Here is a 111,404-nt window from a genome sequence, read left to right as displayed (position 1 = left end):
TCGCGGTGAAGGTGTCGCCACGATTGATCCCCACCAGGATCTGCTCGCGCTCGTCAATCGTCAGGCAGCCCTGGCGTGGCTCCCAGCCGAACGGCTTGGCGTCGGCGTGCCTGCCGGTGCGGGCCATGATCCCGACCATCGGCGCGCTGCAGCCGATCTCCTTGGCGATGTCGACCAGCCGCCAACCCCTCGCATGCAGCCTGAGTGCCAGCTGCTTCTGCTCCCGACTGAGATGACCGTGCTTGCCCTGCATCCGGATCCTCCTGTGATCAGTGACTGCCTCATCTCACAGGACTCGTTGCACTGACCGCTTGAATCCGCCAACGAGAACAGGACGTAGAACTTCATGTCGACGAACACCAAGGAGAGCCAGCGCACCAGATCGTCGAGGAACGAGGTGAAGGCGGGGTCGACCGCCAGGTTCCCGGGGTATCCGGACGCCATGAAGGTGATGTTGACGATGAAGATCCCGAGAAGAGCGAAGCCGCGGATCGCATCGAGGTCGTCGATCCGGAAACGGTCGGGGGCGAGTGATCGGGACACGTGCTTCCTAGGATTGGCGGTGGGACGGCAGGCGGGATCGCCCGCACGGAACTGCGTACGTGGAACGCAATTCCTACTGAGTACGGTACACGCAGAAAAGGTGACGGGGAATGCCCGACAATCACGACGACAGAAGCGAACGGGCTCGACAGCGCCATGACCTGCTGTGGACCGGACGGCAACGCGGCTCCCGCGGACCCAGACCCGGACTCGACCTCGCCGACATCATTCGGGCGGGCATCGGGATCGCCGACGCCGAAGGATTGTCCGCGCTGTCCATGAACCGGCTGGCGCGTGAACTCGGCAGCGGGGTGATGACGCTCTACCGCTACGTACCCGGAAAAGGCGAGCTCGTCGATCTGATGGCGGACGCCGTGGTGGCACAGACCGTCTACCCGCCCGCGGCGGAGTTCGAGGACTGGCGCAGCCGCTTGGCCTTCACGGCCCGACAGGAGTGGACCCGCTACCGGGACCATCCCTGGCTGCTCGGGGTGATGGCGAGCACCAAGCTGCCGATGGGCCCGGGCACGACCGCCGAGGTCGACTGGTCGCTGAGCTCGGTGAACGACCTGCCCCTGAGTGCCTCGCACAAACTCTGGATGGTGATGACCGTCAGCGCCTTCGTCCAGGGCGCGGCGATGGTCGCGATCAGCGACGAAGCGGACGACGATGTCGCCGCCGGACTCGACGGCATCGGTCCCGCCGGACACGAGGCGCTGACCTCGATCGGCGCCGACACCCTGGCACAGCTCACAACCGAACTCACGGGTCCCCCCGACCTGGATGCGTGGTTCGAATTCGGCCTGGAACGGACGCTGGACGGCCTCGCACAGTTCCTCGGCCGCGATCACCCCTGAGCCGGACCACCCCCGAGCCGGACCACTCCCGAGACAGATCACCCCCCGAGACGACGGCACCCCGACCCCGACCGGACTCGACTGCACCGGGCCGGTACGGCCGGTGACTCCTGAGCGGCCGCGGTCGCGCCGGCGTCGCCCATGCTCAGCGTCGCCTATGCTCAGCGTCGCCTATGCTCAGCCACGACCCGTTGCGCACCGCGCGACGAGCAGACCGTCCGCGCAGGAATGGAGTACGCATGGCCAGCCCCGACCGATCCGGCACCTCCGTCGGCCGGTATCGCCTCGTCGCGCTCCTCGGCCGCGGCGGAATGGGCGAGGTCTACGAGGCCGTCGACACCGAGAAGGACCGGACCGTCGCGCTGAAACTGCTGCCGACGAACCTCTCCGGCGACGATGACTTCCGCGCCCGGTTCCTCCGCGAATCGCAGACGGTGGCGCGGCTCAACGACCCGCACATCATCCCGATCCACGACTTCGGTGACATCGACGGACAGCTGTTCCTCGACATGCGGATCGTGCGGGGCCGCGACCTGCGGTCGGTCATCGGCCAGGGACCCCTGGCGCCCGATCGGGCGGTGGCGATCGTCGAACAGATCGCGGCCGCCCTCGACACCGCGCACGCCTCCGGTCTCCTGCATCGCGATGTGAAACCCGAGAACGTCCTGTTGGCGCCGCGCGACTTCGCGTATCTCGCCGACTTCGGGCTGGCCCAGGCCGCCGGGCAGACGCGCCTGACCGCGACCGGCACGGCCATCGGCTCGTTCGCGTACATGGCGCCCGAACGGTTCGGCGGCGACGTGCCGCCGGGGCCCGCCAGCGACGTCTACGCACTGGCGTGCGTGCTGTACGAATGTCTCACCGGGCGGCAGCCGTTCGGGTCGTCGAGCATCGAGCAGATGATCGCCGGACACCTGAGCAGCCCGGTCCCGGCCAGCGGCACCGTCCTCGACGCGGTGATCGCCGCGGGGATGGCGAAGAATCCGGCCGACCGCCCGCCGTCGGCGGGAGCGCTGGCGACGGCCGCTCGCGATGTGCTCGACGGCCGCCGTCCCTCTCAGCCCGCGGTCGCCCACACCCCGACGATGGTGGCGCCGACGCCGACCGCGGTCGCCGACCACGCGTCGTACCCGCCGGGAGGATGGCCGCCGCAGCAGGAGTCGCCACAGCAGGCGTCGCCGCAGCAGCAGACCGGAGGGTCCCGGGGGGCGCGGACCGCGGTGATCGCCGGCGGCGTGGCCGCCCTGGTCGTCGTGGCCGCCGGAGCGGCCGGCTGGTTCGCGCTGAGCGACGACGGCGAAGCCGGCACGGCGGCCGTCACCAGCAGCGCGAACCCCGCGCCGGTCACCGTCACCGAGACCAGGGACGCGTCGTCGCAGGCCGCGGCGGAACCCTCGTCGGCCGGTGCCGACGACACGTCCCGACCGCGGCGCGCGACCGGCGATCTCGGGCTGCCGACCCCGATCAGCACGCCGGCGTGCGACGGAACCACCATCACGGTCGTCGCCGGCGCGACCAAGCCGGGCGACTACGCCGCCGAGGTGGCCGCGATGCTCGCCCGGTACCCCGGATCGCAGTATCTGCGGACCGATCAGTCGTGCGCATCGCTCAAACAGTCCGCGGACGGAAATCCCATCTACGCCGTCTACTATGCGGGGACCTCGCTGGCCGACACCTGCGCCGCGAAGGCTCGAGGACCGGAGGGCGCCTACACCCGCCGATTGGACGACACGACGCCGGTCGGCACCGAACTCTGCTGATCCATCCGTCGGGAGCGGTCGTCACTCGTCGAGGACCGAGAGGGCCTCGCGAGTCACCAGGCGACTGTCGAGGGCGTACTCGAGCAGTCGCATCCGCCGGTTGACGGCTGTCGTGCGACCGTCGCTCACCAGACCGGAGACGCCGCCGTCGGCGAGGCGTTCGCACAGCCGGTCGAGGTGCCGGTTGGCCTTCGTGACCGACCACCCGAGCCGTTCGGCCACCGCCGGGATCGTCGGCATCCGGTCGAGCCCGGTCCCGGGGTGGCGGAGCAGCGGTTCGGCCATCGCCACCAGCAGCCGGAACTGATCGGGAGTCACCGCGGCGTGCCCGAGGGTCCGCCCGTGCACGGCGGTGGGCGACGGTCGCGGCAACGTGGGCGCCGCGGTCACCCGAACACCCACCTCGTATGTCGTCGGCCCCGCGTCGAAGACGGCGAGCGCGTCGGCCGCGAGCACGCTCGACGACCCCGACCGGAGGACCGTCTGCGCCCCGCTGCCGAGGTCGATGATCTTGACGGGAATGTAGCGGCCGACGTTGGCGACCCACCAGAAGCCGGCGTGGAATGTCAGGAGCAGCAGCCGACGATGCAGGTAGGGGTTGTCGGGGAACGCGAGATCGCCCTCGCGGCCGATGGTGAACGACTCGTGGGGCGTCAGTTCCCACGTGGTGCCGGCCCGGTCGTCGACGGTGAGTGACGACAGCTCGCCCTGGTTTTCCGACACGTCGCCCCGCTCATTCGTCGTCCGAAGGGGGAGATCTCCCCATTACGGGGAAAACGCCCGCTGGATATGTTTACCCCATCGGCTCGCTTCGGCGAAGAAATCGGCCGTTACCAGCGACGACACGTGTCTCGCAGGGAGGTGCCGACCCCGAGACCTCAATTCCGGACCTCGGTTCCGGATCGCGGCGCCCGAGACCCGGAACCAGTGATGGACAGACCCAGTGACGGAAGGACTCACCGTGTCACGACACATCAACCTCTATCAGGCGTTCGAGCTCGACCCGCGCGCGTCGCCCGGCGAGCTCGGCCATCGACTCACCGAGCGGCTGAACCGCACACCTGCGGCGCAGGCGCAGGCGCGTGCCCACCTCGAGACGGCGCGGCGCATCCTGGCCGACCCGTACCGGCGGTCGGTGTACGACCGGCATCTGGGCGACCCTCGCGCCGAACCCATCACGCCGGCGGTCCTCGACGCGATGGCCCGGCTGGCCCAACCCGGACCGGTCGCGCCCGGACCTGTCCCGCCCGGACCTGGACGACCCGGGCCTGCACAATCCGGACCGGTGTTCGCGGCTTCGGGGCCCGCTCCGGTGCCGACCCCGGGACACCGGGGCGGCCGCGGCAAGATCCTCGGTGCCGGCGCCGCGGTGATCGTCATCATCCTGGCCGTCGTCGTCGGCATCGCCGCCCTGAGCGGGGGCGGGTCGCCGTCCGCGAACGCCTGCAGCGACATCGTCTTCATCGGCGCGGCCGGGTCCGGGCAGCGGGTCGGTAAGAAGCTGACGGCTCACGACGGCATGGGCAAGTTCGTCAACGAGACCTACAAGAATCTGCTCAACGACGCGAACGAGGCGGGTAAGACCATCGAGAAGCGGGTCGTGGAGTACACGGCCGCCCCGGTGACGAAGGCGCTGACCACCGAATTCGAGGAGTCCGTCGCGGACGGGACGACGACCGCCGCGTCGATGATCGAGACCGCCGTGACGAAGTGCTCGGGATCGACCATCGTGGCGGCCGGATACTCGCAGGGCGCGATGGTGATGCACCGGGCACTCCACGGGATGTCGCCGGACGAGTCGGTCGTCGGGCTGCTCATCGCCGACGGCGACCGCCTGCCGACCGACCCGAACGTGATGCGCGGCGGTAAGGCGGCCGCGCTGCCGGGGATCGCCTATTCGAACCTGGGTGTGGAGGTGTCCGGTGTGGACCGGACCCGCTACTTCGCCGACGAATGGCGGGGACGGCTCCTGTCGTGGTGCCTGAAGGGCGACACGGTGTGCGCGAACACTCCTGGAAAGATCGACTTCGACTTCGGTGCCGGCGCCCTCATCCACACGACGGGGTACGAACCCGCCGACTGGCGGTCGTGGCTCGCGGAGCGCGCCCTCGGGTCAGGTGATCAGTAGCCTCGGGCGAAACCGAGGACCTCGCCGACGTACTCCATCGAGTTGTTGTAGCGCAGGATCGCGGCGGTCCGGTCGGCGGCGGCACGCATGTCGAGACCCTCGTGGCACAGGTAGCGGGCCGTGGTGAGGGCGGCGTCGAAGATGTTCTGCGGATCGGCCTCGCCGTCGCCGTTGCCGTCGGCGGCGAAGGTCTTCCAGGTGGCGGGCAGGAACTGCATGGGGCCCACGGCGCGGTCGTACACGGGGTCGCCGTCGAGTCGACCGCCGTCGGTGTCGGTGACGACCTGGTTGCCTCCGAGGGACCCGTCGAGCACCGGGCCGTAGATGGGCGTGCGGAGATCGCCGCGGGCGTCGACGTCGCCGGAGTTGGCGTGATGCGACTCGACGCGGCCGATGCCGGCCAGGAGGGTCCAGTCGATGCCGCAGCGCGGATTGCGCTCGGCCATCGTGTCGGCTGCCCTCCGGTAGGCGTCGTAATTGGTGTGCGGGACGGCGCCGGAGCGGACCGAGGGCGGGGCCGGTCGCGGCGCGGTGCGTGTCGCGGTCTTCGCGTCCCGCCCGGTGCGCTTCGCGGGGTCGGCCCCATTGTCGGTGGTTGCAGTGTCGGTGGTTGCAGTGTCGGGTGTTGCGGCGTCGGGGGTTGCGGGCGGCGAGTCGGACACGTCGGCGACGGGCGCGACCGGTGCGGCGGTGACCCGGTGGCCGGGGTCGGCGACGTCGATGCCATGGGTGGGGGTCGATGCGGCGCCCAGAAGAATGCCGACGGGGATCATCCCGGCGGCGACGAGCGCGCTGGAACGGCGGAGTCTGCGATTGCGGGGCACGGGGAATTCCTTTGTGCGAGGACGGGGAGTGTCGGGTGAGCGATCGCCGGGGAGGGGCGGCGGTGGGAGGGGTCCGCTCAACGACTGCCGACGAACGTACATCAATGCGCGGCCGTTCTGTTATCTACTCGTTATCAAACGGGCGCCGGGTCGCCCTTCGGGCTCCTGCCGTGCAGGTCAGGCGGGAGGGATCGCGGCGCTGTGAGGTCGACCACGACCGGTCGGCTCCGGCGTCTCCGGGCAGGTCGCCCCGCCGAGTAGAACGGACGGTATAGTCTGGGCGTCGATCCACGACCCCGAACGCGGCCGGACAACGGGCGACGGCCGGAACAGGAGAACCGATGCGTTTGCGCGACAACCCGACGGTGGAGGTCTCCACCGTCCTGGCCTGCACCCCCGAACAGGCGTGGGACCTGGTCACCGACATCGAACTGCCCACCCGCGCGGACGGTGAGCTCCAGCGGGCCGAATGGCTCGACGGCGCCGACCGCGTGACGGTCGGCGCCCGATTCCGCGGGTACAACGCCAGCGAGCACATGGGTGAGTGGCAGACCGAATGCGAGGTCGCGGAAGTCGAAGACGGACGACGGTGGGTCTGGCGAGTCGGTCCGGCGGAGGCGCCGCTGACCGTGTGGGGATTCGAGGTGGACCCGCACCGCGACGGCGCGACGGTCCGTCAGTGGGGAAAGGTCGGCGGCGGCCGCTCGCCGTTGAACGATCTGGCCGAACAGCGGCCGGACCGGGAAGGCGGCCTCGTCGCCGGGCGGATGGCCGTCTGGCGTGCGGGGATGGCGGCGAACCTGGAGTACCTGGAACAGACGGTCGGCACCCCGGCGCAGTAGCCGTGGCGGCTACACGCAGGCGTTGCTCACCGCGGTGACCCACGGCAGCAGTGCCGCGGCGCTGAACGCGACCAGCAGCGCGCTCTGCGCCGTCGCCGTGAGCGGCGATGCGCGACGGTGCGTTCCGCGCTCGTGGCCGACCAGCACGCCGATGCGATGCGGTCCGACGGCGTGCAGCGCGAGCGGCGCGGGAGTCGTCGGCGTGCCGACCGGATCGGGCCCGCCCGCGTCGAGTCGCAGAAGGGCCGCGACGAGAGCGCGCGTACCGACTCGGGTGCGGGCCGCGTCGTCGGCGGCGATCTCCAGATACTGCGGGATCGCCGTCGCCGCCTCGCGGATGAGTGGAATCGGACGCAGCGTCCGACCCAGGTGATGGGCCACCCCGACGATCAGGTGATGCCGCTGGGTCAGGTGGGCGTCCTCGTGCGCCAGGACCGCGGCCAGTTCGTCGGGGGCCAGGGCGTCGAGCGCGCCGGTGGTCACCACGATGCCGCCACGACGTGCGGGCAGCGCGAACGCCCGACGTCGCTCGTCGGGCAGCAGCAGGACCCGGTAGCCGAGCAGGTCGACCCGGCGCGCCGAGGCGCGGACATCGGCGGCCGTCCGTTCGGCGGACACGGATGCGGCCGCAGCGCGCCAGAGCGCCACGGCGACGGCCCCGACGACGATGAGACCCGGACCCCACAGGACCGCGACCGTCGGCAGGCCGAGGTCGTACACCGGTGCGGCCCACGGGTTGGACGCGACCAGGCAGCGACGGCACAGGCCGGTGGCCGACTCGTCGGTGCGCCCGGTGGCCGTCCACGCGAGCAGGGGACCCGCCGACATGAAGGCGACGAGCCAGAGGCCGACGCCGCCGGCCAGCAGGGCGACCGCCGCCCGCGGGCGCGACGCGAGCACCGGGGCGGCGGTGCGCATCAGCCACGGCCCGGCGACGGCGGCGACCACGAGGGTCGCGATCAGCAGCAACGGAAGCAGGGGCGTGGTCATCGGTGCTCGTCGGGTGCCGGGCGCCGCAGATACTCGCGCAGGAGCGCGGCGTCGTCGTCGGAGATGCCCTCGACGAAGTGCAGGATCGATGCGGCCCGATCACCGCTGGCGTCGAGCGCCTGGCTCATGAGGTTGGCAGCGTGAACGTCGCGGCTGTGCCTCGCGTGGTAGCGGACCGAGCGGCGGCGGCGATGGGCGCCGACGAGGTGCTTGCGCTCCAGATTCCGCAGGACGGTGGCGATGGTCGTGTAGGCGGGCTCGGTGGGGAGCTCGTCGATGATCTCCCGGATCGTCGACGAACCACGATCCCACAACACGTTCATGACCTGCTGTTCGAGGGTGCCCAGGCGGACCGGCTGGTCGTCGGGATGCAGGGGGCGCATGGCGCCGATTATGCCTCACGTCGACTATGGCGCATAGTCGACTACTATCTCGGATAGTAATCAACCTGTGGATGGAGCGATATGGGTGAGCGTCGTTCAGCGCTGTCGTCGTGGCTCGTGCCCACGCTGGTGGTGATCGTGGCGGCCGCACTGGTCGCCTCCATCGTCATCTTCGCGGGCGGCGACGACTCGGAGACCGCGGACAAGGCGGACTCGACGTCGGCCTTCCCCTACGACATCGGGATCGAATCCCGTGACGCCGACGACCCGCTCGGGATGGGCCGCGTGGACGCGCCCATCACGATGGTCGTCTTCAGCGACTACCAGTGCCCCTACTGCGCCAAGTGGACGCGCGACACCCTCCCGGCGATGCTCAAGCGGGTGAAGGACGGCGACCTGCGCATCGAGATGCGCGACATCAGCGTGTTCGGTGATCCGAGCCGCCGGGCCGCCGAGGCGTCGTACGCGGCAGCGCTGCAGGACCGGCACCTGGACTACCACAACGCGCTGTTCGCAGACGGTGACAAGCGCAGCGCCGACGAGCTCTCCGAGGACGCGCTCGTTCGCCTCGCCGGATCGTTGGGTCTCGACGCCGATCGCTTCCGCGCCGACATGACCTCGCAGGCGACCGCGGCGGCGGTGGACCGCAGCGAGGAGCTGGCCGCGCGCGTCGGCGCGTACTCCACGCCGTCGTTCATCCTCGGCGGGCAGCCGATCGCGGGTGCCGGGCCGAGCGACCTCTACCTCGACAAGCTCGACGCGATGCTCCCGGCGGGCGGGAAGTAAGCCGTGGACATCGGGATGGTCGCCGCCTTCGCGGGTGGCGCACTGGCGCTGCTGAGTCCGTGCGGGGCGCTGCTGCTGCCCGCCTTCTTCGCATCGACGGTCGGCGCCCGCGGACGCCTCCTCGTGCACGGCGCCGTCTTCTACGTGGGCCTGCTGGTGACCCTCGTGCCGATCGGCATCGGCGTGGGTGCGCTGGCGGCCACGGTGGCCAAGCATCGGACGGCGATCATCGCGGTCGCATCGATCGTCATCGTCGTCCTCGGTGTACTGCAGCTCTTCGGCCGCGGATTCGATCTCGGGCGCCTCATGCCGGGGATGACGCGGCTCCAGGAGCAGTCGATGCAGCGTGCGGGTCTGGTGAAGACCTTCGTGCTCGGCATGGTCAGCGGTGTCGCCGGCTTCTGCACCGGACCGATCCTCGGGGCGGTCCTGACGATGGCCGCCGCGCGGGGGATGGGCGGCGCCGGGATCCTGCTCGGTGTGTACGCCCTCGGGATGGTGGTTCCGCTCATGGTGATCGCGGCGGTGTGGAACGCCGTCGGTGATCGGAGTCGGGCGGTCCTGCGCGGGCGCGAGCTGCGCCTCGGACGCCTGGTGGTCCACAGCACGCACCTCGTGACCGGCATTCTGCTCATCGTGGTCGGCGTGGCGTTCTGGGTGACCGACGGATTCCTGTCGATGCCCGAACTCGTCGACTCCGACACCCAGTTGGACCTGCAGGACGGGGTCTCGATCCTGGCGAATCCGCTGGTCGACATCGCGGCCATCGTGCTGGTGGCCGCGGGTGTCCTGGTGTGGTGGTGGCGTCGCCGGCAGGCCGAGGTCCGCGGTGGTGACGAGGCGGATGCCGCAGCGGGGTCCGATACAGCGGGGTCCGATACAGCGGGGTCTGATACAGCGGGGTCTGATACAGCGGGGTCTGATACAGCGGGGTCTGATACAGCGGGGTCTGATACAGCGGGGTCCGATACAGCGGGGTCCGATGCCGCGGGGTCTGATGTGGGCCGGGGGAGCGGCGACTGATCGACGCGACCGGCCCGACGGTCACCGCGGGGGGCGATGGATGTCGACGAGTGCGGCGAGCTGCTCGCCGACGTCGACCAGCGGTCGGGTGGTCCGCTGCGCCTGCGCGATGAGGACGGCGCCCTCGACGGCGGCCAGGACGGTCGTCGCCAGGGAGTCGGCGGCCTTCGGGTCGATGCCGTCGGCGACGAGCCGCTGGTGGACGAGGGTCTGCCAGGTCGCGAAGACGGTCCCGGCCTCGTCGGCGGCCGTCGGCGCCTCGGAGCGTCCGAGGGCCGCGGCGACGACCGGGCAGCCCGCGTCGTAGTCGGCGGCGTCGAGGAGTGCGGCCCACATCGACACGAAGGTCCCGATGGGATCGGGGTCGTCGGTCAGTCCTTCGAGGATCCCGGTGATCGCGGTGCCGGCGGCGCGCGTGGCCTCGGTGACGAGCTGCGCTTTGCCGTCGGGGAAGTTGAGGTAGATCGAGCGGCGGGCCGCTCCGCTCTCGGCGAGGATGTCCGATACGGCGGTTCCGGCGACTCCGCGGCGGCGCATCAGCTCCGCGGTGGCGGTGATGAGCTGGTCTTTGACCGCCATCGTCGCCTCCCTTCGGTGCCGTCGAGCCCGTCTGCCCCTTGAAATATACCAGTCGGTCTCATAGTGTCGTGCAGAGTTAGACCGAGCGTTCTACTTCTGCGAGTCCCGACAGTGAGGAAGTGCGATGACCGAGACGATCCGCGCGAACCTGGCCACGCCCCTGACCCTGCCCTCCGGCCAGGTGATCGGAAATCGACTGATGAAGGCCGCGCTGAGCGAGGGCCTGGCCGACAGCGCCGGGGCGCCCGACGACCGGCTCGCCCGCCTCTACGCCCGTTGGGCCGACGGCGGCTACGGCTTGATCGTCACCGGCAACGTCATGGTCGACCGGCGACACCTCGGAGAACCGGGGAACGTCGTGGTCGAGGACGACCGCCACCTCGACGCGCTCACCCGCTGGTCCGCGACCGCCCGACACGGCGGCGCCCGACTGTGGATGCAACTCAATCATCCAGGGCGCCAGGCGAACCCGTTAGCGGGAACCGACAAGCCGGTCGCCCCCTCGGCAGTGGCCCCGTCGATTCCCGGGCTACCCGTCCCGCGGGCGTTGAGCGACACCGAGATCGAGGAGATCGTCGAGCGATTCGCCACGGCCGCCGAGATCGCCGAACGCGCCGGATTCGACGGGGTCCAGATCCACGGCGCCCACGGATACCTCGTCTCCCAGTTCCTGTCGCCGTCGGCGAACCGCCGCGACGATCGCTGGGGCGGCGACATCGCGGGCCGCGCCCGCTTCCTGACCGCGATCATCGGCGCGGTGCGCACCCGGGTGAGCCCCGACTTCGGGGTCGGCGTGAAGCTGAACTCCGCCGACTTCCAGCGCGGCGGATTCACCGAAGACGAATCCCGCGCCGTGGTGGCGATGATCGCCGCCGAACCGATCGACCTGATCGAGATCAGCGGCGGCAGCTACGAGTCGCCCGCCATGATGGGCCGACCGGCCGTCGCCGAGAGCACCCGTGCGCGGGAGGCCTACTTCCTCGACTACGCCGCATCCGTCCGCGAACTCGCCGGCACCGTGCCGCTGGCGGTCACCGGAGGGTTCCGCAGCCGATCGGCCATGCACGACGCCGTCGCCGACGGCGCGTGCGACGCGGTGGGCATCGGCCGCCCCACCGCCATCGAGCCCCGAGCGCCACGTCGACTGGTCGACGGCGGAGTCGACGGTGCGGCCCACCGACTGCCGACCCGCACCGTCTCGCTGCCGCTCCCCGCGGCCGTGCGCGTCTCGCTGCCGGCCGTCAGGAGCCTCGAGGGCGCCCTCGATCTGCAGTGGCACACCGATCAACTGCACCGGATGGGGGCCGGAGACGACCCCGATCCGCAGCGACCGCTGTGGCGGACCGCCGCCGCGGCCGTCCGACGCAACGGGCTCGACGGGATCCGCAGCCGACGCGCGTCCGGGGCCGCCGCGACCGCCCGCGCCCGCCGCAAGTTCCGGTTCGAACGCGCCGTCGGCCGCTACCTCGCGAACCCCGCGGTCGCCGCCCTCACCCGAGCCGGGATCAGCACCACGATGGCCACGCACCTGGAGACCGTCGGACGGCGTACCGGGCGGATCCGCGCCGTCCCGGTGTCGGCGGCGTTCGACCCCGACGGCGCCTGGCTCATCAGTCAGCACGGGATGCGCTCGGGATGGGCCCTCAACATCGCGGCGGACCCCGCCGTGTGGATCCGCACCCCCGACGGATGGCGGCCCGGAACCGCCCAGGTGATGCCGGACGACGACGTGGAGGCCAGGGCCCGCACCTTCGCGCCGCACCCGGCGGCCGCCGGGGCCACCGCCGCCGCGTTCCGCGCCCTGGCCAGCGAACCGGTGTCGGTGCGGGTCACCTTCACCGACCGTGACGAGACCCGTTGACCCAGTCGTCGTAGAACGGTGGCATCCGGGAGGCCGCAGAGGTGAACCGTGCGGGCCGCTTCTCCATGAACGCCCGGACACCGTCGTCACCGTCGCCGATGCTGGCGTAGAACATCGCCAGCGAGTCGATCCGGTGCGCATCGGCGGGATCCGGGGCGGCCGGATTCCGCAGCAGCATCTGGCGGGCCAACGCGGTCCCCACCGGGGACCGTCCGCGAGTCCACGCGTCGGCGAGCCCGACGGCGGCGTCGAGCAGTTCGTCGGGTTCGTGGACGCTCTGCGCCAGCCCCAACTCGAGGAGCCGATCGGCGTCCACGATGTCGGCGCGGTACACCAGGTCGAGGGCCGCGGGCAGGCCGACGAGACGGGGGAGGAACCACGACGACGCCGCCTCGGGGACGATGCCGAGACGGCCGAACACGAAGCCGAGGCGCGCGGTGGTCGAGACCAGGCGCGCATCCATCGGCAGCGTCATCGTCGCACCGATGCCGACACCGGCGCCGTTGATCGCCGCGATGACGGGCTTGCGGCAGTCGTAGATCGCGAGGGTGACGCGGCCGCCCGTGTCGCGCACGCCGGCGATCGCCGGATCGTCGAGATCGTCCATATCGGCCAGCGTCGGGCGCCGGGACTGGTCGAGACCGAAGACGTTGTCGCCGTCGGCCGCCAGATCCATGCCCGCGCAGAAGGCCCGCCCGTTCCCGGTGACGACGACGGCGCGGACCGAGTCGTCGTCGTTCACCGCGCGGAACGTCGCCTCGAGTTCCTCGGCCATCACGACGGTGAACGCGTTGAGGTGATCGGGGCGGTTCAGCCGAACGATCAGCACCCCGTCGACGTTCTCGTGGGTGAGTGTGGTCAGGTCCACGGACCCTCTCCTTTCGTGGACTGTGCCGATGTCGGGCACAGTGGATGCATGGCCTCCATTGTGTCGACCATGCGCACCTCTCCGCGGACGATCGCCGACTACGTCCGCACGATGACGACCCGGCAGCTCCTGGTGGCCGCCGGAACGGCCGCGGCCGTCCTCGTCCTGGTGGGCGTCGGCACGGTGATGATCCCCAACTCGTTGTTCGCGCGGGAGATCGCGCCGACCTGGTGGAGTTACCCGGTGTGGGTCCTGACCGCGGTCCTCTCGGGACTGCTCGCGGCGACCTACGTGGTGCCGCGCGGAGGCGAGGCACCCGACGACACGGTGCACGAGGGACGGTGGGGCATCGCCGGCACCCTGCTGACATGGTTCGCCGTCGGCTGCCCCGTGTGCAACAAGATCGCGCTCCTGGCGCTCGGCTACTCCGGAGCGCTCGCCTACTTCGCCCCGGTGCAGCCCGTCCTCGCGGTCCTCGCCGTCGCGCTGCTGTGGTTCGCGCTGGCCCGACGGTCGGAGGGGGTCGCGGCCTGCGCGGTTCCCGCCTGACGAGTCGGCCGCCACGCGGCGACACCGATCAGTGCTCACCTCGTCGGGCCGCGCCCACCTCGCGCAGGACGGCGGCGGTGTGCTCACCGAGCGCCGGAACGTCACCCATCGCGGCCTCGACGTCGGCGAAGGTCACCGGCGGGAGCAGGGCCCGGATGCTCGCATCCCGTGTCGCGACCGTGCGCCAGCGGCCCCGCGCCGTCAGCTGCGGATGCTCGGCGACGGCGCGCAGCTCGTTGACCTGCGCGGCGGGGACCCCGGCGGCGGCGAGTGCGGCGTCCAATGCGGCGGTCGTCCATCGGCGCGTCTGTCCGGCGACGGCCGCATCGCACTCGTGACGGTGCTCCACGCGGTGGATGTTGGAGTCGAATCGCGGGTCGTCGACGAGATCGGGGATCCCGAGGACCGCGGTGAGGGCACGCCATCCGCCGTCGCTCTGGACGCCGATGAGGATGTCGCCGTCGGCGGTCGGATAGGTGTCGTAGGGCGCGATCGACACGTGGCTGACGCCCATGCGTTGCGGCTGGCGGCCCGTGTACATCTGGGTGTAGAGCGAATGCCCCATCCATTCGACGGTCGCCTCGAGCATCGACACCTCGACGGCGGCGCCCTCACCGGTGCGTTCGCGGCGCAGCAGCGCCGCGAGCACGGCCTGCACGCAGTACATTCCGGAGGCGATGTCGGCGGTCGGTATGCCGGTCTTGGCGGGGGCGTCGGGTGTGCCGGTGATCGAGACCAGACCGGCTTCGGCCTGGATCAGCATGTCGTACGCCTTGCGCTGCTCGTAGGGGCCGCCGGTGCCGTATCCGGACAGGTCCACCGTGACCAGCCGGGGGTGCTCGCGGCGGAGATCGTCGGCGGCCAGCCCGAGGCGCGCGGCGGCACCCGGCGCGAGGTTCTGCACGAAGACGTCGGCTCGACGGATCAGGGAGCGCACGATGCGGGCGCCGTCGGGTGACTTGAGGTCGATCGCGACCGACTCCTTGCCGCGGTTGAGCCACACGAAGTGGGCGCCGGTGCCCGCCACCGCGGTGTCGTAGCCGCGGGCCAGGTCGCCGCCGTCGGGGCGTTCGATCTTGATGACGCGCGCCCCCATGTCGGCCAGATGCCGGGTGCACAGCGGAGCCGCGACGGCCTGCTCGACCGCGACGACGGTGATGCCGTGCAGCGGTAGGGCGGCGTGCTGGTCGGGTGGGGTGGGGGCGGCGGGCATACCCGCTACTCAACACCGCTGTCGGCAGCGCCGTCCACCGTCGGGCCGCTATCGGCCGTTCGGACTAACCGCGGTGTGACGGTCGCCATCGGGAACGGTCGCGTATCCACATGCCGCCGGATCCTCCGCGGGTCTCTGACCGGCAGAAATGGACGAGACTGTCGGAAATGACCGGCCCGGCGCGTCGGTGGGCGTCATTTGTGCGTGCGACGGGGCGGGTGCTGCACTGCGAGAGAGACATCCTACGTCGCCGGGGGACGCAGGAGCGACGCCCACACGGTGGGCGCCCCATGACATGCCCCCGGAAGGACTCCCGTGCCGACGCTTCCCGCCCGCACCCCCGCGGTGACCGGCCGCCCCGTTTCGTCTCGCCGACTCGCCGCGCTCCTCGTGGCGTGCGTCGTCGCCCTCACCGGCGCCCTGGTGACTCCGGCGACCGCCGACGCGGCCCCCGACGTCGGCGAGTACCTCGACCTGCCGCTGGTGAATCGCGACGCCGCACACGGGCCCGGCGGCGTGAATCCGGCGTTGCCGACCGACCCGAAGGTGCTCGGGACCCTCCTGGCGGAGGCCCGATCGGAGGGGGTGGCCCCGACGTCCTATCGTGCGCTGCTGTTGCAGTACTGGCTCGCCGACACCACCCGCGCGGCGGGTATCGACCTGGCCTCGTGGAATCCGCGGGCCGGTGTCAGCGCCAACCGTGCCAACCTCGCGAAGTCGTACCAGTACTACAAGGACCTGCAGCTCAAGCATCGCGAACTGCAGTGGGCCGGTATGGGCGGACTCGTCGGCGCCGATTTCGGCGGCGGCCTCCTCGACTTCGAGTTGGCGACCGGCGTATACGAGTTCAGCCGCATGGCCCCGGTGGCGCACGCGATCGTCGGTGAGACGAACCGACTGTTCGGCCCGGCCTACCGGGGACTGCCCGACGGCCTGCGCGCACTGGCCCGCGTCGGCGCGACGATCACCGCCGCCGACCTCCGGCACGTCCAAGCATCGATCCTCGTGATGCAGAAGAACATCTTCAGCGACCTGATGCCGATGCACCGCGCTTACGTGACCGGCGGTCTGCCGGCCCTGCGCGAGATGCGCGCCGCCGGACTGTTCCCCGCAGACGTGATGACGGCGTGGGAGCAGATCGCGACCAAGACGCCCGACGGCATCGCCGCCGGCAACGCGCGCCTGCTGCGCCGCGAGCAGGGCGAGGTCATCGACGAACAGTGGGACGCCGTCCGCGGCTACCGCGGCGACGTCGGGGAGGCGATGACCTACGCGAGCACGCTCGCCGGGTCGCCGTCGGTCGCGGGGGTGCCGCCGCTGCGGTCGTACAAACCGCTTCGGATCGACGCCGCCACCGTCGCGGGCCGCACGGTGCGCGTCACCGTCCCGCTGCCGTCGTGGAACTGGTCGGTGTTCGACGAACGCTGGGACTACATCGTCCACGAACTGCTGCCCAAGTACCGGTTCCAGATCGAGAACCGGTGGCCCGCGCTGCGCCGTGAACTGCGCATCCCGTCGGACGTGCAGATGGAGCAGCACCGTCCGATCCGCACCATCGTGCCGACCCTCGAGTCGGCGCTCGCAACCCTCAAAGTGGAGACCACGTGATCAACGATTCCCGTATCCGTCGACCCGCCCCCACCCGGCGACCCGTGCCCGGTCGTCGATCGGGCACTGTGCGGCGTGCCCTGGGCGCACTCACCGTCGTCGCGGCCGCCCTCGTCGGCGCCTCACTGGTGTCGGCTCCGGCCCACGCCGGCCCGCCCAACCGGACACCGCAGTTGAGCGAGGTCTTCAACGGTTTCGTGATCGGCACCTTCCAGCACGGCCGGATGGCCGACGCCCACGAGGCGATCACGCCCCTGCTGCGGACCGACCCGTTCTACCGTGAGCCGACGCTGTCCGGAGACGAGAAGCCCGGGACCCTGCTCAAGGCGCGCAAGGTGGCCGTCCAGTTCCTCGGCTTCCGGCCGGGCGACGTGGACGCCTACAAGATCATGTACGTCACCACGAAGCTCGACGGGTCACCCGACATCAGCACGGGTCTCATCATGATCCCGCGGGACGGACGCGACAACGCCGACCGCACCGTCGTCAGCTATCAGATGGCCAACGACAGTGTCGGCGGCAACTGCCACCCGTCGGCGATGTGGACCGGTTCCGATCCGATGGACGGCGCCTCGTGGTCGGCTCTCGGCCCCCTCGCCCAGCTCTTCGGCAAGGGCTACGCGGTGGTCATGTCGGACGTCGGGAACAACGGCGATCCGAACCCGCACGGCGTCTTCGCCGGCAAGTACAACGCTCGGACCAGCCTCGACGCGGTGCGTGCGGCCTTCTCGGTGCGCGACGCCGGGCTGAGCGCGACGGCGCCGATCGGCATGTTCGGCATCGCCGGCGGCGGTGTCGGTACCGGTCACGCCCTGGAGATGAAGGACGAGTACGCGCCGGAGCTGAACGTGCGTGCCGCGGTCCTCGAGGGGATGGTCTCGAACTACCGCAACTTCATCGCCACGGCCGACGGCAGCGTCGGGTCCGGATTCGCGATGGCGACGCTGCTCGGTCTGGAGCCGGCCTACCCCGACATGCGGATCGACGACCACCTCACGCCCGCCGGCCGGAAGGTCGCCGACTACTACCGCACGCAGTGCCAGACGCCGGCGTACTTCACGCTGCCGATGGTTCCGCTGCGGACCCTGTTCAAGGGCGATCGGTCGCCTGCGAACATCAAGTCCTTCCAGCGGGCGTACCGCGACAATCTGATGGGGCGCGGGACCCCGGCGAAGGGCGTCCGCACGCTCATCGCGTCGTGCGGTGCGGACGATTCGCCGATGTCGCTGGTGCCCGCCGCCGATTCGCGGCGCCTGGCACGGGCGTGGCGCAGCCGCGGCGCACGGGTCGACTACCAGCCGACCGACTGCAGCATGGTCCGTTTCATCACCGACGCGTACGGCTGGGGCACCGACCTGTTCGGCATGCAGACCGTCGACTGGCTGGCGGCGAACCTGAAGCGGTGAGCATCGGCGGAGGCCGGGATCACGCTCGCGTGCCGGGGTCGGCCGCGGGTGCCGGCCCGTCGACCGGTGCACCGGAATCGATTCGCGCGTCCAAGCGGGTCCCGCGAGGGATGAGGGCGTAGACGGCGGCCGCGACACCGAGCATGAGGACTCCGCCGACGAGGCTGGTGACGGACATGGCGTCGGTGAAGGCCGTGCCGGCGGCGTCGGCGAGAGCCGCGTTCCCGCCGCCCTCGGCGACCCCGACGGCCGAGCCGATCGACTCGCGCACATGGTCGCTCACGGTGGTGTCGAGATCTCCGAGGACCCCGGAACCGTCGAGTTCACCGCGGTACAGGACGGCGGCGACGCTGCCGAGCAATGAGACGCCCAGGACGTTGCCGACCTCGTAGGAGGTCTCCTCCATGGCGGCGGCGTTGCCGGCGCGGTCTTCCGGACTGCCCGACATGATGAGCGACGACCCGATGGCCAACGACCCCATGCCGACGCCGACGAGCGCCAACGGTCCCACCGCGTAGACGTAGTCGAGGTCGCCGGAGGTCACCCACGTCGGGATCACCCAGACCCCGATCATCCCGACGGCGGCCACCAGGATCCCCGCCGAGATCACGATCCGCGGACCGATCCGCTCGGCGAGCCACGGTGCCGCCATGGAGGCCACCGCGCCCGCGGCGGCGAGCGGCAGGAACTGGGCGCCGGCCTGGACCGGGGAACTCCCCTCGACGGCCTGGAGCCACTGCGCGAACAGGAGCATCGCGGCGGCCATCGAGAACATCGATCCGAGGGCGGCGATGATGCCGGCGGAGAAGATGCGACTGGAGAACAGGTCGAGGTCGAGCATCGGCCGCTCGAGGGTGAGGCACCGGCGGACGAACACCACCAGCAGGGCGGCTCCGGCGAGGAGCGCGACCCAGCCCATCGGGGGACGGAGGCTCGACTCGGCGCCGAAGTGCTTGACCGCCCACATCATCAGGGCCATGCCGGCGAATGCGGTGATCACCGAGATCCAGTCCCAGCCGCCGGGCGTCGCGGACCGTGATTCGGGGAGCAGGAAGACGCCCAGGACGATCGCGATCAACATGAGGGGGACGTTCACGAGGAACGCCGAATGCCACGAGAAGTGCTCCAGCAGGAATCCGCCGATGAGCGGTCCGATCGCGACGCCGACGCCCGCCACCGACGACCAGAGCGCCAGTGCGCGCGCACGTTCGGTCGGATCGTCGAAGAGGGTGCGGACCATCGACAGCGTGGTCGGCATGATGAGCGCGCCGCCGACGCCGAGCAGCGCGCGGATCGCGATCACCGCGCCGGGTGAGCCGGCCACCAGGATGAGCGCCGATGCGAGCCCGAAGAGGCCGAAGCCGACGAGCAGGATCAACCGTCGTCCGAACCGGTCGGCGAGCGAGGACGCCGGGACCAGCAGCCCGGCGAGCACCAGCGAGTACACGTCGACGATCCACAGTTGTTGGTCGGCGGACGGGGAGAGGTCCTTGGCGAGGCTGGGCAGGGCGATGTTGAGGATCGTCATGTCCATGACCACGACGAGCAGACTGGCGCTCAACACGGCGGTCGCGATCCAGGCGCGGGTTCGGGACATGCCGATGCTGTTGACGGCGACGGGCGAGGTCATCGGTGGTCCTTCACCGGGTGGGCTCGTCGCCGGGTGCTCTCGGCACGGTTCAGGAACGGTTCGGCGAGGGTGAGCAGGAGGTGGCGGGGCAGCGGTTCGTCGTGCAGTGCCGCGTGCACGGTGAGGCCGTCGACGAGGAGGGCGAGCGCCACGGCGCCGTCGCGTCCGACCCGGACCGCCAGGAGGTCGATCAGGGTCTCCTGCCAGCGGAGTGCGAGATCGCGGAGGTCGGGGTCGTAGGCGGCCGCCGACATCAGGGAGAGGTCGGCGGCGACGCGGCGCCGATCGCGCAGGTAGTTCGCGAGGAGTGTGACCAGGTCGTCGGCACTCAGGTCGGGGTCGCCGACGTCGTGGCGGAGGGTGTCGAGGTCGGCGTCGAGTTCGGCGGCCAGGTGGGCCAGCGCCTGGGCGCGCAGGTCGTCCAGGGACGTGAAGTAGGCGGTGGTGGAGCCGAGCGGGACGTCGGCGCGGTCGGCGACGAGACGGTGGGTGAGGCGTTCGGGGCCGCGTTCGACGATGAGGTCGGCCGCGGCCGCGATGATGGCGGTGCGGCGGGCCTCGGGGTCGCGTCGAGTCATCGCGCATCCTCTCGGGGTCGGCGGGGGTTCCGCACGGCGGAACCTAGGCTGTACAAACGTACATGTACGTTTGTACACGAATCTGAGGGCCGCGGCATCTGCGCGAGCGCGCCGGCCGGCCGACGGGCCGGACTGCCGAGTAGACCGATCGTTCTGATAGCGTTCGAGGCATGACCCACGTATTCGACGAGGCGATCGCGGTGACCTCGGTGGATGACGCCGCCGAGTACACGGTGCGCGCCACCACCCATCCCGCGTACAACAACATGGTCGGGCCCTTCGGCGGCGTCACGGCGGCCACCGTGGTGAATGCGATCCAGCGGCATCCGGAGGTCCTGGGTGATCCGCTGGCGCTGACGATCAACTACACCGCACCCATCGGCGAGGGGCAGTGGGATCTGCCCGTGACGGCGGTGCGCACCAACCGCACCAACCAGCACTGGGTGTTCCGCATCGAGCAGAACGACCAGATCGTCGCCACCGGTACGGCCGTCTTCGGTGTGCGTCGGGACACCTGGAGCGATGTGGAGGCCGAGCGTCCGCAGGCGGCCGCGGCGGAGTCGGTGAGCGCGTCGGACTACGGCGACTTCATCGAGTGGGCGAAGCACTACGACAAGCGCTTCGTCACCGGCGGCCTGGACCTCGGCCAGAGCGCGGACTCCACGTCGACGCTCTGGCTGCGTGACCATCCCGAACGGGACATCGACTTCCCGGCACTGACGGCGATGAGCGACGTCTTCTATCCGCGCGTGTTCCTGCGGCGCGGCACCTACCTGCCGGCCGGGACGATCTCCTTGACCACCTACTTCCATGCGACCGCCGAGGAACTCGCCGAGCAGGGCTCGACGCATGTTCTGGCGACGGCGCGCGCCGCACGGTTCGGGCACGGTCATTTCGACCAGTACGGGCAGATCTGGGGCGGCGAGGCGCTGTTGGCCACGACGCACCAGCTCGTGTACTACAAGGACCCAGCCTGATGTGAACTAGACCACAGACGATCCCTACTGTGCGGTAGTGCACTACGTTTGAAACTGTTCCAAATGGAACAGTTTCAAGTGGTCGTTAGTCGCGGGGTGCGCCCCCGACCGACCCGATCGATGGGAGAGTCACGATGGCCATGTCCGTCGCCGATACGCTCGCGGCCCGGGGTCTGGTGCCCACCGCGGCCGAACTGGAGAAGATCGAGGCCAAATGGGCGGAGATCTCCGCCCTGAAGAAAGACCTGGCGACCGTCGACATCGACGATGCCGACATCGCGCTGCGCAACCTCCCGGGCGGTGATCACGTTGAGTGACGAGCTGCTGACCAAATCCGCCGTCGAAGTCGGCGAACTGATCCGCACCCGCGAGATCTCGCCGGTCGACGTCACCCGACAGCTCCTCGACCACGCGCACGCCCTCAACGGCGAGGTCAACGCCTACGTCAGCTTCCGCGACGAGCAGGCACTCGCCGACGCCGAGCGCGCAGAGAAGGAGATCGCCGCGGGCGACCACCGCGGACCGTTCCACGGGGTGCCGATGGCACTCAAGGACAACCTGTACGTCGCCGGCGAGACGACGACCATGGCGTCGAAGATCCACCGCGACTTCGTGTCGGCCGACGACGCCACCGTCGTCGGCAGACTCCGCGACGCGGGCATCGTGCTCACCGGCAAGCTGAACATGCACGAGTACGCCTGGGGCATCGACAACAACAGCCCGCATTTCGGCGCCGTTCACAATCCGTGGGACCTCGACAAGGTCCCCGGCGGGTCGAGCGGCGGGTCGGGTGCGGCCGTCGCCGCCGACATGTCGTTCATCAGCCTCGGCACCGACACCGCGGGATCGATCAGAATCCCGTCGTCGGCGTGCGGGCTCGTCGGGCTCAAACCCACGCACGGTCGGGTCGCGAAGTACGGCTGCTACCCGCTGGCGTGGACGCTCGACCACATCGGACCGATGGCGAAGACCGTCGACGACGCCGCCGCGATGCTGCAGGCGATCGCCGGATTCGATCGTCGCGATCCGACGTCGGTCGACACCCCCGTCGGCGATTACCGCGGTGCACTCGGCGGCGATCCCGCGGGCCTGGTCATCGGCATCGAGGAGGACTACTTCTTCGCGAACGTCGACGCCGAGGTGGAACGCCTGGTCCGCGCGCGCATCGACGACCTCGTGAGCCGCGGCGCCACCGTCCGCAAGGTCAGCATCCCGGCACTGGCCTACTCGGAGTGGACCGAGCTGGCCACCAGCCTCTCGGAGGCGTCGGCCATCCATCACCGTGATCTCCAGCAGCGTCCGGAGGACTTCGGGGAGGACATCCGGTTCCTGTTCTACCTGGGCGAACTGTTCACCTCGGTGGACTACCTGCAGGCGCAGCAGGCACGCAGGCAGATCAAGCGCGACTTCGCCGCCGCCCTCGCCGACGTCGACGTCCTGATCGCGCCGACGCTGCCGGTGATGGCACCCGACATCGGGTCGGCGGTCGCCGACCTCAACGGATCGCCGGTCGACCTCGTCGACAACTTCATCCGGTTCACCGGACCCAGCAACCTCACCGGGTTGCCGGCGATGACGGTGCCCGCGGGCTGCAACGGGGATCTGCCGGTGGGCCTGCAGATCATCGGCAAGGCGTTCGACGAGGAGACCGTCCTGCGGGTCGGGCGCTACGTGGAGGAGTCCGACCCGATGGAAGGACGGCGGGCGCCGACCGGCGCCTGACCGGAGGTCCCGATGTCGAGTCTCGCGCTGGTCTTCGTCGGTGCCGTCCTCCTGAGCAACGGGCTGGTGTTCTTGGGGGCGATGTCGGCGAGGGCCGCGATCCCGATCAACCTGCTGGTCGGGGCGCTGCTGGTGGCGACCGCGCTGCTCGCGGCGATCCCGGCCGGCGCGGATCGGCTGACGGTGTTCGGGGCACTCGGGTTCGCCCTGTTCGGAATCACCTATCTCGTCGTGGGCGTCTCCACCCTGCTCGACGCCGAGGGTTCCGGGGTCGGCTGGTACTGCGGGTGGGCCGCGGTGATCGCCGCGGTGCTCGCCGGCGTCCACTTCGCGGCGGGCGATGCGAGGATCGCGTGGCTGTGGGTGTCGTGGATCGTCCTGTTCGCGGCGTTCTTCCTCGCGGCCGTCGGCGGCGGTGAACGGTTCGGCACGGGAGCGGGAGTCGTCGCGGTGATCCACTCCGTCACCACGGCGACGGTTCCGGGACTCCTGATGGTCGACGGCGCGTGGGACGACGTCCCGATCGTCGCCGTCGTCGCCGTCCAGCTTCTGGGCCTGGTGGGCTACGGTGCCGCAGTGATGCGCCCACGACTGGTCCCGCAGCCCGCGTGAGGGCTGCCGGCACGAGAACCCGACTTCCCGCGGCGGCTGCGATCGTCGCGGGAAGTCTGCTCGCGGCGCAGTCCGCGGACGAGGCGCTCGCGCTCGCTCAGCGACTCTGGCCGGTACTCCTGTTCGTCGCCGCGATGTCGGTGACGGTCAACCTGGCCGCGGCGGACGGGGCGTTCGACGCGATCGCGGGGCGTCTGGCCCGCAATCGGCCGGGTGTGCTCGCCACGTGGACCGGAGTGGTCGCCCTCGCGGTGGTGTCGACGGTGTTTCTGTCACTCGACACGACGGCCATCATGGTGACTCCGCTGGCGGTGGCCCTGGCCCGCCGTTCGGGCGCCGACGCGGTGGCGCTCGGTCTGGCCGTCGTCTGGATCGCCAACGTGGGTTCGCTGCTGTTGCCGGTGTCGAACCTGACCAACCTCATGGCCGTGGCGGGCGGATCGTTCCGCGGGACGGCCGACTACGTGGCCGTGATGTGGCGGCCCGCGCTGGTGGCGCTGCTGCTCGCGGTGGCGGCCGCGGCCGTGGTCACGCTGTGGTCGAGACGTCGACCGGCGACGGGACCGGGTCCGCTCGATCCCGGCTGGGTGCGGGAACCGGGCGGGGCGCCCGAACCCGACGGCGGGCACCGACCGACCGTGAGTCTCGTCGTCCTCGGCATCCTGCTCCCGGCTCTCGTCTCTCCGGTGCCGTACTGGCTGTCGGCCACGACGGCGGCGGCCGTCCTGACCGCCCGGGGGGCGTGGCGGACTCGGGGCCTGTCGGTCCGTCGTCGCACGACCGGTCTGCTCCGCCAGATCCCGTGGACGGCGCTCGCGCTGGTCACGACGCTGTCGGCGCTCGCCGCCGTCATTCACGCGGCGGGTGCCGACGACTGGATCGGAGCCTGGGTCGAGCGGAACGAGGGCGACGGGGGCGGGCTGATCGCCATCAGCGTGGTCGGCGCCGCGCTGGCGAACGTCGTCAACAACATCCCGGCGTTCCTCGCCCTCGATGTGGGATCCGGACACGGCGCGACCGCCGCACTGCTGGTGGGGGTCAACGCCGGACCGATCATCACGCCGTGGGCGTCACTGGCGACCCTGCTGTGGCACGACCAGCTGCGTCGCGCCGGCGTCACCGTGACGTGGCGGCGGTTCGTGGTTCTCGGCGCGCTCCTCGCTCCCGTCGTGGTCGTGGTGCCCGTGCTCACCCTCTGACCCGGTGGCGATCGGCCTACAGCGTCTCGATGACGTCGAAGTCGAAGACGTCGGCGCGGGCGATGTTGACCCGCTGCACCGCCTGATTCCCGTGGTAGCGGACCGTGCCGCGCGGCCCCTCGAGAACCAGCCCGTCGATGGCCGCGTCGAAGGCGGACGGGTCGAGGGAGTCCGGATCGCGCGAATGCGCTCCGCGGGCTCGCCGCACCAGTTCGACCAGGGTGTGGACGCCCTGATAGCACGACTGCGCCATGTTGTTGAGGGCCGGCGCCGCGACCCCGGCGGCGGCCACGTACCGGCCCAGGAAGTCGAGTGCGTCGGCGCTGGTCAGACTGCTGAAATACGACGCCGAGCAGTACAGGTTCTCGGTGGCGTCCGCGCCGCTGGCGAGCAGCATGTTCTCGTCCATCAGGGGGCTGTAGCGGGTGATCCGCGTCTGCAGACCGGCGGCGGCGAACGATCGGTTGAACGCGACGGCGTCCTGCCCCACGAGGAGCATGAGGACGGCGTCGCAGCCGCTGTGCGCCACGTCGAAGGGCAGCCGCGGATCGGTGCCCTCACCCATCTCGACGAAGGTGCTGCCGACGATCTCGATGTCGAGCGTCGACGCCGATCGGATGGTCTTCTCCATCGACAGCACCGGCCACATGTATCGCGCGCCGACCACGTGCCACCGCCGGATGCCGAGGTTGCGGCGCAGCCAGCTCATCGCGGGGAACACCTGCTGTTCGGGCGTCTCGCCGCTGCAGTACACCCCCGGTGCGTGTTCGCCGCCTTCGAACAGGGAGGTGTAGACGTAGGGGATCCGTCCGGCGAGGACGGGTGCGAGTCGCCGCCGGACCGATGAGATGTGCCAGCCGGTCACGGCGTCGAGGCGGCCATCGTCGACGAGGGCCGCGACCTCGGCGGCCACCTCGGCGGGCCGTCGGCCGCCGTCGACGTACACGATCTCGACCGGTCGACCGGCGACGCCGTCGACGGCGTTGAGCTCCTGCTCCACCATCTGACAGACCGCGATGCACGAGGGGCCGAAGATCCCGCCGGGACCCTGCAGGGGGATGACCATCCCGATCCGAAACCCCGATGCGGCAGCGCGCGATACCTGCGACATCACAGCTCCTCGACGAGGGTATGGGTCACATCCGGGGCTCAACGCGTCACATTTCACTCCCGCTGTCTCACTCTGTAGCGTATGGGGAGAATCGGGCCGAATCAATGGACAGGGGAGCGCGATGACCGATGCGGTGTTGCCGGCGTCGGGGACGACCACCGGCCTGGTCGTCGACCTGATCCGCGCTGCCGACGCCGCGTCGTCGATGCTGGCGTCCATCGGCGACCAGTTCGATCTGGCGGTCGACGACTGGCTGATCCTCGGGGTGCTCCGTGACGGCGAGGGACGATCGATGTCGGAGGTGTCGAGTCAGACGGTGGCCTCCGGCTCGTCGTTGACCCGCGCCGTCGACCGTCTCGTCAGTCGATCGCTCGTGTACCGGACCCCGGGTGTCGCCGACCGTCGCCGGGTGGAGGTGCGCATCAGCGACGCCGGCCGCGATCTGCACGATCAGATGGCCGCGCAGGTCGCCCGCCTCGAAGAGCTCGTCGCCGAGCGGCTCGGCGCCGACCGCGGCACCACCGCGCGCGCCCTGCGCCGGTTCGTCACCGTCTGACGCCCCGCGCCCACCCGGCCGGATACACTCATCGCTGATACGTCACGGTGTTCGGGAAGTCCGGTGAGATTCCGGCGCGGACTCGCCACTGTGAGCAGGTCCGACGGTCGTCGGGAGGGAGAGCCTCCGGCCACTGGGCGTCATGCCCGGGAAGGCACGATCGTCGGGAGCCCTGCTGAGCCAGGAGACCGGCCGTCGACGTACCCCGAGATTCCACGAGTATCTGGAAAGGGGGTCGCCCGTGCGTACCCTGAAGAAGTGGACAGCCCTTGCCGGCGCCGCGACATTACTGACCCTGTCGGCGTGCGGCGGCCAGGACGCCGCCGACGACTCCGACGCCGCCGTTCGGCTCGAGAACTGCGGCCGGACCGTCACCCTCTCGGCGCCCGCGTCGGCCGCGATCACCGTGAACCAGGGGGCCACCGAGTCGGCGCTCGCGATCGGTGCGCAGGGCCGGTTGACGGCGACCGCCTACCTCGACGATGAGATCGCGCCGCGCTGGGCCGACGCCTACTCGAAGATCGAGGTGCTCTCGCCGAAGTACCCCGACCGGGAGGTCGTCCTCGAGCGGCGTCCCGACCTCGTCGCGGCGTCGTACTCCTCGGCATTCGACGACAAGGAGCTCGGGACTCGCCAAGAACTCGCCGACCTCGGGATCGCCACCTACGTCTCGCCGTTCGGCTGCGAGGAGAAGGCCGACCGCGCCGCGACGTCGTGGGATTCGGTGGCGCAGGAGACCAGCGACTACGGCGTGCTGTTCGGGCTCGAGAAGCAGGCCGCGGACGTCAACGACGCCATGCGCCGCACGCTCGCCGACCTGAAGACGAAGAACGCGGGTGCCGGGAAGAGCATCATGTGGTGGGACGCCAAGACCGACAGTCCGTCGGTCGGCGGCCGGTCGGGCGGACCGCAACTCGTCATGGACGCCGTCGGCGCGACCAACGCCTTCGGGCATCTCGACGGGAACTGGGCGACCACCGGGTGGGAGGACGTCCTGAAAGCCGACCCCGATGTCATCGTCCTGATCGACGCCTCGGCGCACTCGGCCGACGTCAAGCGGAAGTACATCGAGTCCGACCCGGCGCTCAAGGACCTGACGGCAGTCAAGAACGGCGCGTTCGTCGTGATCCCGTTCTCGGAGAGCACCCCCGGGGCGCGGATGATCGACGGCGCGGTCAGACTCTCCGACGCGCTCGCGAAGTAGCGGCGTCGTGCTCGCACGCGTGCGCGGCACGCCGACGCTGATCGTGTGGATCGTCGGACTCACCGGCCTCCTGGTGATCAGCGTGATGCTCGGCGTGGTCATCGGCTCGGCCGAGCTGTCGCTGGGGACCGTCGCCCGAGCGGTCGGCAGCCGCCTCGGCCTGGTCGGCGGCGTCGACGTCCTCGACGAGCACATCGTCGTCGACCTGCGCCTGCCGCGCGTGGTCGGTGCCGCGGTGATCGGCGCCGGCCTGGCCGTGTGCGGTGCGGTGCTGCAGTCGCTCACCGGGAATCCGCTCGCCGACCCGTACATCCTCGGGATGTCGGGCGGCGCCTCGCTCGGCGCGGTGCTCGTGTTGAGCACGGGCCTCGGGATGGGTGCGATCGCCGGGAGCTCGGTGGTGTCGCTCGCGGCGTTCGTCGGCGCACTCGGTGCGCTGCTGCTGGTGTTCGCGATCGCCGTGACCCGCGGCGGGGTCCTGATGCCGAACCGACTCATCCTCGGCGGTGTGGCCGTCGGGCAGCTCGCCGCCGCCGCCACCTCGGCGCTGGTGTACTTCGGGCCGCACGGCACGGCCGATCTCGTGCTGAACTGGTCGCTGGGCTCGGTGGCCGGGATCCGCTGGAACAGCCTCGCCCTCACCGGTGTGATCACGGTGGCGGTGGTGGGTGCGGTGCTGCTGTATTCCCGGAGCCTGGACGCCTTCGCGTTCGGTGAGCGCGCCGCAGCCAGCCTCGGCACCCACGTCGTCCGCACCCGGTGGATCCTCTACACGCTGGTGTCCCTGTGCACCGCGGTGCTGGTGGCGGTGTCGGGGATCGTCGGATTCGTCGGCCTGGTGGTGCCGCACGTCGCCCGCTTCCTGGTGGGGCCGCTGCACGCGCGGATGCTGCCGATCTCGATCCTCGTCGGCGCGCTCATCGTCATGTGGTCGGACGTCGTCGGCCGCAGTCTGGTGACGGGGCGGGAGCTGCCGCTGAGTCTGGTGACCGCCGCGCTCGGCGTGCCCGCATTCGTCTGGCTCCTGCGGACCCGGAGCGGCGTGCGATGACCGTCGAGGTGCGCGGGGTGGACTTCGCCCGCGAGACGAACCACATCCTCCGTGACATCTCGTGCACGGCGCCCGCGGGAGCGTTCACGGGGATCATCGGCCCGAACGGGTCCGGGAAGTCGACCCTGCTGTCGATGATCACGCGCTGGCAGCGCCCCGACCGCGGCTCTGTGCTGCTCGACGGGCACGACGTCCGCGGCATTCCGCGCCGCCGATTCGCCCGCACCGTGGCCGAAGTGGAGCAGCATTCGGAGACCGTGCTGGACCTGACCGTCGAACAGATCGTGGAGTTGGGCACCATCCCGCATTCGACGGGCTGGGGGCGGCCGCTCGGCGAACCGTCGGACGACGTGGAGCGGGCGCTCGACGCCCTGCGCCTCACCGGGCTGCGACATCGCCCGTGGCATACGCTCTCGGGCGGGGAGCGGCAGAAGGCGCAGGTGGCTCGCGCTCTGGCACAGCGGCCGGAAGTCCTGGTGCTCGACGAGCCGACCAACCATCTCGACGTCTCGGCCGGTCTGCAGTTGCTCGACCTCACCCGGGGGCTCGGGCTGACGGTGGTCGCCGCGATCCACGACCTGCAGTTGGCGGCGATGTACTGCGACCACCTCGTGGTCCTCGACCGCGGCGCGGTCCGCGCCGCGGGACCGCCGACGCAGGTGCTGACCGTCGACCTCCTCGCCGAGGTGTACGGCGTGCGGGCACAGGTGGACGTCCACCCGGCCACCGGCGGGCCCCTCGTGGTGCTGTGCGGCGTCGCCGACCGGGCCGACCCGACCGAGAGGGGGTGTGCCGATGAGTGACATCGACTGGGTGATCCTCACCGCGCCGACCAACCGCGGAGCCGACCCGGCCGCCGAACTGTCGGCCGCCGTCGCCGCGCTCGAGAAGCGGCGCCGCGACGTCCGGGTTCGCGTCGCCGTCCTCGGCGGCGGCGCGCCCACCATCACCGACGCACTCGACGAAGCGGCGGACTCCGGTGCGCGCCGGGTGATGGTGCTCAGCGGGCAGACGGTCGCCGACCGCTCGATGGACGCCTGGTTCCGGCGCGTCATCGGGCACTGGCTCCGGGGCCGCCCCGCCGACGTCGACGACCCGGAGGTCGTCATCGGTCCGTCGCTGTGCGACACCGAGGCGTACGCAGACCTCGTCGATCGGGCCGTCGCCGAGGGCGGAGTGCCGGCCCGGTCGACCACGGCACCGCTGGTGTCGCCGGCGTGGGAGTCGGTGCCCGGCTTCACCCGACACGTGCTGATCTGTCGCGGGCCGCGGTGTGCGGCCCGCGGCTCCGGCGAGACCGCGGAGGCGCTCAAGCGCGAGCTGATCCGTGAGGAGCTGGGTGACGACGACGTCCTCGTCACGCACACGGGCTGCATGTTCCCGTGCGTTCAGGCGCCCGTGGTCGCCGTGTACCCCGATGACGTCTGGTACGCCGGTCTCGACGCCGACCGGGTGCCCGAGATGGTGCGACATCATCTACGCGACGGGGAACCGGTAACCCGCTGGCTGGGTCGGCGAACGCCGCGTTGAGGCGGACGGCGGGCGCGACCACGTACATTCATCACCGGAGTCCACCAGGTGCCGCCGACGCGCCGACGGCCGACGATCCCGACGAAGGAGACTCATGGCGAGCCGAGTCGTTCGATTGACGAGTGTGCTCGCGGCCGCGGCCGCGACCACGGCGGTCCTCGCCGGATGCGGCGACGGTTCCGAGCCGGCGGGTGAGGGCCCGAGCGGCCGCGCCGCGGTCGATCTGGTGCTCGACGACGGGGCGCTGCCCTCCGGGTACGCGGTCGCGACGCTGGGCAAGGATCAGATGCAGCAGATCCTCGACCAGATGGTCGATTCGACGAAGGGCGTCGAGGTGGACCCGGAGCGGTGCCGTCTCGACGGCTCGGTGCCCGAGAAGGCCGACACCGCCGACGCCGGCCTGATGGTCGCGACCGGTCACGGATTGGCCGTCAGCGAATCGGTGGAGGTGGCCGCCGACACCGCCGACGGCGGTGACCTGGACGCCGCGCGGGCGATCGTCACCGACCCGCGGTGCGAGACGGTGACGGTGAAGGTCGCGGCGGGCCCCATCAAGGATTCCCGGGTCTCGATGACGACGACGGTGCTCGACGTGCCGCGCGGTGAGGCGGCCGCCGTCCTCGCCGTCAAGCGGGTCACGCGCACCGAGAACGGTGCCCGCACCGGGGAGCGGACCGTGCTGAGCGGCCGCGCGGTGGTCAAGGGGTACGCCGTGACCGTCGAGATGTCGCCCCTCGACGGTGAGGCGGGCGCCGCCGACGTCGATGAGGACGCCTTCGCGGCGGTGCTCGCGGCGGCGATCTCCGAGGTCGCCGCTCGCGCGTGACGACGACAGACGGACGCCCCTCCCGGTGGGATGGACGCCCGTCTGTGTCAGGGTGCCGCCCGGATCAGGATGTCGCCCTGATCAGCGTTCGGCTCAGCGCGCGCACTTCCTGGCCGGGTACTTCGTGACGTAGTTCATGACGCCGATGCCGCGACCGTCGTCGGGCGTCGAGATGCCGAAGCTGATGCAGCCGCCGTCGCGAGCGGCCTCATCGGCGTACCGCTGGATGGTCCGACCCCACATCGGGTTGTAGATGAAGTTCGGGATCGCGGGGAACGCGGCGATCGCGTTGCCGAGGCCGTTGTGGGCGACGAACACGCTCTGCGAGTGCGTCAACGTCAAGCCGTGATCGGTGTAGCGGTACACCTTCGCGTCGGCCGGGCCGGCGCCGACCGTCGCCGCCGCGATGCCCGCCGTGAGTGCGAGTCCGGCGGCTGCCCCGATTCCCCGTGCCGCGATCCCCCGTGCGGCGATTCCTCTCGTTCGGCTGCCCCCGGTTCTCTGAGAGACCTGTGTGCCGGTCGTCGATGCCATGAGATTCCCCCTTGATGGTCGATTGGTCGTATGACGGATCTTCGCACATTCGACGGACGGATCGAATGACCCGAAACGAATCGTGATCAGGGTGTTTAGCCGCCGTGCCAAGGTTTTCTTCGGCGGGGTGCGCGGACACGATGCGGCACCCGAATGATCGTGATCACCGGGGATCGTTCACTATGGACGCATTCGAGTGTTGACTCGACCGGTTCGCGAAGGGAGCGCACAGAGCGCATGGGCATCATCAAGAAGACGGTCGCGGCTGCCGCGGCGATGGCGGCACTGACGATCACCGTCGGTTGCTCGCAGGAAGACGGTCACGCGCAGAAGGAGGGGGCGGCCGGTACGTCCGCCGATCCGTCGCGCGTGGATTCGCTGGTACTCGACGCCGCCGACTTCCCGTCCGGCTACGAGGTGATGGAGATCCCCGCCGACAAGATGCAGGAGATCGCCGACAGCGTGCTGACCGGAACGAAGTCGGCGAAGGTGACGCCGGCGTCGTGCATGCAGATGAGCGCCATTCCGGATGACATCGACATCTCCAAGGTCGGTATGCGCATGGCGAGCAAGCAGCTCGCCGTCCTCACCGAGACCGTGGTCGCCGAAGACCAGCAGCTGGCGACCGTCCGCAAGCAGGTCGAAGGCGAGTGCAAGCAGATGACCGTGGAGATCACCGAGGGTCCCGCCGCCGGCGCCAAGGGGAAGGTCACCTCGTCGGTCGTCGACTCGCCCGCCACCGAGGGACGCGATGCGATCGTCGTCCAGCAGAACACCGAGATGTCGGTGCAGGGACAGCGCGTCGAGACGAAGACCGTGGTGGGATACGCCGTGGTCGACGGTTACACCGTCACCGTTCAGGCTGCGAACTCCTCGGGCGGCAACCCCGACGTCAGCGCCTTCGACGAGCTCTTCACCAAGGCGATCGAGAAGGTCGAGAAGCAGACCGCGTAACGCGGTCCGGGCTCGATCCGAAGAGGGTGAGGCGACGATGAGAACGCGCAGGTCCGCGGTCGCGGTGGGGATCGCGACGCTGGCGGTCACCGCAGGCTGTTCCGCCGAGCGCGGGACCGCGCACGAGGCCGCCGCGCCGGGGGCGGCCGATCCCGCCCGCGTGCAGTCCCTCGTGCTGTCGGCCGATGACTTCCCGGCCGACTATGACGTGACCGAGATGTCCGACGACGAGCGGAAGGCGATCGTCGACGGTCTGCGTGCGGGGACGACGACCACGACGATCAGCCCGGCGTCGTGCATGCAGGTCCGTGCCCTGCCCGAGGACGATGTCACCGACATCGGGATGCGGATGGCCACGAAGCGACGCGCGTCGATCTCCGAGACCGTGACCGTGGCCGACCTCGACCTGGACGCACTCCGGAAGAGGGTTGACGGCGAGTGCGCGACGATGACCGTGAGAATCACCGAGGGTGCGGCCGCGGGATCGACCGGGACCACCGTGTCGTCGGTGATCGACTCACCGGTGACTCGGGGTCGTGATGCGCTCGTGGTGCGTCAGGACAGCGAGATCTCGACGCCTGGCCCGGCGGTCACGACGACGACGGTCGTCGGCTACGCGCCGGTCAACGGCTACGCCGTGATCGTGCAGGCGTTGAACACCGCCGGTGACGAGCCCGACCGCGACACCTTCGACGAGCTGTTCGCCGAGGCGATCGAGAAGGTCGAGGAGCAGACCGCGTAACGCGGTCCGGGCTCGATCCGAAGGGCGACGCGATGAGAATGCGCAGGGCCGCCGCGATCGCCGTCTCGCTCGCGGCGCTGACGAGCACCGTCGGCTGCACGACGACGGCCGGGACCGCCCGGAAGGCGCCCGGCGCCGGGCCCGCCGATCCCGCACGCGTGCACTCCCTGGTGCTGTCGGCGGACGAACTGCCCGCCGGGTACGAGGTCATGGAGATCACGGCCGACGACCTGCGGGAGACCACCGGAGCCATCCTGGACGGCAGGAGATCGGCGAAGATCAGCCCGTCCTCGTGCATGCAGGTGAGCGCCATCCCGTCCGACATCGACTTCTCGTCGATCGGTCTGCGGATCGCGACGGCGCAGACCGCGACGCTCGCGGAGACCGTGACGGTGCAGGACCAGGATCTCGACGTCCTGCGCACGCGGGTCAGCGGCGAGTGCGCCACGATGACCGTGGAGCTCACCGAGGGCCCCGGTGCCGGAACGAGGAGCGAGGTCACGTCGTCGGTGGTCGACTCGCCGGTCACCGACGGCCGCGATGCGCTCGTGATCGAGCAGACCACCTCCGCATCGGTGCGGGGGCGGCGGGTGACGAGAACCTCCCTCACCGGGTACGCCCTGATCAACGGGTACACCGTGAGCATGCAGGTGTCGGACTCGGTCGGCGGCCACCTCGAGCCGAGCACCTTCGACGACGCGTTCGCCGCGGCGATGGAGAAGGTCGAGAAGCAGACCGGGTAGGCGGGCGCGGTGAAAGCCCGAGGTCGGTGTCACCAGATCGCCCAGGACCAGCACCACGGAGCGGCCTCGACCGGCCCAGGGCTGCAGGATCCCTCTGCAGCAGCGACGGTTCTGCGGCGACGGGAACGCGAAAGTGCCGATCCAGGCCCTCGGCGTCGGACGTCACCATGGACTTCCGAACACGTTCCGAATACGATTGGCGTATGACCACCACACCATTCCGCACCACCACGCGTCGCTCCTCGGACCTGAGTAAGCACTCCGCCGAGGTGTTCGCTGAGGCGGAGGATCACCCGGTGACCGTGACTCGGCGCGACGGCGAGGATCTGGTGCTGATGTCCCGGCGTCACGTCGAGAGTCGAAACCGCATGCTGGAGTTTGCAGCACAGCTGATTGGCGTGGCAGTCGACGACAACGGACCCCTCGCCGACCGGATGGCGAACGCGTTCCCGTGGATGCTCGCGCTGTCGGTGAAAGATCGGGAGACCTGCGCGCAGGACCTCGTCGACGCCGCGCGTGCCTCATTCTTCACCGACCAGCCACATCGCGTGCTCGCAGAGTTGACGTCTTGGCGCGAGACGGCGACCTCGCTCGCCGCCGGCCTCGGCCAGGCTGATGTCGAATGGCTCGATGACGACGATGCTGCCGCGGTCGAGCGCCCGTAGTCGTGGGCAGGCAAGACGAGACTGTCCCTCGGCCAACGAAGAAGTCTGAGTACGCGATCAGATTCGCATCGGCTGGCGCCAAGAAGGGATGGAGGGACCTCGCGGCGACGATTCGCGGCCCACTTGCCGACACCTGGGATTTCCTCACCCGCACGCCGACTCGAGAGACTCCAACGGTGTTCCTGGAGCAGGTGCACACCAACCATCCGAACGAGACCAAATAGCTGTCGGCGCGACGTCGTGAGAGCGGCTTCACGATCGAGCAGATCGCCACGGACTTCGGTATCAGCGAAGCGACGTTGCAGAACTGGCTCCGCCAAGCCGACGCCGAGGAAGGCAACCGCCCTGGCCCGCCGGTGGTCGATGATCACGTGCAGCGCGTGTTCCGCGCTGACGCGCCGAACCGGGTGTGGCTGACGGCCTAAACCGAAATTGTCACCATTTCGTTACTCACGCCGCACCGATGTCGTCGGCCTGTCTGTGGCGCCACCGGAGAACGCGATCGTGTTGTGCACGCGACACTAGATGACGCCGAGCGCGTTCATCGCGTCGGCCACCTTGACGAAGCCGGCGACGTTCGCGCCGAGGATGTAGTTCCCCGGCTCGTCGTACTCATCGGCCGTGGTGAGGCAGTTGTGGTGCAGAGTCCGCATGATGCTGCTCAGCCGGTCCTCGGCGTACTGGAAGCTCCAGGAGTCACGCGAGGCGTTCTGCTGCATCTCCAGCGCACTCGTGGCCACGCCGCCGGCGTTGGCGGCCTTGCCGGGCGCGAAGCGGACGCCGGCCGACTGGAGCACCTTGATGGCCTCCGGGGTGGTCGGCATGTTGGCGCCCTCGGCGACGATCTGGCATCCGTTGCGGACCAGAGCGGTCGCGTCGTCCTCATCGAGCTCGTTCTGCGTCGCACACGGCAGGGCGATGTCGGCCGGGAAGTTCCACAGGCTGCCCTCGGTGACCAGCTTGGTGCCGTTGCCGCGGAGCTCGACGTACTCGCTGAGACGACCGCGGCGCACCTGCTTGACCTCCTTGAGCAGATCGAGGTCGATGCCCTTCTCGTCGACCACGTAACCGGTCGAGTCCGAGCAGGCGATCACGGTGCCGCCGAGTTCGTGGATCTTCTCGATCGCGTAGGTGGCGACATTGCCCGACCCGGAGACGAGAACCTTCTTGCCGTCGAACGACTCGCCCTTCGACTTGAGCATCTCGTCGACGAAGAACACCGCGCCGTAGCCGGTGGCCTCCGGCCGCACCTGGGAGCCGCCCCACGACAGGCCCTTGCCGGTGAGAACACCCGACTCGTAGCGGTTGGTGATCCGCTTGTACTGGCCGAACAGGTAGCCGATCTCGCGGCCGCCGACACCGATGTCGCCGGCCGGCACGTCGGTGTACTCACCGATGTGCCGGTACAGCTCGGTCATGAACGACTGGCAGAACCGCATGATCTCCAGATCGGAGCGACCCTTGGGGTCGAAGTCCGAGCCGCCCTTGCCGCCGCCGATCGGGAGGCCGGTGAGGGCGTTCTTGAAGATCTGCTCGAAGCCCAGGAACTTGACGATCGACAGGTTCACCGACGGGTGGAACCGCAGCCCGCCCTTGTAGGGGCCGAGAGCCGAGTTGAACTCGACGCGGAATCCGCGGTTGATCTGCACCTGGCCGTCGTCGTCGGTCCACGGCACCCGGAAGATGATCTGGCGCTCCGGCTCGCACATGCGGGTGAGCACGTCCTGGTACTCCGGATGCTTGGCCATCACGGGGCTGAGCGACTCGAAGACCTCCTGAACCGCTTGCTGGAACTCGGGCTCGCCGGGGTTGCGGTGGATCACCGTGTCGTAGCAGCCCTGCAGCGAGCTGTCCCATGCGGTCATGTGTCGTACTCCCAACTGGTGTGCGGGCGCGAGCGCAGCTCGGCGCACACCGAAAAACTGTGGTTCACGGGGGTGATTTCCTCGATCACTCTATCGACGCGGCCCTCCGCCGCTGAAACCGCCGTCCTACTTTGTGGGATTGCCCACGCCCCCGGCGGTACGTGACGCACCAGCGTACGGGGCATTTCGGTCGATCACGCCCGTCGCGCAGCGGGGGTGCTCGCGCGGCGGAGAGAAACCGCCGACGACGCCCACGCACGGTGTGGGCGTCGTCGGCTGCGAACGAGGGCGATCAGAGGCGGGTCGTCTTGCCGTACGAGTAGTACACGTAGACGCCGGTGTCGGTGGTGACCGAGATCTTGGCGAACGGGCGGACCGAGATCGGTCCGACGGCGTTCGAGACGTTCATCTCGACGCCCGACAGCACGATGTCCGCGGTGGGCTTCACCAGGGCGATCTTGGCCAGCGAGACCGTCGTGATCTTGCCTGCGGCGACCTCGAACTCCAGATCCGCGGAGGGGATGACGGTGGCCTCCGCGCCGAGCTCGCCGCCGACCTCGCCGATCGAGCCGCCGCCGCCGGTGCCGTCGATCGTCACGTCGGGCTTCAGTTTGGCGTTCACACCCGCGGTCAGCTTCAGATCGGGGGTGTGGGCGGTGACCTTCACGCCGCCGGGTGCCAGCGAGACGGGGTAGCCGACCTGGTAGCCGACCTCCAGCGTGGCGCGAACCTTCTTGCCCTCGATGCCCGTCAGCGCGGTGTGGACGTTCGACGACAGACGCGCCTCGCCGGACAGGGGCGAACCGTCGAGCGGCGGGATCTTCTTGGCGGAGAGCTGTGCGGTGCTCAGCTCGATCGTCACGCCCTCGCGGGTGTGGTGGGTGGCGGCCGCTGCGGTGCTCGGCACCAGCGCCACGGTGGTGAAGGCCGCGGCTGCGACCGCGAACAGAGTGGTCAAACGCTTCTTCATGGTGTCCCCGACTGGTTGATGATGGGAGGAGATGCGCCGATGATCGGCGACGTTTCCACGGTAGGGAGGCGATGTTTGCAGATTCAATAAATCCCCGTGAACATTGGCGACACTGCTGGTGAAAGGCCTGAAAAGGTTTTCCGGACCGGATAAACCAACCGCCGGACCGGTGCCGGGGAGGACGTGACCGCGGCCGATTCGGCGACTCCGGTAGCTTCATTGCCGTGACCCCTGCTCAGCCGGAGAGCGAGTTCGGTCCGGCGCTCGCGCGATTGTTCGTTCAAGCCGGTCGTCCCAAGCTGCGCACGGTCACCGAGCAGATGTCGCGGGCGGGGCTCGCGGAGTACACGCCCCAGCGGATCAGCGACTGGCGCAACGGCAGGCACGTCCCCAAGGACTATGAGACCGTCGCGCCGTTGATCATGTGGCTCACCCGGCGGGCGCTCGACAACGGCGCCGACGACCTCATCTCCCTCCCCGAGTGGCGGGAACTGTGGCAACGCCACCACGATCCGGCGTCGGCGGGACCGTCGCGAACCCTGGCGAGCCCCTTCCCCGGCCTCGCGTCGATGGGCGCCGACGACAGGGACCGATACTTCGGCCGAGGTGACACCATCGACACGTTGGTCGGGCTCCTCGACCGCGCCCGACAGTCGTCGGACAACCGCGTCGTCATCGTGACCGGCGTGTCCGGTGCCGGGAAGTCGTCACTGCTCGGCGCCGGTCTGGCCCGAGCCGCCGCCCCGTGGAACACGCCCCTGGCGCTGCGAGCCGCGGAGGTGGCGCAGAGCCCGACCGAAGATCCGGGTGCCGTGGTCGTCATCGACCAGTTCGAGGAGGTCTTCGCCCTCGACGCGGAGCAGCGGCGCGACGTGCTCGACGCCGTGGAACGGATGTCGACGGCGGGCACCGTGGTGGTGCTCGGCATCCGCGCCGACTTCTTCGGCGCCTGCGTGGAGATCCCGATGCTCGCCTCGGCGTGGCAGGACAGGTCGATGATCGTCGCCGAGATGACAGACGACCAGTTGCGCGAGGTCATCACCGAACCGGTGCGGTTGGCGGGCGGCCGGATCGACGCGGGTCTGGTGGACCTGATGATCGACGATCTGCACCAGACGGCCGGAGTGGGCGACCGTGCCGGGCGATTGCCGCTGTTGGCCCATGCGCTCCGGGTCACGTGGGCTCGCCGCACCGCCAACCGTCTCACCGTCGCGTCGTATCGGGCGGCGGGCGGAATCACCTCCGCGCTCGCCGACACGGCCGAGGAGACGTGGCGCGACCTGGACGTCGCCGACCACCCCGAGGCCCGGGCGGTGCTGCTGGCACTGGTCCAGTTCGGACCGCACCGCACGGTGATGCGCGGATCGGTGGCGCCCACGGAGATCGCCACGCGGTTCCCCGTCGCCGGCCGCCGCATCGTCGACGCCTTCGCCGATGCGCGCCTGCTGACGGTGAGCGGCACCCGCGTGATGTTCATCCACGACGCCGTCATGACGTCGTGGCCGCGGATGGCGGAGTGGATCGCCGAGGACGCCGATCTGCTGCAGTGGCGGCAGCAGCTCGAAGCCGACAGCACCGCGTGGGAGCAGGGCGGTCGCCGCGCCGACTACCTCTACAGCGGGACTCGGCTGGCCGCGGCGATGGAGAACCGTCGCGACCTGGGCGAGTACCGGCAGAGTCTGCTGCCCGCGGGCGCCGCGGACTTCCTCGACGCGGCCGAACGGCAGGCGCGGCTGCGTCGCCGACTCCGGATCGGCGCCGTCGCCCTGGTCGTCATCCTCGGTCTCGCGTCGGCGATCACGGCCGTCATCGCCACCCGCCAGTCCGCCGACCTCACCGAGCAGCGCAACCGCGCCGAATACTCGGCCCTGATGTCGAGCATCGACGGCCTCGTCCGGTCCGATCCGTCGCTCGCGGCACGGTTGTTGGCCGTCGCCGAGCATCACTATCCCGACGATCTCGGGGTCCGCAGCGGACTGCTCGCGGCGGCGACGACACCGCTGGCGCAACGGCTCGACGGACACTCCGCCGGCGTCTTCGACGTCACGTTCTCCGCCGACGGCCGGGTGATGGCGACGGGGGCCAACGACCGGACGGCCCGACTGTGGGTGCGGGCGTCCCGGCATCACGATCCGGAGTCGGGCGCGACGCCGCCGTTCCGTCCGGCGGCGGTCCTCGGCGGTTTCGCCGACTACGTGACCTCCGCGACGATCGATCCGTCGGGCACCACGCTGGCGGCGGCGAGCGGTGACGGCACCATCCGGGTGTGGAATGTGGCCGACGTCGACGCCCCGCGTCTCCTCGGCGTGCTCCGACCCGGTGCGGGGACGGTCTACCTCACCCGCTTCAGTCCGTCGGGTCGGCACCTGGTGACCAGTTCGGACAACGGGACGGCCGTCGTCTACTCCGTCGACGGCGTGCATCCGCCTCGACAGACCGCGGTGCTGCGCGGACACACCGGCGCTGTCCGCACGCTGGCGTACAGCGTCGACGGGACGATGCTCGCGACCGGCTCCGAGGATCAGACGGTCCGGTTGTGGCGGGATGCCGACACCGACACCCCGCGGCCGGCCGGTGAGCCGCTGCGCGGCTTCCCGAGCATCGCTCACGGTCTGGCGTTCCTGCCGGGCGACCGGACGCTGGCCGTCACCGGCGACAGCGGTGACGTGCAGATGTGGGATGTGTCCGATCCGGCGCGGGCGCAACGACTCGTCGGGGCGCTTCCGGGTGCCACCGGCCCGTCGTGGTCGCTGTCCGCGTCACCGTCGCAGCCCCTGCTTGCGCAGGCGTCGATGGACGGATCGGTGCACGTCTGGAACGTGACCGACCCGGGCGATCCGTTGCCCCTGTGGGATCTGGAGAAGTCGGCGGCGCCCGGCGCCGTCCGGATGCTGACCACCGAGTTCTCCCCGGACGGTCACACTCTGGCCGTCGGTCGCGGTGACGGCGGCGTCGACATCTGGCATTTCCCGGACACGGCGCTCATCGATCGCGGCGCCTCCGACACCGGGGTGGCCCTCAGCTCGCGCGGCGACCTCCTGTTGACCACGGGGACCGACGCCCGCCTCAAACTCTGGACCCGTGACGACGGGTCGTGGCGGTCGCGCGGCTCGGTGGGACTGGAGAAGCGCGCCAACACCCGTCCCCGCGTCGCGATCTCCGCGGACGGCAGGGTGGCGGTCACCGCCAACAACAACGGCGGCCTGCTGGAGGTGTGGGACGTCTCCGATCGTGACCGGCCGAGACGGGCGGGCGAGATCCGCGTCGACACCCGGTACACGTCGGCGCTCGCGTTCGCGCCGGGCACGTCGACCCTGGCCGCGGGTGTCGATGATCGAACCGTCGGACTGTGGGATCTGAGCGATCCGGCGGCGCCGGCTCGGATGGGGCCCGTCTTCTCCGGGCCCGGCGACCTCATCCGGAGCACCGCGTTCTCGCCGAACGGTCGGCGGCTGGTGGTGACGTCCGACGACGGGAAGGCGTACCTGTACCAGACCGCGGGGTCGGGACGACCGTCGTCTGTCGTCACGGCCGGTGACGCGGTGCGGTCGGCGCTCTTCGCTGACGACGGCGATCACCTGGTGGTGGCCGCGGGGGGACTGTCGGTGTGGGACGTCGAGACCGGCGGTGAACCGGAGAAGGTGGCGGACCTGCCGAATCAGCATGCGGAGGCGCTGGGCCGATCCGGGGATCGGTTGTACGTGGTCACCGGGACTCGCGAGGTCGCGGAGTTCGAGCTCGGGGACGACGGATCACTGATCGCGGGCCCCACCGTGTCGCCGCTGCTCGGCGGCTCCCGTTCGACGGCGTCGATGTGGGTGATCCCGACGAACACGGGGGCGAACGACGACTATCCGGTGACCGGTGACGGGTCGGGCGTCCTGTACCTGCAGCCGACCGATCGGGAGGCCGGACGGCGCTGGATCTGCGCGTCGACCGACGAACTCACCGACGATCAGCGTGACCGGTACCTGGGCAGCATGTCCGGCACGGATGGATGCTGAGAAGCCGAGGACGTCGGGGCGCGCCCGGTGATGGTCTCGGCCGTCAGGGACGCAGGCGGGGTTCGCGCCGCGGCGCCTTCTCGCTGACGAACAGCCGCAGCAGGTCGGCCTCGTTGGACACCAGAAACGCCGGACCCGGCACACCCCAGACGTCGCGCAGGGCGCGCTGGGCGGCCATCGCGGCGGCGTCGACCGACCGGCGGGGGAATTCGATGATGGACGTCTGGTCGCGCAGTCCTCGCCATCCGGCCGCTTCGAGCAGCCCGCGCCGCGCGATGCTCTCCGGTGGGAACGGGTACAGGTCGCGGTCTTCGACGGTCAGTCGCAGCCGGTGGTGGCCGGTGTGCGTGAAGGTGATGCTCGGCTGCGGCCCGAAGATCTCGGTCCACAGCGACAGCACGACCATCGGCCGGTCCGGGCGCATCTGATCGAGTCGATCACCGAGTTCACAGCGGAAGCGGAACCAGCTGCGGTCGACGGCGTCGTCGAATGCGGCCTCGGAGAAGGCGTCGGTTGTCTGGACCATCGGGACCTCCCTGCCTCGCTGGCCTCACGGTAACAGCGACCACCGACGATTCGGGGAGATCCGGATCGGGCCGGAATCCGTGCGGCGTCAGACCCTCGCCGGCTGGTCGGCCTCATGCCGGACCTCGGTCCGGTCGCGGCGCAGGGCCGCCGACCGGCGAGACACCGCGACGGCGATGGCGGCGATCGCCGCGATCGCACCGACGACGCCGATGGCGACGGCGGGCGCCCAGATGTCCGACGGCGAGGCCGAGTCGAAGGTGAGCAGGCCGGCGACCAGGCCCAGCGCCACCGCGACGACGAGGGCGAACGCGGCGACCAGGCCGAGTCCGATGCTCACCAGACCGGCGCGGCGGTCGAGGTCCTCGCCGATGAAGCCGGCGGGGCGCTCATCGGTGTAGTGCTGCGACCAGATGTGCACGTCGGCGGCGTGGCCGAGGTGCTCCCAGCCGTTCTCCTCCCGGAAGCGGAAGTAGTCGATCGGCGCGGGCATCGCGCGCCGCTCCACGGTGTAGCGGACCTGTGCCGGAGCCGATTCGGTGAAGCGCATGCGCACCGTGCTGGCCGGACCGAAGTCGGTCAGCACCCGGCCGTCGGCGGCCTGCTTCTCGAGCCACTGCTCGAGGGCGGCGGGGGACGGGTGGCGAAGCGGTGCGAACCACGTGGTCGAGCTCATGGGAAACCTCCGAACCGAGCTGCTTGCGGAACCTTTTGACTCCAGTGTTCCCGCGCGGTCGGGCGCCCGGCAAGGATTATGAGACTGAACTCACCAAATGTCTCTCGACGCAGGTGAGTGACATCACGTCAGTGACGGCCGCCGGGCCGCTACGACGTCTCCGTCGGCGATTCGACCGGGGACTCGGGAGTGCTCTCGACCGGCTCGCTCGACTCGGGCTCGGTCGGGGGACTCGTCTCGGGGGTGCTCTCCGGGACGGTGCGGGTGCGCCACGTCGCGGCCGTCACGGCGATCGCGGTCCCGCCGATCGGGGTCAGGCTCCAGACTCCGTCCGCGGTGTCGGACTCCACCGCCGACGTCCCCAGGTCGGCGACGGCGACCTCGCGGTCCACCTCGTCCGAACAGGTCAACGCCACGGTCGCCGAGTCATCGGCATCGGGGACGGTGCAGGTCACGGTCGTGTCATCGATCCGGAACTCGAGGGTGTCGATGATGTCACCGGTCCCGGTGAACTCGGTCCGCGCGGGGGCGGGCGGCTCGGAGGACGACGGGCTCGACGGGGCGGACGGGTCACCGGGGACGTCGGGCCGATCGGTCGGGGAGACGTCCGGACGGTCCGTGCCGGAGGGGTCGGCCGGAGCCTCGGGATCGTCACCCAGATCGGCCCGGGCCGGCGTGCGGTTGGCCAGCATCGGATCGGGCAGGGTGAGTCCTTCGGGCGGCGGCGGAAGAACCAGCCCGCTCGCGAGCGCCTCGCGGAGCGCACCGGAGGCCAGGTCGACCACCTGGATCGGGGCCGGCGGTGCGGGGTCGGTCGGCGCCGGCCGGTTCACGACCGTGACGGTGCTTCCGACGGTGGTGACGTGGACGCCGCCCGTCGCGACGCGCGTCGTTCGAGGCGCAGCGAAACCGTTCCACGGCGTGCCGACGATGCGGTAGCCGCCGGCCGGAGCCGACGACGGCGGTAGGAGCGGGTTTCCGCACGAGCAGACCACGCGGGGAACGCCGGCGGCGTCGACGAAGACGGGTGTCCCGGTCTGCAGGACGCTCTGCAGCGGGTAGGCGGTGCCGCTGCGGTAGGTGTGGTTGGTGACCCAGGTGTCCCGGGTGAGGACCACCGGGTACAGGGTGTTGAGATACCACGGGATGTCGATGCGGCGAATGCCGAAGACACTCGCCCAGGCGTCGCCCGCACCGGGGTCCCGCTCGAGGTAGTCGCGCAGGGCGCCCGCGTTGCAGGACGCCGTCGCTCCGGCCGCGTAGAGACCCGGCAGGGAGCCGTTCACCATGCGGGCGCCTTCGAATGCGGCCGACTGACCGCCGGCGGCCGGTGTGCTCTCGACGGCCAGCGCCACCGACGGGGTGAACGGGTCGGGTCCCACCTCGGCCGCCGACCGAAGCGTCAGCGACGGCAGCAGCTGCTCACCGGTCTTCTTCGAGTACAGCGCCACGGCGCCGAGCCCCACGATCACAGCGAGGATCGCGATGATCGCGGCCAACAGCCACGTGATCCGGCGCCGGTTGCGGCGAACGGTCATCGCGGCGGCCCCATGGGGATTCGAACCGTGGGGATTCGAACCGAACGGGGACGGGCCGGGCATCATGGGACCGGTCGGCGGCTGAAAGGACATCGTCTCTCCTCGTCATGCCGGGGCGCGGCACCATGCGGACACCCGCGTGGATGGATCTCGGCTGATGGACTCATCTCGAGAATCGTGTGCGACCACGTGAGATGTCACATCCCAGAGCGTTATTCACCCGACCGGAGGACGACGCCGACGGCGCGTGTCACCAGCGCGGGGGACGCGCGGCGGCCGCTGTGACGCGGCGACGTCGCGCTGGGCCGCCGGGTCCTGCGGCGGTGCGCCGGGCTCCGTCGATAAGCTGCGGGGGTGAGCGACCAGACCAGTGCCCGAGGACGCCTGATGGCGGCGGAGATCGCCGACCAGCCCCGAGCGTGGCGCGCGCTCCTGGCCGAGCGGAGCTCCGTCGCGGAGGTCGGGGCGGCCGTCGCCGCGCGACGTCCCCGTTTCGTCCAGTTCGTCGCGCGGGGGACCAGCGGCCATGCCGCCCTGTACGCGAAGTACCTCGTCGAGATCCGATTGGGCCTGCCGTGCGGCCTGGCGTCGCCGTCGACGGTCACGGTGTATGACGGCGTCCCGTCCGGGACCGATGTGCTGTGCATCGGCGTCTCGCAGTCGGGCGGGTCGCCGGATCTGGTGGCCACGCTCGACGCCGCTCGTCGGGCCGGCGCCCTGACGGTCGCCGTGACCAATGACCCGACCTCGCCCCTGGCCGCGGCGGCGGAGTTCCAGGTGGACGTGCATGCCGGCCCGGAACGGTCGGTGGCGGCCACCAAGACGTACACGGCCGAGATGCTCGCCCTCTACCTGCTGGTCGCCGCGTGGGAGGGGACGGACTCCGCGGCGGCCGACGTGCTGCCCGACCTCGGGGACCGAGTCCTCGGCGACAGTGCGCCGGGGGAGTTGGCGCAGCGGTATCGATTCGCGCAGCGGCTCATCGCGACGGGTCGCGGGTACTCCTATGCCACGGCTCGGGAGGCCGCGCTCAAGTTGATGGAGACGTCATACGTCACCGCGCAGGGGTTCTCGGCGGCCGATTTGATGCACGGTCCGCTCGCGACCATCGACGCCCAGGTCCCGGTGTTGGCGGTGCTGCCCGCCGGCCGCGGGGGTGAGGTGATGGCTCCGGTGCTGCGCAGTCTGGCCGAGCGTGGTGCCGACGTCGTCGGGGTCGGCGACCCCGAGCGGCTCACCGGGCTGGCCGGTGGCGTCGCGCTGCCGGAGGGCGCGTCCGAGGAGCTCTCGCCGCTGTTGGAGATCGTTCCGCTGCAGCGTCTGGCGCTGCAGCTCGCACTCGATCGCGGTGAGGATCCCGACACGCCGCGCGGTTTGCGGAAGGTCACCGAGACTCTCTGAGCGGGCGTTCGACATCCGGTGACGACGGGTCGTCGAACCGGTGGCGGACCGGCTCTCGCGCGCCCGCCTGCGCGACACGCGCGGGGCATCACTGCTGCTGGGAGTCGCTTCCGAGTGTTTGCGCACAGTAGGGTCACACATGGAACAGGTCGGACACACCGGCCGAAGCCACGATTTTGGGAGGATCACCAGTCATGAGTGGCAAGAAGACCCTGATCAAGCGCCTCGAGGGTGAGGTTCGTCGCCTGTCGTCCGAGATCGTCTCGCTGCGCGACATGATGCTGGACCGCTCGCCGTTGGCGAAGAAGGACTCGGAGTCGTCGGCCAAGCCTGCCGCTGCTGCCAAGCCTGCTGCCGCCAAGCCCGCTGCCGCGAAGCCTGCTGCTGCCAAGCCCGCCGCCGCGAAGCCCGCTGCCGCGAAGCCCGCTGCCGCGAAGCCCGCTGCCGCGAAGCCCGCCGCTGCGAAGAAGGCTCCGGCCGCCAAGCCCGCTGCCGCGAAGAAGGCTCCGGCCGCGAAGCCGGCCCCCGCGAAGAAGGCTCCGGCCGCGAAGCCGGCCCCCGCGAAGAAGGCCCCCGCGTCGGGTCTGTCGTCGAAGACCGTCGCCGAGCTGCGTGCTCAGGCGAAGGCCGCCGGCGTCAGCGGCTACTCGTCGATGAAGAAGGCCGAACTCATCGCAGCTCTGAGCTGACAGGACCGTCTCGAGTCGGCAGAACAGTCCGGGCCGACAGATCCTAGGAGGAGACAGCGGTGGCCACCGTCGTCAAGGGAGTCGTCTCCCGAGCCAAGAACGCGCCGACCGAACTGGTCGACGTCACGATCCCCGACCCGGGCCCCAACGATGTGCTGGTGGCGATCAGCGCGTGCGGAGTCTGCCACACCGACCTCGCCTACGCGACCGGCGGGATCAACGACGAGTACCCGTTCCTGCTCGGGCACGAAGCGGCCGGCACCGTCGAGGCCGTCGGCTCGGATGTGACGCACGTCGCGGTCGGCGACTTCGTGGTGCTGAACTGGCGTGCGGTGTGCGGGGAGTGCCGAGCGTGCACACGCGGCCGTCCCTGGTACTGCTTCGACACGTTCAACGCCAGCAGGCCGATGACCCTCGCGGACGGGACCGAACTCACCCCCGCGCTCGGCATCGGGGCGTTCGCCGAGAAGACCCTCGTCCACGAGGGTCAGTGCACCGGGGTCGACTCCGCAGCCGACCCGGCGGTCGCCTGCCTCCTCGGCTGTGGCGTGATGGCCGGTCTGGGCGCCGCGATCAACACCGGTGGAGTCCAGCGCGGCGACTCGGTCGCCGTGATCGGCTGCGGCGGCGTCGGTGACGCCGCGATCGCCGGGGCGCGGCTCGCCGGAGCGACCACTGTCATCGCCGTCGACCGCGACGCCGGGAAGCTCGCGTGGGCCACCGACCTCGGTGCCACCCACACCATCGACGGATCGGCCGTGACCGACGTCGCGGAGGCCGTCAAGGACCTCACCGGAGGCTTCGGCGCCGACGTCGTGATCGACGCCGTCGGCACCCCCGAGACGTACCAGACGGCGTTCTACGCCCGCGACCTCGCGGGCACGGTGGTGCTCGTGGGCGTACCGACGCCGGAGATGACCCTCGAGATGCCGCTCGTCGACTTCTTCAGCCACGGCGGCGCGCTGAAGTCCTCGTGGTACGGCGACTGCCTGCCCGAACGGGACTTCCCCATGCTCATCGACCTGTTCCTGCAGGGACGGCTCCCCCTGGACGAGTTCGTCACCGAACGCATCGGCATCGATGGCGTCGAGGAGGCGTTCCGCGCCATGGAAGCCGGCCGCGTGCTGCGATCGGTGGTGGAGCTGTGAACCTCAGCATCACCCGGGTCATCACGTCCGGAACCTTCTCCCTCGACGGCGGCACCTGGGATGTCGACAACAACGTCTGGGTGGTCGGCGACGAGTCGGAGGCCGTCATCATCGACGCGGCGCACGACGCCGCGCCGATCCTGGAGGCCGTCGGCGACCGTCGAGTGGTCGCCATCGTCCTGACCCACGCGCACAACGATCACATCGGCGTCGCCCCCGAACTCGCCGAGGCGACGGACGCCCCCATCCTCCTGCACCCGGCCGACGAGATGCTCTGGGAGCAGACCCATCCGGGCGTACCCCACGGCGAACTCACCGACGGGCAGCAGATCCGCGTCGGCGGCGACACCCTCGAGGTCATCAACACCCCGGGGCATTCGCCCGGCTCCTGCGTCATCTGGGCACCGTCGGCGAAGGTCCTGTTCAGCGGCGACACCCTGTTCCAGGGCGGTCCCGGCGCGACGGGCCGCTCGTTCTCGAGTTTCGACGACATCATCGCCTCGATCCGCGACCGCATTCTGGTGCTCGACCCCGAGACCCGCGTGTGCACGGGTCACGGCGACGAGACCACGATCGGCGCGGAGGCCGGCGACCTGGACGAGTGGATCCGTCGGGGCCACTGATGATCTCGTCGCGCGCGTTGAGATCGCTGGTGACGACCCCGTTGTCGATGGCGCGGCACGCACTCGAAGGCGGACCCGAGGGGCTGGAGGCCCGCGATCCGGAGTTCATCCGGGAGATGCTCCCGCGGTTCTGGCTGGCGGCGCGACTGTACTTCCGCGCCGAAGTCAGCGGATTCGAGAACGTGCCCGACGAGCCCGTGCTGTTCGTCGGCAACCACAGTGGCGGCGCCAACGTGCCCGACACCTTCGTGTTCATGCTCGCCTACCACACCTATTTCACGGTGGAGGGGCGGCCGCTGGCGGGGCTGGCGCACCAGCTGGTGATGAAGGTGCCCGTCGTCGGCGACTTCGCCCGACGCTTCGGGATGATCCAGGCCGACGTGGAGGGCGCCGGTCGGCTGCTCGCGCAGGGCGCCAACGTCCTGGTGTACCCGGGCGGCGACGTCGAGGCTCTGCGCCCGTGGAGCGACCGCAACCGCATCGTCTTCGACGGCCGCAAGGGCTTCTTGAAGCTCGCATACGAGAACGGCGTGAAGATCGTTCCCGTGGTCGCCACCGGCGGCCAGGAGACCTTCGTCGTCCTCAACGACGGCCGCGACACCGCGCGGCGCCTGGGGATCGACAAGCTCCTGCGGGTCAAGACGCTGCCGATCAGCATGAGCATCCCGTGGGGCTTCCTGCCCGCCGATCTCCCGCATGTGCCGCTGCCGGCCAAGATCCGGATCGAGGTCCTTCCGCCGATCGACCTCCGCGAGCGGTTCGGTACCGATCCCGACGGTACGGATCCCGACGGTGCCGTGCCGGACTGGGATGAAGCCTACGACTACGTGACCTCCGTGATGCAGGTCGCGCTGTCGAAACTCGCCGCCAAGACCGTGGTCCCGGTGATCGGCTGATGGCGGCGACGACCCGTTCGATCACGGTGCGACGGCCGGTGCGGGACGCCGCGCGGGTCGTCACCGATCCGGCCGCGGTCATGGCGGCGGTGAGCACGCTGGGTCGCGCGGCGCGGACCGACGACGCCGCGGACGGCGCGCAGCAGTGGTCGGTGTTCATCGTGCTCGGGACCATGTACATGGGCGGCACCGTGCGGATCGACCACGCGTCCGACGGCGTCCTGGCCTGGCATGCGGTGAGCGGGTTCCGCCACTCCGCCCGGTTCGAGGCCGTACCCGACGGTGACGGCTCGACGGTCTCGGTGACGTTCGACTTCCTGATCGGCGGCGCGATCACCGGGCGACTCACCGCTCGGCTCGTCCAGGGGTACGTCGCCCGGAGCGCGGAAGCCGTGCTGGAGCAGCTGCGGCATTCGATCGAGTTCCCGGACTGAGCGCCGCGAGCCTACGCTCGACCCATGGGGAACACATCGGAGCCGGGGGTCGGACGACGGGCACTGTGGTCGGTCGCGGCCCTGATCGTCTTGACGGTCCGACTGCTGGCGACCATCGCGACCACGGTCTTCGTCCTCGCGTGGATCCTCGCCGCCGTCCGTTCCGACCTGCTCAACGGGTGGCTCTGGTGGGCGGCCGGATCGGCGATCGCCCTGGTGGTCAGCTGGTATCTCTACAGCTACCTGCGTGTCCGCTATCCGAGTACGAGCGAGCGGTGGGAACCGTGAGCCGAGCCCGTCAGAAGGAGACCTCCGGGGGTGTCTCGCGGCCGGCCGGCGCCTGGTAGAACTCACGTGCCTTGACCCCGGACATCCCCGTGAACAGCATCCACGGGATGGTCTGCACCGCCTGATTGAGCTGCGAGACGGCGTCGTTGTAGTACTGGCGGGCGAACGAGAGCTTGTTCTCGGTGTCGGACAGTTCGTTCTGCAGCGCCATGAAGTTGGGGGCGGCCTGCAGTTGCGGGTAGTTCTCCGCGACGGCGAACAGACGGCCGAGGGCCCCGGAGAGCTGCGCTTCGGCGGCGGCCTTGCCCGCCACCGATCCGCCCTGCGCCGCCTGCTGGACGCTGGCCCGGGCGGCGGTCACGGCCTCGAGCACGCCGGCCTCGTGGGAGGCGTATCCCTTGACGGTGTTCACCAGATTCGGGATGAGGTCGGCGCGTCGGGTCAGCTGGACGTCGATGCCGCCGAGCGCCTCCTGTGCTGCGATGTCCGCCTTGCGGAGCTTGTTGAAGCCGATCATGACGAATCCTGCGGCGAGGACCAGCAGGACGATCAGGACGACGATGACGATCACGGTGGTCACGGTCGGAATCTCATTTCTGTCGATGGAACGCGATGGGTCGGGTGTTCGGGATGTCGCGGGTCGGTCACCACGAGCCGCCTCCGCCGCCGCCTCCGCCGCCGCCCCCGAAGCCGCCGCCGAAGCCCCCGCCGCCACTGCTCGACGATTGCGAGGCGCTGTAGGCCGAGATCGCCGACGAGACGCTCGAGGAGAAGCTGTCGAATCCGGAGCCGGAGCCGAACGCCCCGTACGAGGCGACCGACAGGTAGTACGCCGGACCGAACCAGTCGGGCTCGGGCGGCTCGTGACCGGTCACGTACCGGTACTTGGCCGCCCACGCGTCGGCGCAGTCGAACGCCATCGCATAGGGGATGTAGCTCGTGTACAGCTCCGTGCGGGCCGAGAAGTCGAGGCGGTCGCGGTTCGACGGCGTCGACAGCAGCCGTTCGAAGCCGCCGGCACGGGACCAGACCTCGCGGCCGAGTCGAGTCCGCCGGGTCCCGACGCCGCGGGCGAAGAGGCCGGCCCCGCCGACGGCGAACGCCGCGAACGGAAGCGCGAGTGCGGTACCGGGGAGGACCGAGGTGATCATCCCGATCGCCGCCAGCGCGATGCTGCCGACGACGGCGGCGCGACTGAAGAGCTCCGTGCCGCTGCGCATCAGGGTGCCGCTGGCCAGACCCCACTGGCGGGTGACGGCCGACAGCTCGGTGCTCGCGGTCGACAGGCGCTTGCCCGCTGCGGCGGACCGGTCGGCGCGGAACACGGCGCCCGACTGCGCCAGCCCCAGGGCGGCGACCACGGCCCGCTGCGCGGGGTCGAGCGCACCGAAGTCCTCCCCGGTGAGCTGTGAGGTCACCGTCCAGGTGCCGTCCTCGTCGCGGTCGAGGACGACGTGCTTGCGGTCGGCGAGGTGGAAGATCGTCGACAGCAGCGCCTTGTCCGGCAATGCCTCGTACTCGACGTAATAGGTCTGGACCGGCCCCAGCGGGCGGCCCGGATTCTGCGGGTCGGCGGGCGGCTCGTACATCACCGGCAGCAGCGGCGAACGCTCGCGGCTCCGCCACATCAGGACGAATCCGGCGGCGAACGTCGCGATCGAGGCGACCAGGACGATGACCAGGGGGGTCACCGATCGGCCGAAGACCCGGTCGAAGGCCACCGACCACGGCACGGTGCTGCGTTCCGGGGCGGCGAACGGGAGATCGGCACGGACGGCGACGCCCTTGCCGGGGGAGAGCGCACCGGTGGTGACCACCCGCGTCAGCGGATCGGGCTCGGACACCCGGCACGGACCGGCGTCGTTGGTGGTGCACCGGAACTCGGTGGGCGCCTCCGGGAAGTGGATGGTGCTGGTCGATTCGCGGATCGGCATCGTCCAGCCGTTCGGGACCACGCGCCACACGAAGCGGGAGGGGTCGGCCGCGATGGCCCCGTCGATCGTGTACGAGATCGTGTACTCGTGCTCGCCTGGCATCACGTACCGGTCGGCGTCGCCGATGCGGGCGACCTCGACCCGTCCGCCGTCTTCGGTGCTCATCTCGACGGGGACCGTCGCGCCGTCCATCGTCACGGAGATGTCGCGGGGGCGGTACCGCACCCCCCGGTTCTCGCCGGTGGCTCCGGTGGCGCCGTCGGTGACGTCCCAGAATCGGAAGATCCCGTGCCGACCTCCGGGAAAGGACGTCGTCAACGTCTCCGTAGCGCGGAGCGTCCCCTCGGTGTCGAGGCGGTAGTCGGCGCGGTACGAGGTGACGGTCACCGGGTCGACGGTGTCGCTGCTCGACGACTGGCTGCCGCCGACGAGGGGCCAGAACACTCCGACGAGCGTCGCGAGCGCGGCGATCACCGTCAGGAAGATCCGCTGCATGTCTCGATCCTAGTGGCGTTCGGTGCCGTCGTCGGGTGGACTCCCCGGACCGGGTCGAGCACCGGAACGACACGCGGCGCGGCGACGAGCACGTGTCGTGCCCGTCACCGCGTCGCGGATCCGGTGTCTCGCGCTGTAGCGTTCTCGCGCTGCAGCACCTCGTGCGTCCCGCTGCGCGGGTGGCCGTCTAGCCGCCGGCGCGGACGCGCTTCTCGATGGCGGCGCCGAGATCGCCGTCGATGTTCTTCCAGTACTGGAAGGCCCGCTCGAGGACCGGTTCGCTGACGCCGCCGAGCAGATGTCCGGAGACGTTGCCGACGAGCCGTTCGCGCTCGGCGTCGTCCATGACGTCGCGGACCAGCGTTCCGGCCTGCGTGACGTCGTCGTCCTCGGGATGCTCCACGTAGGCGGTGCGCACGAGGTCGCCGTCGGCGGCCCACTGCGGCTCGGCCTGACCGGGGTAGGTCGCGGCCGGACCGCCCTTGGAGTTGGGCGCGTACACCGGATCGCTCACCGGGTCGATCCGCATCGCGCCGTCCTTCGAGTAGCTGCGCACCTCGTTGTGGGGACGGTTGACCGGGATCTGCTTGTAATTCGCTCCCAGTCGGGCGCGGTGCGCATCGGAGTACGCGAACACCCGGCCGAGCAGCATGCGGTCGGGGCTGAACCCGATGCCGGGGACGGTGTTGCTCGGCTCGAAGGCCGCCTGCTCGATCTGAGCGTGATTGTCGGTCGGGTTGGTGTGCAGCGTCATGCGGCCGACCTCGTGCAGCGGGTAGTCGGCGTGCGGCCACACCTTGGTGAGGTCGAACGGGTTGAAGCGGTATCCGGGCGCATCGTCGTAGGGCATCAGCTGCACCTTGAGCGTCCAGCTCGGATGGTCTCCGCGTGCGATCGACTCGAACAGGTCGCGCGTGTGGAAGTCGCCGTCGCGGCCCGCCAAGTCGTCGGCCTCCTGCTGGGTGAGGCATTCGACGCCCTGATCGGAGATGAAGTGGTACTTCACCCAGTGCTTCTCGCCGGCGGCGTTCACCCACAGGTAGGTGTGCGAGCCGTAGCCGTTCATGTGGCGCCACGTCCGGGGGATGCCGCGGTCACCCATCAGCCACGTCACCTGATGCGATGTCTCGGGGGAGAGCGTCCAGAAGTCCCACTGCATGTCGTTGTCACGCAGATTGTTGTCGGCGCGCCGCTTCTGCGAGCGGATGAAATGCTGGAACTTCATCGGATCCTTGATGAAGAACACCGGGGTGTTGTTGCCGACCAGGTCGTACACGCCCTCGTCGGTGTAGAACTTCAGTGCGAAACCGCGCGGGTCTCGCCAGGTGTCGGGGCTGCCGCGTTCGCCGGCGACCGTCGAGAAGCGGGCGACCATCTCGGTCTTCACGCCCGGCTGGAACAGCGAGGCGCACGTGTACGCCGAGACGTCGGCCGTGGTCTCGAAGGTGCCGAAGGCTCCGCTGCCCTTGGCGTGCGGCTGACGTTCGGCGATGCGTTCGCGGTTGAACTGCGCCATCTGCTCGATCAGGTAGTGATCGTGCAGAACGATGGGACCGCCGGCGCCGACGGTGAGAGAGTTCTCGTCGCTTCCGGCGGGTGCGCCGGAGTCGGTGGTGGTGTAACGGGTCTCTTCGGACATGTCGCCCTCCCGAGCCATGTGATTGTGAGCTGTCAAGCCGCGGGGCCGTTCCCCGGGGCCCACGCCCGAGCTTAGCGGCGGATCCGCGGGTGTGCCCGCACTCGCGGATGTCGATCGGCGAGGCGCTGGGTCAGGAGGGGATCGTCGCGTGGTCGGCGATGAAGGCGGCCGCTTCGCGGACCGCGTCGTGGGACTCCCTGGTGAAGTAGGGGAACATCTGGAAGACGTGCCCCTGGCCGGGCCAGACCTGCAGTGTCGACGTGCCGCCGGCGTCGAGGAGTCGCCGGTGCAGCGTGCGTGAGTCGTCCGCCATGATCTCGCGCCCGCCGACCTGGATGAGAGTCGGCGGCGGGGTGAGGTCCGGCGGCAGGGTGATCCGCATGCGCGGATCGAGCGGATCGGCGCCCGCCGTGTACAGCCCGAGGAACCTCTGCGCGCCGCGAACATCGATGATCGGGTCGCGGACCCCGAGCTTCTCGAGATTCCGGGCCAGGCCGAAGGTCGGGTCGTAGAGCGGTGAGAAGAGAGCCATGGCGCGGGGCTGCTCCACGCCGTCGCGATGGTTCGCGGCCAGGAGGTCGAGCGCCAGGTGGCCGCCTGCCGAGTCGCCGGCGACGATGATCTGGGATGCGGAGAAACCGCGGTCGAGCAGCCAGCGGTAGCCGCGCACGGTGTCGTCGCCCGCCGCGGGCCATCGATGCTCGGGCCCGAGCCGATAGTCGAGGACGAATGCGCCGATCCCGGTCCGGCGGATGAGCCGGGAGACCAGGCCGCGGTGGGTGCGCGGTGAGCAGATGACGTAACCGCTGCCGTGGAGGTAGTAGACGATCGACGCCCCCGATCGGGGGTCGGGGACGCCGGAGACCAGTGGATCGCGCTGGTGAATCCATTCACCGCGGACCTGGCCCGAGGGCGTCGACTCGACGACCTGCGTGGTGATTGTTCCACGTGGAACAGGACTCAGCAGCGACAGCGACGCGTTGAGGCCCGGACGTGCGGCGGTGAGCAGGTGAGGGCGCGAGATCGCACCCGTCCCCAGTGCGGACATGAGGGGGCGCGAGGCGAAGGTCGCGCTCGAGAACGCGCGCGAGCGCAGTGAGGTGCGGGCCGACTCGGACCGCGAGATCGTAGGCACGATGAGACCGTATCGCGTTTTTGCCTCACTCGGGGTGATGTGGGAAGATGTTCGCACTGTTCTCTGCGTTCACGCCCCGACGGCCGCGAGCATCCGGCGACGTGGACGCGAGCGGGCCAGCAATGACGCTGAATCCCCGACAGCGGTTCGCGACGGTCACCCCGTCGCCGCGCGGATCGGGTCTCTCTCCAGTACGTGACAGTGCGCAGCGTGGCGTACGGAGTAGGCAGTTTCATGAAGCAGATGCCGGGGCCCGTCGGGCTCTACCACCCAGCCAACGAGCACGACGCCTGCGGCGTCGCCTTCGTCGTCGACATGCACGGTCGTCGCAGTCGCGACGTGGTCGACAAGGCGATCACCGCGCTGGCGAACCTCGAGCACCGCGGTGCGGCGGGCGCCGAACCCAACACGGGTGACGGCGCGGGCATCCTGATCCAGGTCCCGGACCGACTGTTCCGGGAGACCGTCGACTTCCCGCTCCCCGACCCCGGCCAGTACGCGACCGGGATCGCCTTCCTGCCCCAGAGCGCCATCGAGGCCCGCGAGGCGATCGCCGCGATCGAGGCGATCGCCGCCGACGAGGGCCTCACGACGCTGGGGTGGCGCGAGGTGCCGGTGGACGACTCGTCGCTCGGTGCCCTGGCCCGGGACGCCATGCCGAGCTTCGGCCAGATCTTCCTCGCGGGCGATCCGTCCGGAGCGTCTGCGGGCATCGCGGGAATGGACCTCGAGCGACGGGTCTTCGTGGTGCGCAAGCGGATCCAGTACGAACTGGGTGAGGCGGGTGCGGACGGGGGCCGCCGCGGCGAGGCGCCCGGTCGCAGCGGCGTCTACTTCCCGAGCCTCTCGAGTCAGACCTTCGTCTACAAGGGGATGCTGACGACGCCGCAGTTGCGCGACTTCTACCTCGACCTGGCCGATCACCGTGTCGAGAGCGCCCTGGGCATGGTGCACAGCCGATTCTCCACCAACACCTTCCCGTCCTGGCCGCTGGCGCATCCGTTCCGCCGGGTGGCCCACAACGGCGAGATCAACACCGTCACCGGCAACGAGAACTGGATGCGAGCACGCGAGTCGCTGATCCGCGGTGCCGGAACAGGCGGCTTCGAGGCAGGCGATCTGGCCAAGATCTTTCCCGTCTGCACCCCGGGCGCATCCGACACGGCGCGGTTCGACGAGGTCCTCGAGTTCCTCCACCTCTCCGGGCGCAGCCTGCCGCACGCCGTCCTCATGATGGTGCCCGAGGCGTGGGAACGCCACGAGGGCATGAAGGCCGCACACCGGGCGTTCTACGAGTACCACTCGGCGCTGATGGAGGCGTGGGACGGCCCGGCGAGCGTGTGCTTCTCCGACGGCACCGTCGTCGGTGCCGTCCTCGACCGCAACGGCCTGCGCCCCTCACGCATCTGGGTCACCGCCGACGGGCTGGTGATCCTCGGCTCGGAGGTCGGGGTTCTCGACATCGACCCCGCCGACGTCGTGGCCCGCGGTCGGCTGCAGCCGGGACGCATGTTCCTCGTCGACACCGCTGCGGGACGCATCGTCTCCGACGAGGAGATCAAGGACCGCTTGGCCGCCGAGCACCCGTACGGCCGGTGGCTCGCCGCCGAACAGGTCGCGTTGGCCGACCTGCCGGCGCCGCCGCGTCGGTGGATGCCGCACGACCGGGTGCGGTTGCGTCAGCAGGTGTTCGGGTACACGGCCGAGGACGTCCGGATGCTGATCGCGCCGATGGCCACGTCGGGCGCCGAGGCCCTGGGATCGATGGGGACCGACACGCCCGTCGCCGTCCTCTCGTCACGCCCGCGGATGCTCTTCGACTACTTCCAGCAGATGTTCGCGCAGGTGACCAACCCGCCGCTGGACGCCATCCGCGAGGAGATCGTGACCAGCCTCCGCGTCCGCATCGGCGGCGAGCGCGACCTGGTGCATCCGACGCCCTCCTCGGCCCACCAGATCGTCCTGGCGCAGCCCATCATCGACAACGTCGACCTGTCGCGTCTCATCGAGATCGACGAGGCGACCGGGTTCCCGTCGGTGCACATTCACGGCCTGTACCCGGTGGCGCAGGGCGGAGAGGGGCTGCGCCGCGCGCTCGACGGCATCCGCGCACGGGTGTCGGCGGCCATCGACGACGGCGCACGCATCATCGTGCTGTCCGACCGGGAGTCGGACGACACCCTCGCACCGATCCCGTCGCTCCTGCTCACGTCGGCGGTCCACCACCATCTGGTCCGTGAGCGGACCCGGACGCGCGCCGACATCGTCGTCGAGACCGGTGACGCCCGCGAGGTCCACCACATGGCGGCCCTCATCGGCTTCGGCGCGTCCGCGATCAACCCGTACATGGCCTTCGAGACGATCGAGGACCTGCTCGCGTCGGGCTCCCTGGAGTCGCCCGACCTCGGGGTCGACGAGGCGTGCGCCAACTACCTGCGGGCCGCGAGCAAGGGTGTGCTCAAGGTGATGAGCAAGATGGGGATCTCGACGGTGTCCTCGTACGTCGGCGCGCAGCTGTTCCAGGTGATCGGCCTCGGTCAGGACCTCGTCGACGAATACTTCACCGGCCTGACGAGCACCCTCGACGGCATCGGTCTCGACGAGATCGCCGACGATGTGGCGCGCCGCCACGCGACGGCTTTCAGCCGCCGTCCCAGCGAGCGCGCGCACCGCGAACTCGACGTCGGCGGCGAGTACCAGTGGCGCCGCGAGGGCGAGTACCACCTGTTCAATCCCGACACCGTGTTCAAACTGCAGCACTCCACCCGCACCGGTCAGTACTCGGTGTTCAAGGAGTACACCCGGATGGTCGACGATCAGGCCGAGCGGCTGGGGACGCTGCGCGGACTGTTCGACTTCAACTTCGGCGACCGCGACCCCATCCCGCTCGACAAGGTGGAGCCCGCCGCCGAGATCGTCAAACGCTTCTCCACCGGCGCGATGAGCTTCGGCTCCATCTCCGCCGAAGCGCACGAGACCCTCGCCGTGGCGATGAACCGGCTCGGCGGCCGATCGAACTCGGGCGAGGGCGGCGAGGACCCGCGCCGGTTCGCGCACGACGAGAACGGGGACTGGCGGCGCAGCGCCATCAAACAGGTGGCGTCGGGGCGCTTCGGCGTCACCAGCCACTACCTGACGAACTGCACCGACATCCAGATCAAGATGGCGCAGGGCGCCAAACCGGGCGAGGGCGGACAGCTTCCTCCGCACAAGGTGTACCCGTGGATCGCGCAGGTGCGCGGGTCGACGCCCGGAGTCGGCCTGATCTCGCCGCCGCCGCATCACGACATCTACTCGATCGAGGATCTGGCGCAGCTCATCTACGACCTGAAGAACGCCAACCCCGCCGCGCGGATCCACGTGAAGCTCGTCTCCGAACTCGGGGTGGGGACCGTGGCGGCCGGGGTGTCGAAGGCGCACGCCGACGTGGTGCTGATCTCCGGACACGACGGCGGCACCGGCGCCAGCCCGTTGACCTCGCTCAAACACGCGGGGGCGCCGTGGGAACTCGGTCTGGCCGAGACTCAACAGACGTTGCTGCTCAACGGGCTGCGGGATCGGATCGTGGTCCAGGTGGACGGGCAGCTCAAGACGGGACGCGATGTGATGATCGCGGCCCTCCTCGGCGGTGAGGAGTTCGGTTTCGCCACCGCACCGTTGGTGGTGTCGGGCTGCGTCATGATGCGCGTCTGCCACCTCGACACCTGTCCCGTCGGCGTCGCCACCCAGAATCCGCTGCTCCGGGAACGGTTCTCCGGCAAACCCGAGTTCGTCGAGAACTTCATGCGCTACATCGCCGAGGAGGTGCGAGAGCTCCTGGCGCGGTTGGGATTCCGCACCCTCCAGGAAGCGGTCGGCCACGTCGAGGCGCTCGACACCCGCCGGGCCCTGGCGCACTGGCGGGACCACAGGGCCGGTCGACTCGACCTCTCGCCGATCCTGGCGGACCCCGAGACGCCGTTCATGAATCAGGACCGGTACTGCTCCGGCCGGCAGGATCACGGACTCGACCGAGCGCTCGACAACGAGTTGATCGAGAAGGCCCGCGCGGCGATCGATTCCGGCACTCGCGTGACGCTGTCGTCGCCGATCGGAAACGTCGACCGGGCCGTCGGAACCATGCTGGGCCACGAGATCACCAAGGCGCACGGCGCCCAGGGCCTCCCGGAGGGCACGGTGTCGATCGACTTCACCGGCTCGGCGGGCAACAGCTTCGGAGCGTTCGTCCCCCGCGGGATCACCATGCGGTTGCACGGCGACGCGAACGATTTCGTCGGCAAGGGACTGTCGGGCGGCACGCTCGTCGTCCGCCCGCCCGAGGGCGTCCCCGAGGGATATGCGGCGCACGAGAACATCATCGCCGGCAACGTGATCGCCTTCGGCGGCACGTCGGGCAGGGTGTTCCTCCGCGGGAGGGTCGGCGAACGCTTCTGCGTCCGGAACTCGGGCGTCCGTGCCGTCGTCGAGGGGGTCGGCGATCACGGCTGCGAGTACATGACCGGGGGCATCGCGGTGATCCTCGGCGCCACCGGACGTAACTTCGCGGCCGGAATGTCCGGGGGCGTCGCCTACGTGTACGACCCGCGCGGTGAGTTCCCCGCGCGGCTCAACACCGGACTGGTCGACCTCGAGGACCTCGACCCCGACGATCTGACGGCGCTCACCGATCTTCTCGTGGAGCACCGCGATGAGACCGGGTCGACCGTGGCGTCGTCGATCCTCGACGACTGGGACCGCGAGCGGAGTCACTTCGTGAAGGTGATGCCCCGCGACTACAAGAGAGTGCTCGTCGCCATCGACGCCGCCGAGCGCTCACAGCGAGATGTGAACGAAGCGATCATGGAGGCGGCACATGGCTGATCCGAAGGGTTTTCTCAAGCACACGGACCGGGAGCTGCCGCAGCGGCGGCCCGTCGACCTGCGGTTGACCGACTGGCGGGAGGTCTACACCGACTTCTCGCGAGAGACGCTCCGCACGCAGGCGAGCCGCTGCATGGATTGCGGCATTCCGTTCTGCCACAACGGTTGTCCGCTGGGGAATCTGGTTCCGGAATGGAACGACCTCGTCTACCGCGACCAGTGGGAGGCCGGCATGGAGCGGCTCCACGCCACGAACAACTTTCCGGAGTTCACCGGGCGGCTCTGCCCGGCACCCTGTGAGGCGTCGTGCGTCCTGGGCATCAACCAGCCGGCGGTCACCATCAAACAGGTCGAACGCGAGCTGATCGAGAAGGCGTGGGAGGACGGCACCGTGGCGCCGGTGCCGCCGTCGCTGCGGACCGGCCGCCGCGTCGCGGTCGTCGGTTCCGGTCCCGCCGGGCTCGCGGCCGCACAGCAGCTCACCAGGGCGGGCCACGAGGTGACGGTGTTCGAGCGCGCCGACCGGATCGGGGGCCTCCTCCGCTACGGGATTCCCGAGTTCAAGATGGAGAAGTACGTCATCGACCGGCGGCTGGCCCAGATGACGGCCGAGGGCACCGTGTTCCGGACCGGTGTCGACGTGGGCGTGGACGTGAGCGTCGACCGGCTGCGGTCGGAGTTCCACGCCGTGGTCCTCGCCAACGGATCCACCGTCGGTCGTGATCTGCCGATCGGCGGCCGCGACCTCGACGGCGTCCACCAGGCGATGGAGTATCTGCCGCAGGCGAACCGCGTCGCCAACGGCGACACCGTGGACGGGCAGATCACCGCGGCGGGCAAACACGTGGTGATCATCGGCGGCGGCGACACCGGTGCGGACTGTCTGGGCACGGCCCTGCGGCAGGGGGCGACCGAGGTGCACCAGTTCGAGATCATGCCGCGTCCGCCGGTCGAACGGGCCGCGTCGACGCCCTGGCCGCTGTACCCGTTGATGTACCGGGTGTCGTCGGCGCACGAGGAGGGCGGAGATCGGGTGTTCAGCGTGAACACCGAGGAGTTCGTCGGGTCCGACGGCCGCGTCACGGGTCTGCGTGCCCACGAGGTGCGGATGGTCGAGGGGCGCTTCGAGCGGGTCGAGGGTTCCGAGTTCGAGCTGAAGGCCGAACTCGTCCTCCTCGCGATGGGGTTCGTCGGTCCCGAACGGGGACCGTTGCTCGACGGTCTCGGCGTCGCGTACGGCGATCGCGGGACGGTGGCACGCGGCGACGACTTCGGTGCCGTCGGAGTCCCCGGGGTGTTCGTCGCCGGCGACGCGGGCCGTGGTCAGTCGCTGATCGTGTGGGCGATCGCCGAGGGACGCGCGGCCGCGGCCGGCGTGGACGCGTACCTGATGGGATCCACGGAGCTGCCTGCGCCGATCGTCCCGACGCAGGTGGCGCAGCGGTAGGGGCCGACGGGTCGGCGTCGCGGCCGGACGGGACCCGTTGTCGATCGAAGAGTGGAATCTGTCCCGGTGTCGTCGGGGGGACGCCGCCGATGCCGGCGGACGGGGGATACGCTCACCGCATTCGGCGAAACGAGGTGAGCGGTGGCGGGTCCGTATCCCGGGGGCAGTGACGCTGGGGGCTACCGAGGGGGTGGGCCGCCACACGGTCGCGGCCCCGCCGGACCCGCCGGACCCGCGGGGCGTCCCGGGCAGTACGGTCCGCCGCCCGGCTCGTACGGTCCCCCGCCGGGAGCTGCGCCCGGGGCGTACGGCCGGCCGGCCGGCTCCTACAGTGCGCCCCCGACGCTGCCGCCGCCTCCGCTGCCGACTCCGCAGCCCCCGCCTCCGCAGCCCCCGACTCCGCAGCCCCCGCCGCACGGTCCCGGCCGGCACCGCGGACGCAACGTGCTGCTGGGGATCACGGCGTTCCTCAGCGTGGTCGTGGTCGCGGCCGGCGTCGGGCTGGCGGGGTGGCGGCTCGGCTGGTTCGACACCGGACCCGAGGCACCCGAGTACCTGCGTGCCGGCGAGATGGCGGGCGATGCGTTCGGCGGCGACTTCGCGCGCCTGTCGCCGCTCGGCGAGAACACCGTGCGCACGCTCGGTGAGCAGTCCGGCGGACAGAACTCGTCCGGTGAGGTGCGCGGAACCAGTCCCGGCCTGTACGGCGGGACCCTCGACGAGTTGACCTGCGACGGCGGCGGTGTCGCGGAGTACATCGCGGCGGACTCGGGTCGGGCGGCCGCGTTCTCGTCGGTCACCGGCAACCGTCCGGGCGACGTCGGCGATTACGTCACCGGCCTCACCTCCCTGGTACTGGTGCACGACACCTGGGTCACCGATCATCGGTACTCGGACGGCGAGGCCGTCGGAGTGCCCACCGTGCTGCAGGCGGGTACCCCGGTCCTGGTCGACAAGCGCGGCGTCCCGCGCGTCCGATGCACCGGCGCCAGCCCGCTCTCGGCGCCCGATACGGCGGCCGTCGATCCCGGTGCCGGATCTCCGCCGTGGACGGACTACTCGTCGGACCGCGTGGTCCGCGTGGTTCCCGGCGGCGCCGACGTGCAGCGGTTCGAGGCGGTCGACGTCGACGGCTCGGGTGGTCGGGTCGACATGCCGATCGGCATCTTCGCCCTCGACCTGAAGGGAACGTGGGCGGGCACGGCCACGTGGAACACCGATTCCAGGGTCACGATGATCAACGACAACGCCGTCGCGTTCGAGGGCGAGATGCGGTACGGCACCTCGCACACGTCGTCGGACTGCGTGGTCCGGTTCTCCGAGGACCGACGGGAGCGGAACAAGGTCTTCGTCACGATGATCTCGCAGACGCGCCGATCGAACTGCGGCGACTTCAAGGCCACCATGACGGTCGTCGACACGACGATGACGATGGAGGTCACCGAGGGGTCCGCCGATCCGCTGACGTTCACCAAGGAGGAGTGACCCCGAGAGGTGTCACCGCGGGTGTGAAACGGGCCTCTTTCGGTGGCGGTAGGCTAACGATCGCGACACCCTGGACGACAGAGGGGACAGGTGCGGCCGCAACGACGGATCCGTCGGGCCGCCGAGGAAGTGGGGAAGGTGAACTACATGTCGTCGACTCGTCGTCGCAAGCCGTCGCGCACGACGTTCGCACGCGCGGTCGGTGTCTGGCGCCGGTCGCCGCGGGCACTGGCCGAGCAGCGTGAGCGTCTCGTCACGGCACGCGAACTCGACCGGTTGCGCCTGGCCGGCTGACCGGCTGCCACACCGCAGGGATTCCCGGCGGGGGATCGGCTACTGGGGATCGCTGCGGGGGATCACCGCGAGTGCCGCGACACCTCCACCTCGACGCCGCCGATCGCGACCACGTCGCCGGGGACCAGTTGGCGACCGCGCCGCGTCTCGACCTCGCCGTTGACGGTGACGATCCCGTCGGCGATCACCGCTTTGGCATCGGCCCCCGACTCGATGAGCGAGGCCAGCTTCAAGAACTGCCCCAGTCGGATGGACTCGTCCCTGATCTCGATTTGATCCACGCCACGATTGTGCCTCGGCCCTATCGCTCGACCTCACCGGGCCGATAAATTCACTCCATGACAGCTGGGGAGGCGCATCGAGTCGGCGACCGCGAGCGGTCGTCGCGGCGGCGGGCGGAGGCCAACCGTCGGTCCACGGCGGCGATGCGACGGATCGCCCATCCGAGCGGACTCGGTCGGCGGGTGCCGGACATCGCCGGCACCGTGGTGGGCGTCCTCGCGGCGATCTCGTTGCTGACGGCGCTGATCGGGCCGTTCCGGCGGCTCATCCGGGTACCGCGCACCTTCGTCGACGACTACCTCTTCCCGATGCCGGCCACGAGCCTGGCGTGGACGGTCGTGCTCGCCCTCGTCGCCGTGTCGCTGTCGCTGCGCAAACGCGTCGCATGGTGGCTGACCGTGATCTTCCTGCTGCTGTACGGCCTGGTGAACCTGTTGACCGTGCTGGTGGCGGCCTCCGATCCGGGGTACGTCACCCAGTGGCGGTCGTCGCTGGCGGGGCTGATCGTCGACGCGCTGCTCCTGACGATCCTCGCGGTCAGCTACCGGCAGTTCCACACGCGGGTGCGGCGCGGCGCCGTGCTCGGTGCGGCCGCCGTGCTGGCCGTCGGGTTGGCCGCGGGGACGTTCGTGGGGTGGGGACTGGTGTCGCTGTGGCCGCGAAGTCTGGAACCGCACGAGCGGTTGCCGTACGCCTTCAACCACGTCGTGGCGTTCGCGACGATCGACGTTCCGGGCTTCACGTCGCACCATGCCGCCTGGGTGGTCAACTGGCTGCTCGGTCTCTTCGGTGCGGCCGCCCTGATCGCGGCCGCGGTCGTGCTGTTCCGGTCCCAGCGGTTGGCGTCGCTGATGACGTCGGACGACGAGCGCGTGATCCGGGCGTTGCTGGCGGTCTACGGTGACGACGACTCCCTGGGGTACTTCTCCACCCGCCGCGACAAGGCGGTCGTGTTCTCTCCCGACGCCCGCGCGGCGATCACCTATCGGGTCGAACTGTCGACGGCCGTCGCGGGCGGCGACCCGATCGGCGACCCCGATTCGTGGACGGAGGCCGTCGCGGAGTTCGTGGCCCTGTGTGAGCGGTACGGGTGGCGGCCGGCGGCGCTCGGCACCGGCGCCCGGGGGGCGCAGGCGTATGTCGCGGCGGGGTTCAAGGCCATCAACATCGGCGACGAGGCGATCCTCGATGTCCGTGGCTTCAGCCTGTCCGGGTCCGCGATGAAGGGCGTGCGCGGCTCGGTGTCTCGGGTCAAGCGCCTCGGGATCTCGGTGCGCATGCGACGGATGAGCGAACTGTCGGTGGACGAGGTGCTCGGTGTGGTCCGGCGTGCTGATCAGTGGCGCGACACCGACGACGAACGCGGCTTCGCGATGGCGTTGGGACGGGTCGGCGACCCCGACGACGGCGACTGCCTGCTCGTGGAGGCCGTCCAGGGCGTCGGAGGGGCGGATGAGCGGGTCATCGGGATGCTCTCGTTCGTTCCCTGGGGCACCGGCGGCGTGTCGTTGGATCTCATGCGACGGGACCGCTCGGGGCCCAACGGCGTCGTGGAGACGATGGTCTCGGAGTTGGCGCGCAACGCCGGGTCGGTGGGCGTCACACGGATCTCGTTGAACTTCGCGACCTTCCGTGACGTCTTCGAATACGGCGCCCAGGTGGGGGCGAGGCCGGTGATGCGCGTCGTGTACGGGGTGTTGAAGTTCTTCTCGAAGTTCTTCCAGATGGAGTCGCTGTACAAGTCGAACGCCAAATATCGGCCCGACTGGGTGCCGCGGTTCATCTGTTACGAGGACGGCAGGGCCACGCCGCGGGTGGCGCTGGCGTCGATGGTGGCCGAGGGGTTCGTCCGACTCCCGGGGGCTCGACGCCGGATGGAGCGGTCGCGGGGCGGCGTCTCGTCGATTCCGGCCGGTGTCGACGTGAGCGAACTGTGCGACGAGTTGGCGGCGGAGGCCCGCGATCGGATGCGGCCCGCGGTGCACCGACCGGAGCAGGTGCGCGTCCGGCTGGACAAGTTGGCACGCCTGCGCGCGGACGGGGTGGACGCCTATCCGCCCGCGCGGCCGCCGACGCACACGGTGGCGGAGGCCCGTGCGGTGCACGGCACCGAGGTCCGTGTGGCCGGTCGGGTCACCCGCAAACGGGATTTCGGCGGGGTGGCGTTCGCGGACCTGCATGATCGAAGTGGCGGCGTGCAGGTGCTGGTGGAGTCCGCCGCCGTGACCGGGCAGCCGTTGGACTTCGCCGAGACGGTCGATCTGGGTGATCTCGTCGAGGTGACCGGGACGGTCGGGACCAGCCGGTCCGGAGAACTGTCGGTTCTCGCGACGCACTGGCGTCTCAACGGCAAGTGTCTGCATCCGCTGCCCGACAAGTGGGCCGGGCTCGCCGATCCGGAGGCCCGGGTTCGGCAGCGGTACGTCGACCTGGCGGTGAACGCCCGGAGCCGGGCGCTACTCGAGACGCGCAGCACCGTCGTGCGGGCGCTCCGCGACCAGCTGGCGTCCCGCGGGTACCTCGAGGTGGAGACGCCGATCCTGCAGGCCGTGCACGGCGGCGCCAACGCGACGCCGTTCCGCACGCACATCAACGCGTACGGGATGGACCTGTACCTGCGGATCGCACCGGAGCTGTACCTCAAACGACTGTGTGTCGGCGGTGTGGAGAAGGTCTTCGAGATCGGTCGCAATTTTCGTAACGAGGGCGTCGACTTCTCGCACAATCCGGAGTTCACGAGTTTGGAAGCCTATGCGGCGCACGGTGATTACCAGTCGATGCGAGAGCTGACGCGGGAACTGATCATCGCCGCGGCGACGGCGGCCAACGGTGCGCCGGTCATCGAGCGCATCGGCCCCGACGGCGAGACCGAGGTCGTCGACATCTCCGGGCCGTGGCCGGTGACGAGTGTGCACGCGGCGGTGTCGGCGGCCGCGGGCAGCGAGGTCACTCCGGCGTCGACCGTCGAGGGTCTGCGTGAGCTGTGCCGAGGGATGGGGATCGCGTTTCGACCCGACTGGGATGCGGGGCATCTGGTGCTCGAACTGTACGAGCAGCTGGTGGAGAAGGAGACCGAGTTCCCGACGTTCTACATCGACTTCCCCACATCGACGTCACCGCTGACCCGCGGGCACCGCAGCATCGACGGCGTCGCCGAGCGATGGGACCTCGTCGCCTGGGGCATGGAGCTGGGGACGGCGTACACGGAGCTGACCGACCCGGTGGAGCAGCGCGCACGGCTCACCGAGCAGTCGATCCTCGCCGCCGGCGGCGACGCCGAGGCGATGGAACTCGACGAGGACTTCCTCACCGCCCTGGAGTACGCGATGCCGCCCACCGGCGGCCTCGGTCTGGGAGTGGACCGGATCGTCATGCTGATCACCGGACAGTCGATCCGCGAGTCGCTCGCCTTCCCGCTCGCTCGACCCGAGCAGTGAGCGGACAGGCTGTCAATTGGCAGAACTGTCAATAGAGGAACTTCCCAGGCGGGGATGGAATGTGTGGCACCACACACCCAAGGAGTCCGCCATGCATCTCGACGAATACACCACCCACGACGCCACCGATCTGGCGGAACTGATCGCCACCCGGCAGGTCACCGCCGACGACGTCCACGCCACGGCCCGAGACGCCATTGCGAAGGTGAACGGCGATCTCAACGCCGTCGTCGCGGGCCCCTTCGATAAACCCCTCGAATACGCTGTGGACGGGCCTCTCGGTGGCGTTCCGTTCGTCATCAAAGACCTGGTATGTCACGCTGCCGGGGTGCGGACTCGCATGGGTACAAGGCTCACGGGACCGGATGGTGTCGTCTTCGATGAGGACACCGAGTTGATGGCACGCTTCCGAGCTGCAGGCCTGGCGACGCTGGCGACCACTACGACGCCCGAGCTCGGCTACAACGCAAACACAGAGGCGATCACATCGGGACCGACTCGCAACCCGTGGAACTCGACCCGTTCGGCCGGCGGTTCGAGTGGTGGTTCGGCGGCGTTGGTCGCAGCCGGTGCGGTGCCGGTTGCCCATGCGAATGACGGTGGCGGATCAACCCGCATTCCGGCCGCCTACAACGGACTCGTGGGCTTCAAACCGAGCCGCGGCCGGGTGAGCTTCGCGCCGACCATGCAGGAAGCTCTGTATGGGTTCGCTGCGGAATCGATTGTCAGTCGGACGGTGCGCGATACTGCCACGGTATTCGACACCATCTGCGGTGCGGCACCCGGTGACAAGTACTCGTGGGGTGATGAGGGCTTCGAGTTCCAGTCACTGGCGCGCGTGGCCCCGCGACGGCTTCGCATCGCAGTGCACACCTCGTCGTGGGCAGGTACGGATGTCGACGCCGACGTCGTGGCATCCGTCGAGAAGGCGGCGCGAACTCTGCAGGAGCTCGGTCACCACGTGGAGACGGCCACGCCGGTCTTCGACTGGGACCAGTTCATGGAGGCCCATTATCGCTGCTGGGGCGGTTTCGTTGCTGAATCCATCGCAGGCATCAGCGCGGTCTCGGGGCTCGCGCCAGGGCCGGACACACTTGAAGCAGCGATCCTCAAGGGCTGGGAGTACGGAAGGTCCCTGACGGTGCTCGATATGGCCGAAGCGTCGGCGGTGGTCAATACCATCACCCGTGCGGTCGCGGCGTTCCACCAGGACTACGACGTGCTGTTGACTCCGACGACCAACACCGTGGCGCCGGTGCTGGGGTATCTGGACTCCAACGATGCGGAGTTGAGTCATGAGGAGTGGACTCGTCGGATCTTCGAGACCGTCAGTTTCACCCCACTGCAGAATCTCACGGGGGCCCCGGCTGTCAGCGTGCCCGGCGAGCCGAGTTCTGCCGGGCTCCCCATCGGCGTGCAGTTCGCCGGGCGCCTCAACGAGGACGGCCTGTTGATGCAACTCGCCGCCCAGTACGAGCGAGCCGCAGGCTGGTCGGATCGTCGTCCGGGGATCCACGCGGCGAATCTCGGCTGACCGAATATCGACCCGGATCAGGTGCATAGATCCTAATGTTGGGATCCATCGGCCGGAACCGTGGATGTGTATTCAGTCGAGTTCCGTTGAAGGGAGCGATGCATGGACGATCACGTGCGATCGCTCGGATTCGAGTTGGCCAGGGCATGCGTCGACGAGTCGGTTGACCGCGCCCATGGCGTTCTGAAGGTTTTGATGAACGCCACGGGAGCGGTCGCCGGCTTGCTTGCGGGACCGAACGGCGTCCGCACGGGATCTGTCCTCGCCGTCCACGACTATTCTGCGCCGGTGGTGAAGGCGATAACCGAGGACTTCACCCGCGGCCCGACTTACAACCTTCTCGTCACCGACACGGCGCGTCCGTTGCGCAATTGGCGTGAAGTCGGTGAAGAGTTCGTGTTCAGTACTTTCGTTCGCGATCACCTGATCCCGTCGGGATATCGAGGCGGGGTGACGATGCGGATCTTGGACGACGCTGAGACGTACCTCGGCGACTTGCACCTGAGCACCGCGGACCCGGCGTGGCCAACGGATGCCGAGATGCTTGCATTACACATGACCCAGCCGATCCTGGCGGGCCTGTGCCACAGCGAGTTGGGGCAGGCCGCACGGGAGAATCGCCCATCGATCTCGAGCCGGGCGAGTGTCGGGGATTGCGAATCCCAGGTTGTCGCGCGCCTGCGCATTCGCGCGAATGACCAGGTGGCCTCTGTTGTCGAGACGACCGACCTCGTCGATCCGAGGGCGGTCGCCGTGATCGCGCGTGGTGGGCGACGCCAGTGGCGACGAGAACTGCGATGCCTCTGGCCCGCGTCCGGCGCCAGGTTGTTAAGGGTTCACATCCAGTATCGATCCGATGGGGCTGCGGTGACGGTCATCGATGCACCGATACCTTACGGGTTGACCCGCCGGGAGGTCGAAGTCCTGTCGCACGTCTGGGCGGGCCTGTCGAATTATTCGATCTCGCTGCGGACCGGAACCCGTGAACGGACGGTGGCGGCGCACATCAGCGCAATTCTGGCGAAGACTGGCTCTCCGTCGCGCGCGAGGGCGGCAGTCATCGCGGAGCAGGAAGGCCTGGTCCTCGCAGATGTACTCATGGGCCGACTGCCGAGAGTGAACGTCGAGTGTGACGTAACCCGACGTTACAGATAGCGGTCGTCGGCTTAGGATTGGAAGCCATGAGCACACCGACTTTCACTCCGACCGCTGACCTCGTCGACGAGATCGGTGCCGACGTCCGCAGCTGCGACACCCAGTTCACCCAGTATGGCGGCAATCGCGAGTTCGTCGGCCGGGTCAGCACCGTCCGGTGCTTCCAGGACAACGCGCTGCTCAAGTCGATCCTCTCGGAGTCCAATCCCGGCGGTGTGCTGGTGATCGACGGCGACGCGTCGGTGCACACCGCGCTGGTCGGCGACATCATCGCCGAACTCGGCCGGTCGAACGGCTGGGTCGGCATCATCGCCAACGGCGCCATTCGCGACGCCAAGATGATCGGCACCATGTCGATCGGCGTCAAGGCGCTGGGCACCAATCCGCGCAAGTCGACCAAGACCGGCGCCGGCGACCGCGATGTGCCGGTGGAGCTCGGCGGCGTCACGTTCACGCCGGGCGACATCGTCTACTCCGACGACGACGGGATCGTCCTCGTCGCCCCCGACAGCTGACCCACCCGCCTTCCACCGGAGCACGCCCGACCGCCGCCACACCAGGAGACACCATGTCGAAGCCGTCACCCGCCTACTTCCAGCGTCTGGCCGCACTCGCCGCCATCGACGACCCCGCCGGCCGCGAGACCCGCCCGGTGCTCGAGGCGTTCAGCGGCGCCGAGATGGCGACGATCCCGGTGGCGACCGCCGAGGATCTGGAACTCGCCGTCGCGCGGGCGCGGTCCGCGCAGTCGGCGTGGGGCGACCGGTCGGCCAAGGCGCGCGCCGCGGTCGTCAACCGGTTCTCCGAGCTCGTGCACGACAACGCCGAAGCGCTGATGGACATCGCGCAGGCCGAGACCGGAAAGGCTCGGATCTACGCGCAGGAGGAGGTCATCGACGTCGCGTTGACGGCCCGGTTCTACGCCCAGAACGGGCCGAAGATGCTCGCCGACCAGAAGGTCCCCGGCATGCTGCCCGGAGCCACCGACGTCCGCGTCCGCTACCAGCCGAAGGGCGTCGTCGGCGTCATCAGCCCGTGGAACTACCCGTTGACGCTCGCCGTCTCCGACGCCGTCGCGGCTCTCATCGCCGGCAACGCGGTGGTCATCAAACCCGACAGCAACACGCCGTACTGCTGCCTGGCGTTGGCGGAGCTGCTGTACCAGGCGGGACTCCCGCGTGAGCTGTACGCGGTGGTGCCCGGTCCGGGATCGGTGGTCGGGCAGGCCATCGTCGCGCAGACCGACTACGTCATGTTCACCGGCTCGTCGGCCACCGGCGCAACGCTCGCCGAGCAGGCCGGCCGGCGTCTGATCGGTTTCTCCGCCGAACTCGGCGGCAAGAACCCGCTGATCATCACCCGGAACGCCGACGTCGACAAGGCCGTCGCGGGTGCGGCCCGCGCGTGCTTCTCGAACTCCGGACAGCTGTGCATCTCCATCGAGCGGATCTACGTCGACCGCGCGATCTCCGACGAGTTCACCGAGAAGTTCGCCCGCCACGTCTCGGAGATGACACTGGCCCCGACGTACGACTTCACCGCCGACATGGGCTCGTTGGCGTCCGCCCAGCAGGTCGAGACGATGGAGGCGCATGTCACCGACGCCGTCGCCAAGGGCGCCAAGGTCGTCGCGGGCGGCCGCAAGCGCGCCGACATCGGCCCGTTCTTCTACGAGCCGACTGTCCTGACCGACGTGACCGACCAGATGACCTGCTTCGCCGACGAGACGTTCGGTCCGCTGGTCGCGATCTACCCCGTCGACTCCACCGACGAGGCCGTGAAGCTCGCCAACGACACCGACTACGGGCTCAACGCGAGCGTCTTCGCAGGCGGTGACGAGGAGGCGCAGCGGATCGCCGAACAGATCCGTGCGGGCACCGTCAACATCAACGAGGGTTACGCGGCGGCGTGGGCGTCGACCGCGGCGCCGATGGGCGGCATGGGCATCTCGGGGGTCGGGCGACGCCACGGCGCCGAGGGCCTGATCAAGTACACCGAGCCGCAGACCATCGCCACCCAGCGGTACATCGGACTCGACGGCATCCGCGGCATCCGCGGCATCCCGCAGAGCCTGTACCTCAAGCTCACGCCGACGCTGATTCGTTCGCTGAAGTACCTGCCGGGCCGCTAGCCGTATGGGGTCAGGACATTGTTGACGCGTGACGGCGTCTCGGAAGCGGACGGCTTGCCGCCGTGCGCGCCGGGGCCGGTGGTAGTGGTAGCAGGTCCCAGGTCTCGAGCTCGTTAGCAGGCTCCGCTGTCGGTGATGATCCGCCCGATCTTTACGATGCCAGGCTTGGCGAACGATTTCCGGGAACGGTTCGCAAACCGGCCGCGGTGGTGTCCTGCTCGTTTTCGAGCGACTCAGTGCACTCCGGGAGCGTGTGCCCGTCGATCGCAGAGTGCCGGTACGCGCATCCGGCTCGCGCGGCGCAGACGAGCGGTCGCCTAGCCCGAGCTCGCCGAACTGCTTGTAGCGGTACACCCACTTCGATGTGGTTGCACGGAGGATCCCCTCTTCGGCGGCCACGTGCGCGATTGGTCGGGTGCGGCATCGCTCAATGAGCCTGGTGCGGCCCTCGGGAGTCAGTGGCGCGTTCGCGTGTGTCACGAGAGCCGGGGGCGTAGCTGGAGGAATACTCGAACGCGATTATGCCTGCGAGCATGAAGATGATGGCGGTGGTGATGAACAGCGCTGCAGAGTGCGGGGCGAAGCCTGCGGAGTCCGCCGATCCTGCGAGTGTGGCGAAGACGGCGATGCCGAGCGTGCCGCCGGTCTGGCGGGCCGTGTTGCTCGCCCCGGATGCCAAGCCTGGAGTCGTCGGTGTTGTGGCCATGGCCGCGCTGACGATCGCGGGAGTGAGCACGCCCAGACCGGTTCCCCAGACGGCGAGGAAGAAGCCCAGAGCGATGTACCCGGAACCGCTGTTCGTCAGTGTGAAAGCGATGCCGATGGCCCCAGCGGCTGCAATCGACGCGCCGAGCGCGCTGGTGCGCCAGGCTCCGATGCGGGTGGTGAGCCTCCCAGCGGGCGCGCCGAGCAGCGGGAGGGGCAGCATTGCGGGCAGCGTCAGCGTTCCGGCCATCAGCGGGCTCAACCGGTGAACGTCTTGGAGAATCTGAGTCAGCAAGAACAGCCCACCGAGGGCGCAGAAGTTCATCAGCGCCGCCACGAGAGAAGCCAGCCCCAGTGGACGCCGCGCAGGTCGGGGTACCGGCATGAGCGGATGGCTGACCCTCTGCTCGGTAGCGAAGAAGCCGAGCAGGGCACAAGCCGCCACCACTGCCAGGATTGCAGCGAGGAGACTCGACTCTTGGATCTGAATGATGGCGGTGACCAGGAACGTCAGAGCTGTGACCAGCAAGACAGCACCGACCCAATCCACCTTCTGCTGCGGTCGTCGCGGCTGTTGTGGCCGGCGGAGCCGCATGACAGGGATCAGCGCGAGCGTGATGATCGGCACGGAGAGCCAGAACACGGCCCGCCACCCGGCAGCTTGGACCAGTATCCCGCCGACCACGGGGCCCGCAGGTAGCGCGGCCCCGCCGATCGCGGCCCATACACCGACGACCCTATTCCGCGCAGTCGCGTCCGGACTGTTTTCCAGAATGAGAGCGAGCGTGCCCGGGAGCATCAATGCTGCGCCGACGCCCTGCACGGCGCGGGCCGCGACCAGCACGCCGGTCGTCGGGGCGAGCGCGCACGCGACAGACGCGACTCCGAAGCAGGCCATGCCGAGCAACACAACTCGCCGATGCCCGACGACGTCTCCAATCGCCCCAGACGCCAACAGGAGCCCGGCCAAAGGCACCGAGTAGGCATCGACGACCCACGCCAGCCCGGCGCTGCCCGCGTCCAGCTGTGCGCCGATCTCAGGGAGTGCGACATTGACGACCGTCACATCGAGCAGGACCAGGAAGTAACCGCTGCATAGCGCCAGAGTCAGAGGCCGACGGGATCGATTCGGAACCATGCCTCGATCTTCAACCCGGGACGTTTCAGCCTTCGTCGAAACATTCGGTCCGTAACATCGACGCATGAGCCAGAACCTGAGCGGACACACGCAGCTCCAGGGTGAGCCGGACATCGCACGCATCGCCACCGCATTCGCAGACGCCCGGCGTGCCCGGGTGTTGATGGCCTTGGCCGATGGACGTGCACTTCCGGCCGGGCGGCTGGCCGAAGAAGCCGGCGTTTCAGCCTCGACCATCAGCAATCACCTGACGGTGCTCCTGAACCACGGACTCGTCACTGTCGAACAGCAGGGCCGTCACCGCTACTATCGCCTCGCGACCCACGAAGTCGAGGGAGTTCTCGAGGCCCTCGCGAAACTCGCGCCGCGGACTCCGATCACCTCGCTGCGCGCTCACACCCGAGCGCACGCGGTCCGGACCGGTCGCACCTGCTATCGCCACCTCGCAGGACAAGCGGGAGTCGAACTGTTCCAGCGGTTCATGAGCGCCGGCTGGATCACTGGCGGCGACGGCCTCCACCACCCCGAGCTCAGCGGAGACAGACTCTCCTCAGCGGGTAAAGGAAAGCACTACCGACTCACGACCGCCGGGGCCGAGGCCCTCGCGGAATGGGGGATCGAGGCGAGGGTGTTGTCGACCACACGACCACTGCGCTACTGCATCGACTGGACTGAGCAGGCACACCACCTGGCGGGCCCGCTCGGTACCGCCGTCACAGACCACCTCTTCGGCCTCGGATGGATCGTCCGAAACAACGTCCCCCGCAGCGTCGACATCACGAACACGGGAGCAGCCGGACTCGCGTCGCTCATTCAGCCGACTGAAATTTCGGTGATGTAGCAACCTGCGATCGTGTGGAGAACCTCATGTCCACCAACAGCTAGCCGGTCGCCGCGGAGCGGCCGGGGAGCAGGGATTCGGCGGCGAGCCCCGCGTCGACCAGATCGGTCGGCAGGGGGTCACCGACGGCCAGTGCCGCTCCGGCGCGGGCGAGCGCGGGAGCCATCTGGATGCCGTAGCCGCCTTGGCCGGCGAACCAGACGAGTCCGTCGAGGGTCGGGTCGGGGCCGACGACGGGAGTGCGGTCGGCGGTGAAGCTGCGCAGCCCGGCCCACGGGTGGGCGATGCTGCGGATCGCCAGTCGGGTCGCCTCGTTGAGTGCGTCGATCGCCCGGGCGATCTCCAGTTCGTCCGGCCGCGCATCGCACGGCTCCGACGGGGTCTCGTCGGCCGGGGAGCACAGATAGCCGGGTCCGTCGGGGCGGACGTAGAAGTCCTCACCGGCCGACAGGGTCATCAGCCGGTCGGCGGGCGTCGGCATGCCGGTCGGCGCCGACACCATGAACGCGGTCCGGCGCAGCGGCCGGATCCCGACCGGGTGGGCGCCCATCACGGCCGCGACCTCGTCGCACCAGGCGCCCGCCGCGTTCACCACGGCATGTGTGCGGCGTTCGGTGCCCGCCGCATCGCGGAGCACCCACACCGACCGTTCGCGTCGGGCCGCGACGATGCCCGCCGACGTGCGGATGTCGCCGCCGCGGCGGCGCAGCCCGCGACGGTAGGCCTGGTGCAGACCGTGGACGTCGATCTCCAGCGACGCGTGATCGACGAGGGCCGCTGCCGTGTAGCCCGGTCGCAGGAGGGCGTTCTGCGCCTCGGCGGCGGGGCCGTCGAGCAATTCCACGGCCGGATTGCGTGGCCGCACCTCGCGGTATCGATCACGAACCAGGTCGCTCTGATCGTCGCGGCCGACGATCATCAGCGGGAGGGGTGAGACCAGCGGCGCGTCGACGATGTCCGGCGGCGAACCGAAGAAGTCGCGGCTGGCCCGCGTGAGTGCGCGAACCGTGGCGTTGCCGTAGCTCTCCAGGAACGTCGCCGCCGACCTGCCGGTGGTGTGGTAGGCGAGGGTCGTCTCCCGCTCCACCAGAAGCACCCGTTGACTCTCGGCGAGTTCGTAGGCGATCGACATGCCGGCGATGCCGCCGCCGATCACGATGCTGTCGTAGATCGCAGAATCAGCCGGTACAGAATCAGCCGGTACAGAGTCAGCCGGTACAGGGGCGGTCATGAGACTCCCTTCCGTGGTCGACGGGCCCTCACCGGCCAGGGTAGGTCGCCGCGCGCCGCACCGCCTCGTGCGCGACCGCGGCGAGGCCATCCGCGACATCGCCACCGATGACGCGGCCGGCCCGTGATCGTGGGGCCTATCGGTCTCCGGCGAGCCGGTCGATGAGCGGACGCGTGCGGTATTCGATGGCCTCGTGCATCACGACCGACACCGTCGTCCGCTCGACGCCGGGGACGGCGAGGATCGCGCCGGCGATGCGGTACAGATCGTCGGCGTCGGCGGCGACGGCGAGGATCTGCAGATCGGCCGCACCGGAGATGCCGACCACCTCGAGGACCTCGGGGATCTCCGCGAGGCTCGTCACCACCTGTTCGAGCGCATGCTGGTCGACCACCGTCGCGATGTAGGCGCGGAGGGGGAAACCGAGATCGCGCGGCGCGACGCGGCGGTCGAAGGGCGCGAGCACACTCTCGGCGTCCCATCGGCCCAAGCGCGTCTGCACCGTGTTGCGGGCCATCCCGACCAGGCCGGCGAGCTGGACGCCGGTGGCGCGGGGAAAGTCGCACAGGGCCCGCAGGATCCGGGCGTCGGTCCGATCGAATCTGTCCATAAAGCACACTAACGCGCGTCGACGCTTCTGCAAATTGGTCAGTATGACCAATAACGAAGCCGCTCCTTGTTCAGCATGCAATCCGTTGAGATGCTCAGCACAAGAATCAATGGGTGCGATCCACGCCATGATTCCCCGAAAGGAGTGCAGAACCGTGTCCGACATCGACGAACCCGTTCAGCTCGTCACCATCACCGGCGAGCGTCACATCCACCCCGACTTCTCCACCTACGTCGACGACGTGAGCGTCGACGACATCCGCCGCCTCTACGAGGACATGGTGGTCGTCCGGAGAATCGACGCCGAGGCCACGGCGCTCCAACGCCAGGGTCAGCTCGGACTCTGGGCCCCGCTGTTCGGCCAGGAGGCCGCGCAGATCGGATCGGCCCGCGCCCTGGAACCCGACGACTTCGTCTTCCCCAGCTACCGGGAACACGGCGTGGCGTACTGCCGCGGCGTCTCGCTCGCCGAGCTGACCCCGTTCTGGCGCGGCACGTCGCTGTCGGGATGGAACCCCGGCGACTACAACATGGCGACCCCGGCGATCATCATCGGCGCCCAGACCCTCCACGCCGCGGGATACGGCATGGGCGTCAACCTCGACGGCGCCGACACCGCTGTCATCACCTACTTCGGTGACGGCGCCACCAGCCAGGGCGACGTCGCCGAAGCCATGGGGTTCGCCGCCAGCTTCGCGGCCCCCGTCGTGTTCTTCTGCCAGAACAACCAGTGGGCCATCTCCGAGCCGGTGACACTGCAGACCAAGGCGCCGATCGCCCACCGCGGCCGCGGATACGGGATGCCGACCATCCGCGTCGACGGCAACGACGTCCTGGCCGTCCTGGCCGTCACCCGCGCCGCGCTGGAACTCGCCCGCGAAGGCGGTGGGCCCACGTTCATCGAAGCCGTCACCTACCGTCGCGGACCGCACACCACGTCGGACGACCCGACCCGGTACCGGACCGCCGACGACGACGCCGACTGGATCCGGCGCGACCCCATCGAGCGCATCCGCCTGCTCCTCGAGGCTCACGACGCGCTGTCGGACGACGACATCGCCCAGATCGGCCGCCGTGCCGACGAAGCCGCCGCCGGACTCCGCGCCGGCTGCCTCGCCCACGCCGACCCGCCCGCACTGTCGCTGTTCGACGACGTCTACGCCGAGCCCCACAGTCTCATCGACGCCGAACGCACCGAGTACGCGGCATACCTCGAGACGTTCGACGACGTGCCGCCGGCAGTCGCGGGGACGGCCCCGGGGACCCCGTGATGGCCGGCCGGGCGCCCACCGACGCGCAGACACCGATGCCGCTCGGTCGGGCGATCAACGCCGGGCTGCGTCGGGCTCTGCACGACGATCCGACGGTCGTGCTCCTCGGCGAGGACATCGGCAAACTCGGCGGCGTCTTCCGGATCACCGACGGACTGCAGGACGAGTTCGGCGTCGACCGCGTCATCGACACGCCGTTGGCCGAGTCGGGGATCATCGGCACCGCCGTCGGACTCGCGTTCCGCGGCTACCGGCCCGTCTGCGAGATCCAGTTCGACGGCTTCATCTACCCCGCCTACGACCAGATCGTCTCCCAGGTGGCCAAACTGCACTACCGGACCGCGGGCGCAGTCCGCATGCCGCTGACCATCCGTGTCCCGTACGGCGGCGGGATCGGGGCCGTCGAGCATCATTCGGAATCACCCGAGGGCTACTTCGCCGCGACGCCGGGACTCCGCGTCGTCACGTGCAGCAACTCGCAGGACGCCTACTCGATGATTCAGGAGGCGGTCGCCTCCGACGATCCGGTCCTGTTCTTCGAACCCAAACGTCGCTACTGGGAGAAGAGCGAAGTCGACGTGGACGCCGACCGGTATCCGCTGCACCGAGCGCGGGTGGTCCGCGACGGCCGCGACGTCACGCTCGTGACGTACGGGCCGCTCGTGACCACGGCGCTGCAGGCCGCAGACGTGGCCGCCGACGAGGGCCGCTCGGTGGAGGTGGTCGACCTGCGGTCCATCTCGCCGCTCGACCTCGACACCGTCACCGCATCGGTCCGAAAGACCGGACGGCTCGTGATCGCTCACGAGGCCCCCGTGTTCATGGGGATCGGCGCCGAGATCTCCGCCCGCGTCATCGAGTCGTGCTTCTACCATCTCGAGGCTCCCGTGCAGCGGGTCGGCGGATTCGCCGTCCCGTACCCGCCCGCGAAACTCGAGAAGCACTATCTGCCCGACGTCGACCGCATGCTCGACGCCGTCGACCGCACCTACACCGCCTGAGAGGACCGCCGGAATGTCTGTCGTGGAGACCTTCAACCTGCCCGACCTCGGCGAGGGCCTCACCGACGCCGAACTCGTCCGCTGGGAGGTGGCCGTCGGCGACACCGTGGATCTCAACCAGGTGATCGCCGAGGTGGAGACCGCCAAAGCCGCCGTCGAACTGCCCTCGCCGTTCGCCGGGACCGTCGTCGCACTGCACGCCGCCGAGGGCGACACCGTCGAGGTGGGAGATCCGTTCATCGACATCGACACGGGCGACGGCGGGGCTGCCGGAGATGGGGGTGCTGCGGGAGACGGGGGTACGGGGGATGGGGGTACGGGGGATGGGGCCGAGGAGAAGCCGGCGGCGGTCCTCGTCGGCTACGGCGTCGCGCAGGACTCCGGCAGTCGGCGGGCCCGCCGCCGTCCCCGCCCGGCCGACCCCGCTGCCGTGGATTCCGCTGCCGACGTCCCCGCTGCCGACATCCCCGCCGCCGTCGACCCGGCGGTCGCCGCGCCTCCGGAACGGACGCTCGCGGCTCCGCCGGTGCGCCGCCTGGCACGAGACTCCGGTGTCGACCTCGACGAGGTGACGGCCACCGGCGCCCACGGCGACGTGACCCGCGACGACCTCGACCGCCACTTGTCCGACGCGTCCCAGACCGCCGCCCGCGCGGCGGAGGCCGGCGGGACGGGGGACGAGGAGCGCACACCGATCCGCGGTCTGCGGCGCCGGACGGCGGACGCCATGGTCCGCAGTGCGTTCACCGCGCCCCACGTCACCGAGTTCGTCGACGTCGACATCACGCCGAGCATGGAACTCCTCGACGAGCTCACCGCGCACGCGCGCTTCGCCGACGTCCGACTCACGCCGCTCGCCCTCGTCGCGAAGGCGCTGCTCGTGGCGTTGCGGACCAACCCGTCACTGAACTCCGCATGGGACGACGATGCCCAGGAGATCGTCACCAAACGGTATGTGAACCTCGGCATCGCGGCCGCCACGCCGCGCGGCCTCATGGTGCCCGTCATCCGCGACGCCCACCGGGCGAGCCTGCGTGATCTGGCGGTGTCGATCGCGGACCTGACCGCGGCCGCCCGCGACGGCACCACGCCGCCGTCCGACCTCGTCGGCGGGACCATCACGATCACCAACATCGGCGTGTTCGGGATCGACTCGGGCACCCCGATCCTCAATCCCGGCGAGGCCGCGATCCTCTGTCTGGGCGCCGTGCGGCGTCGGCCCTGGGAGTGGCAGGGCGAGATCGCGTTGCGCGAGGTCACCACGTTGAGCCTGTCGTTCGACCACCGGCTCGTCGACGGCGAACAGGGATCGCGGTTCCTCGCGACGATCGCCGAACTGCTCTCCGACCCGCTGTCGCTGATCGCGCTGAGCTGACCGACAGCGGCGCGGGCCGGAGCCCCGTCAGAGGCGCCGTGCGGCGAAGTTCGCTGCGCGGTCGGTCATCCCGTTGACGGAGTACAGCACGTGCAACGCGTTCGGCGCACCGGCGCGCGCACCGTTGCAGATCGTGTCGCCGACGATGCAGTAGCGCGCGATCTTGCCGCGGAACTCCTTCGACGGACGGATCGGCGGTGCACCGACGTCCCGGAGGAACCGGCTCGACGGCGGCGCGAACTGGATGACCGCCGCGATGTGCGACGCGGTCTCGGCGCTGAGCGGCTTCGGGACGTACGACCGATACCGGGCGTAGGCCGCCGGGAGCGCGAACGAATCGTTCGTCAGGTACCCGGCGAGGGCGGCGCCCTGCGAATATCCGCCGAGCACGATCTTGGTGTCGGGGCAGTGGGTCGCGATCGACGTGATGCGTCGCTGGGCGTTGTCGATGCCGTCGACCACGCTCTTGGCGAACCGAAGTCGGTGCGAGAAGTCGCTGCTCGCGGCGTAGCGGACGGCTTCGACCCGCACCGACTTGCCGGGAAGACGGCGCTTCATGGACTCGCCGAAGGCGATGCCGGTGACGCCGAGCGGCGGCGCGGTCTCGGCGGTGCCGCGGGCGAAGAGCACGTGCACGTCCGCACATCCCGGTGCGGCGGTGCTCGGGGCCTCGCCGACGGTGGCCCCGCCGACGGCGACACCGGTCGCGGCGAGGAGTGCGGCGGCTGCGGTCAAGAGGATTCGTCGCATCGTGATCACGCCTTCGCCGGGTGGACGTCGAGTCGGGCCAGCAGATCGTTGTCGATCGCCGTGAGTTCGTTGTCGATGGCGCGCTGCGCATTGCGGCGCTGCGCCGGCGGCATGGCGTCGGCGGCGTCGGCGGCGACGGCCAGGTTGTCCAGACGCGAGACCATCGCGGCGACGAACGCCTGGGTCTCGGCGCCCTGGTCGAGGCCGCTCACCCGGGACGCCGCCTCGCGGCAGGTCGCGATGCGGGCACGCAGGGGAGCACTCGGTCCCCCGTACTGCGTCAACAGCGCCGGGGCCACGCCTGCGCGACGGGCCCGGACCACGGTCGCCTGACTGCGGGCGCTCACGGCGGCCCGGTAGGCGATCGGCGCCAGGATCGGCGACAGCATCCGCGCCACGGTCAGGTACCGCTTGATCTTGGCGGGAGTGAACGGAGCGGCCTCCGCGTCGGCCTTGGCCTGCTCGGCGATGGTCTTCGCGTCGGCGGCCGCGAGCTTCTCGTGCTTCTTGGACTCGGCCTTGATGGTCTTGCGCTGCTGTTTCGCCGTCTTCTTCGCGTACCGGTGCTCGTCGCGCAGCGTCTGCTTGGCGGCCTTGCGGTCCTCCCGCGACTGCGCCTTCGCCTCGACCTTCGCGCGGATGCGGATCGCCTTCTTCTCCGCTTTGCGGATCTTCTTCTCCGCCTTCTTCGCGGCCCGCTTGGCCCCGGTGGATGAGAGCAGCCCCATGTCGACCTTTCCGTCGTAATCCCGACTCGTTCGATGAGATGTCTCAAGCTTTGCATAGTCTCATGGGTGAATGAATCATTCGGAGTCGGAAGGAAGTGACGGGGCACGTGGGATCTGCGATTCTCGGCGCGCGGAACCTCACGGGCTGCGAGCATCGGCTCGCTCTCGACTTCGCTCCGCGCGAGGAACTCGCCGCCGCGGTGTCCGCGGAGGAGACCGCCGAGGCGCAGCGGCGGATCGAGGCGGCACAGGCGCACCGTCGCGAGGTCCTCGCGACGATCCATGAGCGGCGTCTCGCCGAGAGCGCGGGCGGCGGCCCCGACGTGCGATGGATCGACGACGGTCCGCACCGCGAGCGGGTCGCCGCGACACGCGAGGCGATGGACGCCGGCGTCGGCTGGATTCTCGCGGCCACGCTGCCGACCGATTCCGATCGTGGACGCCGCGGTCACGCCGAGGTGCTGATCCGCGACGGTGACGGCTATCTGCCCGTCATCATCGTGAACCACCGGGTCACGACGCGGATCTCCGAGCCGCGCGACGACGAGACCGCGACGCTGCAGACCAGCCCGCTGGGCAGTTGGCGGCCCGAACCGGACGCCACCCGGTCGCTGCGCGGACAGCGCCGCGATGTGATGCGGCTGGCGCAGATCGCGGCGATGCTCGACGACCTCGGTGCGTTGTCGACCGATCGACGCGCAGCAGTCGGCGGACTGGTCGGTCTCGACGCCGACTGCACCGTCGTCATCCCGCTCGGCGACGTCGTCGACGACTACGACGCGACCCTCGCCCGTCGACGCGCGATCGCCGACGGTGAGATCGCCACCGCGCCGCGGCGGGTCAGCGAGTGCCGCAGCTGCCACTGGTGGCCGCAGTGCGAGAAGCAGCTGGTCGCCGCCCGCGACGTGAGCCTCGTGGTCGGGGGCAACCAGGGGCAGGTGCTCCGCGAGGCGGGGATCCTCACCATCGACGCACTCGCCGGGCACCGCGGTCCGCAGCCTGCGGACTGGGCCGGCGCGGTCCCGTTCGACGACGCGGTGGTGTCCGCGAAGTGCTGGGTCGGCGACATCCCCCTGGTCCGCCGGAGCGAGCGGCCGCGGGTGGCGCGCGCCGACATCGAGGTCGACGTCGACATGGAGAGCTTCGGTGAGCGGGGCGCCTACCTGTGGGGCACGCTGCTCACCGACACCACCGAGCCGTCGCGGCCCGTCCGGTACCGCCCGTTCGTCACCTGGGAACCGCTGCCCACCGACGACGAGGGGCGGTCGTTCGCGGAGTTCTGGGCGTGGCTCATGACCGAACGCTCCGCGGCGCACGCGGCGGGCAAGACGTTCGCGGCCTACTGCTACTCGCAGCACGCCGAGAATCGGTGGCTGCGCGGCAGCGCCGACCGGTTCGGCCACGTCCCGGGGGTGCCGTCGCGCCGCACCGTCGACGCGTTCATCGCCTCGAAGGAGTGGGTCGACATCTTCGAGGCCGTGGGCGCCACCTTCATCTGCCCGCGCGGCAAGGGGCTCAAACGGATCGCGCCGGTCGCCGGGTTCGCGTGGCGCGACGACGAAGCGGGCGGCGAGGCGTCGATGGAGTGGTATGCCGCCGCCGTCGGCCTCGACGGGACTCCGCGCGACGAGTCGCAGCGCGCCCGGCTGCTGGAATACAACGAGGACGACGTCCGGGCGACCAAGGTCTTGCGGGAATGGATCGCGGGGGACGCCGTCCTCGAGTTACCGCTCGCGGCGGACCTGCTGGGGCGGTGACACGCCGCTGAAGCGTGTCGCGGCCGCAGCCGTCAGCGCGGCGCCATGCGCAGCGCGCCGTCCATGCGGATCGTCTCGCCGTTGAGGTAGTCGTGCGCGACGATGAAGGCGGCCAGATCGGCGTATTCGGCCGGCTCGCCGAGCCGCTGCGGGAACGGGATTCCCGCTTCGAGCGTCTTCTTGAACTCGTCGGTCACCCCGGCGAGCATCGGCGTGTTGATGGTGCCGGGCGCGATCGTGCACACGCGGACGCCGGCGCGGGCCAGGTCGCGCGCCGCGGAGATCGTCATCGCGTGGACGCCGCCCTTGCTCGCGGTGTAGGCGATCTGTCCGATCTGTCCCTCGAAGGCCGCCACCGACGCGGTGTTGATGATGACGCCGCGGGCACCGTCGTCGGTCGCCGCGGACTCGTGCTGCATGCGGTTGGCGGCCAACCGCATCACGTTGAACGTGCCGATGAGGTTGACGGTGATGACGGTGCGGAACAGTTCCAGATCGTGCGGCCCGTCCTTCCCGAGGATGCGTGCGGCCCACCCGACGCCCGCGCAGTTCACGGCGACGCGCAGAGGGAGTCCCGACTCCACGATGCGGTCGACGACGTTCTGCACGTCGGTCTCGTCGGTGACGTCGGCGGCGATCAGGTGCACGCCCTGGACGTCGTCGGCCTTCTCGATCGACTGCGGCAGGTCGATGCCGAACACCGTTGCGCCGTCGGCGGCGAATCGGGCGGCGGTGGCGGCACCGAGGCCGGAGGCGGCGCCGGTGACGATGACGGCGGAACCGGTCACGTCCATGATCAAGGTCCTTTCAGGGGCGGAGTCGACTCCCGGACGGGGTCCTTCTGAACTGTAGTAGCCGACGCCCCCTCCGTGCCGGGGACGGCCGCGGCGGCAGCCGCTTCGGCGGCCCGACGCCGGTGCGTCACTCGGATCCACACGACGCCGATCACGGTGATCACGACGGTGCCGACCGACGTCAGGGCGATCACGAGCGGCCCGGCCGAGACGAGACCGTCCACCAGGAGCCATCCGGCGAAGACGAAGAAGCTGATCGCGGCGCCGATCGCGATGGTCCGCTCGGGCAGATGCCTGCCCAGCATGCGGCCCACCGCGATGGCGAGCGCGTCGGCGGCCACCATGCCGACCGTCGAACCGATCCAGACGCCGACCCAGTCGTTGTCGGTGGCGAGGGTGATGGTGGCGAGCATCGTCTTGTCACCGAGTTCGGCGAGCATGAACGAACTCATGACCGCCAGGAACACCGACGCCCCGACGCGTCCGGCTCGCGAGGCCTCGTCGTCGTCGAGTTCGTCGCCGCGGAGCGTCCAGAGCCCGAAGACGAGCATCGACAGGCCGGCGAGGATCGACAGGGCCCCGGTCGGCAGCGACAGACCCAGGAAGTGGCCGAAGAATACCGACGCCGCGTGGACGAGGGTCGTCGCCGTGGTGATGGCGGCGAGCACCACCCACCACGAATAACGCAGCGCATAGGTCATCGCCATGAGTTGCGACTTGTCGCCGAGCTCGGCGACGAAGATGATGCCGAAACTCAGCATCAGTGCGGTGATCATGCCGTCACGCTAGGTCGGCCCGCAACCCGCATGCAACAGAGCAGTGACCCGTGAAAAGCCTGGTCGGGGGGCCTTATTGCCTAGTTCGGGGGCCCGTAGTCGGACGGTTTGGCCACCCGTCGAGCCGGGCGCCGCGCCCCGGACCGGCACAATGGGGCGGTGGCAAGCAGAGCAGTTCAGGCGCGTACGGCGCCCCGGGGCGCACTCCGGTCCCGGGAGTTCGCGGCGATCGCGATCTTCAGCGGTCTCACGGTGGTCCCGGCCGTCATCGTCGCCGTCGTGCCGATCGCGGCCGCGCTCGGCTTCCTGACCCCGGTCCCGGTCGCGCTGCTCGCGGCACGGACACGGCCGCGAGCGGTCGTCGGCGCCATCGTCACGACGGTCGCCGTGACCTTCGTCGTCGCCGGGCTGGGCCCGGCGTACGCGGTGTCGATGTCGGTCGTCATGGGCGGACTGGTCGGCGAGGTGCATCGCCGTGGCGGCGGCATGGCCGTCAAAACTCTGATGTCGGTGATCGCGGCGCCGCTCCTCGCAGCCGTCTCGGTGCTGCTCATGTGGTTGCTCGCGCCACTGCGGAAGCTGGCGCTGGCCGTCCTCGACAACATGCTGACCGGAATCGGCAAGACGGCTCGCGCGATCCGACTCGACGCGGTCGGCGACGCATTCGACGCGCTCAACAGGAACATCGCCGACAACTGGTGGCTGTGGATCTGGATCCCCGGCACGGTCGGTGCGCTGTTGACCCTCCTCATCGCATCGTGGCTGCTGGGCCGTGTGCTCGACCGGCTCGACGAGGTCCCGCTCGAGGACACGCTCGAGGTCGCGGGCGTCGCCGACGGCGACCGCGCCGTCGCTCCGCTCCCGTTGCGGACCGCGGGGGTCGGCTACCGCTATCCGGGGTCCGACCGGCAGGTCCTCAGCGGGATCGACCTGGTCTTGACCAGTGGCGAGTTCGTCGCGATCGTCGGCGCCAACGGCTCCGGCAAGTCGACGCTCACCAAGATCCTCGCCGGAGTGGAACCGACGGTCGGGGTCGTCGACCGGCCGGGTGCGCCCGGCCTCGGACGCCGCGGCGGGACCGCGCTGGTGTTGCAGCGTCCCGAGTCGCAGATGCTGGGCGCCCGCGTCGCCGACGACCTCGTGTGGGGGCTCCCCGCCGGTACGGAGGTCGACGTGGACGCCCTCCTCGACGAGGTGGGCCTGGCCGGTCTCGGCGACCGCGAGACCACCGACCTGTCGGGTGGGCAGCAGCAGCGGCTCGCGGTGGCCGCGGCCCTCGCCCGCGATCCGCAGCTGTTGATCGCCGACGAGGTGACGTCGATGGTCGACCCGGACGGACGGGCCGAGCTCATCGCGATCCTCGCCGAACTGCCGCGTCGCCGCGGGATCGCCGTCGTCCTCATCACGCACCGCGACTCGGAGGCGCGTGCCGCCGACCGCGTCATCCATCTGGAGGCGGGCCGGATCGTCGAGCACCATCCGGGATGGATGCGTCCGGAGGCGATCACGCCGCCGCTGCCGCAGCACCACGATCCACACGGTGACGCCCTGCTCGTGGTCCGCGACCTGGAGCACACGTATCTGCCGGGGTCGCCGTGGGAGGTGACGGCGCTGCGGTCGGTGAACCTCCAGGTGAACTCCGGTGACGGCGTCCTCATCGTCGGCGGGAACGGTTCGGGGAAGTCGACGCTCGCGTGGGCGCTCGCCGGCCTGATCCGGCCCAGCGGAGGTGCCGTCCTGCTCGGCGGCGAGCACACCTACGACCGGGTCGGCGACGTCGGGCTCGGCTTCCAGCACGCGCGCCTCCAGTTGCAGAAGGCGACGGTCGCCGACGAGATCATGGCCGTCGGCGGGGAGTCCGTCGGAACCGCCGAGGTGGGTCGGGTGCTCGACCTGGTGACACTGCCGCGGGAGATCGCCGCCCGACGGGTCGACGCGCTCTCGGGTGGCCAGATGCGGCGAGTGGTCCTCGCGTCGTTGATCGCGTCCGACCCGGAGCTGCTGGTGCTCGACGAGCCGCTCGCCGGCCTCGACCCGCAGGCGCGCGAAGAAGTCCTGTCGGTGCTGGCCGGACTCCGCGACGGCGGCGCGACGATCATCATCATCTCCCACGACCTCGACTCACTCGACCAGGTCTGCAACCGCAGGGTCGAGCTCGTCGACGGGGTGCTCGACGGCGTGCGTGACGGTGGGCTCGAAGGCGGGCTCGAAGGAGGGCTGCGATGAAGGTCCCGATGCTCCGGCAGATTCCGGGCGACTCGCCGGTCCACCGACTGTGGGCGGGCAGCAAGCTGATCATCATCTTCGTCCTCGGAGTCATGACGTGGGTGTTGCCGGCGTGGCCGGGACTCGGTTTCGTGGCGCTGTGCCTGCTGGTGTTCGTGCTCGTCGCCCGGATCCCCCTCGGCGCCCTCCCGCGTCCGCCCTGGTGGTTCTGGGGAATCATGGTCGCCACCGTGGTGTGGTCGTGGATCGCCCGCGGGGTCGACGGCGGTCTCGTGACGTTGCGCGGCGTGGTGTTGGGCCTGCTGGTCTTGGCGATGTCGGTCCTGGTGGTGTGGACGACGCCGATGGCCGAGCTCGCACCGGCGTTGGCGCGGTTGATGTCGCCGCTGCGGATACTGCGACTGCCCGTCGACGAGTGGGCCGTCACGATCGCCCTCACCCTGCGCGGGCTGCCGCTGCTCGTCGAGGAGGTCCGGCTCCTGTGGGCGGCGCACCGGATGCGGCCGAGGTCGAAGGCGGGGACGGATCATCCGTCGGCCGAGCCGTCGGTCCTCGACATCGTGGTGGCGGCGATGTCGTCGGCGATGCGTCGCAGCTCCGACATGGCCGAGGCGATCACCGCGCGGGGCGGCACCGGGCGCCTGACCGCGTATCGGTCGCGCCCGGGTCGGCTCGACGCGGTCGTCCTGGGGGTCTTCGCGGTCGGCTGCGCGGTGGCCGTCACCACGAGCATCGTGTACCTGTGATCGGCGAGAGCTTGTGTGCAGCTGTGATCGTCCGGCTACGCTGATCGCGCGGTCGGCCGTGTGCCGATGAGATCGAGGGGCGGGGGGCCGTGATGTTCGGAATGCTTCAACCGTGTTCGCATGCGCTGGACGACGAGTTGCGGGCACAGTGGCGCTCGCACATGTGCGGTGTGTGCCTGTCGCTGCGTGACGGCCACGGGCAGCTGTCGCGGACGGTGACGAACACCGACACGATCATGGTGTCGGTCCTGACGGCGGCGCAACGCGACGACCGCGCGGCGACCCGGAGGGCCGGCCCGTGCGCACTGCGCGGAATGCGGACGGCGACGGTGGTGCGCGCCGAGGAGCCGGGTGTCGCGGTGGCCACGGCGGCGTCGCTCGCCCTGGCCACGGCGAAGGCCGATGACGTGGTCGCCGAGCAGCGCCGCGGCTTGGCGGCGCCCGACCCGCGAAAGGCGCGGGTGGCGGCGGTCGCGGCTCGTTCGCTGCGGCGTCGGATGGGGTCCGCCGCCGGGCTGGACGTCGATGCGGTGTTGCGGCCGCTGGCCGAGCAGGCGGACGTCGAGTGCCGTGGCGCGGACCTCGACGCCCTGCTGCGGCCGACGGCGCAGGCGTGCGCGGCGGTCTTCGCGGCGAGTGCGGTGGCGGCCGATGCTCCCGACAACGAGTCGATGCTGGCGGAGATCGGTGCGGACTTCGGGAGGCTCGCGCATCTGCTGGATGCGATCGACGACCGCGCGGCCGATCGTGACGCGGGCTCGTTCAATCCGTTGGCGGCCACCGGGACCTGTGATGCGGTCGCCGTCGCGCGCGCCGAGGCCCTCGCCGCGCGGATCGAGGACCGGTACGGGAACCTGAGGCTCTACGACGACCGTCTCCTGCGCGTCCTGCTGGTCGACGGGGTGCGGCGCGCCGTGCGCCTGCGGCGCCGCACGTCGATGCGTTGCGGGGTCGGTGGACATCACGGCGTGGACGGTGACGGCCGATGGCCGGACGTGAAACCGGACGACGTGCCGGAGAACGCGCCGTGGCCGCCGCCGTTTCCGCCGAACCGCCGGTGGTACCAGCGGATCTTGCCGTTCACGGGCGTCACGTGCTGCGGGCCCGCACTGTGTACCGATCACTGGAACCACTGCTCGGACAATTATCGACCGCCGGCATGCGACGACTGTTGCGACGTCTGCGACTGCTGCTGCTCCTGGTGAACAGGGTTGCGGCCGAGCGACGCCGGCTCACACGGAACCGGACGCGGTTCGGACGGGACGCGGGGAGGAAGCGATGAACTGGATCAGATACGGCGGCGCCTACCTGGGGGCGCTGATCGTGATGACGGTGGTGTACATGATCGTCGCCGAGATCATCGACGGCGTCGGCGGGGTGGCCGTCATGGTGCCGGTGATCGCGGCCTACTACACGTCGGAGAGGTTCGTGAAGGACGCCGACAGGGTGCCGACCCCCACCGAGCGGTGGCACCTGCTGGGACTCTGCTTCGCGATCTTCGTCGTGGTGCAGATCGTCCAGCTCGGTGTGGTCGCGGCCATCTGGCCCGATGCGGCAGCCGAGTTGACCGGCACGGTCGGCGGCGGGACCCTCGCGGTACTGCTCGTCGGCGCCTTCGTCCTGGAGTTCGCACTCATGTGGACGGTATTCAGGTTCGCTCCGAAATCGACGCTGTCGAAGTTGACGAGGGCTCGGCAACGCAAGGCCGCCAGGAAGGCGTCCGGGAGCGGAGACTGACCCGGGTCGGGGTCGTCGGTCAGTCCTTCGAGGATCCCGGTGATCGCGGTGCCGGCGGCGCGTGTGGCCTCGGTGACGAGCTGCGCTTCGCCGAGTTCGAACGGGTGGTACGACGGATCCTGGTCGTACCCGCCGGCCGCGCCGACGACGACGGCGGCCACCCCCGCGAGGAGGCGGCCGCCGTCGCTGCGACGTCGACGTCGATCAGGCCGGAACCACGAGTCCCGCACCCTGGGTCTTGGCGCGAGCGAAACGCTCGGCGGCGTCGTCCCAGTTCACGACGTTCCACCAGGCCTTGACGTAGTCGGGCTTCACGTTCTGGTAGTCGAGGTAGAAGGCGTGCTCCCACATGTCGAGCATGACGACCGGGATCAGGGCGGCCGACGTGTTGCCGCTCTGGTCGGTGAGCTGCTCGATGACGAGACGCTCGCCGATGGTGTCGTAGCCGAGGATCGCCCAGCCGCTGCCCTGCAGGGTGGTCGCCGCGGCGGTGAAGTGCGCCTGGAACTTGTCGAAGCCGCCGAAGTCGCGGCCGATGGCCTCGGCGAGGTCGCCGGTCGGCTCGCCGCCGCCGTTGGGCGACAGGTTCTTCCAGAAGATCGAGTGGTTCGTGTGACCGCCCAGGTGGAACGACAGGTTGGCCGACAGTCCGAAGACCTTGCCGGCGATGCTGCCGTCCTCGCGCGCCTCGGCGAGCTTCTCCAGGGCGGTGTTCGCGCCCTTCACGTAGGTCGCGTGGTGCTTGCTGTGGTGCAGCTCCATGATCTTGCCGGAGATGTGCGGCTCCAGAGCGCCGTAGTCATAGTCCAGGTCAGGCAGAGTGTAGTCAGCCACGATGGTCCTCTCAGTGTGAAAACAACTAACAGTGTGAAAAGTGAAGATCCGTACCCGGGTCCAGTTCCTACATTACGTAGACCCGCAGTCTTTGCAAGACGTGGACCCGCGGACTCTGCAAGAGGGGCCTCGCGCCCGCTTCGCCGGGTTTCCTACAGGAAGGCCACCACACCGATCGCCACGATGATCACCAGGCTGCTGACGGCGGTGACGATGAGGCGGGATCCGGCGACCAGGTCGCGTGGCGATTCCGCCGACCCCATGTCGTGACGTGCTCGGATCGAAGGACCGGTCATGAATGGATCACCCCTCAACAGCGCGCGTGATGCTCATCACATCAAGTGTCGTGGACCACACTACGTCGTGTGCGCGACGGCGGCCAATCGGGGTGGCGACGTACCGTGGAGGCATGAGCCTCTTCGACAGGATCCTGGCCGCCTCGGACGTCAAGCGGACGATGGTGTCGCCCGAAGAAGCGCTGGCCGGTCGAGACACCCCGATGTCGGTCCCGACCGAGCACCTCGTCCTGCACCATCCGCTGCGCGGCGAGACCGACGGGGACGGCGCCCACGGGGCTGAGGACGGTGCCCACGGGGCTGCGGGCATCGGGACCTGGCCTGCCGGTCTGCGCGCGGTGGTCCTCGCCGGCGGCTGCTTCTGGGGGTTCGAGGAGATCTTCTGGCAGTTGCCCGGTGTCTACTCGACCGCCGTCGGCTACGCGGGCGGATACACGCCTAACCCCACGTACGAGGAGGTCTGCACGGCCCGCACCGGGCACGCCGAGGCGGTCCTGGTGGTCTACGACCCGTCCGAGCTGTCGTTCGACTCGTTGATGGCGACCTTCTACACCTCGCACGACCCGACGCAGGAGATGCGTCAGGGCAACGACATCGGAACGCAGTACCGGTCGGCGGTGTTCGCATTCGCCGACGACGAGGTGCGCACCGCGGTGGAGACCGCACGCCGCTTCGAGCCCGTCCTGCGCGAAGCCGGTTACGGTCCGGTGACCAGCGAGATCGCGCTGATGTCGGACGCCGGCGACGGACGCTTCTACTACGCGGAGCCCTACCACCAGCAGTATCTGTTCACCAATCCCAACGGTTACCGCTGCCACGCGACGACCGGGCTGACGGTTCCCGCGGGTGACGGTGACTGACACGATCTCGCTGGAGCAGTGGAACCGCACGGTGCTCCAGCGCCAACACCTGATCGACCGCGTCGACGAGGACGCGATAGAGGTGATCGACCGCTGCGTCGGACTGCAGGCGCAGGATCCGCAGGCGGTGTTCTACGCGTTGGCCTCGCGCATCGTCGACTTCGATCCCGCCGACCTCGACGACCTGCTGACGTCGCGCGAAGTCGTCCGGATGGCACTGCTGCGGGGAACGCTGTTCGTCATGGACGGGCTCGACGCCCGGTGGATGCGCGCACTGCTCGCCCCGGTGCTGGCGGCGGGAACCCGCAGTCACGCGCGTCACCTGGCGGCGGCGCAGCCGGACGAGGTCGCTGAGATCGGCGCCCGGATCGTCACAGACGCGGCCGAACCGATCACCGTCGCCGCGCTGCGGAAGGGGTTGGCGCGGCACTGGCCCGACGAGCCGCCGACCGCGATGGCCGCCGTCGTCCGCGGGCTGGTGCCGCTGGTGCAGACCCCGCCGCGTGGCCTGTGGCGCCGGTCGGGGACGCCGCGGTACGCGCTCCTCGACGACTGGATCGGTCCCGGTGATCCGGCCGTGACCGGCGACGACGCGGTCCGTGATCTGATCAAGATGTATCTGCGCGGTTACGGACCGGCGTCGGTGAGCGGAGTGCAGGCGTGGTCGGGACTCACCGGCCTCGGCCCGATCATGGCGGACATGGAGGCCGACTGGGAACTGACGGCCATGACCGGTCCGCAGGGCCAGACGCTCTACGACCTCGACGGGCTGGGGTTGGCCGATCCGGGGAGCTCCGTTCCGGTCCGGTTCATCGCGCCCTACGACACCGTGGTCCACGCCGCCGGCGACCGTGTCCGGGTGGCCGATCCCGAGGTGTACGCGCGAACCGTCACACGCAACGGGATCAGCCCGGGATTCGTTCTCGTCGACGGCCGTCTCGCCGCTACGTGGCAGCTCGACGGCACCGAGGTCCGACTGCGCGAGCTGCGGGATCTGACGCCGTCGGAGCGGCGGGAGTGCGAGCGGGAGGCCGGGGCGCTGACCCGGCTGGGCGCGGCCACCGCCGGCTGACCGCGTGAGGACTCGATGCCGCCGGGGCGGGGCCGTCAGACTCCGGTGCGCGGGTTGCGCTTGGTGATGAAGTACCGGCGCCCGATCGGGTCGGCCATCTCGACGGTCTGGTCGCCCGAGGTGACGACGGTGGCGCCCCAGTCCTCGTGCCGGTCGACCTCGTCGGGGACGTTGGTGGCCGCCACCGCGAGGAGGACGATCGGCGTGTCGACCGCCGTCCGTCGGATCACCACCTGCAGCGACAGTCGTGGCCGCCGGGTCAGCGCCACCTCGTCGAGTCCGTCGGTGGGCGGTGACTCCTGACCGGTGAGCTCGGCCCAGAAGGCGACCTCGGTGTCGAAGGTGTCGGCCGGGACGTCGAACCACAGCTGGTCGATGATGCTGATGCCGCCGCCCGGCCAGCGGATCGGCCGGGCCTTGGCCGTGTCGTCGGCTCGGGACGGGACGAGGCAGAAGACACCGCCCGCGGGAGAGCGGAGCGTCACGTGGGCGTCGGCGCCGTGATCGGCGACGAGGGCGGCGCCGAGTGCGACGGCGTGGTCGGCGGCGGCATGCGGATCGTCCACGTGCAGATCGAGGTGCATTCCGCCGGGTCCGTCCTCGATGCGTTGTACGCGGAGGTAGGGGGCGCCGTTGAACGGTTCGAGCGTCGCGAACTCCATCGCATCGCCTCGCGGCGGGGAGACGGTGCTGCCGGAGATCGCGCGCCAGAACGTCACTTCGGTGCCGAACTCGTCGGCGGGGAAGTCGAAGAACGCGGTGAGCCAGCGCACGTACATGGTGCTGAGTCTAAGGACTCAGAACGGCCTTCGGGGCAACTCGAAAGTAGCGCTTGAGAGTTTCGTACAGCGTGTTGTCCCCAGCTTGTCCACACCCCGGCTGTGGATGAACAGCGTGAAGTTTACTCGTCAGTAGAGGGGCGGAATGGTGACCAAAGGCCCAACGGCAGCACGAGAATGTGAGCCGCAACATACATATGCGCGCCACGACCTCGATGTATCCACAAATCCACAATGTTGTCCACAGGCCGGTGGTTGGTGTGTGTCGCCCAGATTCTGGCACTCGATGTTTTCTGATCACCCATTGTGGATAAAATTATGCAGGTCAGCATACGGTGGACGGGGGTGCCCGTCGGCGACCTCCTGTGGTAGCGCCGAAGGGGCATGCGCGACCACGCCGACGGCGGTCGCGATGAGGCGTCGGGTCCCATGCGTCCGGGGTCTGACGGCGCATCCCCTCGCTGCCGGACGCTTTGTGGAAACATGGGAGGCGTGAGCATGGACGAGATCGAGACGGTCGAGGTCGGGGACCTTCCCGACGACTTCACCGACGTCACCGATGCGGTGCTGCTGGACGTCCGTGAGAACGATGAATGGTGTGAGGCGCACGTGCGCGGCGCACTGCACATCCCGCTCGACGACGTGCCCGCCCGAATCGACGAGATCGACCTCGAGTCGGAGCTCCTGGTGGTCTGCCGGACCAGCGGACGATCGTTCCGACTCGCCCAGTACCTGTCGATGCGCGGAATTCCGGGCACCGTGGTGAAGGGCGGCATGGTCGCCTGGCAGGGGCACGGAAAGCCGGTCGACACCGGCCCCGAGGGCATGGACGGGGGATCGGGCGCCTGATGCTCGACGTGTGTCCCGCCTGCCGTATTCAGGCGCCCCACCGTGCCGATCGGTCGGCGTGCCCCCGGTGCGGCGGCCCGCTGACCGTCGTCGACGCGGATCCTCACGCCGCGGCTTCAGTCCGTCAGGCCCCCGCACCCACTCAGATCCCCGCACCCACTCGGGCCCCCGCATCGCCTCAGACCCCCGGGTCCCCTCATGCCGCCGGGCCGCAGCGTCCGACGGCACCCGTCCGCCGCCCGCCGGCGCGGCCGCGACTGCGGTGGGTGGCCGACCGTCCGCCCTCGGCCCGGCCGGCGCCGCCGCGTCCGCCGCTGCGTCGCGGCCCCGAGAGCACTCCGGCGTACGACCAGATCCCTCGGTGGGGACTCATCGATCCGCCGCCCGCGACCCCGGACGACCGCGCACCCGATGATCCGGTCGCGGTCCTGCCGCGTGTCCTGCGCCTGGTGGCATGGACGTTCGCCGTGGCGGCCCTCGGCCACCTGATCCGTTACGCGGTCGTCGTCGTCAACCGGAGCGTCCCGGTGTCGGCGTGGCTCGACCTCGTCTCGAGCACCCTGGCGGTGGTGGTCGGCGTGGCGGCGATCGGCGCCATGATCGTCGGCCTGATCGGCTTCGCCCGCTGGCTCCTCACCGTCCGCGCCCGCGTGTATCGCGCGGCCGGTCTCCGTGACGAGCGTCCACGCTGGCAGACGCTCGCGCTGGCCGTCGTCCCGCTGCTCAACGTGGTCGGCGCCCCGATCGTCCTGACCGAGGCGGCCCTGTGCACCTCCACCGTCGTGCGCACCCGCGAACGCATCACGCGCATCGCCGTCGCCTGGGGGCTGGTCACCCTCGTCGCCCTGATCGCCCTCGCATACCGGATCGGGGCGGCCGTGTCCGATCGCCTCCAGGTCTCCGGCGACGCACTGGCGATGGTCACCCTCACCTTCGCGGTCTCCGCGCTCTTCGCGCACTGGGCGTCATCGCGGCTGCCCGCGCTGTTCGACGACGTCGAGACCGACCGCGAACCCGCCCGCCGGTTGGTGGTGGCGTGAACACCGGCGTCTCGCGTTCGGGGAAGCCCGCCGTCGTCGCGCACCGCGGTGCGTCGGGGGAACTCGCGGAGCACACGCTGGCCGCCTATGAGCTGGCCCTCGACCAGGGTGCCGACGGCCTCGAGTGCGACGTTCGGCTCACCGCCGACGGGGAACTGGTGTGCATCCACGATCGGACGATCGATCGAACCTCCGACGGTTCGGGAGTCGTGAGCGAACTGACCCTCGCCGAACTGCGCGAGTACGACTTCGGGTCGTGGCATGCGGGCGGGCGTGCGGCGCACGTCCTGACCCTGCGTGAGCTGCTCGAACTGACCCTCGACTGGCATCGACCGGTACGTCTGTTCATCGAGACCAAACATCCCGTCCGCTTCGGCAGCGAAGTCGAGCTCCGCCTCCTGGAGATGCTGCACGAGTTCGGCGTCGGCTCGCCCCCGTCCGCCGACCACAGCCGCGCCGTGGTGATCTCGTTCTCGGCGGCGGGCGTGTGGCGGATCCGCCGGAGCGCCCCGATCCTGCCGACGATCCTGCTCGGTGACACCGCGCGGATCATCGGCGGCACCGCGGCGACGGCGGTCGGCGCGACCGGCGTCGGACCGTCCATCGAGACGCTCCGGGTGCACCCGGACCTCGTCGACCGGGCGGCCGCGGCGGGCCGCGTCACCTACTGCTGGACCTGCGACGAGCGGCCCGACGTGCAGTTGTGCGCCGACCTCGGCGTCCGGTGGGTCGCCACGAACCATCCGGCGCGTGTACGCGACTGGTTGGTCACCGTCGACTGACCGGCGGAGGGAACACGCACGTGCGCTGCCGCGCCTCCGGGAGTGCGGCGGGCCGGGATGAGAAGCTGGACGCATGGGTAAGAAGAGCAAGCGCGGCAGCGGCCCGCGTCCGGGAAGCAATCGAGCCGAGCGCGTCGCCGCGCGGAAGGCGCGTCAGGCAGCGGCGGCGGCCGGTCCGGTGCGGCCGTTCGAGGGTCTCGCGGCCGAATGCGATCTGGTCGCCATGCGGGCGTTCATCGCCTCGGCGACGGCACCGGTCCCGTTCGCGTCCGGCGTCGACGCCGGACGTCCGGTGGAGTTCGCGACGGTCCTCCCGGGGGCGGTGGCGGCCGACGTGCGGGCGAGCGGCGGGCTGGCGGCGCTGCAGACCGATCCGGAGCCCGCGGAGCCCGGCACGGCCCTGGCCGATGCGATCACGTGGGCGGCCGGCGCAGGCGAGGGCGAGACCTACCCGGCGGCACGATCCGGAGGCGACACGTCGCTCGCCGACGTCGTCGATCCGACCGCGGGCCTCGAGATCACCGTGCACGACGACTTCGCGTGGTGGTTCGCCGACGACGCGGACGTTCCGGCCGAGCTGGCGGCGATGCTCGAGCGCGCCAACGCGACCATCCTGCCGACGGCACGGCTGCGCCCCAGCAGCGGCGTCGGCGCACCCTGGTGGGTCGACGCCGGCGACCGCGCGCACCTGCGGTGGGTGCGTCCCGAGGACGAGGACGCCTTGATGAACGCACTCGCGCGCGTGCACGCGGACGGCGGGTTGACGCTCGGTGAGGGATCGCGGTTCGCGGGATCGTTCCGCACCCACGGTCTGGTGGTCCCGGTCTTCGACCTCGACCCGGACGCTCACCACGAGGAGTGGCAGGACGGAGTGGAGGCGTTCGACGCGGCGATCACCGCGGCGCTCGACGACACCTCGGACCTCACCGCCGCCCAGCGCGGCTCGCGCGCCGGGATCATCGCCCGGCAGGTGACCCTGCGCTGATCGTCCGCCGGCCCGGCGGCGTTCACGAGACGGCGCCGGGTCCCGATCGCACCAGCTCGTCGGGCAGGTCCTCGCCGCGAGCGAGGTATCCGAAGAACGCGCTCGTGGAGTCGCCGGGGATCAGGGAGTCGCCGTCCGCCGTCACCTGGTCGCCGTCCGCGGGCGCCGTCGTCGTGACGGGGTTCCCGCGCAGCTTCCAGGCGAGCCAGGCGAGATGCCACAGGTGGTCGCCCTCGGCGACCGTCACCGCGTCGACGGCGCCGCCGACGAACGGGAACAACCGGAACGGGTTGAGCAGCACCGAGGGGCTCGTGGCGCGAGACATCAGCGCCGAGAGGAACTTGCGCTGATTGACGACGCGTTCCAGATCGGCGTTGGGGAACGCCCGTGTCCGAACCAACCCGAGCGCCTGTGCGCCGTCGAGCTTCTGGCAGCCCGCCTTGAGGCGCAGACCCGCCTTGGGGTCGCGGAGCGGACGGTCGAGACACATCTCGACGCCGCCCACCGAGTCGACGAGGCTGTCGAAGCCGCCGAATCCGATCTCCGCGTAGTGGTCGATGTGGACGCCGGTGAACCCTTCGACGGTCTGCACCAGCAGGTTGGGGCCGCCGTTGTTGAACGCCGAGTTGATCTTGTGGCTCCCCATCCCGGGGATGGGGACGTACAGGTCGCGCGGGATGCTGACCAGGACGGCCTTCCCGGTCGTCGGCAGGTGCGCGAGCATGATGGTGTCGGTCCGGGCGCCGTCGGCGTCACCGGTGGCGAGTTTGTCCCGATCGGCCTGCGTGAGGTCGGCCCGCGAGTCGGTGCCGACGATCAGCCAGTTGGTGCCGGGCGTGTCGGCGACCCGGCCGGGATAGTCGGCGAGGGCGTCGACCCGGTGGAGTTTGGTGTCGTAGTAGAACATCAGCGCCACGGGCGTGATGATCAGCACGAGCAGGGCCACCAGGAGGATGCGGCCGAGTCGGAATCGGCGCCGCCGACGGGGACGGCCGGGCGGGGCGCCGCCGGAACCGCCTCGCGGGGGTCGGCCGGATCCGCTCCGCGGGGGTGGCCGACCGGGCGGCGGGGGTCGCCGCCGCGGGTCCTGAGGGCCGGCCGGGCGTGGACGCGGAGCGGATCGTCCCGGAATCGGCTGCGGCTCCTGGCGCGGCGCGTAGGTGCCGTCGCCGACCGGCGGCGGCCCGGCCGGATTGCCGGGAGCCGGATTGCCGGGAGTCGGGCGGCCCGGAGGCGGGGCCGCGGGCTGCGCCGACCAGGCCAGTGGGGGACGGTACGCGTCCTGCGGAGCGCCGCCGCGGGGTGCGGGTCCGGCATCCGGACGACCCTGCGGCGCCCCCCGGGGCGGACGACCCGGGGGAGGGGGCGCCTGCGGGGGTCCGTCGACCCGGCGCATCGGCCGCTCTCCCGGGGCGGCGCGTCGCGGACGCCGCGAGTACGGCGGCTCGGGTGGCTGCGGATTCACTCCGACCACGCTACCGGTCGAGTCTGGTGTCTTCCTTAGAGTCGCCGGGCCCGCGTCGGTCGAACGACCGAGCGCGCCGTCAGAGCATGCGGTGCGCCGCCCGCCCGGCCTGTCGCCCGGTGAACAGGCAGCCGCCCAGGAATGTGCCCTCGAGTGCCCGGTAGCCGTGGAGGCCGCCGCCGCCGAAGCCGGCGGCCTCGCCGACCGCGAGCAGTCCCGGCACGGGGGAGCCCCCGGCGTCGAGCACCCGACCGGACAGATCGGTCTGCAGACCGCCGAGCGTCTTGCGGGTGAGGATGTTCATCTTGATCGCGATGAGCGGCCCGGCGTCACGGTCGAGGATGCGGTGCATGGGCGTCGTCCGGACGAGGTTGTCGCCCACGTATGCCAGCGACCGGCGGATACCCTTGATCTGCGGGTCGGTGGAGCGGGGGTTGAACGCCTCGCGGTCGCGGTGCGCGATCTGCCTGCGCAGTCCGGCCGCGTCGATCAGGCCGTCGCCCGTCAGTCGGTTCATCTTCGCCGCGAGCGCCTCGACCGAGGAGGCCGTGACGAAGTCCGGTCCGCGGTCGAGGAACGCCTGCACGGGTTTGGGGACGTCGTCGATCGCCCGATTGGCCAGGTAGAGCGGCAGGTTCTTGGCGGTGAGCTCCGGGTTCTGTTCGGAGCCCGAGAGGACGAACTCCTTCTCGATGATCCGTTTGTTGAGGACGAACCACGAGTAGTCGTGGCCCGATCTCTGAATGAGTTCCAGGGTGCCGAGGGTGTCGAAACTCGGGATTCCCGGGGAGGGGAAGCGCTCGCCCTCGGCGTCGAACCACATGGAGGTCGGCGCCCCCAGCACCCGGATGCCGTGGCCGGGCCAGATCGACGAGTGGTTCCGAATCCCCTCGGTGTAGTGCCACATCCGGTCCCGGTTCACCAGACGCGCGCCCGCTCGCTCGGTGATCCCGAGCATCCGCCCGTCGACGTGGGCCGGCACGCCCGTGCTCATGTACGCAGGCGGTGTGCCCAGCCGTGCCGGCCAGTTGCGGCGGACCAGATCGTGATCGCCACCGATGCCGCCCGATGCGACGATCACCAGCGGTGCGTGGAAAGCGAAGTCGCCCGCGCGCTCCCGTGAGCTCACCCGCCCGCGCGGCGCCGAACTCGGGGCCAGCACACTGCCGCGGATCCCGGTCACCTCGCCGCCGGTGACGACGAGTTCGTCCACCTGGTGGCGGAACGCGAAGCGGACCAGGCCGGCACGCTTGGCCTCGCGGATGCGTCGCACGAACGGCTCCACGACGCCGGGCCCGGTGCCCAGGGAGATGTGGAATCGGGGCACGGTGTTGCCGGGAGTCCCCGGTCGGCCGTCGCCCCGCTCCGCCCAGCCGACGACGGGCACCCACATCATCCCCATGCCGGCGAGCCACGAGCGTTTCTCGCCGGCGGCGAACTCCAGATACTTCTCCGCCCACCGCCGAGCCCAGTAGTCCTCGCCCGAGGGGTCGTGCGGTCCGCGGTCGAAGCCCGCGGTCGCGAACCAGTCGCGCCGTGCGCGTTCGGGGGAGTCGCGGATGCCGGCGAGGCGCTGCTCCGGACTGTCGACGAAGAACAGGCCGCCCAGACTCCAGTGCGCCTGACCGCCGAGGTTCTGGCCCGACTCCTGATCGACGATGAGCACCTTGCGTCCGCGGTTCACCAGTTCGCACGCCGCGACCAACCCCGACAGTCCGTGGCCGACGATGATCGCGTCGGCGTCCTGCGACGGGCCGGCCGATGCGAGACCGGCGCCGGGCGCGACCAGCGCCGTGGCGATCGCGGCGCCGCCCGCTGCGAGCGCTTGGCGGCGAGTCAGGACGGGGTGGGAGACGGGGGACGGGTGCGCGGGGGAGGGGCGATCGGGCAGCACGGGTGGGGGCCTTTCACTCGCGGCGCAGGGGGCTACAGGGAGGAAGGTGTGGCGCACGCGCCAAGTGCGACGTGTGGACCATCACATCACAGCCGGGTGCCGACCGAGCGAGTGAGGTGGGGGTCAGGGTGCGGTGAGGCGATCCACGCCGACGAACCGGGCGAGTTCCTCGGGCAGCCGCACCGAGCCGTCCGGCTGCTGGTGGTTCTCGAGGATCGCGACGAGCCAGCGCGTGGTCGCGAGCGTCCCGTTCACGGTCGCCGCGATCTGCGGTTTGCCGTTCTCGTCGCGGTATCGCACCGCCAGGCGCCGCGCCTGGAACGTGGTGCAGTTGGATGTGGACGTCAGTTCGCGATAGGTGCCCTGCGTGGGAACCCAGGCCTCGCAATCGAACTTCCGGGCCGCCGAGCTGCCCAGATCGCCGCCGGCGACGTCGATCACGCGGTAGGGCACGTCGATGGCGGCGAGCATCTCCCGCTCCCACGCCAGGAGTCGGAGATGCTCGGCCTCCGCGTCCTCCGGTTTGCAGTAGATGAAGCCCTCGACCTTGTCGAACTGGTGCACGCGGATGATGCCGCGCGTGTCCTTCCCGTACGATCCGGCTTCGCGACGGAAGCAACTCGACCAGCCCGCGTAGCGTTTCGGCGTCGACAGGTCGATGATCTCGTCCTTGTGATAGCCGGCGAGGGGCACCTCGGAGGTCCCGACGAGGTACAGATCGTCGTCGTCGAGGTGATACACCTCGTCGCTGTGCTCACCGAGGAATCCGGTGCCGTCCATGATCTCCGGTTTCACCAGCACGGGCGGGATCATCAGGGTGAAGCCGTTGGCGGTGGCCTTCGCCGCGGCGAGGTTGAGCAGCCCCAACTGCAGCATGGCGCCGAGACCGGTGAGGAAGTAGAAGCGCGAGCCGGACACCTTGGCGCCGCGTCCCATGTCGATGAGGCCGAGCGACTCGCCGAGCGCCAGGTGATCCCTGGGGTCGTCGATGGTCCGCGGCTCGCCGACGTGCTCGAGGACCACGTAGTCGTCCTCGCCGCCCGGGGGCGTCGCCTCGGAGACGAGGTTCGAGATGGCTCGATGGGCGGCGGCCGACGTCGCCTCGGCCTCGTTCTGCGCGGCGACGGCGGCCTTGACGCGGTCGGCCAGACCCTTGGCCTTGCCGAGCAGCTCCTGCTTCTCGTCGCCGGACGCCGTGCCGACGAGCTTGCCGAGCGACTTCTGTTCCGCCCGCAGGGTGTCGGCCTCGGCGATGGCCGAGCGTCGCGCCGCGTCGGCGTCGAGGAGCTGGTCGACGAGGCCGGGGTCCTCGCCGCGGGTGCGCTGCGATGCGCGCACCAGGTCGGGGTTCTCACGCACGATCTTCAGGTCGATCACATGATGAACCCTACTCGGGCGGCGACGCGAGGATCGACCAGGCATGATGGATCGTGATGAGTGGCAACAATGATCGACCGATGGACGGCGACGGTGCCGCCGACGAGGTCGCCGGCAGCGGTTCTCGTGCGTCGGACGCCGTCGGCGACGAGTGGACCGAGCTGGGCGGGGATGCGGGAGTCGCCGCGCAGTCCGGCCCCGCGGAGTCCAGCCCCGCGGAGTCCGGCACCCAGGAGTTCGGCCCCGAGGAGTTCGGTACCGACGAACTCCAGGCCGTCGAGTACGGCGACGACGAGTACAGCGACGACGAGTACAGCGACGACGAGTACAGCGACGACGACTACAGCGACGGCGAGTACAGCGACGACGACTACAGCGACGGCGAGTACGGCGACGGCGATCAGGACGGCGACGATCAGGACGACGGCGATCAGGACGGCGATCAGGACGGCGACGCCCCCGCCCAGCGGCCGCGACGCGCACGCGCCTGGCCGATCCGCGCGGCGCTCGGCGCGGTCCTCATCGGCGCCCTCGTCGCGGGCGGAGTGATCTTCGTGCGCGGCGGATTCACCGACCTCGGCGACGTCGGGGCCTCGGTGATCGGCGAGAGCTCGGGGCAGGACAACGACTTCACCCGGTCCGAGGTCGGCGACTGCCTCACCTGGGACACTCCCGGCGAACCCTCCGAGGTCGCCTGTGCCGAACCGCACCGCTTCGAAGTCGCGGGCGTCCTCGACACCGCCGACTACCCGACCTCCGAGTTCTCCTCGACCGCGGCGTGGCCCGGTCCGGAGCGGTTCGCCGCGATTCGCGACGAGAACTGCGAGGTGATGGTGCGCCGCTACCTCGGCGGCGGCCTCGACCCGCAGGGCCGTTTCGCCCCCGGCCTGATGTTCCCGTCGAAGGTGGAGTGGGAACGCGGAGTCCGCAGCCTCCGCTGCGGCATCGAGCAACCCGGAACGAACGGCGCCAAGGATCTGTTCTCCGGCCGCGTCGCCACCATCGACCAGTCGTTCACCTGGCCCGACGGCACGTGCATCGGTATCGACCGCGAGACGCGGCAGCCGTCGAAGAACGTCGTGGACTGCTCGGAGTCCCACGCTTTCCAGGTCACCGGGAGCGTCGACCTCTCGCAGCGTTTCGGCGATCGGAACTCCGGCAAGCCGTGGCCGAGCACCGAGGATCAGAACGACTACCTCGTCAAGATCTGCCCCACCCAGACCGACAAGTTCTTCGGCGGGGCCGAGGCGTTCAGGAAGACCACGCTCAACGTCCAACCGTCCAAGATCTCCGAGGTCAGCTGGCTCACCGGAAGCCGCCGCGCCTTCTGCTACGTGGCACTGCCCGACCGCGGCGGCTTCGCCACACTGGTCGGCGACGCCCGCGAGGAGCTCCTGATCAACGGCAAGATCCCGGTGCCGCGCAAGCAGGGTCCGCCCGGACGCTCGGTGGGCACCCCCGTGCCGCTGCCGCCCGGCTACACCCCCGACGATGCGGAGCTGCCCGCCCCGTCGGGAGGCTGACGTGGCGATGTGGATGTCCGAGAGGAGCTTCGAGAACCTGGTCGGTGAAGCTCTCGACCTCCTCCCGGACGAGTTGATGAATGCGATGACCAACGTGGTCGTCCTCGTCCGCCCGTACAACAGCGACGATCCGGGCATCCTCGGGCTCTACACCGGGGTGGCGCTCACCGAGCGGACCATGGACTACACCGGCTTCCTGCCCGACACCATCGAGATCTACCGCGAACCGCTGCTGCAGATGTGCAGCAGCGACGACGAGCTGCGCCGCGAAGTCGCCATCACGGTGCTGCACGAGGTGGGCCACCACTTCGGCATCGACGACGCCTGGCTTCACGCCAACGGCTGGGGGTGAGCGCCCGGCGCGTCAGCCCATCGGGTCTGCGTCTCCCCGGTCTGCGTCTCCCAGGTCTGCGTCTCCCAGGTTTGGGGCGCCCTCACCGGCGACCAGATCGGGGGTCTCCGGCAGGGGCGCGTCACCCCACGCGTGACAGATCCACACGCCGTCGCGGAGCTCCAGCTCCACCGACCCCGTGTTCGGCAGGTAGTTCTTCATCGCGAACTCCGGGTCGAGTCGCGCCAGGTGCGCCGCGACGAGGCGGATCGCAGCACCGTGTGAGACCAGGTAGACGTCGCGCTGGTCCGGGCCCGTCAGGTACGTGCCGACCAGGTCGTCGATCACCGGCAGGTAGCGGTCGTGCAGCATCTCCAACGACTCGCCGCCGGGCAGCCGGGCGTCCAGATCGCCGCGGTGCCAGCGGACCACGGTGTCGTGGAACAGCTCGTGCGCCTCGCGGTCGCTGCGACCCTCGAGGTCGCCGACCTGGATCTCGTGGACGCCCTCGACGGCTTCGGTCGACGCATCCCACGCCGAGCCGATCAACTCGGCGGTCTGCCGTGCGCGCCGGGCGACGGAGTTCACCAGCACCGCCGGGCCCGTCACCGGATTCTCCAACCCGAATCGGACGCCCTGGCGGGCCCCGAAGTCGGTCAGCGAGGCGCCGGGCAGTGCCGTGTCGAGCTGTTTGAGGACGTTCGACGTCGTCTCACCGTGTCGAACGAGATGCAGGCGCGCCATATCACTCCTTCCCCCGTAGGAGATCGTCAAACCACACGCGGGACTCTGCGTGATCCGGCGGCGTGCAGGCCCCGGCCGTCCGCAGTCGGGGGTCGATGGGCCACGACCCCAGGAACACCACCCGCTCGGCCGTCCGGTGCAGCGCGCGCAGCGCCTCCCCGACGGCGTCGTCGCGGGCGTGCCCCCGTGCATCCAGGTAGAAGCGGTACTGGCCGGCCAGTCCCGTGCGGGGCCTGGACTCGATCCGGGTGAGATCGACACCGCGCGTGGCGAATTCGTTCATCGCCGCGACCAGGCTGCCGGGCGTGTTCGGCAGATCGAGGATCACCGAGGTGCGGTCCGACCCGGTCGGCTCGGGCGGGACGCCGGCGGGGCCGATGAGCAGGAAGCGGGTGACGGCGTCGTCGGCGTCGGCGACGCCGTCGGCGAGCGTGACCAGATCGTGCAGTCGGGCCGCGGCCGCCGTGGTGACGGCAGCGTCGGCGCGTCCGGCGGCGACGTCCTGGGCGGCGCCGGCGTTCGACGTCGCGATGACGACCTCGGCGCGCGGGTAGAGCGCCTCGAGGCTGCGGCGAACCTGCGCGGCCGCGACCGGGTAGGCGCTGATGGTCGCGATCTCGTCGGCGGCGCGGGGGCGTGCGGCGGCGACGGTGAAGGCGATGTCGAGGGCGACCTCGTCGTACGCCTGCACCCGGGGGCCGTCGTCGGTCGGGGCGAGGGCGTCCATCGTGGCGGGGACGGCACCCTCCAGGGAGCTCTCGATCGGGACGCAGCCGAAGTCGGCGCCGCCGGAACGGACGAGGTCGATGACGGCCGGCGGGTTGCTCACCGCGAGCGTGGTCGCCGTGGGCGCCGCCTCGCGTCGCGCGAGGAGCGTGTCGAGGGCCATCTCGGTGAACGTGCCGGCGGGACCGAAGTAAGCGTAGACGGGCACGATCTCAGCGTAGACGAGAAGCGGGTGCGGCGGATTGCGCCGCGGGCGTTGACGCGACACCGCCGGATCCGTAAGTTAGGTCACCATAAGTAAGGTCACACTTACCTGTTGGTGGCCGAGGTCAGGAGGTGGTGGAATGACGACGATGCTCGCGCCCCGCGTTGCGGAGCAGATCCAGACGGCGTGCCGCGCTGCGGAGTCGGGATCCCTGTCGGCCGGCATCGACGGTGGGACGTCGGGGGACGCGGGGGGATCGACGGGCTGCGACCGGGTCGCGGTGGTCCACCTCTTCGAGACCGACGCCTTTCTGCTGATCCCCGACGACGCCGACGCGCTGACGCAGCTGACCGTCACCGGGCGGACACCGACCGCGATGGTGGAGGTGATCGACCGTGCGCCGGTGCCGATGCGCGAACCCGTGCGGTCGCTGATCTGGCTGTCGGGAACGCTGAACGAGGTGCCCGACCGACTGCAGCGGGAGCTCGCGGTCGAGATCGCCGGCGACCACCCCGACGAGCATCTCCTCGACGTGGGGCACGGATTCAGCCTGGTGCGGCTCGCGCTCGGCTCCGCCGTCATCGCGACGGCGAGCGGGGCCTGCGGCGTGGACGTCGACGAGCTGGCGTCGGCGCAGCCAGACCGATTCTGGGAGTACGAGGCCGATTGGCTGCGGCACCTCGACGCCGACCATCCGGATCTCGTCGAGCAGCTCAGCCGACATCTGCCCGCATCGATCCGCGGCGGTCGGGTCCGGCCGCTGCGTCTCGACCGCTTCGGAATCACACTGCGGGCCGAGGTCGGCGACCGTGACGAGGACGTCCGCATCCCCTTCCCGCAACCGGCCACCTGCGTTCCCGAACTCTCCGCCGCCCTCGCATCTCTGACCTCGAATCTCTGACCTCGCATCCCTGACCTCGCATCCCTGACCCCGGACGCCTGAGGCGGGGCCGCATCGGCGGCTACCGTGGTGGCCGTGACTTCGCGAGCCGATCCGCCGGGCGCCGACATCGTGCGGATCGACGATCCGACCGAACGCCGCGCGTTGATCGTGGAACTGGTGATCGTCGGCGTGCTGACCTTCGGTTTCAAGGCGATCGGCGCTGCGTTGAGTCTGCTGCAGTGGGCGCTCACGGGCGGTCTCGGCGACGTCTCGGTGGCGCTGAACCCGTCGCGTTCGCCGGTCGCGGCCATCGACGCCGTTCGGCAGGCGATGGGGGCCGCCACGCTGGTCGCCTTCGGTCTGCTCGCGCTGTATCTGCTGTGGCGCACCGGCATCGGTCCGCGGGCGCTGGGGCTGGGGCGACCGCGTCGCGCGGACGCCGCGCCGTCGCTGGTGCTGGCCGCGGTCATCGGACTGCCGGGGCTGGGGCTGGTCGCGCTGGCGCGGGCTCTCGGGTGGAACGCCGAACTGATCGCCGCGCCCGACGACGGACTGTGGTGGCGCGGGCCGCTGCTGGTCCTCACCGCGTTCGCCAACGGGTTCGCCGAGGAGGTTGTGGTGGTGGGTTACCTCATCACCCGGCTGCGTCAGCTGGGTGTCGGGGGCGGCGGTGCGCTGGCGGCGTCGGCGGCCCTGCGGGGCGGCTATCACCTGTACCAGGGTGTCGGCGGCGGCCTCGGCAATCTGGCGATGGGTGTGGTGTTCGGCCGGTGGTATCAGGTGACGGGCCGACTGTGGCCGCTGGTGATCGCACACGGGGTGATCGACGCCGTCGCCTTCGTCGGATACGCGGCGCTGTCGGCGGCGGGGGCGACGCCCTTCGGCTGACCGATCAAGCCCGCTGGCAATGCGATAACTATTATTATCAGCACTGGTGGATGCGATGAGAAGAGAAGCGCGGCGCAGCGATCGGGGGAATTCCGCACCCGACGGCTGCGCCGCGCTAGAACGATCCGAGCAGCTCCCTCCCAAGAGCCCCGATTCCACCCGGACCGAGTCGACGCCGCGGATCACCAGGGGTCCGCGACATCAGTGAATTTATCACGTCGGCCCGCGATGCGGGGCGACTACTCCGGCGCGTTGTCCACGCGCAGCTCGTGTCCCTTCGACGTCAGACAGCGACCGCTGGCCAGATCCCACTGCCACCCGTGCAGATTGCAGGTGAGCTTGCCGTTCTCGATGACGCCGAACTTCGACAGGTCGGCCTTGAGGTGCGGGCAGCGGCGCTGGATCACCCACCCGTCGAGCTCGATGGACGCCGAGTCGTCGTGCGCCTCGGAGAACCAGCCGTCGGCATACGCGATCCGCTCGTCGGTGAGGCACTTGAAGAAGGTGTACAGGTACTCGTTGTAACCGCCGATGCGCCACGTGGTGAATCGAGTCGACAGGAAGATCGTGTTGACCCAGTCGGGCTCGTCGTCGCGCAGCACGGTCCGCACCAGCTCCGGCGCGATGCGGAACCCGTAGCGGTACTTGCCGTCGCCCTCCTCGCGCATGCGGACGATCCGCTTCGGGAAGTCCAGCACATAGGTGTCCTCACCGACCGCCAGGCCGACCGGGTACCCGATACCGTCGCAGATCAGGTCGGACTGGGCCATGATCGGCTCGAACGTCTCGCGCAGCGGCTCGAGCAGCGACGGGCCGTCGGCCGGCGCCCACGTCGCCTTCTGCGCGGCGATGACCGGAGCGAACTTCTCCTTCATCGACTCGAGATACGCCTTCTTGTTCTCACCGAAGACCTGCTCGGGCGGGTACGGATGCTCGACGCCGTCCAGGACGCTCCCGGAGAAGTCGGCGACCGATCCGGACACCATCATCAGGCCGCGATGACGCTCGCCGTCGTCGGTGCCGTGAGTGACCATCTGATCGAGGAACTCGGCCTGGTCGGGGAAGATGCTCGCCTGATCGGCGTCCGAGCCCGTGTTGAAGTCGTTGAGGCCGAACAGATCGTCGTCGAGGAACATCGGCGGACCCGCCGACGGCACCACCCAGGTGGCGCCGACCTGCTCGATGTACGACCGTGCGCGATCCATGCCGCGCTGCCGCTTCTGCTTGGCGAAGTTGGCCTTCGACTTGCGTGGGATGTCGTACACCATCGGGTACCAGATGGCGCCGGAGTACTGCAGCAGGTGGACGTCCACGTGACCGAACTGGTCGTGCACCACGTCGAGGTCGACCGGACGGGCGTCGTTCATGTTGAACACGACGGTCTCGCCGTCGTCGACGATCAGTCCCGAGTCGCCGATCGGTCCGTCGGCGGGCGCCCGCAGCGCGATGATCATGATGTCGAGATCGCCGCGAGGTCCGGAGACCGTGTGCTTGGTCGAGTCGGTGGTCTCGACGAAGGTGTGGAAGCCCAGGCGCTCCAGATCGTGCTTGAGGTCCGGGACGGGATAGTCCGGCAGCAGGACGGTCGCGTCCTTGTTGACGTTCTCCAGCAGATTCTGCTCGTCGTAGTGATCGCGGTGCAGATGCGAGACGTACAGGTAGTCGCAGTCGCCGAGAGCTTTCCAGTCGAGTTCGGAGTTGTCCGGAAACGGCACCCACGATGCGAAGTACGCGGGGTTGACCCAGGGGTCGCAGAGGATGGATCCGGCTGCGGTCTGGATGTGGAATCCGGCGTGACCGATGCTGGTGATCTGCACGAGGGCTGCCTTTCACGGGTGGTGTCGCGGTGACGAGTCGACGCGGAGCGGCGGGCGGTCGCCCCGGATCGTTCGCACCGGGTGCGGGCGAACAGCCTCCACATTATCGCCGGTGCCCCGGAATGGACCCCATGCGATGTCGCCGGGAGTGATTAAGCTCTCCAGGTATGGAACCCGTGTATGCCGGAGTCGTCTCCACCGCCCGTCTGCTCTGGCTCGCCCAGGGCCTCTCGTTCGACATCTCGGGCGTCGAGAACGTGCCCGTCGACGGGCCGGGGGTGGTGGCCTTCAACCACACCGGCTACCTCGACTTCACGTTCGCGGGGATCCCGGCATTCCTGCAGGGGCGTCGGTACGTCCGGTTCATGGCCAAGAAGGAGGTCTTCGACAACCGGTTCGGCGGCCCGATCATGCGGTCGCTGAAGCACATCCCCGTCGACCGCGACAGCGGTGCGCAGAGCTACCGCGACGCCGTCGACTACCTCAAGCGCGGTGAGCTGGTCGGCGTCTACCCCGAGGCGACCATCAGCCGCAGTTTCGAGCTCAAGAGCTTCAAGTCGGGTGCGGCGCGCATGGCACTGGAGTCCGGTGCGCCGATCATCCCGACGATCGTGTGGGGCGCCCAGCGCATCTGGACCAAGGGACACCCGCGGAACCTCGGGCGGTCGGGAGCCAAGATCTCGGTGGCCGTGGCCGAGCCGATTCCGCCGGAGGGCACGCCGGCCGAGCTGACCGCACGGCTGTGGGAGTCGATGCGCGCGACCCTCACCCGGGTGCAGGACGAGTACGGCGAGTACCCGGCGGGCGAGTTCTGGGTGCCGGCGGCACGCGGCGGCGGTGCGCCGACCCTCGAGGAGGCCGATGCGATGGACCTCGCGGACGCCGAGGCGAAAGCGGCGCGCAGGGCGCAGCGCGACGCCGGGGAGAACGCTGACTGACGATGCGGGGCGGTGAGGATGCGAAGACGCCGGACGGACGCAGCCGGTCGGGCGGCGAGCCCGTCTACCGGATCCTGGAGGCGCTCGCGGGTGCGATCATGACGGTCCAGGGGGTCCGCAGGCGTTACGACGGACTCGAGAACGTTCCGGCGAGCGGTGGCGCGGTGCTCGCGGTCAACCACACGAGCTACGTCGATTTCCTGCCGGCGGGCCTCGGCCTGTACCGGCGCGGTCGACGCGGCCGCTTCCTGATCAAATCCGAGGTGATGGACGTCGGGATCATGCGTTTCCTGGTGAAGCACGCGCGGGCCGTCCCGGTGGACCGCTCGGCGGGCCGTGAGGCCTACCGCGTGGCGGTGGCGGACCTGCGCGCAGGCGAGATCATCGTCGTCTATCCGGAGTCGACGTTGAGCAGAAGCTTCGAGCTGAAGGAGTTCAAGACGGGTGCGGTGCGGATGGCCTCAGAGGCGGGGGTCCCGGTGATCCCGACGATCGTGTGGGGTTCGCAGCGTCAGTGGACCAAGGGTGCCAAACGGCGGATGGGACGATCGCGCATCCCCGTCGACGTGGCCTTCGGTGAACCGCTGCACGTGACGCCGCGCGACGACCCGGAGGAGGCGACGCGGCGGCTCCGGGCGGCGATGGAGGCGCTGCTGCATCGCGTGCAGAGCGGATACCCGGATGCGCCGGCGGGCGCCGACTGGCTGCCGGCCCGGCTGGGCGGCGGGGCGCCGACGCCCGCCGAGGCCCTCGTCATCGAGGACGCCGAGGCCGCGGAGAAGGCTCGACGACGGGCGCAGCGGGCGGCACGGAAGCGAGCCGGATGACGGCCGCGACGGACCGGTCCGGTGGCGCCGAGGTTCCGACGCTGATCGCGTCGGACGTGGACGGCACCCTGATCGACGACGACAACCGGATCAGCGCCCGGACGATCGAGGCGCTGATCCGCGCACGGTCCCGGGGGGTGGAGTTGGTGTTGGCGACCGGGCGGCCGCCGCGGTGGATCCCGGAGATCACCGAACAGTTGGCGCAGACGCCGGCGGCGGTGCGCTATGCGGTCTGCGCCAACGGAGCGCTGGTGTACGACGTGTCGGCCGACCGCATCCTGCACGCGGCGACGTTGACGCCCGAGACGCTGGCGCAGATCGCGGCGATCTGCGCGGAGGCGCTGCCGGGCTGCGGGTTGGCGTCGGAGCGCGCGGGCGCGACCGCCTTCGACGCGGCGTCGGCTCCGTTCGTCGCGACGCCGGGGTATCGCCACGCCTGGCTCAACCCCGATCACGTCGAGGTGAGTCTGGCCGAGGTGGCCGCCGAACCGGCGGTGAAGTTGTTGGCGCGCATGCCCGGGATGAGTTCGCGGGCGATGGCCGACGCCGTTGCGCCGCTGGTCGGCGACCGCGCGGAGATCACGTTCTCCATCGACACGGGGCTGCTGGAGTTCTCGGTGCCCGGGACGCACAAGGCGACCGGGCTCCGGTGGTTGACGGCGAACACCGACGTCGACGGCCGTCGCGTCGTCGCGTTCGGGGACATGCCCAACGATGCGGAGATGCTGGCGTGGGCGTCGCGCGGGGTGGCGATGGGGCACGGTGATCCCGCAGCTCACGCGGCCGCCGATGAGCTCACCGGCTCGAATCTGGACGACGGCGTCGCCGCGGTACTCGAACGCTGGTTCTAAAAGCGTGACGTGGT

General features: G+C 70.0%; 104 protein-coding genes, 1 pseudogene and 1 riboswitch. Of the genes and pseudogenes, 66 read left to right on the top strand and 39 right to left on the bottom strand.

Annotated features, from left to right (window positions below):
- The coding region (locus tag G528_RS0108425) for a helix-turn-helix domain-containing protein (RefSeq protein ID WP_026918588.1) at positions 1-253 on the bottom strand (253 nt) is incomplete at its 3' end.
- Positions 254-653: 400 nt separating this feature from the next.
- Here G528_RS0108425 and G528_RS16905 point away from each other — a divergent pair.
- Together G528_RS16905 and G528_RS0108415 are read left to right on the top strand one after the other, a co-directional pair.
- Entirely contained in the window at positions 654-1,400 is a 747-nt protein-coding gene (locus G528_RS16905) for a TetR/AcrR family transcriptional regulator (protein WP_051198530.1), read from the top strand.
- 239 nt (positions 1,401-1,639) lie between these two features.
- Positions 1,640-3,160, top strand: a complete 1,521-nt coding sequence (locus G528_RS0108415) for a serine/threonine-protein kinase (RefSeq protein ID WP_026918587.1) — start codon at positions 1,640-1,642, stop codon at positions 3,158-3,160.
- 21 nt (positions 3,161-3,181) lie between these two features.
- Here G528_RS0108415 and G528_RS0108410 read toward each other — a convergent pair whose 3' ends face one another.
- A complete protein-coding gene (locus tag G528_RS0108410) occupies positions 3,182-3,883 on the bottom strand; it encodes a hypothetical protein (RefSeq protein ID WP_051198528.1) in 702 nt (233 codons plus the stop codon).
- A 238-nt stretch (positions 3,884-4,121) separates the two neighbouring features.
- On the opposite strand from G528_RS0108410, the gene G528_RS18020 reads away from it, so the two are divergent.
- The gene (locus G528_RS18020) at positions 4,122-5,288 is read left to right on the top strand and encodes a cutinase family protein (protein ID WP_156890396.1); all 1,167 of its coding nucleotides are present in this window, start codon (positions 4,122-4,124) and stop codon (positions 5,286-5,288) included.
- Here the strand turns inward: G528_RS18020 and G528_RS0108400 are convergent.
- A complete protein-coding gene (locus G528_RS0108400) occupies positions 5,282-6,112 on the bottom strand; it encodes a lytic transglycosylase domain-containing protein (RefSeq protein ID WP_026918585.1) in 831 nt (276 codons plus the stop codon). The genes G528_RS18020 and G528_RS0108400 overlap by 7 nt on opposite strands.
- 341 nt (positions 6,113-6,453) lie before the next feature.
- On the opposite strand from G528_RS0108400, the gene G528_RS0108395 reads away from it, so the two are divergent.
- Positions 6,454-6,954 (top strand): SRPBCC family protein, encoded by a 501-nt coding sequence (locus G528_RS0108395; protein ID WP_026918584.1) that lies wholly within the window; start codon positions 6,454-6,456, stop codon positions 6,952-6,954.
- A gap of 9 nt (positions 6,955-6,963) precedes the next feature.
- Here the strand turns inward: G528_RS0108395 and G528_RS16895 are convergent, their stop codons facing one another.
- Positions 6,964-7,944, bottom strand: a complete 981-nt coding sequence (locus tag G528_RS16895; protein WP_051198526.1) for a M56 family metallopeptidase — start codon at positions 7,942-7,944, stop codon at positions 6,964-6,966.
- Entirely contained in the window at positions 7,941-8,327 is a 387-nt protein-coding gene (locus G528_RS0108385) for a BlaI/MecI/CopY family transcriptional regulator (RefSeq protein ID WP_051198523.1), read from the bottom strand. The genes G528_RS16895 and G528_RS0108385 overlap by 4 nt, the downstream gene beginning before the upstream one ends.
- An 81-nt stretch (positions 8,328-8,408) precedes the next feature.
- Here G528_RS0108385 and G528_RS0108380 point away from each other — a divergent pair, with 81 nt between their 5' ends.
- Together G528_RS0108380 and G528_RS16890 are read left to right on the top strand one after the other, a co-directional pair.
- The gene (locus tag G528_RS0108380) at positions 8,409-9,113 is read left to right on the top strand and encodes a DsbA family protein (protein WP_026918582.1); all 705 of its coding nucleotides are present in this window, start codon (positions 8,409-8,411) and stop codon (positions 9,111-9,113) included.
- A 3-nt stretch (positions 9,114-9,116) separates the two neighbouring features.
- Entirely contained in the window at positions 9,117-10,136 is a 1,020-nt protein-coding gene (locus tag G528_RS16890) for a cytochrome c biogenesis CcdA family protein (protein WP_084638114.1), read from the top strand.
- Between the two features lie 21 nt (positions 10,137-10,157).
- Here the strand turns inward: G528_RS16890 and G528_RS0108370 are convergent, their stop codons facing one another.
- A complete protein-coding gene (locus G528_RS0108370) occupies positions 10,158-10,715 on the bottom strand; it encodes a TetR/AcrR family transcriptional regulator (protein WP_026918581.1) in 558 nt (185 codons plus the stop codon).
- Between the two features lie 124 nt (positions 10,716-10,839).
- Here G528_RS0108370 and G528_RS0108365 point away from each other — a divergent pair, with 124 nt between their 5' ends.
- Positions 10,840-12,576 carry a nitroreductase family deazaflavin-dependent oxidoreductase gene (locus G528_RS0108365; protein ID WP_026918580.1) on the top strand — a complete coding sequence of 579 codons (1,737 nt, stop codon included), beginning with the start codon at positions 10,840-10,842 and terminating at the stop codon, positions 12,574-12,576.
- Here G528_RS0108365 and G528_RS0108360 read toward each other — a convergent pair.
- Complete coding sequence (locus G528_RS0108360; RefSeq protein ID WP_026918579.1) at positions 12,551-13,444, bottom strand: crotonase/enoyl-CoA hydratase family protein; 894 nt, start codon at positions 13,442-13,444, stop codon at positions 12,551-12,553. The genes G528_RS0108365 and G528_RS0108360 overlap by 26 nt on opposite strands.
- A 48-nt stretch (positions 13,445-13,492) precedes the next feature.
- Between G528_RS0108360 and G528_RS0108355 the strand changes: the two genes are divergently transcribed.
- Positions 13,493-13,993, top strand: coding sequence for a hypothetical protein (locus G528_RS0108355; RefSeq protein WP_051198521.1), 501 nt, complete (start codon positions 13,493-13,495; stop codon positions 13,991-13,993).
- 28 nt (positions 13,994-14,021) lie between these two features.
- Here G528_RS0108355 and G528_RS0108350 read toward each other — a convergent pair whose 3' ends face one another.
- The gene (locus G528_RS0108350) at positions 14,022-15,206 is read right to left on the bottom strand and encodes a CaiB/BaiF CoA transferase family protein (RefSeq protein ID WP_051198519.1); all 1,185 of its coding nucleotides are present in this window, start codon (positions 15,204-15,206) and stop codon (positions 14,022-14,024) included.
- Positions 15,207-15,551: 345 nt separating this feature from the next.
- On the opposite strand from G528_RS0108350, the gene G528_RS0108345 reads away from it, so the two are divergent.
- Both G528_RS0108345 and G528_RS0108340 read left to right on the top strand, forming a co-directional pair.
- On the top strand, positions 15,552-16,814 hold the full coding sequence (locus G528_RS0108345) for a hypothetical protein (RefSeq protein WP_051198517.1): 1,263 nt from the start codon (positions 15,552-15,554) through the stop codon (positions 16,812-16,814).
- A 68-nt stretch (positions 16,815-16,882) separates the two neighbouring features.
- The gene (locus tag G528_RS0108340; protein ID WP_084638113.1) at positions 16,883-18,220 is read left to right on the top strand and encodes a lipase family protein; all 1,338 of its coding nucleotides are present in this window, start codon (positions 16,883-16,885) and stop codon (positions 18,218-18,220) included.
- A 19-nt stretch (positions 18,221-18,239) separates the two neighbouring features.
- On the opposite strand, the gene G528_RS16885 is transcribed toward G528_RS0108340, so the two are convergent.
- A complete protein-coding gene (locus tag G528_RS16885; protein WP_051198514.1) occupies positions 18,240-19,850 on the bottom strand; it encodes an MFS transporter in 1,611 nt (536 codons plus the stop codon).
- Positions 19,847-20,428, bottom strand: a complete 582-nt coding sequence (locus G528_RS16880) for a TetR/AcrR family transcriptional regulator (RefSeq protein WP_051198512.1) — start codon at positions 20,426-20,428, stop codon at positions 19,847-19,849. Before G528_RS16880 ends, G528_RS16885 begins: the two co-directional genes overlap by 4 nt.
- A gap of 170 nt (positions 20,429-20,598) precedes the next feature.
- Between G528_RS16880 and G528_RS0108325 the strand changes: the two genes are divergently transcribed.
- The 5 genes from G528_RS0108325 (at position 20,599) to G528_RS0108305 (ending at position 24,938) form a co-directional block, all read left to right on the top strand.
- Positions 20,599-21,405 (top strand): acyl-CoA thioesterase, encoded by an 807-nt coding sequence (locus G528_RS0108325; RefSeq protein WP_026918574.1) that lies wholly within the window; start codon positions 20,599-20,601, stop codon positions 21,403-21,405.
- A gap of 140 nt (positions 21,406-21,545) precedes the next feature.
- Positions 21,546-21,722, top strand: a complete 177-nt coding sequence (locus G528_RS0108320) for a hypothetical protein (protein ID WP_245569722.1) — start codon at positions 21,546-21,548, stop codon at positions 21,720-21,722.
- Complete coding sequence (locus G528_RS0108315) at positions 21,715-23,127, top strand: amidase (protein WP_026918572.1); 1,413 nt, start codon at positions 21,715-21,717, stop codon at positions 23,125-23,127. The genes G528_RS0108320 and G528_RS0108315 overlap by 8 nt, the downstream gene beginning before the upstream one ends.
- 12 nt (positions 23,128-23,139) lie before the next feature.
- On the top strand, positions 23,140-23,739 hold the full coding sequence (locus tag G528_RS0108310) for an AmiS/UreI family transporter (protein ID WP_026918571.1): 600 nt from the start codon (positions 23,140-23,142) through the stop codon (positions 23,737-23,739).
- Positions 23,736-24,938: an ArsB/NhaD family transporter gene (locus tag G528_RS0108305; protein WP_026918570.1), complete on the top strand. Its 1,203-nt coding sequence runs from the start codon at positions 23,736-23,738 to the stop codon at positions 24,936-24,938. Before G528_RS0108310 ends, G528_RS0108305 begins: the two co-directional genes overlap by 4 nt.
- A gap of 16 nt (positions 24,939-24,954) precedes the next feature.
- Here the strand turns inward: G528_RS0108305 and G528_RS0108300 are convergent, their stop codons facing one another.
- Complete coding sequence (locus tag G528_RS0108300; RefSeq protein WP_026918569.1) at positions 24,955-26,049, bottom strand: substrate-binding domain-containing protein; 1,095 nt, start codon at positions 26,047-26,049, stop codon at positions 24,955-24,957.
- A gap of 121 nt (positions 26,050-26,170) precedes the next feature.
- Between G528_RS0108300 and G528_RS16875 the strand changes: the two genes are divergently transcribed.
- The 6 genes from G528_RS16875 (at position 26,171) to G528_RS0108270 (ending at position 31,216) form a co-directional block, all read left to right on the top strand.
- A complete protein-coding gene (locus G528_RS16875) occupies positions 26,171-26,605 on the top strand; it encodes a MarR family winged helix-turn-helix transcriptional regulator (protein ID WP_051198510.1) in 435 nt (144 codons plus the stop codon).
- A 28-nt stretch (positions 26,606-26,633) separates the two neighbouring features.
- A riboswitch (cobalamin riboswitch) is annotated at positions 26,634-26,817 on the top strand.
- Between the two features lie 29 nt (positions 26,818-26,846).
- Entirely contained in the window at positions 26,847-27,809 is a 963-nt protein-coding gene (locus G528_RS0108290) for an ABC transporter substrate-binding protein (protein WP_026918568.1), read from the top strand.
- Positions 27,810-27,816: 7 nt separating this feature from the next.
- On the top strand, positions 27,817-28,860 hold the full coding sequence (locus G528_RS0108285) for a FecCD family ABC transporter permease (RefSeq protein ID WP_035719387.1): 1,044 nt from the start codon (positions 27,817-27,819) through the stop codon (positions 28,858-28,860).
- Complete coding sequence (locus G528_RS0108280) at positions 28,857-29,663, top strand: ABC transporter ATP-binding protein (protein WP_035719384.1); 807 nt, start codon at positions 28,857-28,859, stop codon at positions 29,661-29,663. Before G528_RS0108285 ends, G528_RS0108280 begins: the two co-directional genes overlap by 4 nt.
- Positions 29,656-30,390, top strand: coding sequence for a (2Fe-2S) ferredoxin domain-containing protein (locus tag G528_RS0108275; protein WP_026918565.1), 735 nt, complete (start codon positions 29,656-29,658; stop codon positions 30,388-30,390). The genes G528_RS0108280 and G528_RS0108275 overlap by 8 nt, the downstream gene beginning before the upstream one ends.
- A 94-nt stretch (positions 30,391-30,484) precedes the next feature.
- Positions 30,485-31,216 carry a hypothetical protein gene (locus G528_RS0108270; protein WP_026918564.1) on the top strand — a complete coding sequence of 244 codons (732 nt, stop codon included), beginning with the start codon at positions 30,485-30,487 and terminating at the stop codon, positions 31,214-31,216.
- Between the two features lie 93 nt (positions 31,217-31,309).
- Here G528_RS0108270 and G528_RS0108265 read toward each other — a convergent pair whose 3' ends face one another.
- A complete protein-coding gene (locus G528_RS0108265) occupies positions 31,310-31,750 on the bottom strand; it encodes a hypothetical protein (RefSeq protein ID WP_026918563.1) in 441 nt (146 codons plus the stop codon).
- 237 nt (positions 31,751-31,987) lie between these two features.
- Between G528_RS0108265 and G528_RS0108260 the strand changes: the two genes are divergently transcribed.
- From G528_RS0108260 to G528_RS18875, 5 genes are all read left to right on the top strand, one after another.
- On the top strand, positions 31,988-32,704 hold the full coding sequence (locus G528_RS0108260; protein WP_026918562.1) for a hypothetical protein: 717 nt from the start codon (positions 31,988-31,990) through the stop codon (positions 32,702-32,704).
- A gap of 37 nt (positions 32,705-32,741) precedes the next feature.
- A complete protein-coding gene (locus tag G528_RS16870; RefSeq protein WP_051198506.1) occupies positions 32,742-33,446 on the top strand; it encodes a hypothetical protein in 705 nt (234 codons plus the stop codon).
- A gap of 32 nt (positions 33,447-33,478) precedes the next feature.
- Positions 33,479-34,189: a hypothetical protein gene (locus G528_RS0108250; protein WP_156890393.1), complete on the top strand. Its 711-nt coding sequence runs from the start codon at positions 33,479-33,481 to the stop codon at positions 34,187-34,189.
- 203 nt (positions 34,190-34,392) lie between these two features.
- Positions 34,393-34,854 (top strand): type II toxin-antitoxin system Phd/YefM family antitoxin, encoded by a 462-nt coding sequence (locus G528_RS0108245; protein WP_026918560.1) that lies wholly within the window; start codon positions 34,393-34,395, stop codon positions 34,852-34,854.
- A 224-nt stretch (positions 34,855-35,078) separates the two neighbouring features.
- Positions 35,079-35,279, top strand: coding sequence for a helix-turn-helix domain-containing protein (locus G528_RS18875; protein WP_084638111.1), 201 nt, complete (start codon positions 35,079-35,081; stop codon positions 35,277-35,279).
- Between the two features lie 96 nt (positions 35,280-35,375).
- Here G528_RS18875 and gdhA read toward each other — a convergent pair whose 3' ends face one another.
- Complete coding sequence (gene gdhA / locus G528_RS0108240; RefSeq protein ID WP_026918559.1) at positions 35,376-36,719, bottom strand: NADP-specific glutamate dehydrogenase; 1,344 nt, start codon at positions 36,717-36,719, stop codon at positions 35,376-35,378.
- 292 nt (positions 36,720-37,011) lie between these two features.
- On the bottom strand, positions 37,012-37,689 hold the full coding sequence (locus G528_RS0108235; RefSeq protein WP_026918558.1) for an MspA family porin: 678 nt from the start codon (positions 37,687-37,689) through the stop codon (positions 37,012-37,014).
- 224 nt (positions 37,690-37,913) lie between these two features.
- Here G528_RS0108235 and G528_RS0108230 point away from each other — a divergent pair, with 224 nt between their 5' ends.
- Entirely contained in the window at positions 37,914-41,693 is a 3,780-nt protein-coding gene (locus G528_RS0108230) for a WD40 repeat domain-containing protein (protein WP_026918557.1), read from the top strand.
- Between the two features lie 43 nt (positions 41,694-41,736).
- On the opposite strand, the gene G528_RS0108225 is transcribed toward G528_RS0108230, so the two are convergent.
- From G528_RS0108225 to G528_RS16865, 3 genes are all read right to left on the bottom strand, one after another.
- Positions 41,737-42,219 (bottom strand): TY-Chap domain-containing protein, encoded by a 483-nt coding sequence (locus G528_RS0108225; protein ID WP_026918556.1) that lies wholly within the window; start codon positions 42,217-42,219, stop codon positions 41,737-41,739.
- An 87-nt stretch (positions 42,220-42,306) separates the two neighbouring features.
- Positions 42,307-42,894, bottom strand: coding sequence for a DUF2812 domain-containing protein (locus G528_RS0108220; protein WP_026918555.1), 588 nt, complete (start codon positions 42,892-42,894; stop codon positions 42,307-42,309).
- 149 nt (positions 42,895-43,043) lie between these two features.
- Positions 43,044-44,432, bottom strand: coding sequence for a DUF6777 domain-containing protein (locus tag G528_RS16865; protein WP_051198504.1), 1,389 nt, complete (start codon positions 44,430-44,432; stop codon positions 43,044-43,046).
- Positions 44,433-44,819: 387 nt separating this feature from the next.
- Between G528_RS16865 and G528_RS0108210 the strand changes: the two genes are divergently transcribed.
- From G528_RS0108210 to G528_RS0108175, 7 genes are all read left to right on the top strand, one after another.
- Positions 44,820-45,833, top strand: coding sequence for an SIS domain-containing protein (locus G528_RS0108210; RefSeq protein WP_051198545.1), 1,014 nt, complete (start codon positions 44,820-44,822; stop codon positions 45,831-45,833).
- 194 nt (positions 45,834-46,027) lie between these two features.
- A complete protein-coding gene (locus G528_RS16860; RefSeq protein WP_035719381.1) occupies positions 46,028-46,522 on the top strand; it encodes a Rho termination factor N-terminal domain-containing protein in 495 nt (164 codons plus the stop codon).
- Positions 46,523-46,581: 59 nt separating this feature from the next.
- A complete protein-coding gene (locus tag G528_RS0108195; RefSeq protein ID WP_026918553.1) occupies positions 46,582-47,670 on the top strand; it encodes an S-(hydroxymethyl)mycothiol dehydrogenase in 1,089 nt (362 codons plus the stop codon).
- Positions 47,667-48,293, top strand: coding sequence for an MBL fold metallo-hydrolase (locus G528_RS0108190; RefSeq protein ID WP_026918552.1), 627 nt, complete (start codon positions 47,667-47,669; stop codon positions 48,291-48,293). The genes G528_RS0108195 and G528_RS0108190 overlap by 4 nt, the downstream gene beginning before the upstream one ends.
- 29 nt (positions 48,294-48,322) lie before the next feature.
- A complete protein-coding gene (locus G528_RS0108185) occupies positions 48,323-49,189 on the top strand; it encodes a lysophospholipid acyltransferase family protein (protein ID WP_169515239.1) in 867 nt (288 codons plus the stop codon).
- Positions 49,189-49,623, top strand: coding sequence for an SRPBCC family protein (locus G528_RS0108180; protein WP_026918550.1), 435 nt, complete (start codon positions 49,189-49,191; stop codon positions 49,621-49,623). The genes G528_RS0108185 and G528_RS0108180 overlap by 1 nt, the downstream gene beginning before the upstream one ends.
- Before the next feature lie 24 nt (positions 49,624-49,647).
- Positions 49,648-49,911, top strand: a complete 264-nt coding sequence (locus G528_RS0108175; protein WP_026918549.1) for a hypothetical protein — start codon at positions 49,648-49,650, stop codon at positions 49,909-49,911.
- Positions 49,912-49,921: 10 nt separating this feature from the next.
- Here G528_RS0108175 and G528_RS0108170 read toward each other — a convergent pair whose 3' ends face one another.
- From G528_RS0108170 to G528_RS16855, 4 genes are all read right to left on the bottom strand, one after another.
- On the bottom strand, positions 49,922-50,482 hold the full coding sequence (locus tag G528_RS0108170; protein ID WP_026918548.1) for a LemA family protein: 561 nt from the start codon (positions 50,480-50,482) through the stop codon (positions 49,922-49,924).
- A 73-nt stretch (positions 50,483-50,555) separates the two neighbouring features.
- Complete coding sequence (locus G528_RS0108165; RefSeq protein WP_026918547.1) at positions 50,556-52,340, bottom strand: DUF2207 domain-containing protein; 1,785 nt, start codon at positions 52,338-52,340, stop codon at positions 50,556-50,558.
- Positions 52,341-52,527: 187 nt separating this feature from the next.
- Positions 52,528-53,979, bottom strand: coding sequence for a catalase (locus G528_RS0108155; RefSeq protein WP_026918546.1), 1,452 nt, complete (start codon positions 53,977-53,979; stop codon positions 52,528-52,530).
- Between the two features lie 130 nt (positions 53,980-54,109).
- Positions 54,110-55,114 carry an alpha/beta hydrolase gene (locus tag G528_RS16855; protein WP_035719378.1) on the bottom strand — a complete coding sequence of 335 codons (1,005 nt, stop codon included), beginning with the start codon at positions 55,112-55,114 and terminating at the stop codon, positions 54,110-54,112.
- Positions 55,115-55,348: 234 nt separating this feature from the next.
- Between G528_RS16855 and gltB the strand changes: the two genes are divergently transcribed.
- The 4 genes from gltB (at position 55,349) to G528_RS0108130 (ending at position 63,200) form a co-directional block, all read left to right on the top strand.
- Positions 55,349-59,974, top strand: coding sequence for a glutamate synthase large subunit (gene gltB / locus G528_RS0108145; protein WP_026918545.1), 4,626 nt, complete (start codon positions 55,349-55,351; stop codon positions 59,972-59,974).
- Entirely contained in the window at positions 59,967-61,421 is a 1,455-nt protein-coding gene (locus G528_RS0108140) for a glutamate synthase subunit beta (RefSeq protein ID WP_026918544.1), read from the top strand. The genes gltB and G528_RS0108140 overlap by 8 nt, the downstream gene beginning before the upstream one ends.
- A gap of 444 nt (positions 61,422-61,865) precedes the next feature.
- Positions 61,866-62,906 (top strand): DUF6777 domain-containing protein, encoded by a 1,041-nt coding sequence (locus G528_RS18015; RefSeq protein ID WP_026918543.1) that lies wholly within the window; start codon positions 61,866-61,868, stop codon positions 62,904-62,906.
- Between the two features lie 147 nt (positions 62,907-63,053).
- Positions 63,054-63,200, top strand: coding sequence for a hypothetical protein (locus G528_RS0108130; RefSeq protein ID WP_156890391.1), 147 nt, complete (start codon positions 63,054-63,056; stop codon positions 63,198-63,200).
- A 62-nt stretch (positions 63,201-63,262) separates the two neighbouring features.
- Here the strand turns inward: G528_RS0108130 and G528_RS0108125 are convergent, their stop codons facing one another.
- Entirely contained in the window at positions 63,263-63,481 is a 219-nt protein-coding gene (locus tag G528_RS0108125; RefSeq protein ID WP_026918541.1) for an RNA-binding S4 domain-containing protein, read from the bottom strand.
- Between the two features lie 57 nt (positions 63,482-63,538).
- Between G528_RS0108125 and lysX the strand changes: the two genes are divergently transcribed.
- From lysX to G528_RS0108100, 5 genes are all read left to right on the top strand, one after another.
- The gene (gene lysX, locus G528_RS16845) at positions 63,539-66,919 is read left to right on the top strand and encodes a bifunctional lysylphosphatidylglycerol synthetase/lysine--tRNA ligase LysX (protein WP_051198499.1); all 3,381 of its coding nucleotides are present in this window, start codon (positions 63,539-63,541) and stop codon (positions 66,917-66,919) included.
- 91 nt (positions 66,920-67,010) lie between these two features.
- Positions 67,011-68,453: an amidase gene (locus tag G528_RS0108115; RefSeq protein ID WP_026918540.1), complete on the top strand. Its 1,443-nt coding sequence runs from the start codon at positions 67,011-67,013 to the stop codon at positions 68,451-68,453.
- Positions 68,454-68,555: 102 nt separating this feature from the next.
- On the top strand, positions 68,556-69,608 hold the full coding sequence (locus G528_RS0108110) for a helix-turn-helix transcriptional regulator (RefSeq protein ID WP_026918539.1): 1,053 nt from the start codon (positions 68,556-68,558) through the stop codon (positions 69,606-69,608).
- A gap of 26 nt (positions 69,609-69,634) precedes the next feature.
- Positions 69,635-70,123 carry a ribonuclease E activity regulator RraA gene (gene rraA / locus G528_RS0108105; protein ID WP_026918538.1) on the top strand — a complete coding sequence of 163 codons (489 nt, stop codon included), beginning with the start codon at positions 69,635-69,637 and terminating at the stop codon, positions 70,121-70,123.
- 53 nt (positions 70,124-70,176) lie between these two features.
- A complete protein-coding gene (locus tag G528_RS0108100; RefSeq protein ID WP_026918537.1) occupies positions 70,177-71,739 on the top strand; it encodes a succinic semialdehyde dehydrogenase in 1,563 nt (520 codons plus the stop codon).
- Positions 71,740-72,018: 279 nt separating this feature from the next.
- Here G528_RS0108100 and G528_RS18215 read toward each other — a convergent pair.
- Both G528_RS18215 and G528_RS16840 read right to left on the bottom strand, forming a co-directional pair.
- Positions 72,019-72,219: pseudogene (locus G528_RS18215) on the bottom strand (IS481 family transposase); the annotation flags it as partial.
- Entirely contained in the window at positions 72,167-73,582 is a 1,416-nt protein-coding gene (locus G528_RS16840) for an MFS transporter (RefSeq protein ID WP_084638110.1), read from the bottom strand. The pseudogene G528_RS18215 and the gene G528_RS16840, both read right to left, overlap by 53 nt.
- A 64-nt stretch (positions 73,583-73,646) precedes the next feature.
- Here G528_RS16840 and G528_RS0108090 point away from each other — a divergent pair, with 64 nt between their 5' ends.
- Entirely contained in the window at positions 73,647-74,423 is a 777-nt protein-coding gene (locus G528_RS0108090; RefSeq protein ID WP_051198497.1) for an ArsR/SmtB family transcription factor, read from the top strand.
- Between the two features lie 40 nt (positions 74,424-74,463).
- On the opposite strand, the gene G528_RS0108085 is transcribed toward G528_RS0108090, so the two are convergent.
- Positions 74,464-75,654 carry an NAD(P)/FAD-dependent oxidoreductase gene (locus G528_RS0108085; protein WP_051198496.1) on the bottom strand — a complete coding sequence of 397 codons (1,191 nt, stop codon included), beginning with the start codon at positions 75,652-75,654 and terminating at the stop codon, positions 74,464-74,466.
- Between G528_RS0108085 and G528_RS18870 the strand changes: the two genes are divergently transcribed.
- Positions 75,653-75,781: a hypothetical protein gene (locus G528_RS18870; RefSeq protein ID WP_281170342.1), complete on the top strand. Its 129-nt coding sequence runs from the start codon at positions 75,653-75,655 to the stop codon at positions 75,779-75,781. The genes G528_RS0108085 and G528_RS18870 overlap by 2 nt on opposite strands.
- A 9-nt stretch (positions 75,782-75,790) precedes the next feature.
- Here the strand turns inward: G528_RS18870 and G528_RS0108080 are convergent, their stop codons facing one another.
- Complete coding sequence (locus G528_RS0108080; protein ID WP_026918534.1) at positions 75,791-76,264, bottom strand: Lrp/AsnC family transcriptional regulator; 474 nt, start codon at positions 76,262-76,264, stop codon at positions 75,791-75,793.
- A gap of 154 nt (positions 76,265-76,418) precedes the next feature.
- On the opposite strand from G528_RS0108080, the gene pdhA reads away from it, so the two are divergent.
- The 3 genes from pdhA to G528_RS0108065 are packed head-to-tail and all read left to right on the top strand — an operon-like array spanning position 76,419 to position 79,910.
- Positions 76,419-77,534 carry a pyruvate dehydrogenase (acetyl-transferring) E1 component subunit alpha gene (gene pdhA / locus G528_RS16835; protein ID WP_245569721.1) on the top strand — a complete coding sequence of 372 codons (1,116 nt, stop codon included), beginning with the start codon at positions 76,419-76,421 and terminating at the stop codon, positions 77,532-77,534.
- The gene (locus tag G528_RS0108070; RefSeq protein WP_026918533.1) at positions 77,534-78,535 is read left to right on the top strand and encodes an alpha-ketoacid dehydrogenase subunit beta; all 1,002 of its coding nucleotides are present in this window, start codon (positions 77,534-77,536) and stop codon (positions 78,533-78,535) included. The genes pdhA and G528_RS0108070 overlap by 1 nt, the downstream gene beginning before the upstream one ends.
- Before the next feature lie 13 nt (positions 78,536-78,548).
- Positions 78,549-79,910, top strand: a complete 1,362-nt coding sequence (locus G528_RS0108065; protein WP_026918532.1) for a dihydrolipoamide acetyltransferase family protein — start codon at positions 78,549-78,551, stop codon at positions 79,908-79,910.
- A gap of 27 nt (positions 79,911-79,937) precedes the next feature.
- Here G528_RS0108065 and G528_RS0108060 read toward each other — a convergent pair whose 3' ends face one another.
- Positions 79,938-80,660 carry a cutinase family protein gene (locus G528_RS0108060; protein WP_026918531.1) on the bottom strand — a complete coding sequence of 241 codons (723 nt, stop codon included), beginning with the start codon at positions 80,658-80,660 and terminating at the stop codon, positions 79,938-79,940.
- Positions 80,661-80,665: 5 nt separating this feature from the next.
- Positions 80,666-81,388 (bottom strand): DUF6474 family protein, encoded by a 723-nt coding sequence (locus G528_RS0108055; RefSeq protein WP_026918530.1) that lies wholly within the window; start codon positions 81,386-81,388, stop codon positions 80,666-80,668.
- Between the two features lie 107 nt (positions 81,389-81,495).
- Here G528_RS0108055 and G528_RS0108050 point away from each other — a divergent pair, with 107 nt between their 5' ends.
- The gene (locus G528_RS0108050) at positions 81,496-83,145 is read left to right on the top strand and encodes a TM0106 family RecB-like putative nuclease (protein ID WP_026918529.1); all 1,650 of its coding nucleotides are present in this window, start codon (positions 81,496-81,498) and stop codon (positions 83,143-83,145) included.
- A gap of 32 nt (positions 83,146-83,177) precedes the next feature.
- On the opposite strand, the gene G528_RS0108045 is transcribed toward G528_RS0108050, so the two are convergent.
- Together G528_RS0108045 and G528_RS16830 are read right to left on the bottom strand one after the other, a co-directional pair.
- Complete coding sequence (locus tag G528_RS0108045) at positions 83,178-83,939, bottom strand: SDR family NAD(P)-dependent oxidoreductase (RefSeq protein ID WP_026918528.1); 762 nt, start codon at positions 83,937-83,939, stop codon at positions 83,178-83,180.
- 2 nt (positions 83,940-83,941) lie between these two features.
- Positions 83,942-84,715, bottom strand: a complete 774-nt coding sequence (locus G528_RS16830) for a TMEM165/GDT1 family protein (protein WP_084638109.1) — start codon at positions 84,713-84,715, stop codon at positions 83,942-83,944.
- Positions 84,716-84,874: 159 nt separating this feature from the next.
- Between G528_RS16830 and G528_RS0108035 the strand changes: the two genes are divergently transcribed.
- The 4 genes from G528_RS0108035 (at position 84,875) to G528_RS0108020 (ending at position 89,424) form a co-directional block, all read left to right on the top strand.
- Positions 84,875-86,941: an ABC transporter ATP-binding protein gene (locus G528_RS0108035; RefSeq protein WP_026918527.1), complete on the top strand. Its 2,067-nt coding sequence runs from the start codon at positions 84,875-84,877 to the stop codon at positions 86,939-86,941.
- Positions 86,938-87,687, top strand: coding sequence for an energy-coupling factor transporter transmembrane component T family protein (locus G528_RS0108030; RefSeq protein ID WP_026918526.1), 750 nt, complete (start codon positions 86,938-86,940; stop codon positions 87,685-87,687). The genes G528_RS0108035 and G528_RS0108030 overlap by 4 nt, the downstream gene beginning before the upstream one ends.
- Positions 87,688-87,788: 101 nt before the next feature.
- The gene (locus G528_RS0108025; protein ID WP_245569720.1) at positions 87,789-88,892 is read left to right on the top strand and encodes a DUF5685 family protein; all 1,104 of its coding nucleotides are present in this window, start codon (positions 87,789-87,791) and stop codon (positions 88,890-88,892) included.
- Between the two features lie 73 nt (positions 88,893-88,965).
- The gene (locus G528_RS0108020) at positions 88,966-89,424 is read left to right on the top strand and encodes an ABZJ_00895 family protein (RefSeq protein ID WP_026918524.1); all 459 of its coding nucleotides are present in this window, start codon (positions 88,966-88,968) and stop codon (positions 89,422-89,424) included.
- A gap of 204 nt (positions 89,425-89,628) precedes the next feature.
- Here the strand turns inward: G528_RS0108020 and G528_RS0108015 are convergent, their stop codons facing one another.
- Both G528_RS0108015 and G528_RS18420 read right to left on the bottom strand, forming a co-directional pair.
- On the bottom strand, positions 89,629-90,258 hold the full coding sequence (locus G528_RS0108015; RefSeq protein WP_026918523.1) for a superoxide dismutase: 630 nt from the start codon (positions 90,256-90,258) through the stop codon (positions 89,629-89,631).
- Between the two features lie 152 nt (positions 90,259-90,410).
- The gene (locus G528_RS18420) at positions 90,411-90,554 is read right to left on the bottom strand and encodes a hypothetical protein (protein WP_156890390.1); all 144 of its coding nucleotides are present in this window, start codon (positions 90,552-90,554) and stop codon (positions 90,411-90,413) included.
- Positions 90,555-90,667: 113 nt separating this feature from the next.
- Here G528_RS18420 and msrA point away from each other — a divergent pair, with 113 nt between their 5' ends.
- Complete coding sequence (gene msrA, locus G528_RS0108005) at positions 90,668-91,414, top strand: peptide-methionine (S)-S-oxide reductase MsrA (protein ID WP_026918522.1); 747 nt, start codon at positions 90,668-90,670, stop codon at positions 91,412-91,414.
- A complete protein-coding gene (locus G528_RS0108000; protein WP_026918521.1) occupies positions 91,407-92,486 on the top strand; it encodes a winged helix DNA-binding domain-containing protein in 1,080 nt (359 codons plus the stop codon). The genes msrA and G528_RS0108000 overlap by 8 nt, the downstream gene beginning before the upstream one ends.
- A 35-nt stretch (positions 92,487-92,521) precedes the next feature.
- Here G528_RS0108000 and G528_RS0107995 read toward each other — a convergent pair whose 3' ends face one another.
- Positions 92,522-93,265, bottom strand: coding sequence for a VOC family protein (locus tag G528_RS0107995; RefSeq protein ID WP_026918520.1), 744 nt, complete (start codon positions 93,263-93,265; stop codon positions 92,522-92,524).
- 498 nt (positions 93,266-93,763) lie between these two features.
- On the opposite strand from G528_RS0107995, the gene G528_RS0107990 reads away from it, so the two are divergent.
- From G528_RS0107990 to G528_RS0107975, 4 genes are all read left to right on the top strand, one after another.
- A complete protein-coding gene (locus G528_RS0107990; protein WP_026918519.1) occupies positions 93,764-94,114 on the top strand; it encodes a rhodanese-like domain-containing protein in 351 nt (116 codons plus the stop codon).
- 266 nt (positions 94,115-94,380) lie between these two features.
- Complete coding sequence (locus tag G528_RS0107985) at positions 94,381-95,154, top strand: DUF4328 domain-containing protein (protein WP_169515238.1); 774 nt, start codon at positions 94,381-94,383, stop codon at positions 95,152-95,154.
- The gene (locus tag G528_RS0107980; protein ID WP_026918517.1) at positions 95,151-95,936 is read left to right on the top strand and encodes a glycerophosphodiester phosphodiesterase family protein; all 786 of its coding nucleotides are present in this window, start codon (positions 95,151-95,153) and stop codon (positions 95,934-95,936) included. The genes G528_RS0107985 and G528_RS0107980 overlap by 4 nt, the downstream gene beginning before the upstream one ends.
- 73 nt (positions 95,937-96,009) lie before the next feature.
- The gene (locus G528_RS0107975) at positions 96,010-96,921 is read left to right on the top strand and encodes a DUF5926 family protein (protein WP_026918516.1); all 912 of its coding nucleotides are present in this window, start codon (positions 96,010-96,012) and stop codon (positions 96,919-96,921) included.
- A gap of 22 nt (positions 96,922-96,943) precedes the next feature.
- Here the strand turns inward: G528_RS0107975 and G528_RS18415 are convergent, their stop codons facing one another.
- The 3 genes from G528_RS18415 to serS all read right to left on the bottom strand — a co-directional run bounded on the left by G528_RS18415 (position 96,944) and on the right by serS (position 101,657).
- Positions 96,944-97,867, bottom strand: a complete 924-nt coding sequence (locus G528_RS18415; protein ID WP_026918515.1) for an LCP family protein — start codon at positions 97,865-97,867, stop codon at positions 96,944-96,946.
- A gap of 598 nt (positions 97,868-98,465) precedes the next feature.
- Positions 98,466-100,175 (bottom strand): FAD-binding dehydrogenase, encoded by a 1,710-nt coding sequence (locus G528_RS0107965; RefSeq protein WP_211220614.1) that lies wholly within the window; start codon positions 100,173-100,175, stop codon positions 98,466-98,468.
- 228 nt (positions 100,176-100,403) lie between these two features.
- The gene (serS, locus tag G528_RS0107960) at positions 100,404-101,657 is read right to left on the bottom strand and encodes a serine--tRNA ligase (protein WP_026918513.1); all 1,254 of its coding nucleotides are present in this window, start codon (positions 101,655-101,657) and stop codon (positions 100,404-100,406) included.
- A 56-nt stretch (positions 101,658-101,713) separates the two neighbouring features.
- Here serS and G528_RS0107955 point away from each other — a divergent pair, with 56 nt between their 5' ends.
- Both G528_RS0107955 and G528_RS0107950 read left to right on the top strand, forming a co-directional pair.
- Entirely contained in the window at positions 101,714-103,180 is a 1,467-nt protein-coding gene (locus G528_RS0107955) for a septum formation family protein (RefSeq protein WP_026918512.1), read from the top strand.
- A 1-nt stretch (position 103,181) separates the two neighbouring features.
- Complete coding sequence (locus G528_RS0107950) at positions 103,182-103,532, top strand: metallopeptidase family protein (protein ID WP_026918511.1); 351 nt, start codon at positions 103,182-103,184, stop codon at positions 103,530-103,532.
- A gap of 12 nt (positions 103,533-103,544) precedes the next feature.
- On the opposite strand, the gene G528_RS16825 is transcribed toward G528_RS0107950, so the two are convergent.
- Positions 103,545-104,255 (bottom strand): histidine phosphatase family protein, encoded by a 711-nt coding sequence (locus G528_RS16825; protein ID WP_051198495.1) that lies wholly within the window; start codon positions 104,253-104,255, stop codon positions 103,545-103,547.
- A 1-nt stretch (position 104,256) separates the two neighbouring features.
- The gene (gene pheA, locus G528_RS0107940) at positions 104,257-105,192 is read right to left on the bottom strand and encodes a prephenate dehydratase (protein ID WP_026918510.1); all 936 of its coding nucleotides are present in this window, start codon (positions 105,190-105,192) and stop codon (positions 104,257-104,259) included.
- Between the two features lie 133 nt (positions 105,193-105,325).
- Between pheA and G528_RS0107935 the strand changes: the two genes are divergently transcribed.
- A complete protein-coding gene (locus tag G528_RS0107935; RefSeq protein ID WP_026918509.1) occupies positions 105,326-106,087 on the top strand; it encodes a DUF2470 domain-containing protein in 762 nt (253 codons plus the stop codon).
- 75 nt (positions 106,088-106,162) lie between these two features.
- Entirely contained in the window at positions 106,163-106,957 is a 795-nt protein-coding gene (locus G528_RS0107930) for a CPBP family intramembrane glutamic endopeptidase (protein ID WP_026918508.1), read from the top strand.
- A 239-nt stretch (positions 106,958-107,196) separates the two neighbouring features.
- On the opposite strand, the gene G528_RS0107925 is transcribed toward G528_RS0107930, so the two are convergent.
- On the bottom strand, positions 107,197-108,774 hold the full coding sequence (locus G528_RS0107925) for a Rieske 2Fe-2S domain-containing protein (RefSeq protein ID WP_026918507.1): 1,578 nt from the start codon (positions 108,772-108,774) through the stop codon (positions 107,197-107,199).
- A gap of 167 nt (positions 108,775-108,941) precedes the next feature.
- Between G528_RS0107925 and G528_RS0107920 the strand changes: the two genes are divergently transcribed.
- Genes G528_RS0107920 through G528_RS0107910 form a run of 3 tightly spaced genes read left to right on the top strand, consistent with a single transcriptional unit; the run spans position 108,942 to position 111,390 of the window.
- Entirely contained in the window at positions 108,942-109,712 is a 771-nt protein-coding gene (locus G528_RS0107920; RefSeq protein WP_026918506.1) for a lysophospholipid acyltransferase family protein, read from the top strand.
- Positions 109,713-109,714: 2 nt separating this feature from the next.
- On the top strand, positions 109,715-110,539 hold the full coding sequence (locus G528_RS0107915) for a lysophospholipid acyltransferase family protein (protein WP_051198490.1): 825 nt from the start codon (positions 109,715-109,717) through the stop codon (positions 110,537-110,539).
- Entirely contained in the window at positions 110,536-111,390 is an 855-nt protein-coding gene (locus G528_RS0107910) for a Cof-type HAD-IIB family hydrolase (protein WP_051198488.1), read from the top strand. Before G528_RS0107915 ends, G528_RS0107910 begins: the two co-directional genes overlap by 4 nt.
- Positions 111,391-111,404 lie beyond the last annotated feature (14 nt).

Source organism: Gordonia shandongensis DSM 45094 (assembly GCF_000423025.1).
In the GTDB taxonomy this organism is placed as follows: Bacteria; Actinomycetota; Actinomycetes; order Mycobacteriales; family Mycobacteriaceae; genus Gordonia; species Gordonia shandongensis.
The sequence above is the reverse complement of the archived record's forward strand: the minus strand, read 5'-3'. Positions and strand labels throughout refer to the sequence as shown.

Excerpts from the sequence above, each read along its gene's own strand:
- G528_RS16905 (WP_051198530.1), top strand. The coding sequence starts at position 654 with ATGCCCGACAATCACGACGACAGAAGCGAACGGGCTCGACAGCGCCAT.
- G528_RS0108415 (WP_026918587.1), top strand. The coding sequence starts at position 1,640 with ATGGCCAGCCCCGACCGATCCGGCACCTCCGTCGGCCGGTATCGCCTC.
- G528_RS0108395 (WP_026918584.1), top strand. The coding sequence starts at position 6,454 with ATGCGTTTGCGCGACAACCCGACGGTGGAGGTCTCCACCGTCCTGGCC.
- G528_RS16895 (WP_051198526.1), bottom strand. The coding sequence starts at position 7,944 with ATGACCACGCCCCTGCTTCCGTTGCTGCTGATCGCGACCCTCGTGGTC.
- G528_RS0108385 (WP_051198523.1), bottom strand. The coding sequence starts at position 8,327 with ATGCGCCCCCTGCATCCCGACGACCAGCCGGTCCGCCTGGGCACCCTC.
- G528_RS0108380 (WP_026918582.1), top strand. The coding sequence starts at position 8,409 with ATGGGTGAGCGTCGTTCAGCGCTGTCGTCGTGGCTCGTGCCCACGCTG.
- G528_RS0108370 (WP_026918581.1), bottom strand. The coding sequence starts at position 10,715 with ATGGCGGTCAAAGACCAGCTCATCACCGCCACCGCGGAGCTGATGCGC.
- G528_RS0108365 (WP_026918580.1), top strand. The coding sequence starts at position 10,840 with ATGACCGAGACGATCCGCGCGAACCTGGCCACGCCCCTGACCCTGCCC.
- G528_RS0108355 (WP_051198521.1), top strand. The coding sequence starts at position 13,493 with ATGGCCTCCATTGTGTCGACCATGCGCACCTCTCCGCGGACGATCGCC.
- G528_RS0108350 (WP_051198519.1), bottom strand. The coding sequence starts at position 15,206 with ATGCCCGCCGCCCCCACCCCACCCGACCAGCACGCCGCCCTACCGCTG.
- G528_RS16885 (WP_051198514.1), bottom strand. The coding sequence starts at position 19,850 with ATGACCTCGCCCGTCGCCGTCAACAGCATCGGCATGTCCCGAACCCGC.
- G528_RS16880 (WP_051198512.1), bottom strand. The coding sequence starts at position 20,428 with ATGACTCGACGCGACCCCGAGGCCCGCCGCACCGCCATCATCGCGGCC.
- G528_RS0108325 (WP_026918574.1), top strand. The coding sequence starts at position 20,599 with ATGACCCACGTATTCGACGAGGCGATCGCGGTGACCTCGGTGGATGAC.
- G528_RS0108320 (WP_245569722.1), top strand. The coding sequence starts at position 21,546 with ATGTCCGTCGCCGATACGCTCGCGGCCCGGGGTCTGGTGCCCACCGCG.
- G528_RS0108310 (WP_026918571.1), top strand. The coding sequence starts at position 23,140 with ATGTCGAGTCTCGCGCTGGTCTTCGTCGGTGCCGTCCTCCTGAGCAAC.
- G528_RS0108300 (WP_026918569.1), bottom strand. The coding sequence starts at position 26,049 with ATGTCGCAGGTATCGCGCGCTGCCGCATCGGGGTTTCGGATCGGGATG.
- G528_RS16875 (WP_051198510.1), top strand. The coding sequence starts at position 26,171 with ATGACCGATGCGGTGTTGCCGGCGTCGGGGACGACCACCGGCCTGGTC.
- G528_RS0108280 (WP_035719384.1), top strand. The coding sequence starts at position 28,857 with ATGACCGTCGAGGTGCGCGGGGTGGACTTCGCCCGCGAGACGAACCAC.
- G528_RS0108275 (WP_026918565.1), top strand. The coding sequence starts at position 29,656 with ATGAGTGACATCGACTGGGTGATCCTCACCGCGCCGACCAACCGCGGA.
- G528_RS0108270 (WP_026918564.1), top strand. The coding sequence starts at position 30,485 with ATGGCGAGCCGAGTCGTTCGATTGACGAGTGTGCTCGCGGCCGCGGCC.
- G528_RS0108265 (WP_026918563.1), bottom strand. The coding sequence starts at position 31,750 with ATGGCATCGACGACCGGCACACAGGTCTCTCAGAGAACCGGGGGCAGC.
- G528_RS0108260 (WP_026918562.1), top strand. The coding sequence starts at position 31,988 with ATGGGCATCATCAAGAAGACGGTCGCGGCTGCCGCGGCGATGGCGGCA.
- G528_RS16870 (WP_051198506.1), top strand. The coding sequence starts at position 32,742 with ATGAGAACGCGCAGGTCCGCGGTCGCGGTGGGGATCGCGACGCTGGCG.
- G528_RS0108250 (WP_156890393.1), top strand. The coding sequence starts at position 33,479 with ATGAGAATGCGCAGGGCCGCCGCGATCGCCGTCTCGCTCGCGGCGCTG.
- G528_RS0108245 (WP_026918560.1), top strand. The coding sequence starts at position 34,393 with ATGACCACCACACCATTCCGCACCACCACGCGTCGCTCCTCGGACCTG.
- gdhA (WP_026918559.1), bottom strand. The coding sequence starts at position 36,719 with ATGACCGCATGGGACAGCTCGCTGCAGGGCTGCTACGACACGGTGATC.
- G528_RS0108235 (WP_026918558.1), bottom strand. The coding sequence starts at position 37,689 with ATGAAGAAGCGTTTGACCACTCTGTTCGCGGTCGCAGCCGCGGCCTTC.
- G528_RS0108225 (WP_026918556.1), bottom strand. The coding sequence starts at position 42,219 with ATGGTCCAGACAACCGACGCCTTCTCCGAGGCCGCATTCGACGACGCC.
- G528_RS0108220 (WP_026918555.1), bottom strand. The coding sequence starts at position 42,894 with ATGAGCTCGACCACGTGGTTCGCACCGCTTCGCCACCCGTCCCCCGCC.
- G528_RS16865 (WP_051198504.1), bottom strand. The coding sequence starts at position 44,432 with ATGACCGTTCGCCGCAACCGGCGCCGGATCACGTGGCTGTTGGCCGCG.
- G528_RS0108210 (WP_051198545.1), top strand. The coding sequence starts at position 44,820 with ATGGCGGCGGAGATCGCCGACCAGCCCCGAGCGTGGCGCGCGCTCCTG.
- G528_RS16860 (WP_035719381.1), top strand. The coding sequence starts at position 46,028 with ATGAGTGGCAAGAAGACCCTGATCAAGCGCCTCGAGGGTGAGGTTCGT.
- G528_RS0108180 (WP_026918550.1), top strand. The coding sequence starts at position 49,189 with ATGGCGGCGACGACCCGTTCGATCACGGTGCGACGGCCGGTGCGGGAC.
- G528_RS0108175 (WP_026918549.1), top strand. The coding sequence starts at position 49,648 with ATGGGGAACACATCGGAGCCGGGGGTCGGACGACGGGCACTGTGGTCG.
- G528_RS0108165 (WP_026918547.1), bottom strand. The coding sequence starts at position 52,340 with ATGCAGCGGATCTTCCTGACGGTGATCGCCGCGCTCGCGACGCTCGTC.
- G528_RS0108155 (WP_026918546.1), bottom strand. The coding sequence starts at position 53,979 with ATGTCCGAAGAGACCCGTTACACCACCACCGACTCCGGCGCACCCGCC.
- gltB (WP_026918545.1), top strand. The coding sequence starts at position 55,349 with ATGAAGCAGATGCCGGGGCCCGTCGGGCTCTACCACCCAGCCAACGAG.
- G528_RS0108140 (WP_026918544.1), top strand. The coding sequence starts at position 59,967 with ATGGCTGATCCGAAGGGTTTTCTCAAGCACACGGACCGGGAGCTGCCG.
- G528_RS0108130 (WP_156890391.1), top strand. The coding sequence starts at position 63,054 with ATGTCGTCGACTCGTCGTCGCAAGCCGTCGCGCACGACGTTCGCACGC.
- lysX (WP_051198499.1), top strand. The coding sequence starts at position 63,539 with ATGACAGCTGGGGAGGCGCATCGAGTCGGCGACCGCGAGCGGTCGTCG.
- G528_RS0108115 (WP_026918540.1), top strand. The coding sequence starts at position 67,011 with ATGCATCTCGACGAATACACCACCCACGACGCCACCGATCTGGCGGAA.
- G528_RS0108110 (WP_026918539.1), top strand. The coding sequence starts at position 68,556 with ATGGACGATCACGTGCGATCGCTCGGATTCGAGTTGGCCAGGGCATGC.
- rraA (WP_026918538.1), top strand. The coding sequence starts at position 69,635 with ATGAGCACACCGACTTTCACTCCGACCGCTGACCTCGTCGACGAGATC.
- G528_RS0108100 (WP_026918537.1), top strand. The coding sequence starts at position 70,177 with ATGTCGAAGCCGTCACCCGCCTACTTCCAGCGTCTGGCCGCACTCGCC.
- G528_RS16840 (WP_084638110.1), bottom strand. The coding sequence starts at position 73,582 with ATGGTTCCGAATCGATCCCGTCGGCCTCTGACTCTGGCGCTATGCAGC.
- G528_RS0108090 (WP_051198497.1), top strand. The coding sequence starts at position 73,647 with ATGAGCCAGAACCTGAGCGGACACACGCAGCTCCAGGGTGAGCCGGAC.
- G528_RS18870 (WP_281170342.1), top strand. The coding sequence starts at position 75,653 with ATGAGACTCCCTTCCGTGGTCGACGGGCCCTCACCGGCCAGGGTAGGT.
- G528_RS0108085 (WP_051198496.1), bottom strand. The coding sequence starts at position 75,654 with ATGACCGCCCCTGTACCGGCTGACTCTGTACCGGCTGATTCTGTACCG.
- G528_RS0108080 (WP_026918534.1), bottom strand. The coding sequence starts at position 76,264 with ATGGACAGATTCGATCGGACCGACGCCCGGATCCTGCGGGCCCTGTGC.
- G528_RS0108070 (WP_026918533.1), top strand. The coding sequence starts at position 77,534 with ATGGCCGGCCGGGCGCCCACCGACGCGCAGACACCGATGCCGCTCGGT.
- G528_RS0108065 (WP_026918532.1), top strand. The coding sequence starts at position 78,549 with ATGTCTGTCGTGGAGACCTTCAACCTGCCCGACCTCGGCGAGGGCCTC.
- G528_RS0108060 (WP_026918531.1), bottom strand. The coding sequence starts at position 80,660 with ATGCGACGAATCCTCTTGACCGCAGCCGCCGCACTCCTCGCCGCGACC.
- G528_RS0108055 (WP_026918530.1), bottom strand. The coding sequence starts at position 81,388 with ATGGGGCTGCTCTCATCCACCGGGGCCAAGCGGGCCGCGAAGAAGGCG.
- G528_RS0108045 (WP_026918528.1), bottom strand. The coding sequence starts at position 83,939 with ATGGACGTGACCGGTTCCGCCGTCATCGTCACCGGCGCCGCCTCCGGC.
- G528_RS16830 (WP_084638109.1), bottom strand. The coding sequence starts at position 84,715 with ATGATCACCGCACTGATGCTGAGTTTCGGCATCATCTTCGTCGCCGAG.
- G528_RS0108030 (WP_026918526.1), top strand. The coding sequence starts at position 86,938 with ATGAAGGTCCCGATGCTCCGGCAGATTCCGGGCGACTCGCCGGTCCAC.
- G528_RS0108025 (WP_245569720.1), top strand. The coding sequence starts at position 87,789 with ATGCTTCAACCGTGTTCGCATGCGCTGGACGACGAGTTGCGGGCACAG.
- G528_RS0108020 (WP_026918524.1), top strand. The coding sequence starts at position 88,966 with ATGAACTGGATCAGATACGGCGGCGCCTACCTGGGGGCGCTGATCGTG.
- G528_RS18420 (WP_156890390.1), bottom strand. The coding sequence starts at position 90,554 with ATGACCGGTCCTTCGATCCGAGCACGTCACGACATGGGGTCGGCGGAA.
- msrA (WP_026918522.1), top strand. The coding sequence starts at position 90,668 with ATGAGCCTCTTCGACAGGATCCTGGCCGCCTCGGACGTCAAGCGGACG.
- G528_RS0107995 (WP_026918520.1), bottom strand. The coding sequence starts at position 93,265 with ATGTACGTGCGCTGGCTCACCGCGTTCTTCGACTTCCCCGCCGACGAG.
- G528_RS0107990 (WP_026918519.1), top strand. The coding sequence starts at position 93,764 with ATGGACGAGATCGAGACGGTCGAGGTCGGGGACCTTCCCGACGACTTC.
- G528_RS0107975 (WP_026918516.1), top strand. The coding sequence starts at position 96,010 with ATGGGTAAGAAGAGCAAGCGCGGCAGCGGCCCGCGTCCGGGAAGCAAT.
- G528_RS0107955 (WP_026918512.1), top strand. The coding sequence starts at position 101,714 with ATGAGTGGCAACAATGATCGACCGATGGACGGCGACGGTGCCGCCGAC.
- G528_RS16825 (WP_051198495.1), bottom strand. The coding sequence starts at position 104,255 with ATGGCGCGCCTGCATCTCGTTCGACACGGTGAGACGACGTCGAACGTC.
- G528_RS0107935 (WP_026918509.1), top strand. The coding sequence starts at position 105,326 with ATGACGACGATGCTCGCGCCCCGCGTTGCGGAGCAGATCCAGACGGCG.
- G528_RS0107920 (WP_026918506.1), top strand. The coding sequence starts at position 108,942 with ATGGAACCCGTGTATGCCGGAGTCGTCTCCACCGCCCGTCTGCTCTGG.
- G528_RS0107915 (WP_051198490.1), top strand. The coding sequence starts at position 109,715 with ATGCGGGGCGGTGAGGATGCGAAGACGCCGGACGGACGCAGCCGGTCG.
- G528_RS0107910 (WP_051198488.1), top strand. The coding sequence starts at position 110,536 with ATGACGGCCGCGACGGACCGGTCCGGTGGCGCCGAGGTTCCGACGCTG.